At 62.7% G+C, this 109,218-nt stretch carries 116 protein-coding genes and 1 tRNA gene (1 of these 117 only partly in view); 51 read left to right on the forward strand and 66 right to left on the reverse strand.

The annotated features are described in order from the left end of the window. Positions 1-190 precede the first annotated feature (190 nt). From BC363_RS00005 to BC363_RS00015, 3 genes are read right to left on the reverse strand one after another with little or no spacing between them, the layout of a single operon-like run. Positions 191-586 (reverse strand): DUF6258 family protein, encoded by a 396-nt coding sequence (locus BC363_RS00005; RefSeq protein WP_244512645.1) that lies wholly within the window; start codon positions 584-586, stop codon positions 191-193. Positions 587-588: 2 nt separating this feature from the next. Beyond that, on the reverse strand, positions 589-1,254 hold the full coding sequence (locus BC363_RS00010) for a hypothetical protein (RefSeq protein ID WP_065786974.1): 666 nt from the start codon (positions 1,252-1,254) through the stop codon (positions 589-591). Beyond that, a complete protein-coding gene (locus tag BC363_RS00015) occupies positions 1,251-3,308 on the reverse strand; it encodes a phage portal protein (protein ID WP_065786973.1) in 2,058 nt (685 codons plus the stop codon). The genes BC363_RS00010 and BC363_RS00015 overlap by 4 nt, the downstream gene beginning before the upstream one ends. A gap of 585 nt (positions 3,309-3,893) precedes the next feature. Between BC363_RS00015 and BC363_RS00025 the strand changes: the two genes are divergently transcribed. After that, entirely contained in the window at positions 3,894-4,226 is a 333-nt protein-coding gene (locus BC363_RS00025) for a hypothetical protein (RefSeq protein WP_139109861.1), read from the forward strand. Between the two features lie 194 nt (positions 4,227-4,420). On the opposite strand, the gene BC363_RS00030 is transcribed toward BC363_RS00025, so the two are convergent. Together BC363_RS00030 and BC363_RS33120 are read right to left on the reverse strand one after the other, a co-directional pair. After that, on the reverse strand, positions 4,421-5,860 hold the full coding sequence (locus tag BC363_RS00030) for a terminase large subunit (RefSeq protein ID WP_065786970.1): 1,440 nt from the start codon (positions 5,858-5,860) through the stop codon (positions 4,421-4,423). Further along, a complete protein-coding gene (locus BC363_RS33120) occupies positions 5,745-6,137 on the reverse strand; it encodes a hypothetical protein (protein ID WP_141690563.1) in 393 nt (130 codons plus the stop codon). Before BC363_RS33120 ends, BC363_RS00030 begins: the two co-directional genes overlap by 116 nt. 425 nt (positions 6,138-6,562) lie before the next feature. Between BC363_RS33120 and BC363_RS00035 the strand changes: the two genes are divergently transcribed. The 3 genes from BC363_RS00035 to BC363_RS36180 all read left to right on the forward strand — a co-directional run bounded on the left by BC363_RS00035 (position 6,563) and on the right by BC363_RS36180 (position 8,602). Continuing rightward, positions 6,563-7,078 (forward strand): SEL1-like repeat protein, encoded by a 516-nt coding sequence (locus tag BC363_RS00035; protein ID WP_065786969.1) that lies wholly within the window; start codon positions 6,563-6,565, stop codon positions 7,076-7,078. Between the two features lie 901 nt (positions 7,079-7,979). Next, positions 7,980-8,117, forward strand: a complete 138-nt coding sequence (locus BC363_RS34990; protein WP_161491348.1) for a hypothetical protein — start codon at positions 7,980-7,982, stop codon at positions 8,115-8,117. 350 nt (positions 8,118-8,467) lie between these two features. Next, positions 8,468-8,602 (forward strand): hypothetical protein, encoded by a 135-nt coding sequence (locus BC363_RS36180; RefSeq protein ID WP_268750794.1) that lies wholly within the window; start codon positions 8,468-8,470, stop codon positions 8,600-8,602. Between the two features lie 234 nt (positions 8,603-8,836). On the opposite strand, the gene BC363_RS00040 is transcribed toward BC363_RS36180, so the two are convergent. Then, positions 8,837-9,358, reverse strand: a complete 522-nt coding sequence (locus BC363_RS00040; protein ID WP_065786968.1) for a BA14K family protein — start codon at positions 9,356-9,358, stop codon at positions 8,837-8,839. A gap of 410 nt (positions 9,359-9,768) precedes the next feature. Between BC363_RS00040 and BC363_RS00045 the strand changes: the two genes are divergently transcribed. Beyond that, positions 9,769-10,191 carry a YciI family protein gene (locus tag BC363_RS00045; RefSeq protein WP_065786967.1) on the forward strand — a complete coding sequence of 141 codons (423 nt, stop codon included), beginning with the start codon at positions 9,769-9,771 and terminating at the stop codon, positions 10,189-10,191. Positions 10,192-10,369: 178 nt separating this feature from the next. Here BC363_RS00045 and BC363_RS00050 read toward each other — a convergent pair whose 3' ends face one another. The 7 genes from BC363_RS00050 to BC363_RS34995 form a co-directional block, all read right to left on the reverse strand. Further along, complete coding sequence (locus BC363_RS00050; protein ID WP_065793267.1) at positions 10,370-10,705, reverse strand: hypothetical protein; 336 nt, start codon at positions 10,703-10,705, stop codon at positions 10,370-10,372. 322 nt (positions 10,706-11,027) lie between these two features. Further along, the gene (locus tag BC363_RS00055) at positions 11,028-12,356 is read right to left on the reverse strand and encodes an amidohydrolase family protein (protein WP_065787056.1); all 1,329 of its coding nucleotides are present in this window, start codon (positions 12,354-12,356) and stop codon (positions 11,028-11,030) included. Positions 12,357-12,786: 430 nt separating this feature from the next. Beyond that, a complete protein-coding gene (locus BC363_RS00060) occupies positions 12,787-13,392 on the reverse strand; it encodes a hypothetical protein (protein ID WP_065786965.1) in 606 nt (201 codons plus the stop codon). Positions 13,393-13,648: 256 nt separating this feature from the next. Then, the gene (locus tag BC363_RS00065; protein WP_065786964.1) at positions 13,649-14,278 is read right to left on the reverse strand and encodes a helix-turn-helix domain-containing protein; all 630 of its coding nucleotides are present in this window, start codon (positions 14,276-14,278) and stop codon (positions 13,649-13,651) included. After that, positions 14,268-14,954, reverse strand: a complete 687-nt coding sequence (locus tag BC363_RS00070) for a hypothetical protein (protein ID WP_244519777.1) — start codon at positions 14,952-14,954, stop codon at positions 14,268-14,270. Before BC363_RS00070 ends, BC363_RS00065 begins: the two co-directional genes overlap by 11 nt. Continuing rightward, positions 14,875-15,552 (reverse strand): hypothetical protein, encoded by a 678-nt coding sequence (locus BC363_RS34050; RefSeq protein WP_141690188.1) that lies wholly within the window; start codon positions 15,550-15,552, stop codon positions 14,875-14,877. The genes BC363_RS00070 and BC363_RS34050 overlap by 80 nt, the downstream gene beginning before the upstream one ends. A gap of 738 nt (positions 15,553-16,290) precedes the next feature. Next, on the reverse strand, positions 16,291-16,461 hold the full coding sequence (locus BC363_RS34995; RefSeq protein ID WP_161491349.1) for a hypothetical protein: 171 nt from the start codon (positions 16,459-16,461) through the stop codon (positions 16,291-16,293). A gap of 175 nt (positions 16,462-16,636) precedes the next feature. Between BC363_RS34995 and BC363_RS00085 the strand changes: the two genes are divergently transcribed. Next, positions 16,637-17,326: a S24 family peptidase gene (locus BC363_RS00085; protein WP_065786960.1), complete on the forward strand. Its 690-nt coding sequence runs from the start codon at positions 16,637-16,639 to the stop codon at positions 17,324-17,326. Positions 17,327-17,893: 567 nt separating this feature from the next. Here BC363_RS00085 and BC363_RS00090 read toward each other — a convergent pair. After that, positions 17,894-18,142, reverse strand: a complete 249-nt coding sequence (locus BC363_RS00090; RefSeq protein WP_065786959.1) for a hypothetical protein — start codon at positions 18,140-18,142, stop codon at positions 17,894-17,896. Between the two features lie 252 nt (positions 18,143-18,394). On the opposite strand from BC363_RS00090, the gene BC363_RS00095 reads away from it, so the two are divergent. From BC363_RS00095 to BC363_RS00130, 8 genes are all read left to right on the forward strand, one after another. Further along, complete coding sequence (locus tag BC363_RS00095) at positions 18,395-18,832, forward strand: hypothetical protein (protein ID WP_065786958.1); 438 nt, start codon at positions 18,395-18,397, stop codon at positions 18,830-18,832. Next, positions 18,832-19,083: a hypothetical protein gene (locus BC363_RS00100; protein ID WP_065786957.1), complete on the forward strand. Its 252-nt coding sequence runs from the start codon at positions 18,832-18,834 to the stop codon at positions 19,081-19,083. Before BC363_RS00095 ends, BC363_RS00100 begins: the two co-directional genes overlap by 1 nt. Before the next feature lie 73 nt (positions 19,084-19,156). Then, entirely contained in the window at positions 19,157-19,633 is a 477-nt protein-coding gene (locus tag BC363_RS00105; RefSeq protein ID WP_065786956.1) for a type II toxin-antitoxin system antitoxin SocA domain-containing protein, read from the forward strand. Then, the gene (locus BC363_RS00110; RefSeq protein ID WP_141690190.1) at positions 19,630-20,376 is read left to right on the forward strand and encodes a hypothetical protein; all 747 of its coding nucleotides are present in this window, start codon (positions 19,630-19,632) and stop codon (positions 20,374-20,376) included. Before BC363_RS00105 ends, BC363_RS00110 begins: the two co-directional genes overlap by 4 nt. Positions 20,377-20,435: 59 nt before the next feature. Continuing rightward, positions 20,436-20,855, forward strand: a complete 420-nt coding sequence (locus tag BC363_RS00115) for a GNAT family N-acetyltransferase (RefSeq protein ID WP_065786954.1) — start codon at positions 20,436-20,438, stop codon at positions 20,853-20,855. Positions 20,856-20,876: 21 nt separating this feature from the next. Further along, the gene (locus BC363_RS00120; protein ID WP_065786953.1) at positions 20,877-21,497 is read left to right on the forward strand and encodes a C39 family peptidase; all 621 of its coding nucleotides are present in this window, start codon (positions 20,877-20,879) and stop codon (positions 21,495-21,497) included. 111 nt (positions 21,498-21,608) lie between these two features. Then, a complete protein-coding gene (locus BC363_RS00125) occupies positions 21,609-22,013 on the forward strand; it encodes a hypothetical protein (RefSeq protein WP_065786952.1) in 405 nt (134 codons plus the stop codon). Between the two features lie 276 nt (positions 22,014-22,289). Beyond that, positions 22,290-22,778, forward strand: a complete 489-nt coding sequence (locus BC363_RS00130) for a hypothetical protein (RefSeq protein ID WP_065786951.1) — start codon at positions 22,290-22,292, stop codon at positions 22,776-22,778. A gap of 353 nt (positions 22,779-23,131) precedes the next feature. On the opposite strand, the gene BC363_RS00135 is transcribed toward BC363_RS00130, so the two are convergent. Then, positions 23,132-23,533, reverse strand: a complete 402-nt coding sequence (locus BC363_RS00135; protein WP_065786950.1) for a hypothetical protein — start codon at positions 23,531-23,533, stop codon at positions 23,132-23,134. A 128-nt stretch (positions 23,534-23,661) separates the two neighbouring features. Beyond that, positions 23,662-24,099, reverse strand: a complete 438-nt coding sequence (locus tag BC363_RS00140; RefSeq protein ID WP_065786949.1) for a cytochrome c — start codon at positions 24,097-24,099, stop codon at positions 23,662-23,664. Between the two features lie 402 nt (positions 24,100-24,501). Here BC363_RS00140 and BC363_RS00145 point away from each other — a divergent pair, with 402 nt between their 5' ends. Further along, complete coding sequence (locus BC363_RS00145) at positions 24,502-25,164, forward strand: hypothetical protein (RefSeq protein ID WP_065786948.1); 663 nt, start codon at positions 24,502-24,504, stop codon at positions 25,162-25,164. A gap of 542 nt (positions 25,165-25,706) precedes the next feature. Here BC363_RS00145 and BC363_RS00150 read toward each other — a convergent pair. The 4 genes from BC363_RS00150 to BC363_RS00160 form a co-directional block, all read right to left on the reverse strand. Next, positions 25,707-26,069 (reverse strand): SPW repeat protein, encoded by a 363-nt coding sequence (locus BC363_RS00150; RefSeq protein WP_065786947.1) that lies wholly within the window; start codon positions 26,067-26,069, stop codon positions 25,707-25,709. A gap of 94 nt (positions 26,070-26,163) precedes the next feature. Continuing rightward, a complete protein-coding gene (locus BC363_RS00155; protein WP_348272186.1) occupies positions 26,164-26,706 on the reverse strand; it encodes a DUF6596 domain-containing protein in 543 nt (180 codons plus the stop codon). 58 nt (positions 26,707-26,764) lie between these two features. Further along, entirely contained in the window at positions 26,765-26,995 is a 231-nt protein-coding gene (locus tag BC363_RS36185; RefSeq protein WP_083222371.1) for a BA14K family protein, read from the reverse strand. A gap of 96 nt (positions 26,996-27,091) precedes the next feature. Then, positions 27,092-27,412 carry a hypothetical protein gene (locus BC363_RS00160; RefSeq protein ID WP_065786945.1) on the reverse strand — a complete coding sequence of 107 codons (321 nt, stop codon included), beginning with the start codon at positions 27,410-27,412 and terminating at the stop codon, positions 27,092-27,094. Between the two features lie 238 nt (positions 27,413-27,650). Between BC363_RS00160 and BC363_RS00165 the strand changes: the two genes are divergently transcribed. Next, positions 27,651-28,010 (forward strand): hypothetical protein, encoded by a 360-nt coding sequence (locus BC363_RS00165; RefSeq protein WP_139109867.1) that lies wholly within the window; start codon positions 27,651-27,653, stop codon positions 28,008-28,010. A gap of 91 nt (positions 28,011-28,101) precedes the next feature. On the opposite strand, the gene BC363_RS00170 is transcribed toward BC363_RS00165, so the two are convergent. Next, positions 28,102-28,398, reverse strand: a complete 297-nt coding sequence (locus tag BC363_RS00170) for a hypothetical protein (RefSeq protein WP_065786943.1) — start codon at positions 28,396-28,398, stop codon at positions 28,102-28,104. Between the two features lie 322 nt (positions 28,399-28,720). Continuing rightward, positions 28,721-29,017: a hypothetical protein gene (locus tag BC363_RS00175; protein WP_065786942.1), complete on the reverse strand. Its 297-nt coding sequence runs from the start codon at positions 29,015-29,017 to the stop codon at positions 28,721-28,723. A gap of 197 nt (positions 29,018-29,214) precedes the next feature. Here BC363_RS00175 and BC363_RS00180 point away from each other — a divergent pair, with 197 nt between their 5' ends. Further along, complete coding sequence (locus tag BC363_RS00180) at positions 29,215-29,547, forward strand: hypothetical protein (RefSeq protein WP_065786941.1); 333 nt, start codon at positions 29,215-29,217, stop codon at positions 29,545-29,547. Between the two features lie 86 nt (positions 29,548-29,633). Here BC363_RS00180 and BC363_RS00185 read toward each other — a convergent pair. The 5 genes from BC363_RS00185 to greA all read right to left on the reverse strand — a co-directional run bounded on the left by BC363_RS00185 (position 29,634) and on the right by greA (position 34,043). Beyond that, positions 29,634-29,709: transfer RNA gene (locus tag BC363_RS00185), tRNA-Lys, on the reverse strand. 351 nt (positions 29,710-30,060) lie between these two features. Continuing rightward, positions 30,061-30,978 (reverse strand): PhzF family phenazine biosynthesis protein, encoded by a 918-nt coding sequence (locus BC363_RS00190; RefSeq protein WP_065786940.1) that lies wholly within the window; start codon positions 30,976-30,978, stop codon positions 30,061-30,063. 473 nt (positions 30,979-31,451) lie between these two features. Next, positions 31,452-32,186, reverse strand: a complete 735-nt coding sequence (locus tag BC363_RS00195) for an NUDIX hydrolase (protein WP_065786939.1) — start codon at positions 32,184-32,186, stop codon at positions 31,452-31,454. Between the two features lie 2 nt (positions 32,187-32,188). Continuing rightward, entirely contained in the window at positions 32,189-33,295 is a 1,107-nt protein-coding gene (locus tag BC363_RS00200; RefSeq protein ID WP_065786938.1) for an endonuclease/exonuclease/phosphatase family protein, read from the reverse strand. A 265-nt stretch (positions 33,296-33,560) separates the two neighbouring features. After that, on the reverse strand, positions 33,561-34,043 hold the full coding sequence (greA, locus tag BC363_RS00205; RefSeq protein WP_065786937.1) for a transcription elongation factor GreA: 483 nt from the start codon (positions 34,041-34,043) through the stop codon (positions 33,561-33,563). 410 nt (positions 34,044-34,453) lie between these two features. Between greA and BC363_RS00210 the strand changes: the two genes are divergently transcribed. After that, complete coding sequence (locus BC363_RS00210) at positions 34,454-35,701, forward strand: lipase family protein (protein WP_065786936.1); 1,248 nt, start codon at positions 34,454-34,456, stop codon at positions 35,699-35,701. A 409-nt stretch (positions 35,702-36,110) separates the two neighbouring features. Here the strand turns inward: BC363_RS00210 and ftsZ are convergent, their stop codons facing one another. Together ftsZ and BC363_RS00220 are read right to left on the reverse strand one after the other, a co-directional pair. Further along, on the reverse strand, positions 36,111-37,151 hold the full coding sequence (gene ftsZ, locus BC363_RS00215) for a cell division protein FtsZ (protein ID WP_065786935.1): 1,041 nt from the start codon (positions 37,149-37,151) through the stop codon (positions 36,111-36,113). Between the two features lie 623 nt (positions 37,152-37,774). Continuing rightward, positions 37,775-38,383 (reverse strand): glutathione S-transferase family protein, encoded by a 609-nt coding sequence (locus tag BC363_RS00220; RefSeq protein WP_065786934.1) that lies wholly within the window; start codon positions 38,381-38,383, stop codon positions 37,775-37,777. Positions 38,384-38,605: 222 nt separating this feature from the next. Between BC363_RS00220 and BC363_RS00225 the strand changes: the two genes are divergently transcribed. Beyond that, positions 38,606-38,902: a hypothetical protein gene (locus BC363_RS00225; protein WP_065786933.1), complete on the forward strand. Its 297-nt coding sequence runs from the start codon at positions 38,606-38,608 to the stop codon at positions 38,900-38,902. 69 nt (positions 38,903-38,971) lie between these two features. Here BC363_RS00225 and BC363_RS00230 read toward each other — a convergent pair whose 3' ends face one another. The 3 genes from BC363_RS00230 to BC363_RS00240 are packed head-to-tail and all read right to left on the reverse strand — an operon-like array spanning position 38,972 to position 42,743. After that, on the reverse strand, positions 38,972-39,994 hold the full coding sequence (locus tag BC363_RS00230) for an ABC transporter ATP-binding protein (protein WP_065786932.1): 1,023 nt from the start codon (positions 39,992-39,994) through the stop codon (positions 38,972-38,974). Then, a complete protein-coding gene (locus tag BC363_RS00235; protein ID WP_065787055.1) occupies positions 39,982-41,733 on the reverse strand; it encodes an iron ABC transporter permease in 1,752 nt (583 codons plus the stop codon). Before BC363_RS00235 ends, BC363_RS00230 begins: the two co-directional genes overlap by 13 nt. 29 nt (positions 41,734-41,762) lie before the next feature. Next, entirely contained in the window at positions 41,763-42,743 is a 981-nt protein-coding gene (locus BC363_RS00240; protein ID WP_065787054.1) for an ABC transporter substrate-binding protein, read from the reverse strand. Between the two features lie 177 nt (positions 42,744-42,920). Between BC363_RS00240 and BC363_RS00245 the strand changes: the two genes are divergently transcribed. Then, entirely contained in the window at positions 42,921-43,391 is a 471-nt protein-coding gene (locus tag BC363_RS00245) for a carboxymuconolactone decarboxylase family protein (RefSeq protein ID WP_065786931.1), read from the forward strand. Next, on the forward strand, positions 43,391-44,248 hold the full coding sequence (locus BC363_RS00250) for a sigma-70 family RNA polymerase sigma factor (RefSeq protein WP_065786930.1): 858 nt from the start codon (positions 43,391-43,393) through the stop codon (positions 44,246-44,248). Before BC363_RS00245 ends, BC363_RS00250 begins: the two co-directional genes overlap by 1 nt. A gap of 241 nt (positions 44,249-44,489) precedes the next feature. Here the strand turns inward: BC363_RS00250 and BC363_RS00255 are convergent, their stop codons facing one another. Further along, the gene (locus BC363_RS00255; protein ID WP_065786929.1) at positions 44,490-45,185 is read right to left on the reverse strand and encodes a TetR/AcrR family transcriptional regulator C-terminal domain-containing protein; all 696 of its coding nucleotides are present in this window, start codon (positions 45,183-45,185) and stop codon (positions 44,490-44,492) included. 297 nt (positions 45,186-45,482) lie between these two features. Between BC363_RS00255 and BC363_RS00260 the strand changes: the two genes are divergently transcribed. Then, positions 45,483-45,971 (forward strand): RidA family protein, encoded by a 489-nt coding sequence (locus BC363_RS00260; RefSeq protein WP_065786928.1) that lies wholly within the window; start codon positions 45,483-45,485, stop codon positions 45,969-45,971. Positions 45,972-46,027: 56 nt separating this feature from the next. Here the strand turns inward: BC363_RS00260 and BC363_RS00265 are convergent, their stop codons facing one another. The 3 genes from BC363_RS00265 to BC363_RS00275 form a co-directional block, all read right to left on the reverse strand. Then, the gene (locus tag BC363_RS00265; RefSeq protein ID WP_065786927.1) at positions 46,028-46,678 is read right to left on the reverse strand and encodes a glutathione S-transferase family protein; all 651 of its coding nucleotides are present in this window, start codon (positions 46,676-46,678) and stop codon (positions 46,028-46,030) included. 238 nt (positions 46,679-46,916) lie between these two features. Beyond that, the gene (locus tag BC363_RS00270) at positions 46,917-48,455 is read right to left on the reverse strand and encodes a M81 family metallopeptidase (RefSeq protein WP_065786926.1); all 1,539 of its coding nucleotides are present in this window, start codon (positions 48,453-48,455) and stop codon (positions 46,917-46,919) included. A gap of 224 nt (positions 48,456-48,679) precedes the next feature. Beyond that, a complete protein-coding gene (locus tag BC363_RS00275) occupies positions 48,680-49,474 on the reverse strand; it encodes a transporter substrate-binding domain-containing protein (protein WP_065787053.1) in 795 nt (264 codons plus the stop codon). A gap of 245 nt (positions 49,475-49,719) precedes the next feature. Here BC363_RS00275 and BC363_RS00280 point away from each other — a divergent pair, with 245 nt between their 5' ends. Further along, a complete protein-coding gene (locus tag BC363_RS00280; protein ID WP_065786925.1) occupies positions 49,720-50,637 on the forward strand; it encodes a LysR substrate-binding domain-containing protein in 918 nt (305 codons plus the stop codon). A gap of 54 nt (positions 50,638-50,691) precedes the next feature. Here BC363_RS00280 and BC363_RS00285 read toward each other — a convergent pair whose 3' ends face one another. Together BC363_RS00285 and BC363_RS00290 are read right to left on the reverse strand one after the other, a co-directional pair. Continuing rightward, a complete protein-coding gene (locus BC363_RS00285) occupies positions 50,692-51,165 on the reverse strand; it encodes a VOC family protein (protein ID WP_065787052.1) in 474 nt (157 codons plus the stop codon). Between the two features lie 161 nt (positions 51,166-51,326). Next, positions 51,327-53,285 carry an elongation factor G gene (locus tag BC363_RS00290; RefSeq protein WP_065786924.1) on the reverse strand — a complete coding sequence of 653 codons (1,959 nt, stop codon included), beginning with the start codon at positions 53,283-53,285 and terminating at the stop codon, positions 51,327-51,329. Positions 53,286-53,560: 275 nt separating this feature from the next. Here BC363_RS00290 and BC363_RS00295 point away from each other — a divergent pair, with 275 nt between their 5' ends. Further along, entirely contained in the window at positions 53,561-54,244 is a 684-nt protein-coding gene (locus tag BC363_RS00295; RefSeq protein WP_065787051.1) for a glutathione S-transferase family protein, read from the forward strand. 32 nt (positions 54,245-54,276) lie between these two features. Here BC363_RS00295 and BC363_RS00300 read toward each other — a convergent pair whose 3' ends face one another. From BC363_RS00300 to BC363_RS00310, 3 genes are all read right to left on the reverse strand, one after another. Further along, a complete protein-coding gene (locus tag BC363_RS00300; protein WP_065786923.1) occupies positions 54,277-55,257 on the reverse strand; it encodes a transporter in 981 nt (326 codons plus the stop codon). A 200-nt stretch (positions 55,258-55,457) separates the two neighbouring features. Continuing rightward, positions 55,458-56,321, reverse strand: coding sequence for a hypothetical protein (locus tag BC363_RS00305; RefSeq protein WP_065786922.1), 864 nt, complete (start codon positions 56,319-56,321; stop codon positions 55,458-55,460). Next, positions 56,318-57,127, reverse strand: a complete 810-nt coding sequence (locus tag BC363_RS00310; RefSeq protein WP_065786921.1) for an alpha/beta fold hydrolase — start codon at positions 57,125-57,127, stop codon at positions 56,318-56,320. The genes BC363_RS00305 and BC363_RS00310 overlap by 4 nt, the downstream gene beginning before the upstream one ends. A gap of 269 nt (positions 57,128-57,396) precedes the next feature. On the opposite strand from BC363_RS00310, the gene BC363_RS00315 reads away from it, so the two are divergent. The 3 genes from BC363_RS00315 to BC363_RS00325 all read left to right on the forward strand — a co-directional run bounded on the left by BC363_RS00315 (position 57,397) and on the right by BC363_RS00325 (position 59,901). Next, positions 57,397-58,446: an aldo/keto reductase gene (locus tag BC363_RS00315; RefSeq protein ID WP_065786920.1), complete on the forward strand. Its 1,050-nt coding sequence runs from the start codon at positions 57,397-57,399 to the stop codon at positions 58,444-58,446. A gap of 364 nt (positions 58,447-58,810) precedes the next feature. Continuing rightward, positions 58,811-59,215, forward strand: coding sequence for an antitoxin Xre-like helix-turn-helix domain-containing protein (locus tag BC363_RS35730; RefSeq protein ID WP_065786919.1), 405 nt, complete (start codon positions 58,811-58,813; stop codon positions 59,213-59,215). Then, positions 59,212-59,901 (forward strand): RES family NAD+ phosphorylase, encoded by a 690-nt coding sequence (locus BC363_RS00325; RefSeq protein ID WP_083223743.1) that lies wholly within the window; start codon positions 59,212-59,214, stop codon positions 59,899-59,901. The genes BC363_RS35730 and BC363_RS00325 overlap by 4 nt, the downstream gene beginning before the upstream one ends. Before the next feature lie 95 nt (positions 59,902-59,996). Here BC363_RS00325 and BC363_RS00330 read toward each other — a convergent pair whose 3' ends face one another. After that, on the reverse strand, positions 59,997-60,902 hold the full coding sequence (locus tag BC363_RS00330; protein ID WP_065786918.1) for a LysR family transcriptional regulator: 906 nt from the start codon (positions 60,900-60,902) through the stop codon (positions 59,997-59,999). 134 nt (positions 60,903-61,036) lie between these two features. Here BC363_RS00330 and BC363_RS00335 point away from each other — a divergent pair, with 134 nt between their 5' ends. Next, positions 61,037-61,447, forward strand: coding sequence for a cupin domain-containing protein (locus BC363_RS00335; protein WP_065786917.1), 411 nt, complete (start codon positions 61,037-61,039; stop codon positions 61,445-61,447). An 88-nt stretch (positions 61,448-61,535) separates the two neighbouring features. Further along, positions 61,536-62,525 (forward strand): aldo/keto reductase, encoded by a 990-nt coding sequence (locus BC363_RS00340; protein ID WP_065786916.1) that lies wholly within the window; start codon positions 61,536-61,538, stop codon positions 62,523-62,525. Between the two features lie 171 nt (positions 62,526-62,696). Here BC363_RS00340 and BC363_RS00345 read toward each other — a convergent pair whose 3' ends face one another. After that, positions 62,697-64,358: an arylsulfatase gene (locus BC363_RS00345; protein ID WP_141690191.1), complete on the reverse strand. Its 1,662-nt coding sequence runs from the start codon at positions 64,356-64,358 to the stop codon at positions 62,697-62,699. 365 nt (positions 64,359-64,723) lie between these two features. After that, positions 64,724-65,674 (reverse strand): LysR substrate-binding domain-containing protein, encoded by a 951-nt coding sequence (locus BC363_RS00350; RefSeq protein ID WP_065786914.1) that lies wholly within the window; start codon positions 65,672-65,674, stop codon positions 64,724-64,726. Positions 65,675-65,823: 149 nt separating this feature from the next. Here BC363_RS00350 and BC363_RS00355 point away from each other — a divergent pair, with 149 nt between their 5' ends. Continuing rightward, positions 65,824-67,242, forward strand: a complete 1,419-nt coding sequence (locus tag BC363_RS00355) for an MFS transporter (protein ID WP_083223742.1) — start codon at positions 65,824-65,826, stop codon at positions 67,240-67,242. 135 nt (positions 67,243-67,377) lie between these two features. On the opposite strand, the gene BC363_RS00360 is transcribed toward BC363_RS00355, so the two are convergent. Together BC363_RS00360 and BC363_RS00365 are read right to left on the reverse strand one after the other, a co-directional pair. Then, on the reverse strand, positions 67,378-68,148 hold the full coding sequence (locus BC363_RS00360; protein ID WP_065786913.1) for a siderophore-interacting protein: 771 nt from the start codon (positions 68,146-68,148) through the stop codon (positions 67,378-67,380). A gap of 394 nt (positions 68,149-68,542) precedes the next feature. Further along, the gene (locus BC363_RS00365; RefSeq protein WP_065786912.1) at positions 68,543-69,772 is read right to left on the reverse strand and encodes a PLP-dependent aminotransferase family protein; all 1,230 of its coding nucleotides are present in this window, start codon (positions 69,770-69,772) and stop codon (positions 68,543-68,545) included. A gap of 339 nt (positions 69,773-70,111) precedes the next feature. Between BC363_RS00365 and BC363_RS00370 the strand changes: the two genes are divergently transcribed. Further along, the gene (locus BC363_RS00370; RefSeq protein ID WP_065786911.1) at positions 70,112-71,740 is read left to right on the forward strand and encodes an arylsulfatase; all 1,629 of its coding nucleotides are present in this window, start codon (positions 70,112-70,114) and stop codon (positions 71,738-71,740) included. A gap of 112 nt (positions 71,741-71,852) precedes the next feature. Here the strand turns inward: BC363_RS00370 and BC363_RS00375 are convergent, their stop codons facing one another. Then, on the reverse strand, positions 71,853-72,485 hold the full coding sequence (locus BC363_RS00375; RefSeq protein ID WP_083223741.1) for a glutathione S-transferase family protein: 633 nt from the start codon (positions 72,483-72,485) through the stop codon (positions 71,853-71,855). 383 nt (positions 72,486-72,868) lie between these two features. Here BC363_RS00375 and BC363_RS00380 point away from each other — a divergent pair, with 383 nt between their 5' ends. Further along, positions 72,869-73,453, forward strand: coding sequence for a class I SAM-dependent methyltransferase (locus BC363_RS00380; protein ID WP_244519789.1), 585 nt, complete (start codon positions 72,869-72,871; stop codon positions 73,451-73,453). A 650-nt stretch (positions 73,454-74,103) separates the two neighbouring features. On the opposite strand, the gene BC363_RS00385 is transcribed toward BC363_RS00380, so the two are convergent. The 4 genes from BC363_RS00385 to BC363_RS00400 all read right to left on the reverse strand — a co-directional run bounded on the left by BC363_RS00385 (position 74,104) and on the right by BC363_RS00400 (position 77,826). Next, entirely contained in the window at positions 74,104-75,039 is a 936-nt protein-coding gene (locus tag BC363_RS00385; protein ID WP_065787046.1) for an EamA family transporter, read from the reverse strand. 642 nt (positions 75,040-75,681) lie between these two features. Next, the gene (locus BC363_RS00390; RefSeq protein ID WP_244519778.1) at positions 75,682-75,987 is read right to left on the reverse strand and encodes a hypothetical protein; all 306 of its coding nucleotides are present in this window, start codon (positions 75,985-75,987) and stop codon (positions 75,682-75,684) included. Positions 75,988-76,165: 178 nt separating this feature from the next. Beyond that, entirely contained in the window at positions 76,166-76,825 is a 660-nt protein-coding gene (locus BC363_RS00395; protein ID WP_065787044.1) for a L,D-transpeptidase, read from the reverse strand. 47 nt (positions 76,826-76,872) lie between these two features. Further along, complete coding sequence (locus BC363_RS00400) at positions 76,873-77,826, reverse strand: glycine betaine ABC transporter substrate-binding protein (RefSeq protein WP_065787043.1); 954 nt, start codon at positions 77,824-77,826, stop codon at positions 76,873-76,875. Positions 77,827-78,181: 355 nt separating this feature from the next. Between BC363_RS00400 and BC363_RS34070 the strand changes: the two genes are divergently transcribed. The 7 genes from BC363_RS34070 to BC363_RS00430 all read left to right on the forward strand — a co-directional run bounded on the left by BC363_RS34070 (position 78,182) and on the right by BC363_RS00430 (position 80,333). Next, positions 78,182-78,535: a cold shock domain-containing protein gene (locus tag BC363_RS34070; protein WP_141690192.1), complete on the forward strand. Its 354-nt coding sequence runs from the start codon at positions 78,182-78,184 to the stop codon at positions 78,533-78,535. A gap of 69 nt (positions 78,536-78,604) precedes the next feature. Then, positions 78,605-78,892 carry a hypothetical protein gene (locus BC363_RS00410; RefSeq protein WP_065786910.1) on the forward strand — a complete coding sequence of 96 codons (288 nt, stop codon included), beginning with the start codon at positions 78,605-78,607 and terminating at the stop codon, positions 78,890-78,892. Between the two features lie 14 nt (positions 78,893-78,906). Continuing rightward, positions 78,907-79,122: a hypothetical protein gene (locus BC363_RS00415; RefSeq protein ID WP_065786909.1), complete on the forward strand. Its 216-nt coding sequence runs from the start codon at positions 78,907-78,909 to the stop codon at positions 79,120-79,122. Positions 79,123-79,135: 13 nt separating this feature from the next. Next, on the forward strand, positions 79,136-79,336 hold the full coding sequence (locus BC363_RS34075; RefSeq protein ID WP_065786908.1) for a hypothetical protein: 201 nt from the start codon (positions 79,136-79,138) through the stop codon (positions 79,334-79,336). A gap of 22 nt (positions 79,337-79,358) precedes the next feature. Next, positions 79,359-79,592: a hypothetical protein gene (locus BC363_RS00420; protein WP_065786907.1), complete on the forward strand. Its 234-nt coding sequence runs from the start codon at positions 79,359-79,361 to the stop codon at positions 79,590-79,592. Between the two features lie 42 nt (positions 79,593-79,634). Further along, positions 79,635-79,865: a hypothetical protein gene (locus BC363_RS00425; RefSeq protein WP_065786906.1), complete on the forward strand. Its 231-nt coding sequence runs from the start codon at positions 79,635-79,637 to the stop codon at positions 79,863-79,865. A 69-nt stretch (positions 79,866-79,934) separates the two neighbouring features. Next, complete coding sequence (locus BC363_RS00430) at positions 79,935-80,333, forward strand: hypothetical protein (protein ID WP_065786905.1); 399 nt, start codon at positions 79,935-79,937, stop codon at positions 80,331-80,333. 147 nt (positions 80,334-80,480) lie between these two features. Here the strand turns inward: BC363_RS00430 and BC363_RS00435 are convergent, their stop codons facing one another. From BC363_RS00435 to BC363_RS00445, 3 genes are all read right to left on the reverse strand, one after another. Beyond that, complete coding sequence (locus BC363_RS00435; RefSeq protein ID WP_025427573.1) at positions 80,481-80,690, reverse strand: cold-shock protein; 210 nt, start codon at positions 80,688-80,690, stop codon at positions 80,481-80,483. An 870-nt stretch (positions 80,691-81,560) separates the two neighbouring features. After that, entirely contained in the window at positions 81,561-82,619 is a 1,059-nt protein-coding gene (locus tag BC363_RS00440; protein ID WP_065786904.1) for an MBL fold metallo-hydrolase, read from the reverse strand. Between the two features lie 157 nt (positions 82,620-82,776). Continuing rightward, entirely contained in the window at positions 82,777-83,436 is a 660-nt protein-coding gene (locus BC363_RS00445) for a peroxiredoxin (protein WP_065787041.1), read from the reverse strand. 159 nt (positions 83,437-83,595) lie between these two features. Here BC363_RS00445 and BC363_RS00450 point away from each other — a divergent pair, with 159 nt between their 5' ends. Continuing rightward, entirely contained in the window at positions 83,596-85,392 is a 1,797-nt protein-coding gene (locus BC363_RS00450) for an adenylate/guanylate cyclase domain-containing protein (protein WP_065786903.1), read from the forward strand. A 51-nt stretch (positions 85,393-85,443) separates the two neighbouring features. On the opposite strand, the gene BC363_RS00455 is transcribed toward BC363_RS00450, so the two are convergent. The 4 genes from BC363_RS00455 to BC363_RS00470 form a co-directional block, all read right to left on the reverse strand. Further along, positions 85,444-86,262 (reverse strand): arginase family protein, encoded by an 819-nt coding sequence (locus BC363_RS00455; RefSeq protein ID WP_065786902.1) that lies wholly within the window; start codon positions 86,260-86,262, stop codon positions 85,444-85,446. A 52-nt stretch (positions 86,263-86,314) separates the two neighbouring features. Next, positions 86,315-87,241: an MYG1 family protein gene (locus BC363_RS00460; protein ID WP_065786901.1), complete on the reverse strand. Its 927-nt coding sequence runs from the start codon at positions 87,239-87,241 to the stop codon at positions 86,315-86,317. 167 nt (positions 87,242-87,408) lie between these two features. Continuing rightward, positions 87,409-88,344 (reverse strand): helix-turn-helix domain-containing GNAT family N-acetyltransferase, encoded by a 936-nt coding sequence (locus BC363_RS00465; RefSeq protein WP_065786900.1) that lies wholly within the window; start codon positions 88,342-88,344, stop codon positions 87,409-87,411. A gap of 135 nt (positions 88,345-88,479) precedes the next feature. Continuing rightward, on the reverse strand, positions 88,480-89,112 hold the full coding sequence (locus tag BC363_RS00470) for a LysE family translocator (RefSeq protein ID WP_065786899.1): 633 nt from the start codon (positions 89,110-89,112) through the stop codon (positions 88,480-88,482). Between the two features lie 194 nt (positions 89,113-89,306). Here BC363_RS00470 and BC363_RS00475 point away from each other — a divergent pair, with 194 nt between their 5' ends. Beyond that, positions 89,307-89,690, forward strand: coding sequence for a hypothetical protein (locus BC363_RS00475; protein WP_065786898.1), 384 nt, complete (start codon positions 89,307-89,309; stop codon positions 89,688-89,690). A gap of 52 nt (positions 89,691-89,742) precedes the next feature. Here BC363_RS00475 and BC363_RS00480 read toward each other — a convergent pair whose 3' ends face one another. The 3 genes from BC363_RS00480 to BC363_RS00490 are packed head-to-tail and all read right to left on the reverse strand — an operon-like array spanning position 89,743 to position 92,819. Beyond that, the gene (locus tag BC363_RS00480) at positions 89,743-90,906 is read right to left on the reverse strand and encodes a Gfo/Idh/MocA family oxidoreductase (RefSeq protein WP_065786897.1); all 1,164 of its coding nucleotides are present in this window, start codon (positions 90,904-90,906) and stop codon (positions 89,743-89,745) included. Between the two features lie 43 nt (positions 90,907-90,949). Continuing rightward, a complete protein-coding gene (locus BC363_RS00485; RefSeq protein ID WP_065786896.1) occupies positions 90,950-91,870 on the reverse strand; it encodes a TIM barrel protein in 921 nt (306 codons plus the stop codon). Between the two features lie 40 nt (positions 91,871-91,910). Beyond that, entirely contained in the window at positions 91,911-92,819 is a 909-nt protein-coding gene (locus BC363_RS00490; RefSeq protein WP_065786895.1) for a sugar phosphate isomerase/epimerase, read from the reverse strand. 196 nt (positions 92,820-93,015) lie between these two features. Here BC363_RS00490 and BC363_RS00495 point away from each other — a divergent pair, with 196 nt between their 5' ends. Both BC363_RS00495 and BC363_RS00500 read left to right on the forward strand, forming a co-directional pair. Further along, positions 93,016-94,038: a LacI family DNA-binding transcriptional regulator gene (locus BC363_RS00495; RefSeq protein WP_202618510.1), complete on the forward strand. Its 1,023-nt coding sequence runs from the start codon at positions 93,016-93,018 to the stop codon at positions 94,036-94,038. Between the two features lie 336 nt (positions 94,039-94,374). Next, entirely contained in the window at positions 94,375-94,620 is a 246-nt protein-coding gene (locus tag BC363_RS00500) for a helix-turn-helix domain-containing protein (RefSeq protein WP_065786894.1), read from the forward strand. A gap of 219 nt (positions 94,621-94,839) precedes the next feature. Here the strand turns inward: BC363_RS00500 and BC363_RS00505 are convergent, their stop codons facing one another. The 3 genes from BC363_RS00505 to BC363_RS00515 form a co-directional block, all read right to left on the reverse strand. Further along, complete coding sequence (locus BC363_RS00505) at positions 94,840-97,290, reverse strand: arylsulfatase (RefSeq protein WP_083223737.1); 2,451 nt, start codon at positions 97,288-97,290, stop codon at positions 94,840-94,842. Positions 97,291-97,624: 334 nt separating this feature from the next. Continuing rightward, positions 97,625-98,644 (reverse strand): ketol-acid reductoisomerase, encoded by a 1,020-nt coding sequence (gene ilvC / locus BC363_RS00510; RefSeq protein ID WP_065775359.1) that lies wholly within the window; start codon positions 98,642-98,644, stop codon positions 97,625-97,627. A 248-nt stretch (positions 98,645-98,892) separates the two neighbouring features. Next, entirely contained in the window at positions 98,893-99,540 is a 648-nt protein-coding gene (locus BC363_RS00515) for a TetR/AcrR family transcriptional regulator C-terminal domain-containing protein (protein WP_065786893.1), read from the reverse strand. Positions 99,541-99,744: 204 nt separating this feature from the next. On the opposite strand from BC363_RS00515, the gene BC363_RS00520 reads away from it, so the two are divergent. The 5 genes from BC363_RS00520 (at position 99,745) to BC363_RS00540 (ending at position 105,212) form a co-directional block, all read left to right on the forward strand. Beyond that, positions 99,745-100,359 carry a LysE family transporter gene (locus BC363_RS00520; RefSeq protein ID WP_065786892.1) on the forward strand — a complete coding sequence of 205 codons (615 nt, stop codon included), beginning with the start codon at positions 99,745-99,747 and terminating at the stop codon, positions 100,357-100,359. A 163-nt stretch (positions 100,360-100,522) separates the two neighbouring features. Beyond that, complete coding sequence (locus BC363_RS00525; protein ID WP_065787038.1) at positions 100,523-101,842, forward strand: efflux RND transporter periplasmic adaptor subunit; 1,320 nt, start codon at positions 100,523-100,525, stop codon at positions 101,840-101,842. A gap of 20 nt (positions 101,843-101,862) precedes the next feature. Next, positions 101,863-103,806, forward strand: a complete 1,944-nt coding sequence (locus BC363_RS00530; RefSeq protein WP_065786891.1) for a MacB family efflux pump subunit — start codon at positions 101,863-101,865, stop codon at positions 103,804-103,806. Positions 103,807-103,977: 171 nt separating this feature from the next. Then, complete coding sequence (locus tag BC363_RS00535; RefSeq protein WP_141690193.1) at positions 103,978-104,283, forward strand: hypothetical protein; 306 nt, start codon at positions 103,978-103,980, stop codon at positions 104,281-104,283. A gap of 230 nt (positions 104,284-104,513) precedes the next feature. Further along, positions 104,514-105,212: a Type 1 glutamine amidotransferase-like domain-containing protein gene (locus BC363_RS00540; RefSeq protein WP_244519779.1), complete on the forward strand. Its 699-nt coding sequence runs from the start codon at positions 104,514-104,516 to the stop codon at positions 105,210-105,212. Between the two features lie 75 nt (positions 105,213-105,287). Here the strand turns inward: BC363_RS00540 and BC363_RS00545 are convergent, their stop codons facing one another. Beyond that, positions 105,288-105,695 (reverse strand): GFA family protein, encoded by a 408-nt coding sequence (locus tag BC363_RS00545; RefSeq protein ID WP_065786889.1) that lies wholly within the window; start codon positions 105,693-105,695, stop codon positions 105,288-105,290. A gap of 335 nt (positions 105,696-106,030) precedes the next feature. On the opposite strand from BC363_RS00545, the gene BC363_RS00550 reads away from it, so the two are divergent. Both BC363_RS00550 and BC363_RS00555 read left to right on the forward strand, forming a co-directional pair. Continuing rightward, entirely contained in the window at positions 106,031-106,996 is a 966-nt protein-coding gene (locus BC363_RS00550) for a threo-3-hydroxy-L-aspartate ammonia-lyase (RefSeq protein WP_244519780.1), read from the forward strand. A 443-nt stretch (positions 106,997-107,439) separates the two neighbouring features. Continuing rightward, complete coding sequence (locus BC363_RS00555) at positions 107,440-108,189, forward strand: SDR family oxidoreductase (protein WP_065786888.1); 750 nt, start codon at positions 107,440-107,442, stop codon at positions 108,187-108,189. 111 nt (positions 108,190-108,300) lie between these two features. Here BC363_RS00555 and BC363_RS00560 read toward each other — a convergent pair whose 3' ends face one another. Next, positions 108,301-108,753 carry an Lrp/AsnC family transcriptional regulator gene (locus BC363_RS00560; protein WP_065786887.1) on the reverse strand — a complete coding sequence of 151 codons (453 nt, stop codon included), beginning with the start codon at positions 108,751-108,753 and terminating at the stop codon, positions 108,301-108,303. Positions 108,754-108,869: 116 nt separating this feature from the next. Between BC363_RS00560 and BC363_RS00565 the strand changes: the two genes are divergently transcribed. Then, positions 108,870-109,218, forward strand: partial view of a nucleoside recognition domain-containing protein gene (locus BC363_RS00565; protein WP_065786886.1) — the 5' portion only. 647 nt of this gene lie beyond the right edge of the window; the window shows 349 of its 996 coding nt (coding positions 1-349); it begins with the start codon at positions 108,870-108,872; its stop codon lies off the right edge, out of view.

Genomic DNA, 109,218 nt, shown 5'->3' on the forward strand with positions numbered 1-109,218 from the left:
TCACCGCCTTCCGGACGGTACATGGCAAGCATGGCCACCAGGTCCCGGACATAGTCGTTATCCGGGTAGGCATCATCCAGCGCGACCTCGATCTCGTTCGCCAGGAGAATGCTGGGACGATCTGCGGCAATGAACTCGTCCAGCATCGCCTCAATAGTCTTGTTCATCGGATTACCGGCCCGGCCCCAATCTAATCCCTGATCCGCGCGCCTTCTTCACCCGGCCTCTCGATCGCAACAGCCTTGGCCCGGATAGTGGTCTTGACGTTCACATAATCCCCGAGCTCGTAGCCCGAGCCGATTTCCATCACAACTGTGAAGCGATCGCCGTCGTAGCCAAGAAACTCGACGACGCCGAACTCGTCGTTCAGCAAGCGACCAGGCGGGTCGAAGGAAATGTGATCGACCCCTTCGAACACCAGGAAGCCATCGTCTATATCTTCCTCATAGTTCCAGATCCCCCCCCGAAGACGCGACACTGCGTTCATCTGGATCTTCACCTCACCCTTCCAACCGTCAAGGACGACGGCCTTACAGGCACGGTCGCCCAAGTAAATGCTGCTCAAGAACTCGTCCGGTTTCATCATTCTTATCTCATCGGCCAATGTGCATCAGGACTGTTCCAGGGCACGATGTTTCCAAGGACATCGAGCGAGGGACCCTGCCCGCTGGTGTATGGCCCCCTTCCTTCGAGATGACCATGGGTATGCGGTGTTTTTCTGGGACCATGCCCCTGCGGATTCAGCCTATGGTAGTTTGATCCATTCGGATAGAGCGTGTGGGTGTCAACGGGATTTTGACCCGGCACAGTGCGGCCTCCCAACGGCTCGAACATGATATTGCCTCTGCTGTCGCCGATAAAACGCTGGATCGGCCAGCCCGTGCGCTGATCGGTGAGATAGGCTCTTTGAAGCTCTTCCAGCCGACGCTGTAGGCTGTCTCTCGCCTGCACGGAGTAGGAGCCGCCGGCGGGTTCCAGAAATGTCTCGTTCGGATTGAGCCGCTTTATCTCGCGCATCAGGCGGCCGATCTGAAATCCCATCGCTTCTTGAACGGGGTCTCTCGGCTGGGTTCCGCGCCGCGCCGGTAGCCGCGCCTGGGCAAACTCTTGGCCGCCCCGGCGATCGCTGCCGGCACTCGGCGCCCGATTCGGCAGCCAGCTGTTCGCCTCCTCGCCAAAATCGCGAAGCTCCAGCGCGCCGCCAAGCCCGGTCGGCGCCTCGTAAAAATCGTCATAGTCGCTGATGCGTCTCATCCCGGAGTTCCCCCGATATGCGCCGTCGTCAGCGCCGTACCGCCGGCCATTTCGGCCAGGTTCTGCTCGCGTTTGAGGTTGAGTTCGGCGTCGATCTGGTAGCGTTTCAAGGCGCTGTCCTGCTGGATCTCCGCAAGCTTCAGCTCGCGCTCCATCTCCAGCTTGCGCCGCGCGGCCTCGCTTTCCATCCGCGTCTTTTCGGCGGCAAGCTGCGCTTCCATCTGCAGCCGCTGCATGCCCACATCGGGCTGCTGCTGCGGCTTCGCCGCCTGCATCCGCTTCTGGATGTCCTCCGGCGTCGGCTTGGTGAAGTAGAGGTCGGGCGATTTCAGCCCCGCCGCCTCCACCGTCTTGGCAATGCCGTTGTAGAGGTTGTCGGGCGAGACGTAAGGATTGTCGGGCCCGAGCGTCATCAAGAGTTTTTCCTGCAATTGCTGGATCATCTGGATCATCAGCATGTCGCGCTCGCGGGTGCCGGCGCCAAGGCCGGTGTTGACGGTCGCGTCCATGCCTGCGTTCCAGTGGCGTGGGTCGAACGTCACCCATTGACCGCGCAGGCGCACCGCCCGCGGCCGGTCCTGGTGCTTGATGACGAGGCCAAGCAGGCCCTTGAACACCCGCTTCAACCCTTGCGCAAAGGTGCGCACCATCAGCTCCGTCTGGCCGATGCCCGCCTGCTCGACCAGCGCGGTTGCCTTCGCCGTCATGTTCTGCAGCGCGTCCGGCGCCATGCCGCTCGAGGCGTCCGAAATCCCGGTGCGATCGGTCGCCTCCTGGTCGAGATAGCCGAGCATCGAGAAGGATTCCCGCGCCACGAACGGCACCGCCGTGTAGCCGACGGCGCCGCGCACATCGACGCCCTGGCCGACGCGGATCGGCTGGCCGAACTTCGGGTTCAGCACCGATTCCGGGTTCTGGATCACACCTTCCTGCACGATCGGCTGCTGGTTGTTCTGCCAGTAGAGATTGTCGAGCGTCTGGCGCAGAAGCACGGTCTTCACCCGCTGGATCTCGGCCATGTCGTCGGTGACGGAGTTGCCCTCGCGCTGGTGCGGGCGGCGCTCGGTGATGAGGTCGGCAAAGGGCACCTCGTCCCATTCCTCGTCCTCAAGCAGGTTGTCCGGCCCGGTGCCGCCAGCAAAGACCAGGCGCCTGAGCTCGGCAATGCCGTCGTCGTCGGCGTCCACCTTCACATAGAGCTCGTAATACTCCACCTCCTGCAGCGCCGTTGCAGTCGCCTCGCCGTCACCAAAGACGTCGCGCCGGCGGGCAAATGCCTCGTCGTCGCCGTCATGGTCGCCGGCAACGGCAAAGCCTTCCACTTTCTCCCTGTCATAGCCCATGGCGATGAGGTCGGAGCGGCGCATGCGCCGGTTGATCCCGGTGATCGGGCTGTCGTCGATCGAGATCGCGTCCGGATGGATGAGGAATTCTTCCAGCGGCACCGCGGCAAGCCGGGTTGTGCCGCGCTCCCCCGTGCGGCGGATCTTCACGTTGAAGACCGGCTGCTCCACCCGGCCGGTCGGCAGCTCGATCGTCTCGATCGATTGCGATTGCTCCAGCACCTCCACCGCATCGTCGGCGATCAGTTGCACCAGCGCCGCTTCGTCGAGCCCGGTATGGCTCGAGACCTCGACGGTCTGCTTCTTCTCGTACCACCAGCGGATCACGCCGTTCCTGAGCTTCAGCGCGTCGTGCGCGGCGTCCTGCACCGCGTCGTAGCCGTCGCTCTCGGGAAAAACGATATAGTTGATGTAGTCGGTCGCCTGCTCGGCACCCGCCTCATCGCCCTGGTTGACCGGCTCGTACTCGACCACCTTGTCATTGCCGAGCACCGTGCGGATCAAGGAAGGCAGTACCTTCTTCACCGCCGCGCGCACATCGCGCGAAACCACCTTCGAGCGGTTGCTGTCGGACGGCACGTCCTTCATCACCCCGTCGTAATATTCCATCGCCCGGATGCGATCGACCGACAGCGCGTCGCGGTAGGTTTCGCAATCCCTGACGAGCTGGCTCACCAGCGACGTCAGTTCCGGTTTTGTCATCGCTGCCATTAGGGAACCTTCCGATTGAAACTCTAGTTTGTGTTTGCTTGCATTCGCCTCGACGCAACATTTCTTTCTGACAACCACGCTCAGAACGAACGACGGCACCAAAAGTGCCCCTTCAAGACAACCTAGGTCTGTGCGAAGCCGTAACTTCGACCTCATCGAGCACTGGCTTGCCTAAGTCTCAGCCATCGCGCGGTTCGAACGCGGCGAAACTTCGGGGGATCGGACAATCATCGATCTCGAGAGCGCCCTTGAATCTGCCGGCGTCGAGTTCATTGCCGAGAACGGTGGCGGTGCCGGCGTGAGGCTCAGGAAGAACAAGCCATGATCCGAACCGAGAGCGCAGTATCGCCACAGCAGGTGCAGCAGCCGGTCGTCATTGCTCCGTTCGCCCGTGTTCATCTGGATAATGTCGGCTAATCATGCAATATTTCCGTGAGCCCGGCGGGTCAGGATACAACTGACCTGCGAAACAACGAACAAAGCCGGCAGTTGCCGGGCCGGGCAGGACGGTCGCTTGCCGAAACCAGCCTCTGAGCGGACAAGCCCGGCGGGAAGGCATCGCGTTCAGCGATGATGGAGGACCTTATGCGATTCATCGATCTGGCTATCGCATCTGTCTTTGCCGCGACCATACTGGCTTCGGCACCGGCGTTGGCTGTGGAGAAGAAGGTGGTGCCCGGAGGAAACCTAGGCATCCGCAAAGTCGCGCCGCCGATTGCTGCCGGCAACACGCTCGAATGCGGGGGAAAGACGTACAAAGTGAAGACCGGGACCAATGCCGGGACTTGTAAGCAGTCGAAAGACAGCGCGGGTAACGTTTATCAGGTTATTTGCAACGACGGCGAGAACCATGCATCCGCAACTTGCGGGAAGGGTTGCGGAGCAACCTATGGCGCAGGCGACTGCGATCTCAAATAGGTGCGTTCCGTGGGGCTGCTGCCTCAGCTCCCGCAAGCGCAGCCACGACCCGAAATGCAAGTTGAGCGGCTTCAAGCGTGAGGCTGACGAAAGGCTGATCGTTCAGCTTGTTCCTTGAAGGCTGAAGCGCGGCGTTGCGAGACTGGGCACAAGCGCTGTTGACAACCCCGAATCCGGTTTCGTCATCGCTGCCATCAGAGAACCCTCCGGTCGGTAAAGGCCCAGGCGGCGTCATTGGCCTTCACCCGGGCAAAGCGTTTCATCATCAGCGCGTAGCGGCAGGCCGAAAGAACGTCGTCGCGTTCCTTGACGATCCGGCCGTCTTTGCGGTGGTAGAGCCTGAATTCCTCGAACCATTCACCGCAGGTGGAAAACACCTTGAAGCGCCCGGTCTGCATGCGTTGCAGCATGTCGGAGATCCCCGCCTCAACGCCGTTGGTGCCGTCGTCGAAGGTCGCCCGCTCCTGGAGCATGGCGAGCCCCTGCCCGCGATATTGCGCCGCCAGTTGCTCGCCCGAGCCCTTGTCGTGCTGCAGGCCGTCATGCGGCCATGCCCAGGGCAGCCACGCGCCCCAGGGTTTCAGCGCCGCTGCGTGAATGATCGGCGTCGCTTCGCGCTCGCGGTAAACCTTCGTCACATAGAAGACATCCGCATCCCGGTCCCAGGCGCAGGCAACTGCCGCAAACGGGTGGTCCCAGCCGAAATCGAGCCCGCCGATCTGCACCCAATGTTGGGGGAGCTCGAAAGGGTCGATGCGGATCTGCTCCTCGGTCACCGGGAAGATCCGGCCCGAGCCCAGCGTCGGCACGCCCTTGGTGCGCGCTTCCTTCTCATGCGCGGGATAGCTCGCAATGATTTTTGCGCGCTCCTCCGGCGTATAGTGCTCGGCATCGTCGATCGTCATGGTCACCACCACCCTGTCCTCGGAGGGCTCCAGCAGGTAGCGGCTGACCACCGAGCTCATGCCCTTCAGCGGTGTAAACGTCACGGCGACGGAGCCGCCGGTCGCATTGGTGCGGGTGATGCCCTCGAAATAGACGTCCTCCGGCGGCTCCTCGTCGAACCAGACATAGTCCACCGTGTTTGCCTGCCATTTGGCGCGGCCCTGTTCATAGGCCTTCAGGAGTAGCGTCGAGGTGCTGCCCGTCGCATGGCGCACCGTCACGCTGTCGAGCGCGCCGGATGCGCTGGATCTGCGCGTCCAGCCCGCGATCGCAGCCTTCGGGATATAGCCGGTGCCCCAATCCTCTTCGTTCATCGGCGGGCCGACGAGCAGCCGCTGCACGCCATCGCGCGTCAGCTCGTGCGATTCCGAGCCGCCGATCATCACGATCGGACGGTCGAAGCGTCGGCCCGCCCACCATTCGGGGTAGTCGCCGGTCAGGTGCATTGCCGCTTCGGCAGCACCGGCCAGCGTCTTTCCGAGCTGGTTTCCGGCCATGAACAGCCGCTCGCGGAAGGTGGCGCCCGCCTCGTGAAAGGCGGTCTGCCTGGCATAGGGCCGGTAATAGCGCAGCCTATTGCTGCTCTGCCGCCGCCCGATCTCCGTCGCCAGTTCCATCCGCTCCCTGAGCAGCGAGGAAAGGCTTGATGGTTTGGTCGAGCTTGCGGATCCGCTCGAGGAGTTGCTCATCCGTCATCTCGCCGATCTGGTTGACATTGACGTTCACGTCCTTCGGCATCAGCGAGGCCACGGCCTTGAGGAAATCGTGCGGGCTCTTTTCGATCAGCGCATGGATCGCAGCCGCCCCCCGGCTCTCCCAGGCGGAAAGCATGTCTTCGAGAAACAGCTCGCCGAGCTTGGTGCGCACCGCCTTGCGGGCGCGCGTCCGGGCTGGTGTCCCCGCCCCCGGCACGCGCGGCAGGAAGCGCCCCGTCTTCGGGTCCTTGGCTGGCTTGCCGATGCTCATGATGATGGCTCCCATGCAGCGCCACCGCGCCGCAAAGCTCTCTAAAGTCGTTCAGGCACCCCCGCGCGCAACGACGGGAAAACAGTCAGCGGCCATCGGATATCCACGGGGAATTGCATTCACCCACTTGACCTTAGGTTGCATTCTGTCACCAATATGGAGTTAAGCGTCGTGCATTCGCGGCGGATCGGGCGGCCAAAGGCGCCGCTCACCGGACATGACAGGCAGGCAACGCATGTCGCGCAAAAGTGTGCAGCGGTTTTGCGATAACGACATGCGCAGGAACAAGAACCTGAAGCGCGGCAAGCGAATCCTAGAGATCGTAACGCGCTTTAGAGACATAACACTTTCAAATCGCAGCATAATTTATCCGTTCGATCGATCCCGATTTTTAGGAATTATGCGAAGAATAAGACGGGTGTCTGATGATCCAGAACGCAGTCAGAAGGTTGAAGACCATTTTCACGCCGCGGCTCTCGGCCGCAAACGTCTCGCCAAGGTTGCTCGAACTCGCCACGTCAGGAAATCTCGAGGCCCAGGCGGTGCTCGGAGACATCTATTTCAACGATGGCCGCGAGGAGCATTACGCCGCATCCTATCTCTGGAACGGGCAAGCCGCCCGTCAGGGCCATGCCGCATCGCAAGTCCGCCTCGCAACGATCTATCACAAGGGCCTCGGCATCGAGCCCGACCCGCAGGAGGCGTTTCGCTGGTGGCGCAGCGCTGCGCGCAAGGGTCATCACGGCGCCCGCCAGGCGATCGGCCGTCGCCATCAGGGCGAGAGCAGCGCCGAACTGAACACGGCACCAGCCGGCTTCTGGGCGGCACTCCATCCCAGCGGAAGACACGAAAGACCAACCGAAGACATGCCGGCGGAGAACCTGTCAAATCAGGCGCGTGAGATGGCCGAAGACGAGCAGAGAGATGCCGGGCGTGGTTGAGCGCGACGAGAGGCTTACAGCGCCGCCCGTCTATTTATACGCGCAAAGGTCGCTGTAACACTTTGAGTTGCTGCATAATTTTGCCCCTAAATCGATTCCGAATTAAGGAATTATGCAGTAGCCAGCAGATCGGAAGGTGACATTGCGCAGCGAGCGACCCGCGAGAGCATCGCGCGCCGGAGTCCGTTGTCCCATATCAGCGCGGGCAAGAATCCCGCGAGCCTCGAACTTGTCGGTCTCTCATATCGATCGACCCTGAAAATCGCTCGACGAGCAGCGTGCGCAGGTTGCGACACGCTTGGCGCCAGCTGTTCGTGGAAGGCGGAAGACACGAGGGCGGACGAGCCGCCTGTCCCGACAAAATGAAAAAGGCCGCTTCGATTACGAAACGACCATCCTGTAATATCCTTAGCCCGCTTCCGGACGCAGGGCAACCCCCTCGGACAAAATTTGTTCTGGCTTTGTTCGGTTTTCTCGAACATCGCCCCCCGCCTTCGGATGTGATCTTCCTTCACCGATCGCCGGCGCATTCGGCCGCGGCGCCAGGACGCTCCGGTTATCGCCCCGCGGATCCTTTCCTGCGTCGGAACCGCTAAACTGTGGCCCGGCATTGCCGCCTCGCCGCGCACTTCCCCGCGAATAATGTATATTAGCATCTCGATATCCGCATCGGGCTGCCGCGGCGCACCGGCCAGATAGCGGCTCGTTCGAACCGGAACTGGCGCCTCGTCCCGGACAGCCAACAGAGCGGGCGGTCGCCGGGCGGCAAAAGGAAGATGTGACGCCGACACAAATCACCTGCGTGGCCACGACGGCTGCGCCAAGTCAGGCCCGCATAACGTCAAGGCGCATCGCTTTACCGCCGGGAGGGCGGGTAGCGCCTATAGAATGGGAGGAAAACATGAACCATCCTTTCCTGATCCTCACCCTCGTGATCGCGCTGTTCTCGCTTGGCGCCTGCACCAGCGCGCAGCCGAGCCGAAATGCCGGCTCCGCGCAGAGCGAAGGCAGCCGCGACAGCGGCGGCTCCGGCTACTGAACCGCCGTGCACCTATTGCATTACTTCTTAGGTCCGGATCGGGTTTTGAGAAAATTATGCAAGAAATTTAAAGCGTTACAGCCCCTTTTGTGCATCACAATTGACGCGCAGCGCCGCAATGCGTCTCGCGCGAATGTCGGCGACGGTTTCGGGACGACGACATGCATGACATGGGCGCAAAGCGCGTTGCATGGTCCGGTTCTCAGGCGACGTGTTTTTGGGACGCCGGAACAATGTAGGTGCCGGCCTCGTTGCACGTTCGGGTTTGAGGACTCCGGTTCTCGCGAGCGTGCGCATATTTGGTTGTGCGCGTCCGATTGTGTTATCATCCCCGTCGGGAGGAGAATGTCATGGAGAATTTCTTCGCACTACTCGCCGTTGTCGTCGGTTCCGCCGTGCTGGGGCTTGCCCTCGCCTACGGCATGCGCCGCCAGAAGGAAGCGCACCGCCCACCCGAACATGACGACGCCCGACTGAAGTTCTAAACCCGCCACAGCTTTCCGGTAAATCAGGTACACGGTCGAGGCTTCCGCGCGCGCCTGCCCCGTCAAAGGTGAGAGCTCGGCCGGCATCGATGCTCACCTGGCGATCAGGAATGAGCGAGAAGCGCCCAACGGTCTTTTGAGGGACGACAGCCTTCCCAATCCGTGGCTTGCAGGCCAGGTGGAGCGCCGTGCAGGAAGCCCGCCGGCCAATTGCGACCGGCGGGCCTGATCACCTCAATAATACGGCGAGTAGCACTGCTGCCGCGGGCCGCCATAGGGCTGGAACGAGTTGTCCCAGGCGCGGTAGGAGCGGTAGCGATCATAGCACCAGTTGGTGTGCCGCGGGTTCACGCCGGATTCGACGCGGCGCGGCGGCGCGGCGATCGCACCGCCGATGATGGCGCCGGCGCCGAAGGCTGCCAGCGGATACCACCAGCCGTCATTGTGACGACGATATCCGTCGCGATAACCGCGATAGCCGCGGTGTCCGTTGTACCAGCCATAGCGGTATCCGCCACCGCCATGCCAGCCCGGCCGTGGGCGGTAGCCGCCGTGCCAACCCGGACGCGGCCGATATCCGCCATGGTTCCAGCCTGGCCGTGGCCGATGCCTGTCGCCGCCCCATTCGCGATATTGCACCCTATCGACGTCGCTCTGCTGCGCCAGCTGAACCGCTGCAACCGGCACGGCATTCGCAGGCGCGTAGCTCGTCAGAGCCGTCACCGCCGCAAGGATCACAATGCCTATCTTCTTCATCTCGACACCTATCCGTTTCGAATAGGTGCAAGCTATGCCCCCTTGACGTGAACCCATGGTGAATGCGCCCTTCGTCATATTAGCATGTAAAAACATAGCGATATCGATGACATCTGACTTCACCCGGAAGCCGGCGCGGCGCGGTGGTCGATCTCGCTGCCCGCGTATCTTGCCACCCGCGGCAGGCGACATATCTTTGCGAAGAGGCCTTCTCCGCGCTCGCCGGCGATACCACCTGAGCACACGGCCAGGCGTTGCAGAAACTCTGCGTTCCCTCTTTGCGTGGGTTCACGTCGAGGCCACGACGGGTTGCGGAAAAAAGTTTGGGCACAATGTCGGCCCCACCGTGGCCCGTTCGTCATTCAAGCAGAGGGGCCGCCGTGGCTTCGTCGATCAAAGGAGAAAAGACCATGCGCGTGATAGTTATGGTGAAGGCGACCGAGGATAGCGAAGCGGGCAAGATGCCCTCGACCGAGCTGCTGGAAGCCATGGGCAAGTTCAACGAAGAGCTGGTCAATGCCGGCGTCATGCTGGCGGGCGAAGGCCTGCACCCCTCGTCCAGGGGCAAGCGCGTCGCCTTCGACGGCGCAAGCCGCCTTGTTATCGACGGCCCTTTCACCGAGACCAAGGAACTGGTCGCCGGCTTCTGGATCTGGCAGGTCAAGGACATGGACGAGGCCATCGCCTGGGTGAAGCGCTGCCCCAACCCGATGCCGGGCCCAAGCGAGATCGAAATCCGCCCGGTCTTCGAGGCGGCCGACTTCGGCGACGCACTCACCCCGGAGATCGCCGAGCTGGAAGACCGCCTGCGCGAACGCATCGGCGGCAATTAAGATCAGCTTCGCTGGCAAAGCATTGCGGAGAGCCGGGCTTCCGACGAAGCCCGGCTCTCAACGCTGGCGAGGCAGTCGATCGGCCGCGAGAATCCTGGTTAGTGGAGGAGGAGATACGACGCATGCTCTGCTCAGAGCGCATCCAAACGGCCACTCAGCGGCGCTGGCTACAGGGACTTCAGTGCTCCGCTTTGGGGTGCGCTTGAAGAAGCAATTTGCAGTTGGATTCGACTAAGTTGCGGAACTCGATGACGGCTTTCTGCTGCATTTCCGGCGTTGAGTATCGAGGATACTCGTAAGCCGCGGTGACGAAGTCGTTGGTTTCGCCGGGAACTGCTTTCGTCAGTTCGGAATGACTGCTCATCGGTTCGCCGTATTGCCGAGCCCGCATTGCCGCTGCGGCAAAAGTGCCTAGCTTTTCACATGCCTGACCGGGTGTCGGCTTCTGCGAAGCCGCATGGGTGGTCAATGGCGCTAGAGCTGCCAAGACTGCGAAAAGCGTACGTGCGACCATCGTATCTCCGTAAACACGTTAGCGCCCAGCGGCGCAAGGAGGCTCTTTCTTGAGCGTAGGCAACCACTTAATCAACTCGTTCACGATCATTGCCCAAGGCGAAATCGAGTGTCAACGGAGCCCAGACAGGAAGAGAGATAGAAGCGGGAAGGTTTGTGGCATTTTCTACCCAATTCCGCACATTTACAGCGCCGCGCGTCAAATATGACGCGCAAAGGACGCTGTAACGCTCTAAACTTGCTGCATAATTTTATCCTTAAATCGATTCCGGTTTATGGAATTATGCAGTCGGTGCCAGGCGGCAAGCGGGTTCCGTTGTTCCTCACTGCACCAGCGTGTTCTTGTAAATGACGCCGTCCTTCATGATGATCTTGAAGTTGTTGGCGGGGTCGGCCACCAGGTCGATGTTCTCCAACGGATTGCCATCGACGAGCAAGAGATCCGCAAGCGCGCCTTCCTCGATCACGCCGAGCTTTCCCGGATAGGGATTGCGCGGACCGGAAAGTGCAAGCAATTCCGCATTGGTCCCAGTCGCCATGGAGAGGGCTTCGGCAGGCGTGTACCAATGCGTGAGCGAGGCCAAGATTGCCCCCTGCTGCTGCGCCAATGCGCGGGAGAACAAGACATCGGTGCCCCACGCCGTCTTGATCTTGTACTTCTTTGCCAGTTCGTAGGCTCTGCCGATGCCGGGCCACACCTCATCCGCCTTGGCCCGCTCGACTGAGCCCTGCGGAAAGCCTTGCCTCAATAGGTCCGGAAGCGGCTGCAGGCTTAGCCAAATGCCCTTCTCGGCAATCAGCTTGGCGCTTTCCTCGTCCATGAGGAAGCCGTGTTCGATACACTTCACGCCGGCTGCAATCGCTGTTCTGATGGCATGCGGAGTGAAGGCGTGCGCGGCGACGTAGGTGCCCCAATTGTCGGCTATCTCAACCGCGGCCCGCAGCTCAGCCTCGGTAAACGTGGTAACTTCGAGCGGGCTGTGGGGTGACGACACCCCGCCGCCCGCCGTCATCTTGATCAGCGCCGCCCCCTGCATCAGTTGCTCACGGACGCGCATGCGCACCTCGTCGGGACTGTCTACCACCATGCTGCCGCCGATCTGCTCCATGCGGGTGAGCGGGCCGACGATCACCCGCGGCAGGTCGGTGAGCTGGCGGAAATCGCCATGCCCGCTGGTCACGGTGAGCATGGCGCCGGAGGGGTAGATGCGCGGTCCCTCGACGACGCCCGCGTCGATCGCGCGCTTGAGACCGAACACCGGCCCTCCCACATCGCGCACGGTGGTGAAGCCGCGCATCAGCGTGTCCGTCGCCTCGTCACCAGCCACAAGATTGTTGAAGCCGACGTCGCCGAATGCCTCTGCCGGAGTGGGCCGAGCCAGCATTGCGTGCCAGTGCGCATCGATCAGGCCCGGCATGAGCGTTCGGCCGTTCCCGGCAATGCGCTGGGCACCCTGCGCCTCGACAGGGCCTGTTGAGATCCGCGTGATCACATTGCCTTTGACCAGTACATTCGACGCAGCGGAAAGGGAGGTGGCGCCTTTTCCATCGAAGATGCGGACGTTTTCGAAAAGGACGTCATCCGCCCTCGCGGCCGGGCAGACCCCGAGCACCAGAGCTGCCACAAGCCACCGTCTGCTGGACAGCACCATCTTGAAAGCTGTGCGGGCATAAGCGTACACCGCTGCGGCGTGCGACAAGGCACGCGCCGCAAACGTGGCTTTCATCAACTCCTGCGATTCCAAAGATTTGATACGCACGGCGGTTCTCCGACCTTGAGGAAGGGATGGGTCGTGGCAAGAGAGAAAGTCGTAGATCCATTGCGATAGGGCCAAGGCGCCAGGCACCGCTCGTCCCTGCGATTGCAAGGCCATGTTCGCAGTCAGGCCGATCGCAAGCGGCACGAAACAATATCAACGTCTGCTTGTAGGAACAAGCAGACGTTGAGGACGCAAGCCGAAGCTCGCCTTGGCCACAAGGGCGAGAACAGGGAGAACGGAGCCACTCCCAGACATTCTCAGCAATTGCCGGCGGCCTGAAGCGGCCCTGCCAGAGGCCGCGCCCTCGGCAATCGGCTCGCGTTCAAACCGCTTCCTTCTCCCTGGAAAGCCCAAGGTGCCAATGCAGTTCGGTCAGGCCGCGCTTCAGCCAGGCCAGTTGCGGCTCAGGCATGGTGCGCAGCACCTCGTAGTCCATGACGCAGACGTTGAAGACCGTGGTCTTCACCCGCGGCCCTTCCGGCAGTTTCAAAAGCACGCCCTCGAGCTCCATCATCCGGTTGGCCGCAGCCCTTGCTGCCCGCGTGCGCTCGGCGGTCGTCTCGCCTTCAAAGCCCTTGACGCTGAACAGCGACTGCGCCCTGACACTGGGAAAGGGAATGCCGGTCAGGCTGTAGTAGCGCGCCATCTGCCGGGCATATTCGTCGCCCGCCTCGCGCTCATGGGCGGTGAGCTTGCCGTCGAGAAACATCCGGCCAAGCGTGTAGCCGGCAAAGGGGCTGCCGGCATCCACGCCCTTGGCGCCTGAGAAATGCATGCGCTGCCGCGCCGCGATAGCAACGGAGCGCACTTCCCTTTCCGTTTCGCCATGCTTGATCTGCCCGCCGGGATAGCGCGCCACGTCGGCCTTGCGCGGCCGGCCCGCCTTGCTTGCCCGCTTGATGCGTATGCGTTCCGCCTTGGATGTCATCGTCTTCTTTCCTTCTCTTGGTCTGCGTTCCATAGGCCGCGGTCGTCCGCCCGAGGGCCGGAGTCCGGTTGCGGCAATGCCAATGCCCGTTCCGAAAATGTTTGTTTGTCGGTGCGTGCCCCGTGCGGCGTGCGGGCACACCCCGCCTTTCCCTTGCGGCTCGCAACCACGACGATCCGCCACCCAAGGCCGCCCGTCCCATCGCCACCGATCGCGATCGCCCCTGCACCTGGCCACGATCCTTCGGTCGAAGCGCTCAGGTTCCGGCACATCGCTTCGCCCTGCCCTTGTTGACCGCGTGCAGCACCGAGGTGTGGTCGCGCCGGAAGATACGGCCGAGCGCCGGCAGCGACAGGTCCTCGCGCTCGTCGTAGACCGCCGCCATGCAGCGATGGCGCGGCTCCACCAGCCGGCGCTCCCGGCGAACCCCGATCACATCGGCCCAGCCGATGCCGGGATAGGCAAGCAGCACCTCCTCGACGATTTCGCGCACCGGCCGACGGCTGAAGAGACCGCCCTCGCCGCCAGCGCCCGTGCCGCAGAGCAATTGCGCCTGCGAAAGGATGCGCGCTTCGGCATCGGCAAGCGCAAGCTCCAGCTCCAGCACCCGCAAGCGCTGCGCCTTCACATGCGCGCTCAGCGCGCCGAGCAGTTCGTCAGGCGTCGGGACCTGCTGTGGTTCGTTCTGCCCGGCACTGGCGGTCGCCGCACCGCCTGCGATCTGCAGGACGTCCGGTGCCCACCCGGCACTCGGCCCGCCATGTCCGCCGTCGGCGGCGATCGCATCGCTTGCGGTTCCATCCCTTGCGGTTCCATCCCTTGCGGCGCCATCCAGGGCGCGCAGTCCCGCAAATTGCATCGTCGAATGTCTCGTTTCAGGCTGCATCGCTCGTCCCCTCCATGGTGAAATTTGTTGCCGCACCGCGCGCTGCGCGGTGGGCCACGTCGCGCTCCAGCCTCGCCCGAAAGGCGCGCTGCTCGTTCGTGACATCGGCGGTATCGGGAAGGTCGAGCATCCGGGCCAGCGCTCCGGCCCGCTCGACCGAAGGCGTTTCCCCCGGCATGGGCGCTACCGCCTTGGCGGCGGTGTGCTCAGCGCGAAACTGCCGAAGCCGCACCCTCACCCGCTCGCGGATCTCGGGCGAGCGCTCGGCCGCCTTCAATGTCGGATTCAGCGCCTCGGCGAGGTCGCGTCTGCGCGCCAGCTCGGCGCGTGTCGCCGCCGCCTCGCTCTCGGCCAGCGCCGCCAGCACCGGGGGTTTTGGAATGGTGCCCAGAAGCACGTTGGCGTTGGCGGCATAGTCACCGCGGATCAGCTTCTGCGTCACCGCTGAAAGCCCGCAGGCAGGCACGCCTGCCAGCGCATATCGGTAGACCGGCAGAAGCTTCCCAGGGTCGATGCCCTGCGGCATGGTCATGCCGGCGGTCTGCATCGCGTCGAGGCTGCGCAGGATCGCATCGTCGCTTGCCGGCGCCAGCCGGTCAGTGAGCGCGGTAATCTCCCGGCTCAAGGTCAAAAGTCGGTTGCGTGTTGATAAGGTCGTCATTGTCTCGGTTTCCATTCAGTTCTCGCTCTATCGCTTGTCGGCATTCCCGCTGGTGGCGGGCAAAGGCGCTTTCGCGCGGCGGCGCCTGCGGCCGGTGACTGCTGCGCGGCCTTGCGGCGTTGCGCATCCAGTTGCGCCAGGTGGCGAGCCAGTCGAGCTTGGCCGCGTCCCGTCCGGATTTTGCCGTCCAGTAGTCGCGGAATTTTTCAAGCTCCAGCTCCGTCTCCGCCGCGCCGAAGCCCAGCCGGATGGCAAAATCGCGGTCCGGCTCGAATTGCTCGGGAAGGCGCATGGCCCGCCTGCCGCCTGGCACAAGGCGCGATGGCGCAGGGGCCTGGGTCTTGCGCGATGGCGCGGGGGCTTGGGTGTTGTCGGGAGAGTTAATTTCTTTAGGGGGTGTGGGGGACCTTTCTTTATCAGAGAGGGGCACCGTCGCCGTGACGGCTCGTGACGTCACGTGAGCGCGGCGGCGCTGTTGCCGTTCGCGATCGCTCGCCCGACGCTTTTCGATGTCCGATTGCTGACCGGCTTCCGCCGCGCGCACGGCGCACAGGATCATTTCCGGCGTCGCGCCGCATAGAACCAGAGCCTCGACGATCGACGTGATCCGCATCGCCTAGACCTCGACCGTCAAGGCGAGCGCCACGCGGCCGAAGCAACCGGCTTGCCGCCGCGGCAAGAGCTGCTGCACAAATCTGTTGATCCGGCCCGCACACGAGCACCGTCGAGCGAGCGGGACGCGCCTCGCCAGGACCACTGCCACCGGCGAAAACGCACAACAACCCCCCGCACAACAGCAGCAAGCACACTGCCCCATCGCGAAGATCGCACAGCCACGTCGCGCCGGCCGCGCTTGCCCCGGCACGAACGAGAGGTCGAGCCGTTGGCGCACTCCGCCACGCCTTCTTCTGCCGAGGGGTATGGCGCACAGAAAATTCTCTGCAAATTCACAACAGGCATGACGTCGTCTCCGCAAGAATGGCCGCACGGGTTCGCCTCGCCTGAATCGACGATCGGTCTCCACGTGCGCTGCACCTGTTCTGGTTTTCCCCGCGCTCTCGCCGGCAAGCCGCCCGAACCCCGCTCATACTTCGCCGAGGCGGGTCCTTTCGAACCCGCGCACGATCACGCACCGAGATCGCGTGCGATCATCGGGGGCATGCGTCAGAAACGGCTTGCCGGCGCCGAAATGGAAGCGAGGGGCCACCGGGGAGGAGGTGGGCAGCAGCCCCTCGCTGTGATCGCCGCCGCGGCTGCGCCCGCGTGCCGGGTCGGCACGCAACGGACGCTGCCAACGCGCCACATGTCACCCACACCGAACCGATCGGGCAACCAGGCAGCAGGGCGACGATCAGTCTCGTCTATGGCCTCGCCCGTCGTTGCCGACGAAGCGAACGCCCCACAATTCCTTGGCCCCTCGCCCCTTCACCCAAGGGGTGAACGAGGGAGCGTCCCCCTCCTCGCCTTCAGCCGGCGGCGGCAAACCACCGGCAAGGGCAATGACGACAGTCGGGCCGAACATCAGTATTTCCTCCTGTCTCGCCACACCGGCGCGAACGCCTCGTCCATGGCCGGCCCGCTCCGGGTCGGAGCGGCATCCGGAAAACCCGGTCCCGTAAGAAGCGATTGACTGCTTGTTTCCGTTCATATCCTATCAATAATAGGATCCCGTCGCTTTATCAAGAGGAAAAATCCTATTGGACGCAGGAAACGAAATCTGGGATGCCATTCCGATGGATCAATTGCGGCACCTTATCCGGGAAGCAGTCGACGCGAAGAAGACGACCTACAAGGATCTGTCTATCGCGATCGGGAAAAACCACGCCTATATCCAACAGTTCGTCGAGCGCGAGAGCCCGCGCGAACTGCGTGAGCGCGACGTCCGCACGATCACCGACCTGATCAGCGCGACGCCGGACGCGGGCGAGGCCAGCCAACCCCGCAGCCCCACCGGCTTCAATCCGCAGATCGTTCCCGGCGAGCAGCTCGTCGGCCATCGCGATCTGCCGATCTTCGTCGCCGCCCAGGGCGGCGACGGCCATGTGATCGTCACCTTCGATGCCGTTGAATACGTCAAGCGCCCCTCGGTGCTCGAAGGCGTCAAGGGCGCCTATGGCATTTACCTCACCGGCACCTCGATGATCCCGGCCTATGAGCCCGGCGACATGGCCCTGGTGCATCCGCACCTGCCGCCCGCCCGCGACAAGGACGTCGTGCTCTATCACGTGCCGCCCGCCAACGATGCCGAGGCGATCATCAAGCGCCTCGTTTCGTTCAACGACCGGGAATGGACGCTGAAGCAGTACAATCCCTACCTGGAATTCACCGAGAGCCGGGTGGAATGGTCGTTCTGCCATCGGGTCGTCGGCAAATACAGCGCCCGCTGACGCCGCCTGGCATCACAGCTCAGTGGCAGCACCGCAGAGCAACACCATAACCATTTGAAAAACAAATATTTATCGCGTCGACGCAATGCCTGACCCTACGTCAGGCACCGATCAGGCAGCGAAAGCTGCCAATGTCAGCGTGACCGGCAGCAAGGTGCAGCAGATCCCGTCGATTGGCCGCGCGCCATTCCAGGTATGCGCGCACCAAACAATAAGCCCGAGAACCGACGGGCTCTCGGGCTACGGTTTTTCATCAGCATAACTCAAGCATGTCGCGCAAAAGTGCGCAGCGGTTTTGCGACAACGACATGCGCAAGAACAAGAGCTTAAAGCGCAGTAAGCGAATCCTAGAGGTCGCGACGCGCTTTAGGCGACGGCGCTACAGAGCGCGCGGACGAGCACGAAGCTCGAGCACCCCTTACAACAGCGCAGGCTGGTATTGCGCCGAGCCACTGACGGCGCACCCCATGCCAATACCGCCTCGTCGCGCACGACCTGACAACACCGGCGATGCGACACGACACGACACCGACGCACAGATTTACCTCACTGCGTTGCCGCACACATCTATGCGGCCATGACGTCCTGCACGTCAGACGGCAGGTCGCCGCCGATGAAAAGGATGGTCGCATCCTCGAATTCGCCGGTCGACAGATCCCCTGCCCGGCTGAATGCGACAACGCCCACCTTGGTCGATGCCAGCCTTTCGGCCAGCCTGAGCGCGTGGTCGGCCCCTGTCGCCTGCACTGGGATATCGGCGAGCAAGGCGCCCCTATTCCCCCGCGTGAAGCTCTGAACGACGAAGTATGTGACCATGTCATGCTCCTCTCTGCCATCTGCAATGGCAGGCCTAAGCTGACTCAATCAGCCGAACAAAACAAGAACAAATAAAGAGATATCGACAGCTCAGTCAGAAAAATCCTGCCGAAGATATTTTTCCTATTGACCATTATATAGGATTTTTCCTATCATTCGGTCATCAGTTGAAAACAGGGAAAGCCGGATCCGGCAACGCGTCTTGAGGCTCGTGCCGGCTCCCGGCTCCGTCGGCTTCGCCAGGGAGAAGGCATGACAGTGACACCGGCACGGAAAGCCACGTTTGCAGCCCCTTTCATCCAGAGCCGCGAGATCATCCTCGCGGTCACCACGCTTGGGCGCGGCCATTTCATCGAAGAAAGCGATTGCTTCGGCACCATCTTCGCCACTGCCGCCGATTGGCTGAAGACCCATGACGGCGAGCACACCACAAAACTCATCCGCTTCGACCTCGACGCGCTGCACGGCGAAGATATTTCCGAGACCGTCGCCGACGCCTGGCTCGACGATTTCGATCGCACGCCGGATGACGAACACCTGCTGCCCGCCTTCGTGCGCACGTCTCAAGCCTGGGAACGCTGGTGCGCGGATTTCGAGGCCCCGCATGGCGGTTTCGAGCAGGCCCGCCCCTTCGGCCAGCCCGGCCACGGCACGCTCAATCACCGCCAGCAGTTCGGAGCCCGGCCCTGATGGATATCGCGCTCGACAAGTCAGCGCTGTTTGCCGCCATGGAGGCCTTCTGGCAAACGGATACCGGCAACGACAAGGGTGTGGAGGCAGCCATCGCTGCCTATATCGAGCGCATGGGCCTTGCCCCTTTCAACGAGATGGCCGCCCGCAAGCGCGCCGCCCTTGCCGCCGCAACTACGAGGCACAAAGACAACAATCCGGAACAAGTCTTCGCGTTACAGGCCAAGGCAGCGAGGCCTGTAACGCGTTGAAAGCAAAATGTCAACATGATATGATTCTTGCGTGTAAATCATTGTGCGCCATCTAGTGCGGGAACCTAACACCGTGCCCCTATTGAACTATGTTTCAGACTACATTGTTGTAAAGCTTCGCGACGGCGGAGCGTTTGTGAATGTGTTAAAGCTTCACAAGCTGATGTACTATGTTCAAGCATGGAATCTCGCCTTTGGTCGCGGCCCATTCTTTTCTGGCCGGTTCCAAGCCTGGGTTCATGGCCCTGTCAGTCGAGACTTATACGACAGGTACCGAGATACAAAATCCATGTACTCCTCAGTGGGCGTGAGCGACATTGCGCCGGGATTTGACCCGAACCTGCTTACACCAAGTGAACGCGCGCATATTGATGCAGTCTTAGAGGTTTATGCCGACTTCACCGGAGATCAACTCGAGGAAATGACCCACCAGGAATTTCCTTGGCTGGAGGCACGTGCCGGGGTGGCGCCTTCGGCGAGGTCTGAGAATCTTATCTCCGAAGGAACTATGCAAGCATTCTACAGCGCAAGGCTTCCTACCGACCAATGAAGCCTGTTCTAGCGCACGGATCCAAGCCTGAAAAAGGACTAAGACCGCATGCGGGACATGTGCCCGAGAAACGGCTTTGGTCCTTTTCGATGCGATTCTGGCGCCAGATAGATTTGTTTGGCTTGGGATCTCTGGATGCAGGATGGTTCGTTTCCCTGTGCCAACGCATGTCGGCGCTCTGCGAGAGGAACCTAGACGAGTTTATGCGCGACAATGACGCGCGTGAGAGCTTTCGTTTTCATGCCATTGATTGGCAGGGAAAAAACGTCCCCGTCAGAAGGCAGGAGTTCGATTGGGTTCCGAAAAACTATCTTGAGAACGAAGTAGACTTTCCGTTTTATCAATTTCACGTGTCGCGCGCCCTTGGCCGCGTCGTCGGCTTCTTCGACGAAAATCAAGTTTTCAACATTCTAGTATTCGACCCAAACCATAATATCCAGCCGTCGCGACACAACGACTACAAGATTAGACCGACGAGATTCGGGCATTGCCAATACTCCTCATTAATATCAATTGCCGAAGAATATACGGGATCATGCACAAATCCTGGCTGCTCAGTGAAAGATGGCCTAAAGAAGAAACTTGAAGAAGAAGTGTTCGACCAAACACGAGGGATTATACTCTGCAAGATCTCAGACGACCACCACGATCGTTTTCGAAGCTTGCGATCTAAGGGACACGCAAGCGACATCTCAGAGATATTTGAGCTCGGATTAGTCGTTTATGAGGATTGCGCGAAATAAAGACTGACACTCATAAAATTTACTCCAAAAACAGACCGGCTAGATTGCCACAGGCGTTGATGAAAATCAGAAACGCCACCATCGCCGACTACGACAGCTTGGTCGCCCTCGATACCATCGCGGCTGACGATCCGGAGCGACGGGATCATATCAGGTCCTGGATTGAGGCAGGGTGCTGCCATGTGGCCGAAACGGATAAGTCTATCGGTGCCTATGGTGTACTGGCCTACCATTTCTTCGGAAACGGGTTCATCGAAATGGTCATGGTCGGAGAGCATTTTCGCCGCCAGGGCCTTGGAATGGCGCTCGTCCAGCATTTCAAAGCCATATGCGCGACGCCGAAACTCTTTGCATCAACGAATCTGTCCAATCAGCAGATGCAGATGCTTTTGAGCGCCGCTGGCTTTCGCACAAGCGGGTACATCGACAACCTCGATGAAAACGACCCCGAGATCGTGTTCTGTCTCCGTACCCCGTAGCCCCCCCACAGAGAAGACAGCATGGAAATTGTTGATTGCAAGGTTCCGTATTTCAGCCAGTGGGAAAGCCCGGCGATGACATTGGCGGTTCTGTCGGAGGGCGCGTCAGCCCTTCACCGCGATCCGCTTTGGCGCAATTCCGGCGCTGAGACGATTGAGGAATATGCGCGCTGGGCGGTGAACGTCTGCGGCATGGCCTGCCTGAAGATGATCCTTGCCGCACGCGGCGAATTACATCCGATCCTGTCGCTGGCGCGTGGCTGCACCGACTATGGCGGCTATGTCGTCAACGAAGCCGACGCCTCGATCAAGGGACTGATCTATACTCCCTTCGTGACCTTCGTCGGTGAGCGCTTCGGGCTTGCGGCCGAAACGATTACGAACATCGCGACGACTGACATTCCCGCGGTGCTTTCCGAACGCCGCTTCTTCATCGCCTCGGTCAGCAGCGCCATACGCTGGCCCGAGCGCGAACCGCCTTCGAAAGGCGGCCATCTCGTGCTGGTGACTGCCGCCTCGCGGCAGAGCGTCCGTTTTCACAATCCTTCCGGCCATGACCGGGCCAATCAAGCCGATGTCGTCGTGCCGCTCGCAACCTTCGACCGCTTCTTCGCCAATCGCGGTATCGCCGTCAGCTTCTGACCTCGCAACCGCTCCAAAATACCCAAGATAAAATACCCAATAAAGGCAGGCAGCATTCATCTGCGAAAATGCTAATAATCAAGCGGGGCAGGAACAGAGGGGAGTTACTCCATGCCGCGTCTAGCACAATTGTATTTCAAGACCGCGATCATCTTTCTGATCATCGGCATATCCATGGGCCTGCACATGGCCATCGGTCATGATCACAGCGCGATCGGCGCCCACGCCCACGCAAATCTGCTGGGATGGGTGACGATGGCGATCTTCGGGGGCTATCACGCGCTGAACCCGGCCAAGGCGCAGAAGCGCCTGGCGATGATCCAGTACTGCGTCTACACCGCCGGCGTCGCCGTGCTGGTGCCGTCGCTGTACCTGATGCTCACCGGCAGCCCGCAGCTGGAGCCGGTGGTCGCCATCGCGTCGATCATCATCTTCATCGGCGTGCTCTTGTTTGCGGCCATCATCTTCGGCAGCAGCGAGACCGTTTCGCGCCCGACCGCAGTGCCGTCGCGCTAAAGCATTTCCAGGAAAAGCGCGAAGCGGTTTTCCTTCAGGGAATGCTTGGAAACAAAGAGATAGAGCGTTTCTGCGGTTCCGTTTAAACCGGAAACGCTCTACAGCGCCGCGCCACCTCCATCTTTGCTTGCCGGTCCTGCGGAGTGACGCGCGCGCCGGTAAATTCAACGTGTCCGGCAATAAAAACAAGGACTAGCGCCGTTTCACGCCGGCACAGCCCACTCGACACCTCCCGAAACTTGGCGCAATCTGGAGGCGTCTGTTCGAGAGGTTGGCATGACCAGGTTGGCGCGAAAAAGTGGAACCACGCTGGATCTCGACGCGAGCCAGGTGCTGCGCATTCGCAAGACGGATCCACGCCTCGACGAGGATCTCGGCAACACGCTGATCAATGCTGGCCAGACCTTTTTCGTCCAGGAGGACGCGACGGCGGTCGCCGCCGCCGTCAAGGCCGAGCTGCCGTCCCTCTGTCGTTTCACCCATCGCCTCGGCGCGCCGGTCTGGATCAATGCACAGGCGGCCAAGGGGCCGATGCCGCTTGCGCCCAACCACCACGTCCCCGGCCTCGGCTCGGCGCTCGATATCGGCGGAAAGCGCCAATATGTGCGCGAAAGCCCGGAGGAGGTCAGAAGCGCGATCGCGGCGGCCGGTGGCGACGTCCAACCCATCCCGGAGGAAGGCCTCTGGGTGCAGGGAAGAGAGACACTGAGGGAGATCCTGGGCAGCCTCGAGGCCTGGGACGAAGAACTGTCGACGCTGGAATAGGCCCGACCTGCCCCAAGCCGGCGGCCCGCAGCCATGGTGCGGGCTCCCGCGGCCAGACCGGCAAAGTCCATTGTCGTATTTATTTCATCAGGCGTACCGGAATCGCCGAATCGGACCTTCCCCAGCCCGAGGGCGGCATAGTATTTACCGTACCGCGCAGTACGTTCCTTTTATGGACTGCGCTTCCCCGCACCTGAGCCATTTTGGGTGCTTGCTTGCCCCGCCATCGCGCGGGGCTTTTTCTTCCGCGGCACAGAGCATTTCCAGGAAAAGTGCGAAGCGGTTTTCCGTCAGGAAATGCGAAAAACAAAGAGACAGAGCGCTTCCATGACTCCGTCTAGGACTGAAACGCTCTAGTCAACCTTGAAGACCGCATCGCCGACGAAGACGATGACATATTGCCCCGCTGTCGTCGGCTCGTGCGCCCAGTTCGAAAGCTGCTGCGCATAGGGCTCGCGTTTCCAGATATCGGGAAAGTCCGGATCGACGAGCACCGTGATCTGCGGCCCTTGCCGGTAGATCATCATGTGCGAACGCGCCGGATCCCATTCGCGCCCGAGCCCTTCGTCCGTCATCCATCGACAGAGAAAATCCCGGCAAAGCTGCGGCCGCCGCTCATAGATCCGGCAGCCCTGTCCCTCGGCGCAATTCTCACACCATTCGTTGGCCGGTTTTGCCAACGCATCGATATCCGGCAGCCGACAACAGAGCGTGCAGGTGCCGCAGGCGCGATCGGCAGATAAGGTCTGGTTCATGGGCGCGTCCGTATCATCTCGCTGACGGAGGCGACAGAAAATTCGCCGACCGCGCCCACGATGCCGACAGCCTACATGACATCATCCTCGACCAAGACGACTTGAGCAGGCTCGTATGCTTGTAGCTGCTACTCTTTCTTCATTCGGAATTTCTCGTGGCAGGCGCCGCAATTCGTGGTTACCGCATTGAACTGAGTCTTCAATGCGTCGAGATCCTGCGGATTGGCAGCTACGGCAGCGGCCGTATCCACTCGGAGTTTCTCGGCGGCCGCTTTGAACGCGGGCATGTCTTGCCAAATTGCCGGCAAGGCGGCCGTGTCTCCAGTTTCACTACCTGCTGGAAACAAGACGTCCGCGTCGAATTTCTGTGCATTCTCGCTAAGGCCTTGGAGTGCGGCCATGGCAACGGCGGCGTCAAACGGCTTTTCTCCCTTGACCATGGGCGCGATGGTGCCGACCAGTTTACCGCGCTCCTTCATGATAGCCTTGCGGTCTGCAATTGGGTCAGCGAAGGCGGTGGAGCCCGTAAGCGCGAGTGCGGCGATGGCAAGAATGAGCGTTCTCATGAGCAAACCCTCTTGTTGCGGTTAAGCGACAACTAAAATACACGCAAAGAATCCAACCCCAACTCACGCTTTCGTGTCGACTTCAAATAGTTCAGCCGTGATTGCCAAAAGGAAACGCCCTCGGAGCTGTGTGGGCTGGACTGGTCACCCGCCGCGATGATCCGTGGCGATGCCCGCCGTCGCCGCCGAAATACGGAAAGTCGAAGCTCGGCAAAAGCTCCCGCTCGCGTGGCATTCCCGGGGACGCGATCTACCTCGCGGGGCAGTGCAGAAATGTCTCTTGCCCTTGCGTCACTCCGCCGGCTTAGTCAGCGCATCGCAGCAATACTCAGATAAGGCTAATGTCGCGATTCCGCTGCTCACTGTACCATGCGCCCACCGGTTGCGACCCTGGGGGCGGCAATGTTTCTGCAACGAACCGAAATTCGTGAGCCAACGATAGAGGTGCGGGAATTCGCTGGCGAAGGCAGGGTCGAAATCGACGAGCGCATTCTTTTCGACGACGAGGATTCCCATATCGTTCTGCTTCTGGAGATCCTGGCCGGCGACGTCATCTTCACGCTGCGTGGGCCGGATGTCGAAAACCTGGCCCAAGGCTTCGGCGATCGCGTGCGGCTCTATGTCATGCCCCCCGCCCGCCGCGCCTATGATGCTTTTCTGGAGATCCGCGCCCGGGCCGGCAGCCGGTTCCGCGCCGTCATCGCCCGCATTGGCGGCGCCTTCGTCGGCGGCGCCGACGCGCTGCCCTGCCGCGCCTGCAAGCAGGCCTGCAAACTGCTGATTTCCACCGTGCTCGCCTGTGTCGGCATGCCCAACCCTGAAGACCTGACGCCCGGCGAGGTGCTGCAGATGTCGGCCGAGCAGTCGCAGCATCTCGACGAGGCGCTCGGCCATGCCGGCATCCGCGGCCCGCTGGCGGAAGGACCGATCGGGACATTCCTCGCCCTGTTCGCGGAAAACTTCCGGAGCGTCGTCTGGTCCGCGTTGCAGACCGCGCAACAGGTCTTCGAGCTTCCCGACACGATCTACAGGCTCGCCAGCGAACGCCTCGGCTGCTGCCCATAAACCCGGCACGGCGCCGCGCGTCAAACATGACGAGCAAAGGACGCTGTAACGCTTTAAACTTGCTGCATAATTTCCTCCTTGAACCGACTCCGATTTAAGGAATTATGCAGTCGGCAGCCGAACCGCGGCGACAACGCAAAGCCGGCATCGTCGCTCGCCCTCTGTCTATCATTCCAGCGATTTTCCGATTTCATTTCTAGGGGCCAACCTGCACCGCCCTACGGGCCAACCGGCACTGCAAAACATTGCTCCGCCCTACAGCGCCGCGCGTCTTATCAGACGCGCAAAGGTCGCTGTAGCACTTTGAATCGCTGCATGTTTTTGTCCTTAAATCGGAGACGATTTAAGGACAAAAACATGCAGTAGGGCCGACCAGATATGGAGCCCGGATACGCAGTCATGAGAACACAACGATCAGTTCAACTGAAAGCAAGTGCCATCAGTCTCTTGAGCACCCTTCGATCAAACCCGTCATTCATCCATGATGGACCCTTCGGCTTGCGCCCCGTTGGGGCCACCATGGATTACCTGACGATGCTCTTTCACGCATGCGCATGCGGATCGTGGCGATGCGCCCAGACCGCCCAGGCCGACACGGCGGCCACGAGCAGCCCGAGGACGGCATGCGTCCACATCACGCTCATATTGGCCGTATAGCCGAGCACCCAGGGCGACACGACCAGCCATGCCCCAAGCGCCAGATTGGCCCACTCCTCCCACTCTGCGAAGACCGAGAGAGTAGCGTAGGCCAGCACACCAAGCGCAAGCCCAACCATCCAGGCATTCCAAGCCGGAACGGTTTCCATGCTATACCCGATCACCCAGGGAGAAAGGAAAAGGCACACTGCCAGCGCAAGATTGCACCAATCCTGCCCTCTTTTGCCTTCCATGAAATTGTACGCCATTTGACAACCTCCACGAATGAAGTTTCACCAAGGCGTTACTGCCAGCGCGCAGTTGCACGCCCTGGATTCGAAATGGTTGTTGCAAGTAGAAACTTCAAGTGGCTGTTCGCAAAGGACGTTCTGCCCGCTGCCGCAGGAAGGCGGCATCGGCTGGCGAATTGGCGAGAGCGATGGCAATGGCATAGGCCCTGGCCGCTTCCTCGGCCTGCCCCATCCGCGACAGCAGTTCCGCCCGTGCCGCGTGGTAGGGCTGGTAGTCCCGAAGCTCGCCGGCGAGCGCGTCGAGCGAGCGCATCGCCGGTTCCAGCCACCCGGCCTCGCAAAGCGCCACCGCCCGGTTGAGCCGGACGACGGGCGTCGGCTCCAGCCGCAGCAGGCTGTCGTAGAGCAAGACGATCTGCGCCCAGTCGGACGTTTCGCCCTGAACGTAGCAGGCGGCAATGGCGGCCTTGATCTGATAGGGCCCGGGTGCGCGCCGCTGCATGGCGGTATCGATCAGCCCAAGCCCCTCATCGATCTGCCCCCGGTCCCATTTCATCTGGTCCTGTTGGGCAAGCGGCACGGTGACACCATCGCCGCCGACGCGCGCCAGGCTGCGCGCATGGGTGATCAGCACGAGCGCGAGGCACCCCTCGATTTACCCCACCGGCCGGAAACGGCAGGCGGGGTCGGACAGACCGTTTGATGGCCCACGGTCAATAATAAGGCGACATGCACTGCGCTCTCACGCCGGCCCTCGGAACGTAGGTGTTGTCATAGGGCCGGTAGGTGCGACAGCACGACAGGCACCAGTCGACATGCGCCGAGCTATAGTCGCTCGGGCCCGGACGATACCGGGGTTCGCGGCGCTGGGGTTCGCGATATTGGGGCTGCCGGCTGCTGATCGCGCCGCCGATGAGCGCCTCACTGCACCTCGACGTGGTCATCGATGTTTGGGAGAGGTCGAACGGGCCTTGAGCGGTTGCGCGACAGGTTCCGATCGCCCCCGTGTCGCCCCATGCTTTTCCTGGATTGCGCCGGTGTTACTTGACGGTCACACCCATTGCGGGTGAGCCCTCGCTCGACCAGCAGGAACAGGGCTCGCCGGCCGGGCCCGCGCCATAGCTGCACTGCTTCTTCGGCGTCTTGCACTGTCTTGGGCTGCGCGCGTCAGCCAGCGCCTGCGCCTCGGCCGCCGCTGCAGCCTTGCCCTTCTTGCCGCTGGCCGGCTTCGTGTTGGCTTTTCCGGTCGGTTGCGCCTTTTCTGCCCCGGCCCGGGCATCCCGGGACGGGCCGGTTTCGCTGCAGGACGAAACAAGCAAGAGGGCAGCAACGGCGAAGGCAATTCCGGCGACGATCTTCATGCGATATCCGGTAATCCGACCGCCGCGAATTTTCAAGATGGCTCGCGTGCGGATTTACATGCCGAGCGGCGCGCATCCCAGCCCCTTGATGCAGGCTGTAGCCCGCATCCCACGCCAATCGCGAACGTTGCAGACGTAGGTCGGGCGCTTGAATACACGCCTCGGTTGACATATTTACCCGAAAAAGCAACTTCTCCCACATGAGCATGCGATGAACTTCCGTCTACTGGCCGCCAGCATGATCATCGGGTTGTTATGCATGATCGCACTCTACCTCTTCGCCCCAAGAACGGCCCCGAAGCAGATAACGGATGTCGAGTTCAAGAGGGCCGCCGAGTCTTTCATCAAGCGCCCCGGAGCCATGCAAGAGTGGGTCAAGATCTGCCGGCCATTGCTGATGCCGCAATTGCTGGACGCCAAGGTTGAAGGAGCATTGCTCTCGACGCGAACCGCCCAGGCAGAGGATGTCTGCCGACGTTTTCTGAACGTCATGGCTGATGGCCGGCTGACGATGAGCGAAATCAACAGCCAGCCAGACCCGTTTCCATTCAAAGTCGTCGAGGATGCGGAACGGAGCGAACCGCCTGTCGATAGGTAGTAGCGCAGCAGAGCACCGGCGGCATCAGCGGCGCGCTTTCTGCAAGGCGTCACGATACCCGCGGCTCATTGCAAGCCTCGGCCGTAGTCGCCTAGTAATTCAACAGTCGCATGTAGAGAATTGGTTGCCCGTCGCGGACCAAAGCGACACCCGCTTCGCCATACAGCGGGCCTTTTTTTTGGCTCCTGCAGAACCATAGCGAATCCCCCGGCGTCATGGCATCGAGCAGCGGCGCGAACACGATTTCGGGATCGGGAAAGCGTTCGACAATGTGCTGCGGGACACCACCAAGCTGTTGGAAGAGCCAGTCGCGAGCGTCCTCTGGGCTCGTTTCCCGCACCAACTCGAGATTTGTCGGATTACAATGCAGCCTCAGATTGCTCGCCATGGAAGAGCCTATCGCATTTCTCAACCAGAGCGTCAAGGAGCACGCGGATTTCCGCCTGCATGCAACCTGGTCTAGTCGGCTCTGCGCATCTTGTCTGCAAAAACGCCTAAGCTGGTGCCCGACCATTGAGAACAATCTAGCCGGATGCCCTCATCAGCCAGCTGGCAGAGGACGAGGCAATCGATGAGGCCGATACGGCCGTCCCAGCTGGGCGTCGACTGCAACGCACATGTGATCGAGGCGACTCTACATCAAACCTCGCACGGGCTCTCGGCTGGCTGAGCCGCAACTGCTCGTTTCCTCATGCTGAACGATCGGGCGCTCAGGGAACTGGTGCCGGGGGCGTGATCCCCTGGTAGTAATCACCTTCGCCGCCACCCCAGTACTCGTTCGTGTAGCGTTCGCGTGCGTCACCCAAAGTCCGTGCCGGCGGACGATAAAAACCGTAAGCGCCGTACATCGGCACCGGCTCCACATACACACTGCCCGTCGGCATGCGATCGACATAGACGCGGCCGGGTGCCGGCTCGTAATAGTAGTTGTCGGCAAAAGCCGGTGCCGTGGCCCCGGCAAAGGTGACGACAAATGCGACCCATGACATCTTCGTGGAAATTCTCATGGCGTTGCTCCTATCTCCGGTCGGGATTCAGCCCCGCCTGACGAGATACCAGGCAGCCTCTGCCTGCGGGCTCGCGCTGCCTGGCATGAATAACGCTTGATCGCTGCAACCGTTCCACCAATCAGTTGGTTTCAATGTGGCAAATTTGATGTTCTCTTGCCCCGGAAGTCAGGGGTTCCGGCGCGGCAAACAGGTCGATGGCAGATGCCCGCGCCCGGGCCCTCTCCTACAAATCGGCCGACGGTTTTCGCACTGAATGGCAGAAGCTGATGGCGAAAGAACTGTTCAAACGATTCCGCGAAGAGCGCATCGTCTTCCACGGTCTGCGGAAAAATGCGGCGATCAATCTGTTGGAAGTTGGGTGCACCGAGAACCAGGTCGGGGCGATCTGCAGCATGTCGGCGCAGATGGCTCAGCACTACGGCCGCGAGGTCGCGCTGCGGTCATTGGCCAAGGATGCAATGAAGCTGATGGCGGCCCGCTGGAGCGAGATCAAGCCGGCTGGCTTCCGGAACAGGAATGGAATGTGAATTGGAAACCGTTTCCAATCCGTTGGAAACCGGCAACGTTTTGCAGAACAGAAAATTGTAAATGAATCAGCGGCTTAAGGAAGTTTTGGTGGGTGATCACGGGCTCGAACCGTGGACCCGCTGATTAAGAGTCAGCTGCTCTACCAACTGAGCTAATCACCCATCCGGACCGCTTCGGTGTTTGTCGCTGCGGTCTGGAGGGGCGTATAAAGGCGTTCGTTCGGCTTGTCTAGCGTCCTTTGTAAAATTCTTTGGAAAAAATTTTGGCGGCGCCGAAAACGGGCTTTTTCCACAGGTGTCTGCCGCTCCTCGCGCCAATTTCGTTCGGGCGCCCACCTTAAGTCCCTGAAACAACACGTGGTCGTTTCAGGGCGCGGCCCGGGATGCCGCACCGGCGGCGAAAGCGTGCCGGCCGAAAGCGTGCCGCGGTTTCGGGACAAAGTCACGCATGGCAGCAAGGATCCAAAGTGCGCTCAGCAATTCCGCTCCTGCGCAGCGCCTTAGGGTCAGGACCTAAAGCAACAGCTCGCCGGCCGCGATTTTCACCGCATGGCCGCCGATGCGCGCCGTGTTGATCTGGCCGCCCGCCACGTCGAGATGCAGGTGGATGAAGGACGGCCGGCCCATCTCCACCCCCTGCTCGATCAGGAACGGGTGATGGCCGTCGACCAGCTGGTCGAAATGGTGGATGGCGCCGGAGAGAGCGGCGGCAGCCGCACCGGTTGCCGGGTCCTCGGCAATGCCCATCTCGGACTTAAACATGCGGGTGTGGAACCGCGCCGTGTGGTTGATGCCGCCGCGACAATAGAGATAGGCGGACGCAAGCCGCCCTTCGGCCAGCGGCGCCAGCTGCTCCCAGCGCTGCGGATCGAATTCGACGGTAGCCGCCGCAGAGACATCATGCATCGGCACCATGACGAAGGGGACGCCGGCGCTCCAGAACGACGGCACATGATTCTCGAAGCCGATCTGCGAGGTCTTGAGGCTCAGCGCGTCGGCGATCGCCCGGCGGTCGAAGCGAGCGTCGAGCCGGGTGGATTTGCGCGGCAGGTCGAATTCGGCAAAGCTCGCCTCGCCCGGCTTGATGCGCACGGCGCAGCGCACCGGCCCTACCTTCTCCTCCAGCACCTGCACGAGATCGGCGCCGTCCTCCGCCTTGCCGTGCGCCGCTTCGGCGATCGCCACTGCCGCGCCGACGGTCGGATGTCCGGCAAAGGGAAGCTCGCGTCCCGGCGTGAAAATGCGCAGCCGCGCCGTATGCGCCGCCCCGCCCGGCCGGCGGATGAACACCGTCTCCGAAAGGTTGAACTCCTGCGCGATCGTCTGCATCGCCTGATCGTCGAGTGTATCCGCGCCGAAGACGACGGCCAGCGGATTTCCCTCCAGCCGGTTCTGCGTGAAGACATCGTAGATCGCGTAGCTGAGCGGCATTTATTTCCCCTTGCGAATATAGTTCGGCCACGAACTTGCAATGTCGTCGCCCGGGCGGCAAGCGTAAAAACGCCGCCACGCACCGGGCTCACCGCTGTCGGGAACCCCGCTCGGCACCGGGCGAAAACCAGCCGAAGACGCTGCCGCCATGGGCTTCCAATCACACCTCGGAGCCGTAATTGTGCGAGCACGCCCCCTGCCGGTGCCGGGAAAGTGATCACTACAGCCGGCAAGGCTCGACCACCCGACCGATTTGGTGTTGGTCTAATACCAGCGCAGGTTGGTATAGGCTGGCAGCGCAGTTTCAGGCAGCCGGCGCATGCGTCGAGCCGCACATGCTCCAGACCGGCCATGGCCGGGAACGGACGGGCCTCGACCGGGAGATCACGCGCAATTGGCTCACCCGGTCTTTCGGCCCGACGGACATCTGACGGGGCAACGCTCCCCCGTTCAACCCTCGATGACCCAAGGGTTCACCGCTTTCCGTCAAACAGCCAGGTGAGGATCGGCGCTATGAAGGGCGGATAGTTGTGCGCCCCGGGGTCTGGCCCCCAGATCGCGATCGCCTCGTCGATCTCGGGCTCCGGATCGGCGGCGATATGTGCCGCCACCCCGGCAACCAGCGCTTCGGCCGTTTCCGCCACGCGGTAGAGCCGGAACACGGTCACAGCGCGCTCCATATGCAGCACGTGATAGCCCGGCTCGGCCGCCGCCGCGTCGAGGTCGATGCCGGTTTCCTCCAGCGCCTCGCGGCGGATATTGCCCGCGATGTCGCAGCGGCCGTTTATCACGTCGTCCGGCTCCAGCGAGCCCGACGGGCTGTAGACCCGGGCCGGATTGGCCGTGTGCGAGCCCATGCGCACCAGGATCAGGGCACCGTCGGATGACAGGATCACCGGCATGGCGAACAGGTGGAAGGCGGCGTTCGCGCGGGTCTTGCGCCACCACAGAAAGGTCGAATAGGGCACCACATGCCCCTCGCCGACCACCCGGCCGTTTTCGATCCGAAGCGCCCGCTGCAACACCATCTGCCCGTCGAAGAGATGAGGGTTGGCGGCGATCTCCGCCTGCCAGTTCGCCTGCGCCTGATCCACCTGATCAAGATGGAAGGGATGCGGGCCGTCCTTGACCCGGATATCGACGCCGGAGATCGGCAGGATCACGCCTTCCTCGGGCCAATGGGCAAGGTTGCTTTCGAGAGCGTCCATCGTCACACGTCCAGCGTGATTGCCACGGGGCAATGGTCCGATGCCTTCGGCCGGTCCCAGCCGGTGCGCGGATAGCGCTCCACCTCCTGCCCCGGCGGAAAGATCGTGCGGAAGGGCTGGCCGCCGCGGATGATTTCCGGAACCTGGCTCGCATTGCGCTGCGCCAGTGCCGGCGACAGCCAGATATAGTCGAGCTGGCAGAGGTGCCGCTCCTGCGGCCCGCGGCTGTGAAACAGCGTCCAGCGGTCGAGCACCGGCCGGCGCAGCATCGGGTTTTCGACGAAGCCGTCCGCGGTCAGCACGTCGAGCGCGCTTTCCTGCTCCTCGCGCGGCACGAACTCGTAGCCGTTGCGCCGGTCGCCGAGAACATCGACCTTTTCCTGGTAGTCGTTCATGTCGCCGCAGATCGCGAACATCTTGTCGGCGGTGTGCCCGCGTCCGAAACGGCTTTCGATGATGTGGCGCACGGCCTTGGCCTCCGCCACGCGCACCGGCATCGTCGCCTGGCGCCCGTCGAGCCCGTCGCGCGCCGGCCCCATGGATTTGAAATGCACGACATAGAGCGTCAGCGGCCGCCCGCCGATCCTTAAATCCAGCTCCAGGCAATCGCGCTTGAAGATCCGGTCGTTCGGCCGGTTGGTGGAAGCCAGCGCGTCGTTGAAGATATCCAGATCCGCATAGGTCAGCCCCGCATGGCTCTTGACCTCGAGGCATTCGATCGGCTGGCCGTCGAGCGTTTCCTCGCGCATCAGCACCGCCACGTCGATCCCGCGCGAATCATTGCCCTCGATCAGGTATTTCTGGCGATAGCCGTTACCGACCATGCGGAAGAGATAGTTGTATTCGAAGGCCTGCAGCGACGCCATGTTGTCGGCCTCCTGCAGGCAAAGGATATCCGCGTCGCAATCGGCAATCGCAAGCGCCGACATCTGCCGCGTATCGTCCGTATGCGCGATCGTGCGCGCCTCCTCCAGCCGCTGATACTCGGCCTCCGTCTTCACATCGAAGAGTCTCAGCACCCGGTCCTGCTTGAGCTGATTGCGGAAGCCGGAAAAGTCGAAGCGGCTCATGAGATTTTCAATATTGAAGGTGGCAAGTCGAAGGGACATCAAGCAATTCCATGGCATCAAGTGCGGTGGAGCTTAGGCATTGAAGCGCAAATGTCGAGGGTGATTTGGTGGGAGGCGCGCGAGACGCCGCTGCTGCAAACTCACGCCGGACCCTGCCCAACAGGACAGAAAGATCTCAACGAACGCTGTTACAGCGCCGCGCGTCAAATATGACGCGCAAAGGACGCTGTAACGCTTTAAACTTGCTGCATGATTTTGTCCTTAAATCGGATCCGATTTAAGGAATTATGCAGTAAAGACTGTGTCAGGAGATGGCGGTGATCTCGAGTTCCTGATCGCCGACACCAACGACATCGCCAACAGCCTTGCCCATCAGGATCCGTGCCACAGGCGAAACATAGGAAATCGAGCCGGCCTTCGGGTCGGCCTCGTCCTCGCCGACGATGCGATAGGTCTGCACCCGGCCGTCGTCGCGGCTGAAGGTGACGGTGCTGCCGAAGGCGACGGTGTCGGTCGAGGTCGGGGCGGCGACGAACTGGGCGGTGTGCAGGCGTTCGGCAAGATAGCGCAGGTCGCGCAAGGGACCGGCCGCCTGCCGCCGGCGCTCGTTCACGTCCTCGATCGTGCTGGTCGCATCATAGGCCTCGCGCGCTTGGGCGGCCTGCTGCTCCAGAGCCTTCAGGCCCGCTTCGGTGACAAGGTTCGGATGGGGCGAAACCGGGCGGTCGGGCAGCAGGGTTTCCGCCGCGGTTTCGGCACTTTCTTCCTTGGTGAAGGCAACGCTCAATCTCAATCTCCGTATCGGCGCGATGCGCGCCCCGCGCGTGGGGTCACAGCCCCCTCGTTTGTCGGGACCGTGCATAGGACGACGATGGACGAACCGGCAATACCGACCTGTCGCCGGCAGACGTCGATCAACACTATACGACCAATGGTCACTGACGATCAAATCAGCTCAGCCTTAGAGGCCCACGTGTCACGCAGCACTCAGCGGCCGCATCCGCCCTCCAGCCAGTCGGCAAAGACCCGGAAGCAGCACCGCAGGTGCAGGTGGTGTGGAACAATAGATAACCGTGTCCTTATGTGTCCGACCCAAAATCCGATTTGTCCTCAAGGGCAATAAAAAGAGAACATTTCTCCGTCGCGTCCCGATGACCCTACGCGGTTCTTCGGAACGTATCCTTGGGAGGAATACAAATGATCAATTTTCTTCGGAAAAAATTGCCGGCCTCAGCGTGGCCGGGCAAGACTTTCGCGGCCAGCCTGCTGCTTGCGTCGTCGCTCGGGGGTTTCAACGGCGCAGCGGCGCAAAGCCTTGACCCCAATCTGAAGGACGGACCGCAAGGCTCGACCTTCTGGGATGACGTTCCGCCGGAGGTTCCGGCCGATGCCAAGCGCGGCGACATCTACTGGGTGCAGCAACGACAGGATGCTCCGGAAGGGTCGAGGGGATGGAACATCATCTATGTGACAGAGGGCGCGGATGGCGCACTCACCTATGTTTCGGGAGAGATCTACGTTCCGAACCAGGCCGGCAACGGGCCTCGGCCACTTGTCCTGTGGAATCATGAAACCGCGGGGACGCAGGACAGTTGCGCACCGTCACGCCGCAATCTTGTCAGCGCTTATGGGCCGCGCATCCCTGCGCTCAAGGACCTCCTGGCTCGCGGCTATGTCGTCGTCGGGAGCGACTACCAGGGTCTCGGCACCCCAGGTGCCACAGCCTACCTCAATGGTTCGGCACAGGCGCACGCTTCCCTCGATGCCGCCCGCGTTGCACTGAAATTTCCGGGCGCAAATGCCGACAAGCGCTTCACCGCCTATGGCTGGTCGCAAGGCGGTCAGACGTCGCTGTGGGTTGCGCATATCCAGGAGGAATACGCACCGGAGCTCGAGCTTCTCGGCGTCGGCGCAATCGCGCCTGCCTCCCGCCATTGGGACCTTACCGAATATGACCTGACGACGACGACAACGGGTGGATATTACATCTCTCGCATGGCCGGTCTGAATGTCGGCCACCCCGAACTGAAGCTGCGCGACGTGGTCTCCGTCGATGGCCTCGAAATGCTCGAGAAAATGAGCGCTGGCTGTTGGGACATCGCCGCCGCGACCGGGGGCCATCCAACGACCCTGTTTGCCAACCAGGAAGGTCTCGCACCGGGCAAGCCCTGGCGCGTCCGTCTCGAAGAAAACGACAAGTTTCTTCCGGTCAAGAACGTGCCATTCGTCTTCTTCCAGGGCGACAAGGATGACGCCGTACCGGAGAGCCTGACCCTCAAGGTCGCGCAGGATATTTGCGCGCAATCGACCGCGGTGGACTACCGCAAGAGCGCCGGCCTGGACCATGAAAACATCGTGCCAGTCGCAGCCGCAGCCCTGCCCGCGTGGTTTGGCGAACGATTTGAAGGAAAAAAGCCCGTCGATAGCTGTTCGGCGCTGAAGTAGCACCTTTGCTCGCCGGTACGTGCCCGGGAAAAGATGGGCGCGCGGGGCCGCCGAACGGGCAGCCGAAGGCCGCGTCGATCGCGCGCAGCAGCAATGCGTCGGGGCCGGTTACGCGAGCGACGTCTCGAAAACCATAACCTGGAGGTTTATCATCAGCCCACGGTGCCCCGCGCCATGGGCTGAGATAAACGCCTTCGCAAGGCGCATCGCACCAGACGGTTGATACACGCCCAGGCCTGGCCTGGCCGCTCACCCTGACCCTCTCCCCGCCTGCGGGGAGAGGGTGGCCGGCAGGTCGGATGAAGGGCAGCAAAAACAAAGAGCGCCATGCGTTCCGATGAACGCATGGCGCTCTGGTTCCTGCAGCGTCGCCCGGCCCTCGGTGCTTTCGCCCGAGGCGGGTCTCGGACTATTGCAGCGTGCGCGTCGGCGCCTGGCCGGGCTGGCCGGCGGTTGCCGCAGCGCCCGCCGGGTCTGCCGCCCCACGCTGGCCGTCGAGGCCGGTCGCCACCACCGAGACGCGGAAGGTGCCGTCGAGCGTGCGGTCGAAGATCGAGCCGACGACGATGTCGGCCTCGTCGTAGACTTCCTCGCGGATGCGGGTCGCCGCTTCGTCGACTTCGAACAGCGTCATGTCCATGCCGCCGGAAATCGAGATCAGCACGCCCTTGGCGCCGCGCATCGACACTTCGTCGAGCAGCGGGTTGGCGATCGCCGCTTCCGCCGCCATCAGCGCACGGCCTTCGCCGGTCGCCTCGCCGGTGCCCATCATCGCCCGGCCCATGCCCTTCATCACCGACTTCACGTCGGCGAAGTCGAGGTTGATCAGGCCTTCCTTGACGATCAGGTCGGTGATGCAGCCGACGCCCGAATAGAGCACGCGGTCGGCGATCACGAAGGCATCGGCAAACGTGGTCTTGGCGTCGGCGATGCGGAAGAGGTTCTGGTTGGGGATGACGATGACGGTGTCGGCGGCCTCGCGCAGGCGCTCGACGCCCTCTTCGGCCATCTGCATGCGGCGCTTGCCTTCAAAGCTGAACGGCTTGGTGACGACGCCGACCGTCAGGATACCGGCCTTGCGGGCTGCTGCCGCAATCACCGGGGCCGCACCGGTGCCGGTGCCGCCGCCCATGCCGGCGGTGACGAAACACATATGCGTGCCGCCGAGGTGATCCATGATCTCGTCGATCGATTCTTCCGCGGCCGCCCGCCCGACTTCCGGCAGAGAACCGGCACCCAGCCCCTCGGTTACCTGCGCGCCGAGCTGGATCAGCCGCGATGCCTTCGACATCGCCAGCGCCTGGGCATCGGTGTTGGCCACGATGAAATCGACACCCTGAAGCCCTTCGGCGATCATGTTGTTGATGGCGTTGCCACCACCGCCGCCGACACCGATGACGGTGATCTTCGGGCGCATTTCGGTGATCGTCGGCTTCTTGAAATCGTTCATGGCTTTGTCTCCTAGGGCGAACGCCGCCAAAACAACGGATCGGGGCGAATCGGGCAGCTGTTATTTTAGGAATTGAAAAAAGCCACGGAGAAGGCAAGAGAAAAGGCTAGGGGCACTTTCCACACATGAATTGTGACCTGCCGTTCGGGCAGGATTTCACCCATTTGATCGGCTTGATCTAAAAGGCGAAATAGAAAGTTGGATCAATGACTTGCTGTGAACGCACCGCGGTCTGGCCATTTCCCCTCACCTGACCCGCGGGGGCGCGCTTCTTGCTTCAATGGGCCGAAGCGGCGCGACGCATCTCTTCCCGCTCCATGTCAATTGGGCGAACTGGGCCATTGCGGAGCACCCATCGGGTGCAGACGCAAACTCCAAAATTGTGGCCAGGTTTGCCCCTCACCCCAGCCCTCTCCCCGCCTGCGGGGAGAGGGAGAATCGAGGTCGCGGCCCCCTACATACCGCGAACGAAGGTGCATCGGCGGGTGCCCCGAAGTCCCTTCTCCCCGCCTGCGGGGAGAAGGTGGCCGGCAGGCCGGATGAGGGGCAGGTCATAGTGGTTGCGGCCAGCAATCACGGTGGCCTGCGGCGGCGGCCGCGCCACCTCACGGCAACACTGTGATCTAAGCCTCGAAGCTCGGCCGCGCCCGCACCCGCTCCAGCCAGCGCTGCACATGGGCGAGATCCCCCGGCACCTCCATGCCGAAGACATCGCCGAGCCAGGCGCAGACGCCGGCGGTGATATCGGCGATCGAGAACGCCTCGCCGGCAAGAAACGGCCGGCCGTCGGCAAGTTCCCGGTCGAGCCAGGCCCATTTCCTCGGCACTGCCTGCCGCTCGGTCGCGGCAAAGGCCGGAAACTGGGTGAGCCTCTCCTTGAAGAAGGCATCGGAATGCAGCGCGACATTGCCGATCGTGCCGAAGATCACCAGCTCAGCACGCCGGTTCCACATCTCCACCTTGGCGCGGCTGACGGCGTCGCTGCCGAAAAGCTGCGGCTCGCGCTGCGTCTCCTCGAGATAGCGGCAGATGGCGACGCTCTCGGTGATGATGGTGCCGTCATCCAGCTCCAGCACCGGGATCTGGCCAAGCGAGTTGAGCGCCAGGAACGCCGGCGCCCTGTGCTCCGCCTTGGCGAAATCGACGTCGACCATCGGTATTTCAATGCCCTTCTCCGCCATGAAGATGCGCACCCGGTACGAATTCGGTCCCATGCCCTGATAGAGTTTCATCGCTTCCTCCCATCGGCCTGCGCGGCACCATCGCCGCCCGCCCTTGATGCAAGGCACTATGCCATACCAGTTGTTTTTGACAACCAGTTTTATTTAACTTTTTGGTTTATTGCGAACGTCAGCTTCGAGATCCGACAACGTCAAAGTCGTCAGGCGCGATCGGGAAGCCGACTTGAACACCATCCGGCCCCATGGTCTGTTGCACCGAACAGGAGCCACCTCATGCAGATCAGAGCCCTCGCCCTTTCCGCCATCGCGCTTTTCAGCACCGGCCCCTCCTTTGCCGCTCTTGCGCCAAACTACCAGCGCGCCAACGAACTGACGGCGATCATCAGCGCAGTCGCGGCCGCGGTGCCGAAATATCCGATCGACAAGATCATCAGCCAGGGGCGTGATCGCTACACGGTGGTCGCCGGCCAGTGCACCGTCATCGCCCGCATCGTCGGCCTGCCGTCCAAGCCGGGGCTGGTCGGCCCAAGACTGTTCAAGGTGGAGCTCGACAGGCCCCGTTGCGATTGATCGTCTTGGCTGCGCCGTGCTCAAATCCGATCGCGAAGACCTTCGGTTGCGATCGGCCGCCACCTACGCTCAAAGCCGCCAGCCGCTGGTAATCCTAAAGGCCGCTTTCTGCCCGACGGGTATCGCCGTATCGCCATAGGCCTTCAGCGGCTGCCCGTCCGGCAGCGCCAGCGTCAGGGCGAACCGTTCGCCCTCGTAGACACAGGCCTTGACCTCGAGCGCGATGCCGTCGGCATCCTGCCGCACATGCTCGGGCCGCACCAGCACATCGCGGCGAAGGCCATCATCGGCAGAGCCGATCGCCTCGCGAAGCATCGGCCAGGCGAGCGCCCGCGGCGCATGCTCCGCCACGGCCAGCCTGAGAATCGAGCCGCGGCCGATCAGCCCGCCGACAACAGTGCCTTCCGGCCGGGCATAGATTTCCGCCGGCGGCGCCAGCTGCACGAGGCGCCCTTCCGACATCACGGCGACATCGGTCGCCAGCGCCATCGCCTCCGACTGGTCGTGCGTCACATAGACCATCGTCGCGCCGGATCGTTCGTGGAAGATGCGGAAGGTCTCCTCCATCGACTTGCGCAGATGCTGGTCGAGATTGGCGAGCGGCTCGTCGAGCAGCACCACATCGGGCGAGGTTACCAGGCAGCGCGCCAGCGCCACCCGCTGCCGCTGCCCGCCGGAAAGGGCTGCCGGCCGGCGCTCGGCATAGTCGGTGAGTTTTACCAGCGCCAGCGCCTCGCCGACGCGGCTGCGCCAGGTCTCGCCGGAAATGCCGCGCACCTTGAGGGGATAGCCGACATTTTCCGCCACCGTCATGTGCGGCCAGAGCGCGTAGGACTGGAACACCATCGCCATGTTGCGTTTTTCCGGCGGCAACGCCCGCGAGGCATCGGAAAGCCGGCGCTCGCCATAGTCGATCGAGCCGTCGGTCGGCTGCTCGAAGCCGGCGATCATGCGCAGCACCGTGGTCTTGCCGCAGCCGGATGGGCCGAGCAGCGCCAGAAACCCTCCTTCGCGCACCGTCAGCGACACGTCGGATACGGCAGGCCGGCCGCCGAAATCCTTGGTCAGGTGGTTGAGGATCAGTTGCGCCACGGCAGCACGCCTTCCGGAAGATAGTTTGCAAGAGCCTCGAGCGCTGCCATCAGCACGATCACCAGGAAGACGACCAGCACCGACAGCGCCGAGGCCAGATCGGATGAACCGCTGTCGTCGAGATTGAAGATCGCCACCCCCAGCGTCTGCGTGCCCGCCGACCATAGAAGGGCGGAAACCGTCAGCTCGTTGGCGGCGATCAGGAACACGAGGATGATCGACGCGCCCGCCGCGGGCGCCACCAGCGGCAGGATCACGTCGCGCATGCGCCTGATGAAACCGGCGCCCGACAGCCGCGCCGCCTCCTCCAGCGACGGGTCGATCTGCAGGAAGGCGCCCATGACCGGCTTCAGGCTGACCGCGAGGAATGAGGAGAAATAGGCGATCAGGATGATCCAGATGGTGCCGTAAAGCGAAACGTTGAGAACAGGCAGCGGTGCCGCGAAGGTGAGGATGAAGGCGACCGCGAGCACGATGCCGGGCAGCGCATAGGGAATCTCGATCAGGATGCAGAGCGTGCCTGAAAGCGCACCCTTGCGCCGGTTCATGAGATAGGCAGCCGGCACCGCGACGACGAGCAGCCCGAGCGCCGCCGTGCTCGCCAGGAACAGCGAATTGGTGAAGGCACTCAGCGTCATCGTCTGGCGAAAGAGGATCTCCTCATAGGCGCGCAGCGACACCGTCTGCCAGTTGAGCGGCACGCCGTAGGCCGGCACCAGCGAACTGGCGATCAGCGCCGCCAGCGGCGCCACCAGCACCAGAAACAGGATCGCCGCCAGCGCCAATTCGACAAGCACACGAAAACGCCCGAGCGAAAAGGCGGCATTGGCGCCGGAAAGGCCGATGATGCGGTAGTCCCTGCCCGAAAGCGCCCGCTGTTGCAGGATCAGTCCGGCAGCAGCGATCGCCGCAATCAGGCTGGAGATCAGCGCGATCTCGCCGAAGGTGCCCGAGCCGAAGCTTGCAAGCCGCGTATAGATCAGCGTCGGCAGCACCGAAATCCCGGCGGGAATGCCGAGGATGGCCGGAATGCCGAAATTGCCGACACCGGAGACGAAGGCGATCGCCGCCCCGGCGATCAACCCGGGGGCTGAAAGCGGCGCGACGATATCGAGAAAGACGCGAAACGGCGAAGCGCCGGAAAGCCTTGCCGCCTCCACCCCATCGCGCGGCGAGGCTGAAAGCCCCGCCTTCAGCGCCAGGAAGACCAGCGGCGCATGCTGCACGCCGAGGAGCAGGGAAATGCCAAACAGCGAATAGAGCGGCTGCGGGCTGCCGAGCGGCGGCGCAAGCCCGAGCGTCTTCAAAAGCGGGCTCGCCGGCCCGGTCATCTCCACCCAGGCAAGTGCGGTCACCTGCGGCGGGATCATCATCGGCAGCATGAAGGCGAAGCTTAAGGTCAGCTTGCCCCTGATATCGGTGAGCGCCACGGCAAAGGCGAAAAGCGCGCCGATGACGAGCGAGATCAGCATGCCGCCGGTTGCCGTCACCAGCGTATTGCGGATCGCCGCGTAAGTCGCGGGCTCGGTGAGCACGCCGATGGAATTGCCACTGACCAGCCCGGCAAAGCCGGCTTTCACCAAGCTGATGAGCGGCAGCACGCAGAGAAGGAAAAGGCAGGCGAGCACGAAGGGCACGAGCCAGCGCGGCTCGCCGGCGGGCGAAGCGCCCGATTTCGCCCGCCCCGGACGCGGCACCCCTGCAATGGCAAAGCGCAGCCAGCGGTGCCGGCTGCGCATGGTTTCACCCTGGTCGGACATTCAGGCGATCAGTTCGTGCCGAAGATGCCGGAGAAGGTCTTGAGGTCGGCGTCGGAATTCTTCACCGCTACCGCAGCATTGATCGGCAGCACCTTGATCGTCTCGCGCGCCGGGTAGCCCTCGGGCAGCGCCACGCCGTTGCGTGCCGGGATATAGCCCATCTTCACCGCGGTCTCCTGTCCCTCCTCGGAGATCAGGAAGTCGACGAATTTCTTGGCCGCGTCCGCGTTCTTGGCGGTCTTCAGGATGCCGACCGGCTCGGTGACGGCGGAAACGCCTTCCGCCGGGAAGACGAACTCGACCGGCGCGCCCTTGACCTTCTCGCGGATCGCCATGAAGTCGACGATCATGCCGTAGGCCTTCTCGCCGGTGGCGACGGCCTTCAGCACGCCGCCGTTGCCGCCGGCAGCCGTCGCGCCGTTTTCGGCCAGCGCCTTGTAATAGTCCCAGCCGAGGCCGTCGATGCCGGCAAGGGTCTGCGCGTGGATGAGGGCAGCACCCGAGGTCAGCGGGCTCGGCATCGTCACCAGGCCCTTGGCGTCGGCCTTAGCGAGATCCTGCCAGCCCTCGGGCTTCGTCGAAGCCGAGGTGTTGTAGATGATGCCGGTGGTGATCATCTTGGTGGAGTAATAGGCACCGTCGGCATCATAGAGTGAGGCGTCATAATTGGCGGCCTCCGGCGACTTGTAGGCGAGCAGCTGGCCGGCTTCCTTCAGGCGCTGCATCGTCACCGTGTCGGCGATCAGAAGCACGTCGGCAACCGGGTTGCCGGCCTCGATCTCGGCCATCAGCTTGGCCATCAGCTTCGTCGTGCCTTCGCGCACCCACTCCACTTCGACACCGGGATTGGCGGCCTTGAAGGCATCGACCGTCGCCTGCGCATCCTCGTTCGGCTGGCTGGTGTAAAGCACCAGGTTTTCGGCAAAGGCGGCGGTGGAAAGCAGCGAGGCGACAAGTGCACCGGCAACGACGGAAACAAACGATTTCATCGGCATATCCTCGGTTCAAGATGGCGCCGAGGCTTAGTGCGGATGTTTTACAGGGGTGTGACAGGTGGACAGGACCGCCTGGAGCCACGCCCCTCGTTTAAAAAAAATCGACCCCCATGTCACAGCGGCCGATCCTGTCTCGTCATGTTGTCGGAACCAACGAAAGGAAACGGAACCATGACTGCCAAGATCGACCTTTTCGCCGCTGCCCCGCAACTGATGAAGAGCTGGACCAGCGTCTCGATGACCATCGCCGCCAGCCTGGAGCCTGATCTCATCGAACTCGTCAAGATCCGCGCCTCCCAGATCAACGCCTGCGCCAACTGCATCAACATGCATACGCAGGAAGCGCGCGCAAAGGGCGAGACCGAGCAGCGCATCTACCTGCTTTCGGCCTGGCGTGAGGCGCCGTGCTATTCCGGACGCGAGCGCGCCGCGCTAGGCTGGACCGAGGCCCTGACTCGGCTGTCGGAAGGCCATACCCATGAAAGCGCCCGCCAGGCGCTGGAGGACCAGTTCACCGCGGAGGAACAGGTGAAGCTGACGCTCATGATCAACGTCATCAATGGCTGGAACCGCCTTGCGGTCGGCTTCGGCCTGTGGATCGAGCCGGCGGCGGCAAAGGCTGTCGCCGAGGCGGCGGCCTGATGGCGGGCAACGCGAAGGAGGATGCAGCGGCCGGTTTCGACCCGCTGCGTCCGAAACTCATGCGCGTTGCCTACCGCATGCTCGGCTCCGTCGCCGACGCCGAGGACATGGTGCAGGAGGCCTTCATCCGCTGGATGGGGGCCGACCGCTCGCAGGTGCGCGAACCCGAAGCCTTCCTGCGCCGCACCGTCACGCGGCTCTGTCTCGATCAGCTGAAGTCGGCGCGGCGCCAGCGCGAGACCTATGTCGGTCCCTGGCTGCCCGACCCCGTCGTCGAGGAAGAGCCGGAGGACGACGTCACCCTGCCCCTGATGCTCGCTCTGGAGCGCCTGTCGCCGCTCGAGCGCGCCGCCTTTTTGCTGCACGATGTCTTCGGCCTTGGCTTCGAGGAAGTCGCCGCGACGATCGAGCGTGATCCGGCCGCCTGCCGGCAACTGGCCGCCCGCGCCCGCGCCCATGTTCGCGAGGCGCGGCCCCGCTTCCACGTCGAGCAGCAGCGCGGCGTCGAACTTGCCGAAGCCTTCTTCACCGCCTCGCGCAGCGGCGACCTGAAGGCGCTCGGCGCCATGCTGGCCTCCGATGTCAGCATCCACGCCGACGGCGGCGGCAAGCGCTCCGCGGCGATGCAACCGATCCTCGGCTTCGACGCCGTCATCAAGGTGCACGAACAGTTGGCTGCGCTCTTCCGCAAACACGGCTCGACGCTCGTGTGCGCCGGTTTCATCAACGGCCTGCCCGGCTTCGTCACCCGCGAGGCCGACGGCGAGCTTCAGTCGACGGCGCTCGAGATCGAGGACGGCAAGGTCGTGGCGATCTATATCGTGCGCAACCCCGACAAGCTGGGGCATCTGCACTAGATGCAATTCCAGGAAAAGTGTGAAACGGTTCTCCGCCAGGAATTGTGTAACTTCAAAGAGTTAGATCCTTTCGCCGTTTCAATGAAACAATGAACCAATGAAATGATCTAGCGTATTTCCAGGGACAGTACGAAGGGGTTGCCCATCCGCAATTGCGTGCGACTACAACCAAGGAAACATGCGCCAGCACGGAATGGCGAGGTATTTCCGCACCGTTCGCCCGGAAAATGGCGGGCGTTCATTATCTCGGAGCGAGGCCATCGAGCAGGAAGTCGAGGCCTTTCCTGAAAACGCCGTCCCAATCGTTGTCCAGCAGCAGACGGGAGCGTTCGATCGTCGGGTAGCGTTCGCTGAGACGTGTAATTCGCTGCTGCCCGGCGGCCCTGTCGTCGTCCGAGAGGTCGAAGCTCGCCCGGGTGGTGGTAGCGCCGATCACATAGTTCCACAGCGACCATATCGCGACGTTCAAATCTGCGTCCGCGACACCGGCTCTCGACAAGGTCTTGCTCAGCAGTTCCAGGCGAAGAAGGATGTTCGGGCCGAGCGCCCGGCGCGGCAGCAGCGATGCCGACCAGGGATGGCGCAGCATGCTGGCGCGCCAGTCCTCGAGCATATGAACGACTTCCCCGCGCCAGTCTTGAGACTGAACGATGTCCGGCGGTCCGCGATATTCGAGCACCGAGTCGAGCGCCAGATCAAAGACCTCCTCCTTGTTGTCGACGTGCCAATACAGGCTCATCGCGCCCGCGCCGAGGCGGTCGGCCAGCCGACGCATCTTCAATCCGTCGACCCCTTCGGCGTCCAGCAGTTCTACCGCGGTCGCCACGATCCGTTCCAGAGAGAGAGGGGGTTCACTGCGCGGTTCCTGCGCGGACTGGAGTGCCGCGCCTGTCCGTTGAGACCGTTTGCTCTGAGCGCCGCTGCGTTTGGCTGCCATCCGTCTTCCTTGCTTTTCAGAACGTCGATTTTGACCGGCAACGGGACGATTGTCGATCCTGAACGATTGACTCGTACACTGTACGATGCAATCTAATCGTACGACGTACGAGTCAATCGTACGGGCGATGGGTTAACGTTCAATCCTGCAGGCGAGGGTGCGTTGCTCGCAGTCCTCAGAGCCTACTGCATGTTTCCTTCAATCGTAGCCGATTGAAGGACAAAAACATGCAGCAATTCAAAGTGCTACAGCGACCTTCGCGCGTCTGATAAGACGCGCGGCGCTGTAGAGAAAATCATGTCACGCGCAATCAAGCATTTGCTTATCGGAGGGCTAATCATCATGACCATGGGAGTTCCCACAGCGACGACAGCGAATGAGAATGATCTCAAGCTGACCATCGTCAATCCGCAGAACCTCTACGACCCGACGCCGAATGGCTACAGCACGGCGGTGATTGTGCCCCGCGAAGCCCGGCTGGCCTACATCTCCGGACAGGGCGGCCAAGACGGCACTGGCGCCTTGTCGCCGGACTTCGCCGTCCAGGTTAAGCAGGCCTACGCAAATTTGCGCACCGCCCTCGATGCGCTCGGTGCAAGGCCGGATCAGGTCGCCAAGCTCACGGTCTTCGTGGTCGATCACGATATGTCCAAGCTTGAGGTGTTGACCAGGAACGTCAAGGAAATGTTCGGCGAGGCGCTGCCGGCACAGACTCTGATTCCTGTCCCCAAGCTTGCAATTGACCCCATGCTCTTCGAGGTCGAAGCCGTCGCCATTCTGAAATAGTGGCGCCGACGGGTACATAAGGGGCGTGTCGTCGGGCCAACATGGGCGGGCCTTTGTCAGCCGGAGGCTGCGGCGGTGAAAACCGCCAACTGAGCGTCGAAAGCACGCTGGTAGGCGGGTCGCGCTTGGCCGCGGGCGATATAGGCGGAAAGGTTCGGATAGTCTTTCAGGATGCCCGAACCTTCCAGTCTGCGCAGCACCGTCACCATCAGGAGGTCACCGGCACTGAACTCGCCGTCCAGCCAGTCGGCATCGCCAAGTCGACCGGAAAGGTCGTCCAGCCGCTTGCGGATGCGCTCCTCGACGAGGGACTTGCGCTCCTCGTACCAGGGCTTGTCGCCCTCCAGGTATCTTGCGATTTCGCGATCAACGATCGGCGGCTCCATCGTGTTGAGCGCGGCAAACATCCATGTGATCGCGCGCGCCCGGGCATTCGCATCGTCGGGCAGCAGGCCCGGATAGTGCTCGGCGATATGGAACACGATTGCCCCCGACTCGAACAAAGCGAGATCGCCTTCTTCATAGGTGGGAATCTGGCCGAAAGGCTGAAGCGCGAGATGCGCGGGTTGCTTCATCGCTTTGAACGAAACAAGACGAACGTCGTAAGGCTGGCCCACTTCCTCGAACGCCCAGCGGACGCGCATGTCACGCGCCAGACCCTTGCCGCGATCGGGCGACTGTTCAAAGGCGGTAATGGTAATCGTCATCGCTGTTCTCCATAGCTTGCCTGTCTTGAAGACGATTGGCTAAACGAGATTCCGACACCCCATGCTCAAGATAAGCCTCGCGGCCAGTTTAAACACAACTCAAACGATGCGTCCCTGCTGCTGAGCGTCGGCTTTCGCCGCCGGTCAACACGTCAGCGCCTGGTCCGCTTGGTGCAGGAGGGGTCGACGCAGACATCGCCCCATGCCGCCGACAGCAGGCCGCCCGGCAATCACGCCGTCACGCCAGGACATCCGCGGAGGCGACCGCCGTCACAATCTCCGCCTCCCGGTCCAGCGGATAGATCGGCCGGCGCACGCGCCTGTAGGTGCGCGCGCCGATATTGGCGGTGCTCAGGCCATCGGCGTCGACCTCGATGATAGCGGAGGCGATCGGGCCGAAGGCGGCGCGGAAATGCTGCTGCGACTTGACGACGACGATGTCGTAATGGGCCGGCTCGATGCCGACGGCGCGAAACAGGTTCTGGTCGAGCAGTTGCTGCCGCTCGCTCGAAATCAGGATGTCGATGCCGGCGACATGAAAGCGCACGCTTGAGCCCAGCGACGCCGGCAGGCCCTGGAACATCGGCCCTTCGAAGATGATCCGACCGTCGGAGATCGCCTGTACCGTGCCCTTGACCCGGATCGGCCCGCCGCCGACCGCGGGGTCGATCTTGCAGCCGAGCGTCACCTCGCGCTCGGCGCCAAGGCCCGCCTCGATCAGCTCGGCCACGACAGCCGGGTCGCACATCGCCCCGAAAGCGGCGTTGCTGACCCCCGCCTGCAGCAGGCCCGAGAGCAGGCAGGTGGAATCGCTATAGGCGCCGCAGCCGGGATTGTCGGAGAAATCGGCAATCACCAGCGGCCCGGCCTTGCGCTTGGCCGCGAGGTGTTCGGCAATCGCGCCCGGCAGCGCGATGAGCGGCAATTGCTGGTCCTGATGCTCGCGCTGCTGCCAGATCTCGCCGCAGAGCCGTTCCGCATGGGCGATCGCCTCGGCATCGGCAACCCGCGCCTTGTCGTAGCAGATCACCGCCGAAGGCCCGGTGTTGTGGATATCGGCGTCGTAAAAACCGGCATTGATCGAGGTCGCGAGAATGCCGTCTTGTCCGGCGATCGCATCGGCAATCTCCAGCAGCTCGGTCATGGCGCAGGCGTGGGTCGTGCGGCCGTCGTTGCAGCCATTGATCATCGGCGGCTGCCGAATGGCGATGGCGGGCAAAATCTCGTTGCGCATCGCCGCCTCCAGCAGCGCCCCGGCTTTCAGGGCGCATTCGGCCATGTCGACATGGGGATAGGTGCGGAACGATACGGCAATGTCGAGCAGTGCCACCATCTCCGGCGCGGAGTTGGCATGCAGGTCGAAGGTGGCTGCAATCGGCAGGTTCGGCCCGACGATACCCCTCACCGTCTCAAGCAGCTGGATCTGCGCGTCGTCGGCGGTCTCCGTGCACATGGCGCCGTGAAAGACGATGAAGACGCCATCGAGCTTTTTCCCATCGAGCGCCGCCGTCACATCCGCGACGAAGCGCAGGCGCGTCGCCTCGTCGACCCGGCCGCCGGGCTCGGCTCGTGCCGCCGCCGTATAGACCGGCTCCCAGCCATAGCGATCGCAACAGTCGATGAAGCCGCCGATTTCCGAATTGGTGCCGCGGCAATTGTCCTCGATCGCCGCTCCCTTGAAGTAGTGGCACATCTCAAAGTCTTTAAAGCCGGTCTTCAGCTTCGAGAACGTGTTGGTTTCCTGGTTGAACTCGAGAACGGCGACCTTGAAGCTCATCGCATGCACTTTCATTTTTTGGACTGGGCATTCTGAAACGAGGGTCTCGCGAAGACCAATCGAGCGCCGGGGAAGCGCGAACACCCCGGCGCTCGCCTTGCGATCAGGCAGGTGCCCGTCGCTTAGAGCCTTTTCAGGAAAAGTGCGAAGCGGTTTTCCGTCAGAAAATGCGTGAAACCAAAGCGTTAGAACGTCTCTTCGACTCGATCCAAACCGGAAACGCTCTAACGAAAATATTCAGTCGTGCTCGTCGGCCGGGCCATGATGTCGAAGTCGAAATACTGCTTGCGGATCGTCTCGTAGGTGCCGTTGGCCATGATCGCCTCTAGCCCGGAATTGAGCTTGGCCAGCAGCTCTTCGTTGCCCTTGCGCACCGCCATGGCATTGCCCTGCGCGGTGTCGAGGATGAAGCTGTCGCCGACGAAATCGCAGCAGCCGCTGTCGTCCTTGGCCAGCCAGTCGGTCAGCGCCATCTGCCCCTCCAGGATGAGGTCGAGGCGGCCGTTGGCCATGTCGAGGAACACTTCGCTCAGCGTCGGATAGAGTTTTACCTCGCTGTCGGGAAAGAATTCCTGCAGCGCTTCGACCGCCACCGAACCGGACTGCGTGCCGATCACCTTGCCCTTCAGCGCCTCGGGCGAAACCTCCGTCAGGCCGAGGTCCTTGCGGGCGATAAAGCGCATGGCGTTGAAATAATAGGGCTTGGTGAAGTCGACTTCCTTCTTGCGGTCCTCGTTGATCGCCATCGAGGCGATCATCACGTCGAATTTCTTGGCCTGAAGCGCTGGAATGATGCCGGACCACTCGTTGGTGCTCCACACGCATTCCACCTTGATCTCGGCGCAGACCGCCTGGCCGATATCGTAGTCGAAACCTTTGATCTCGCCGCTCGCCGTCACATAGTTGAAGGGCGCATAATCGCCTTCCGTGCCGATCGCCAACTTGTCCGCCGCAAGGCTGGGGCCTGATATCGTGCAGGCGAAGAAAAGTGCTGCCGCGCTCATGAACTTCTTTTTCATATCGTTCCCTTTGTCGTTCTTCTCGGCGCCTCCCGGAATATCGCGCGCGATGCCGCGCATCGGGTTGCGCCCAATGCGGATTTCGCTCGCTATTCCCTGAATTTATTACCGATCGTCGTTGCGTTTTCGCTTTATTATTCACCGACAATGGGGGATGCCACAGCGCTTCGCAATGTCAAAGAATTAATCCCGGCCATCCAAAAAATTCATATATGCTGCCCGGAAAGCCCCTTCCGGAGAAGCCCATGCGCGATCTGCCGAGTCTCAAATCCCTCCGTGCCTTCGAGGCGGCGGCGCGCAATGGCAGCCTGACGGCGGCGGCAAACGAGCTGTGCATCGGCCAGGGCGCCATCAGCCACCAGATCAGGATCCTTGAAGACAATCTCGGCCTCAGCGTCTTCGTCCGGAAGCAGCATGGCGTCGAACTGACGCCCGAAGGCGCCCTGCTCTTTGCCTCCTGCAACCGCGCCTTCGACGATCTCGAAGGCGTCGTCCAGCACATCCGCCCGCGCAACACCCAGAAGATCCTGCGGGTGAAGGTCGGACCGTTCTTCTCGATGAAGCTGATCGCGCCGCGCATCTCGCAGTTCCTGGCCGAAAATCCCGGCCTGCAGATCCACCTCTCCCATCTCGAAACCAACACGCCCGCCTCCGGCACCGCCGACGTCATCATCGACTATTGCCTGCATCCGCCGCCGGCGCGGTTTTCGCAGCGGCTGCTGCGCGAACGCCTGGTGCCGGTCTGCGGCCGCGCCGATTGGGAGGGAAGCAACGACAAGCGCGATCTTCTTTCAGGCAACCGGCTGCACTATCGCGGCCTGTCGGAATGGCAAAGCTGGATCGCCTCCTCCGGCCTCAGGCTTTCGCCCAGCCGCCAGGACCTGATCTTCGACGACCAGCACATCATCCTCGAAGCGGTGAAGGAAGGCCAGGGTGTGGCCCTCGTCGACCGCACCATGGTCGAATACGAGCTTAGAACCGGGCAGATCTGCCTGGTGCACGACCACTATTACGAACCGACAGAGACCTACCAGTTCGTCTGCCAGGAAGAGCTGTTTCGCAGCAAGCCAGTGACGAAGAGCTTTCTTAACTGGCTGCTGCAGGAGATCGACGAGCGCCAGCGTCGCTATGCCGAGATTGCTTCGGCCCGCACCGGGGGCTGAGGTGCGGCATGACCATGACTATGCACCCGTGAGCTTTCGCGACGGCCGGATGTCTCAACCGCGCCGGGCCGCTTCGATCGCGGTTACATCGATCTTCCTCATGGTCATCATCGCGTCGAAAGCACGCTTTGCCTGATCGCCGCCCGCCGCAAGCGCCTCGGTCAGCACGCGCGGTGTGATCTGCCAGGACAGGCCCCACTTGTCCTTGCACCAGCCGCATTCACTTTCCTGGCCGCCGTTGCCGACGATGGCGTTCCAGTAGCGGTCGGTTTCTTCCTGATTGTCCGTTGCGATCTGGAAGGAGAAGGCCTCGTTGTGTGTGAACGCAGTGCCGCCGTTCAGGCCGATACAGGCAACCCCGGCAACCGTGAACTCGACAACCAGGACGTCTCCCTCCTTGCCGGAAGGATAGTCTCCAGGCGCACGAATGACCGCACCCACGGCGCTGTCGGGAAAGGTCCGGGCGTAGAAGTTGGCGGCCTCCTCGGCGTCCTTGTCGTACCAAAGACAGATCGTATTCTTTGCCATCGCGTCGTCCTCTCGCTGTTCGTTTTCCATTTCCCTTTGAGATAGGGGCGACCGTCACTGTCCGGTGCCTGCAAGCCGTTTGGCGGGGAAAGGCCGCAAGCGGCCCTTGTCGCATTTGCTGCACAATGCCGCGCTCTGGCGAATGCCCTCCCCCTGAGCGCCTATCCCGCCTGCGCCGCGCCATGGGCGTGGATCACCGCCTCGGCCTCCTTGCCGTAAAGCTCCTCGAAATGGTCGAAGCTCTTGGAGAAATAGCCGATCCCCTGCGTTGCCGAGCGCAACGCCCGCGCCAGTTCGTCGAGTGCAGCCCCTGGCACCAGCGCGCGAAAAACGTCCCAGCCCTTGGCGGCTTCATCACGGTCGAAGCCGAGCACCTGCCCCTTGAAGGTCGAGACGACGGGCACCAGGCTGCCCGAATAGATCGACGGGATATGGATCTCGACGCGCACCACCGGCTGCATCAGCACCGCTGACGCCTGCGACAGCGCCTGGCGCACGCCCATCTTGGCGGCGGCGCGGAAGGCGAATTCGGAGCTGTCGACCGCATGGTGCTGGCCATCCGTCAGCGTCACGCCGACATCGATCACCTGAAAGCCAAGCGGCCCCTTCTCCATCGCCTCGCGCGCGCCCGCCTCGATCGCCGGGATGAAGTTGCGCGGCACCGCGCCGCCCTTCACCGTCTCTTTGAAGCTGAAGCCGCCGCCGCGCTCGTTGGGATGCACGCTCAGCTTGACGTCGGCAAACTGCCCGGCGCCACCCGTCTGCTTGCGGTGGCGGTAATGCACGTCGGACGGTTTCAGCACCGTCTCGCGATAGGTCGGGCTCGGCGGCTTGTCGGTGACGCCGACATGGAAGACATCCGCCAGCGTCTTGCACAGATCGCGCAGATGCACCGGCCCCTGCACGCAGATCAGCTGAGCACCCGTGCCCTCCTCCTGCATGACCTTCAGGCTGCGGTCGGTCTCGGCCAGTTTGGCAAGCGTGCCGGAAAGCTTTGTCTCGTCGCGCTCGCTATCAGGCACCAGGATGCGTTCCAGCATCGGCGTCGGCGGCGCCGTCCAGTCCGGCGCCTCGGACGCGGCAGTAGCGGTCAAAAGGGCCGGCACCGGCAAGTGGTCGGATTTGACGGCGGCAAAGATGGCGCCGGGTTCCGGCGCGGCTGTCGCAAACGGTTTTCCGGTCGCCGGGTCCTGCACCGAGCCGAGGCCGCCGCCGCCGAGCGCCGCTCCCTGCTTGATGCCGTTCGAAAGCGCGCGCACCAGCACGGTCTTGCCGACATTCTGGCGGTGATAGGCGTGAAAGCTGACAGCAGCAAGGCTCGCCTCGGCAATCTGGCCCGCCTCGCCCAGCCTTTTTCGCAACGTGTCGACCGGTGGCGCCTCGTGCCGCAGCGCCTTCATCAGGCGCAGGATGCCGTTGCTGTGGCTCGCCGCCCCGACGAGCACCGGAATGATCCGGTTTTCCCTGAGAAGCCGCGAGGAAATGGCATAGATCGTGTCGCTGCCCGGCTCGCGGTCCTCGATCAGCTCTTCGAGCAGCCAGTCGTCGAATTCCGAGAGGTGTTCGAGCAGCTCGGCACGCGCTTCCTTCTCTTGCTCCAGCGCCGTATCCGGGATCTCGATCAGCGCCGAGGTCTGGCCCTCGCGATAGCGCCAGGCGCGCTCGGAAATCAGGTCGCAGCTGCCGACGATCGTGTCGCCCTCGCGGATCGGCACCTGGCGCAGGATCAGCATGTGGCTGGAATAATCCTGCAGCGCGGCGATAACATCCCTCAATCGCCCGCGCGGCTCGTCCATCCGGTTGACGAAGATGACACAGGGCGTGCCCGATGCCTCGATCACCTTGAGATAGGGCGCCGCCAGCACCGCCTCCTCCGGTGCCGGCGAGACACAGAGCACGCAGGCGTCGCTTGCCAGAAGCGCGTGCTGCGCATGGGCGAGCGCCTCGGTGCCGCCGGGCGTGTCGAGCGCACACCAGGTTTCCTTGCCGATCTCGAATTCGGTGATGTTCAATCCGTAAGGTGACGTGGCCTTTCTCGAGCTTTCCCCGAGCGCAGCCAGTTTTTCCACCAGCGTGGATTTTCCGGTCTGCGAAGGCCCAACTACCGTGAAGCAGCGCATCGGCGATCCTCCCCTGTCGCGGAGCGCCGCGCGTTTCGACGCCCTGCCTCCTATTAATTCTAGGGCATCTTTTGTGCTTTCAATGGCCTTGCGCAAAAACGGGCCACCTGCCGCGCTTCAAAATGGGTCGGACGGCGTTCGCACCGGCTCACAAACCGATTGCAAAACAGCATCAGTTTTGCAATAACCCAGGGGGTGAAACCCGACCTATGGTCGTTGCGCGCGGCTGCCAGACGCCACGCGCGCCGGAAACGTCAACATCGGAGATCGTCCGCATGTCGCTCACCCTTTATCTGCATCCGCTCGCCTCGTTCTGTCACAAGGTGCTGATCGCGCTTTATGAGAACGGCACGCCTTTCGAAACAAGCCTGGTCGATCTTCTGGACCCCGCCGAGGCGGCCCGCTTCGCGGAGCTCTGGCCGGTCGGCAAGATGCCGGTGCTGCGCGATAGCGCCCGCGATGTCACCCTGCCGGAAACCTCCATCATCATCGAATATCTCGATCGCCACTACCCGGGCGCTCGCCCGCTCATTCCGGCGAATGCGCAGGAGGCGCTGCAGGTGAGGCTCTGGGATCGCTTCTTCGATCTCTACATCCATACGCCGATGCAGAAGATTGTCACCGACACGCTGCGTGCCACCGGCGAGAACGACCATCGTGGAGTGGCCGACGCCCGCGCCACGCTTGGCGTCGCCTACGGCATGGCCGACCGGCATTTCGCCACCAACGCGTTTGCCGGTGGCGCCGCCTTCACCCTTGCCGATTGCGCCGCGGCCCCCGCTCTCTTCTATGCCGGAATTGTCGAGCCTTTTGCCGACGGGCATCCGCATCTTTCGGCCTATTTCGAACGGCTGCTCGAGCGCCCGTCGATGAACCGTGTGCTGGCCGAGGCGCGGCCCTATTTCCACATGTTTCCCTATAGGGATCTCATGCCGGCGCGGTTTCTCGCCGGGGCCTGAGAGAGCCCCGGTAAACGCGGTGCAAGGCGAGCTTACTCGACCTGCTTCGGCGGGGTGCCTATCGGGAAGGCGAGCGTGACGAAACCGGCCGTGCCTTCCATGCGGTTCTTCGCCGCAAATTCCTGATAAACCTTCAGCCGCAGCGAAACCGGCGTTTCGCCCATCTTGAAGTTGTAGCCGACGGTGCCGCCGAGCGCCGCCACCCGGCCCTTGAAATCGCCGAGCCGCGCGCCCGAGCCGCTGTCGCCTGTCACCTGCTGGTAGAAGTAGCCAACGATACCGGCGGAGAATTGCGGCGTGAACTGCTTGGAGAGCGCCCATTCCGTGTGGAATTCGGTACCGGTGCGGTAGTCCGTCGCCGGGTTCTCGCCGTTGAAGGTGAAACCTGCCGCTCCCGAGAGGTCGATGCCTGTTTCCGGGTTGAACCAGGTTCCGGCAAAGGTGAGGTCCGCCCCCCAGCGATTGAACGACAGATTGGCGATCTCGCCCTTCTGGTAGTCGCCGATCGGCACGTTGACGATGAGGTTGGTCGACCAGTGGAAGTCGCCCTCGTGCCAGCCGAGCGAAGCGCCGACAATCGGGTCGCCGATGGTGAAGATCGAATCCTCGACGCCGCGGCTAAGCCCGCCCGGCAGCGAAACCGACGCATCCACGTTGGGGCCGCCGAAGGGCACGACAGCGGTGAAGCCGAGATTGCCGCCCATCACCTCCTCGGGAAGGACCCAAAGCCCGGTGACGAAATCCGCAATGATCCGCCCCTCGACCTCGGCGATCACCTGGCCGCCGACCGGCAGCTGGCGGCTGCCGCCAAGCTCGCCAAAGTAGAAATAGGTGTCGTTCTGGATATAGGTGCCCGGGGGTGCCAAGAGGCCGGCCATCGGGCCGCGCGCGCCGAGAAGATAGAAACCGGCACCGTTCTCCGCCGCCTGCGCCGCTTGGGGGCCAAGCAGTGCCGATGAAAATATCCCGGCGCCAAGGCCGACAGTTGCAAGAAGACGTGCAGCAGATCTCATGTGATTCCCCTCTTTCACCGGGACGAGGATATATCACTTTAACGTGTGCTAACTACCCCCAAGACGGGGGAGCGAGATGCGATCCTTGCCTCCGTCGGATCGCGCGCTCCGCACCGGTAGCACGCTATGCGGGAGCCGTTTCGTGCACCCCTTGCTTGCCATCGTCGCGAAACCGCTGCCCGCTGTCAGGCGCCGCACATCTAGAATTGCGGCTGCGGCTCCGCCTGTCCGCTGCCTTGCGGGCCGCTGTCCCTCGCCTTCGCCAGTTGCAGAACCTCGAGCGCGCGTGCCAGCTCCCAGGCGGCCTGAAGTTCGGTTTCAAACAGCGCTATGCTGACATCGATCGGCTCCAGCCCCACGCGCGAGGAGGGTATATCGCGGCGGCCGATCTCGTCCTGTACCCGGTAGAGATCGGCCCGAAGCGCATCGACATTCAGCCCCAGCGAATGCAGCACGATGTTGATCTTGCGTTGCAGGTAGCCCCGCGAACCGGCACCGAGCTCCGAGCGCAAGCCCAGGATCGACAGAAAATTGACGAGGAAGAGGTAGCCGTCGACCCCGAGATCCGCATGGGGATAGCGCGGCAGCGCGCGCATCGTCTCGGAAAAGCGCGGCCGCGAGCACAGGAAGATATCGATGCGGAACGCCATGTCGATCAGGTCGGTCCATTCCGTGTCATCGAGCGGGCCAAGCCCGTCCAGTTCGTGGTCGACATTGAAATAGGGCATCGAGCGCCTGGTGAGGATGAGCGCCAACCGCACGGTAGAAGGCGCCATCGGCGAGCCGCGTGCAGCTTCCTCGCCCGCCAGGCGCACGACGCCGGCGTCCGGCGCATCACGCTCGATCTCGCCACGGCTTGCCAGATATTCATGGCGCAGCATGGACGTCTGGAGATAGGCGAGCCAGGCGAGCCGCACCTGGCGGGACGCGGCCCAGCGCGCCAGCAGATAGCCGGCACCGACAATGGGCATATTGTAAAGGCGAAGATCGCGCCGCTCGAAGCAATTGTGCTCGAAGCCGGCAAACGGTTCGAGGGAGAGACGCGTTCTGGACACGTCGCTCATCGCAGGCACTCCTCGATGTCGTCGAGCACCCTGCGATAGCCGGCGTCGCTCTTGCAGACGTCCGTATGGTTGCGACGATCCACCGTATAGAACGGCGGATCCTGTGCAAAATCGCCGGGTTCGACGATGTTTTCATACTGGCCGATCGTGATCTTGGTCGCGACCAGGCATCGCAGTCGTCCCCGCGTCAGCCGCGCCAAGGTGCCGGCCTCGACATCCCTTATGAATTCCGATTTCGGCCGAAGGTCCTCTAGGATCGGCGCCTTGTAGAGCAGGCCGCATCGCAGCGCCGCCAGGATCCCGTGCCCCTCCATCACCCCGCCCGCGTTGTGCAGCGCGTTGGATCCCTTGTGGGCGGGCGCATAGAGCAGCAGCTGGATGTGATCCGCATAGGCGTCGGCGGCCCGCGCCAGATCCAGCGCCACCTGCCGCATGATCGCGCCACCCAGCGAATGCGCCACGACGACGACCCGATCGTAGAGGAAAGGCTCGCGCTTGGGGCCATAATAGATGTAGCGATTGGAAAATTCGGCCGGCTCGGCCAGCAGCCTGCGAAACAGATCGAGCACCGAGCGGCTGATCACCCGCGCCCGGCTGCGCACGCTGTCATAGCCGAGGAAGAGAACGTCTGCGGCGGAAAAAAGCGCATCCCGCCGGATGTAGGCACTGGCGTTGTGCCAGGTTGCCTCCGCGGCACCGGTAAAGCCGTGCAGGAAAACCACCAGCGTTCCGGGCCTGTCGAGGCACCAGAAGGCCGAACTGCCCACGCCGAAATCGATCCGGCCGAGACAATAGTGATTGCTCATTGCCCGCCCTTCCAACGCCTCTCCGCCCACCATTATACAAGGCACTGCTCAATCGGGCGACGCATCTATTGTAAGTAGCAATGCGGCGAGATACGCGCCGCCTTCCCCCGTCCCAAAGCCCCCCGTCCCAAAGCCCCTCCTCCCGAAGAAAGTTGACGCGACCACGGGCGCGAGGCGCGTCATCTGCATCACCACCTTGCTCAACCTTCCTGCGCCCCTAGTTTGTTTTCAACGGCAAGAGCCTGACACCAGGGAATGAGGATAACCAGATGGAATACCGGTTGCTCGGCCGATCAGGCCTGAAAATCTCGACGATCACCATGGGAACGATGACGATCGGCGGCGGCGGCAAGTTCGCGCAGGTCGGCAATGTCGGCCTCGACGAGGCGCGCCTTTATGTCGACATGTGCCTCGACGCCGGCGTCAACCTGATCGACACCGCCGACATCTATTCCACCGGCGGCTCGGAGGAGATCATCGGCAAGATCCTCGGCGGCAAGCGCAAGAACGGCGTGCTGGTCGCCACCAAGGCGCGCTTCAACATGGGTCCGGGGCCGAATGACGGCGGGCTCTCCCGCCATCACCTGATTGCCGCCTGCGAGGCGAGCCTCAGGCGGCTGAAGACCGACGTCATCGATCTCTACCAGGTGCATGAATGGGACGGCCAGACGCCGCTCGAAGAAACGATCGAGGCGCTCGACACGCTCGTGCGCCACGGCAAGGTGCGCTACATCGGCTGCTCCAACTATTCCGGCTGGCACATCATGAAGGCGCTCGGCATCAGCGCGCTTGAGCGGCGCCAACGCTTCGTCAGCCAGCAGATCCATTACACGCTGGAAGCGCGCGAGGCCGAATACGAACTGCTGCCGATCAGCATCGACCAGGGTCTTGGCGTGCTCGTCTGGAGCCCGCTTGCCGGCGGCCTGCTCTCCGGCAAGCACCGGCGCGACCAGACGCCGGATGGCACCCGCCAGCTTGCCGGCTGGAACGAACCGCCGATCCGCGACGAGGAACGGCTGTGGGCGATCGTCGACATGCTGGTGGCGATCGCCGGCGAGCGCGGCGTCTCGCCGGCACAGGTAGCGCTCGCCTGGCTGATCGACCGCAAGGGCGTGACTTCGGTGATCATCGGCGGCCGCCGGGAAGAACAGTTCCGCGACAATCTTGCCGCGGCCAACCTCAAACTGACGGACGAGGAGTGCGAACTGCTCGACGCCGTCAGCCTGCCGCCGGTGCTCTATCCCTATTGGCACCAGCTGCGCAGCGCCAGGGACCGGCTCGGCGAGGCCGACCTGTCGCTGCTCGGGCCGCATGTTTGAAGGGGTTTGAAGGATCGGCAGCCGCCTGAAGCGTCAGCTCACCGTACAGCGCTTGCGGCGGCCCCTCATCCGGCCTGCCGACCACCTTCTCCCCCCTCGCGGGGAGAAGGAAACCCCGCGGCACTCGCTCGTTCCCTAACACCGTTCTTGGTCGTCATGCCCACTGACAGCAAGCCAGATGGCAACCGAGCCGTTGCGCGCGTCCCCTCTCCCCGCCTGCGGGGAGAGGGTTAGGGTGAGGGGCAGAGGCACGCGCTATCGCTGCGAAACAGCCCGCCCAGAAATGCGGACGCCCCTTGACTTCCCGCCAAACACGCCCATTTTATATCATATGATACGCAGAAAGAATTCATAGGAGCCTATCATGCCAAGCGCCCAGCCGGCTCTTGCCCCCGATCACGACACGGCAAGACATGAGGAAGCCGTGATCATCAAGGCGGTGGTGAAGGCCTGCGACCTGTGGAAGCTGACCAACAGGGAGGCATCGCAGCTCTTCGACGTGCCGATCGCCACCTGGAACCGAATGAAGGCGGGCGACTTCAAGGGCAGGCTCGACCAGGACAAGCGCATGCGCGCCAGCCTGATCGTCGGCATCTTCAAGGGCCTGCGCCTCTATTTCAACGGACCGCTGACCTACCAGTGGCCGAAGGCGGTCAATAGCGGGCCGGTGTTTGACGGCCAGTCGCCGGTCGACGTGATGATCGAGGGCGGCATCCCGGCGATGATGAAGGTGCGGCGCTATCTCGACGGCCTGCGCGGCGGCCTATGATCGCCGAGATCGATTTTACCGATCCGGCCACCATCCGGCTGATTTCGACCGCCTATATCGACGAGCCGGCCGTCAAGCCGCTCTGCGACGACGAGGACGACATCGAGATCCTCAACCGGCTGGAGGCGCTGACGTCGGCGCGGTTGAGCCCGCTGGCGCTGCCCGCCGGCGTCAACCCGGCCGAACTCCTGAACAATAGCTTCGGCTACGGCTGGTCGCTGATCAACGCCGCATTCTGCCACGCCCGCCCGCCTGGCAACCGCTTCAACAACGAGGACCGCGGCGCCTGGTACTGCGCCTTCGGCGACAACGCGCTCGATACCTGCCAGGCCGAGATCGTCTATCACCGCACAAGGGCGCTGGCCGACGCCGGCATCTTCCACGATATCGGCGCCTATCGCGAACTGATCGCCGGCTTCACCTGCCGTTTTCACGATGTCCGCGGCGAAACAGGCCCCGCCTATCTCGGCCCGGATCCCGCCCTTGCCTACCCCGCCGGCCAGGCGCTCGCCGCCACGATCTTCTCCGGCGGCGGCAACGGCCTGATCTACCCTTCCGCCCGCCATCCCACCGGCGAGTGCATCGCCGTCTTCCGCCCCGCCGTCATCCAGAACATCCGCCAGGGGCGCACCATCACCTTCGAGTGGACGGGCTCGCCCGAACCGACGATTCTCAGTGAAAGCTGAACGCCCCATGGCGGTGCTGCGGGCGCAGAATTTGGCGCGAAGCGGCAGGCTCGAAAAATGAGGGACAGTGGAGAGGCCGGGAACCTTCGCTGGCATCATCTGTGTCGCGGACCACGATACCGCAGCGCGTCGGCCACCAGCGCGAAGGCGGGCGACGTCTGGCGGCGGCTCGGGTAATAGAGGTGGTAGCCGGCAAAAGGCGGGCACCAGTCTTCCAGAACCTGCACCAGCTGGCCTGAGGCGAGATAGGGCGCGACGACATCCTCGGGCAGATAGGTCAGCCCCAGCCCGCCAAGCGCCGCGCTCAGCCTGAGCGCGATGTTGTTGAAGACGAGCTGGCCTTCGACGCGGACCTTCACCTCGCGCCCGTCCTTCTCGAACTCCCAGGCATAGATGCCGCCATGGGTCGGCAGGCGCAGGTTGATGCAATTGTGCTCCGTCAGTTCCTGCGGCGTTCGCGGTATTTTCCGCGTGGCGAAATAGGATGGCGCGCCGACCACCGCCATGCGCATGTCCGGCCCGATGCGCACGGCGATCATGTCCTTGGCCACCTGTTCGCCGAGACGCACCCCGGCATCGTACCGCTCCGAGACGATATCGGTCAGGCCGTAATCGACGATCACCTCGACATGGATATCCGGATAATCAGACAGCAGCCGCTCCAGCGCCGGCCAGAGGATGCAATCGGCCGCATGCTCGCCGGCGGTGATGCGGATCGTGCCCGCCGGCTTGTCGCGAAATTCGCTGAGGGCGGCCAGTTCCCGGTCGATCTCGTCCAGGCGCGGGCCGATCGACACCAGCAGCCGCTCGCCAGCCTCGGTCGGCGACACGCTGCGCGTCGTGCGCGTCAAAAGCCTCAGGCCCAGCCGCGCCTCAAGCCCGCGGATCGTGTGGCTCAGCGCCGACTGTGAAACCCCGAGCTGTGCTGCCGCCTTCGTAAAGCTGCGTTCCCTTGCTACGGCAAGGAACGCGATGAGGTCGTTGATCGGTTGGCGCGGCATTCATGAATTCCTCTCATAACCTCTTGCGAGATTTACCACCTAATCCTGATCAATCCCATGCACTAACTTGCCTGAGACAACCGCGACGACTTCAGGCCGGCAACATTGACCGCCATTTGCAAAGGATCGACGCCATGAACATCAAACGAAGCGGCTCTGACGCCTCGGCCAAGGGACCGGCCGACTATTTCACCGGCACCGTGCGCATCGATGCCCCCTTTAGCGGCACCGCGCCGGCGCGCGTCGGCGGCGCCACCGTCACCTTCGAGCCTGGCGCCCGCACCGCCTGGCACACCCATCCGCTCGGCCAGACGTTGATCGTCGTTTCCGGCCTCGGTCGCGCCCAGCGCGAAGGCGGCCCGGTCGAGGAAATCCGCCCGGGCGACATCGTCTGGTTCTCGCCCGGCGAGAAACACTGGCACGGCGCCTCACCGTCCGCCGCCATGACCCATATCGCGATCGCCGAAGCCCTCGACGGCAAGGTCGTCGACTGGATGGAGAAGGTCAGCGATGCGGACTACCGGGCGGAAGCCAGGGCCGGCTGATCGCCCGCCATTGCAGCGCCCTCGCCGACCCGGCTCCACGGGCCACCTCTACCCAGAAACATCGTCATTTGAGACAAGGAACAGCCCCATGGAAAACCGCACACTCGGCAAAAGCGGCCTTGAAGTCTCGGCCCTCGGCCTCGGCTGCATGGGCCTCAGCTATGGCTACGGCCCGGCAACGGAGAAGCAGGCGGCAATCGCCCTGATCCGCATAGCCTTCGAGCGCGGGGTCACCTTCTTCGACACCGCCGAGGCCTACGGCCCCTACCGCAACGAAGAGCTTCTCGGCGAGGCGCTCGCCCCCATGCGCAATGAGGTGGTGATCGCCACCAAGTTCGGCTTCGATTTCGACGCTGAAGGCGGGCAGAGCGGCATGAACAGCCGGCCGGAGCAGATCCGCAAGGTCGCCGATGCGGCGCTGAAGCGTCTGAAGACCGACGGGATCGATCTCTTCTACCAACATCGCGTCGACCCCAATGTGCCGATCGAGGACGTCGCCGGCACGGTGAAGGACCTGATCAACGAAGGCAAGGTCAGGCATTTCGGCCTTTCCGAGGCTGGCCCACAGACCATCCGCAAGGCCCATGCGGTGCAGCCGGTCGCAGCGCTGCAGAGCGAGTATTCGCTGTGGTGGCGCGAACCGGAGGCCGAGATCCTGCCGCTGCTCGAAGAGCTTGGCATCGGCTTCGTGCCCTTCAGCCCGCTCGGCAAGGGCTTTCTGACCGGCGCCATCAATGCCGACACCACCTTCGACAGCAAGGATTTCCGCAATGTCGTGCCGCGCTTTGCGCCCGAGGCGCGCAAGGCCAACCAGGTGCTGGTCGATCTCTTGGGCCAGATCGCCACCCGCAAGGGGGCAACGTCGGCACAGGTCGCGCTCGCCTGGCTTCTGGCGCAAAAGTCCTGGATCGTGCCGATCCCAGGCACGACCAAGCTGCACCGGCTCGAGGAAAACATCGGCGCTGCAGCCGTGCAACTGACCACAGACGATCTCGGCGAAATCGACAGGGCGCTCGCCAAGGTCACGATCGACGGCGACCGCTATCCGGCCCACCTGCAGGCGCGCGTCGGCCGCTGATCCCGAAAAGCAAGAAGAGGGCAAACAATGACCGAGAATATCAGGGACAAGGTCGTGGTCATCACCGGCGCCAGCAGCGGCCTCGGCGAAGCCCGCGTCTGACGCGGTTCGGACGGCGCAATGCGCCGGCCGATCATGCTGCTTCAAGGTGGCATATGCTGACGCCCCGCCCTACCGCGGTGCCAGGCCTTCCAGATCGTTCAACCGCTTCATCGCAGCCTGTTGCGCCAGCAGGCCGTAGTTAATGCCGCTTGCGTTCAGCGAGCTGCCGGCCTGATGGGGGAACTGGTTGAAGTCGGAGAAGAACTCCTTGATCTTGCCCTGGATCGGCACCAGCAGCCAGATGTTGCGGGCAAGGAAGTCCATGGCGCCGCCGCCCTCCTCCAGGCCCCTTTCGTAAGGATCCATGCGCAGATTGGTGATCAGCGCCCAGCTTGGCACTTCGCGCGTCGCCGTGGCGATGTTGCCGTGGCTGGCAGTGGCAAAGCTCAGCTTCCAGTCGTTCCAGCGAATGGCATTGAGATTGCCGCCCTGGTCGAAATAATAGACCGAGTCGCGCGGCGGCTCCTTCGCCTCTCCCCTGAGCAAGTCTGTCAGGTCAAAACCGTCGAGATGGACCTTGAACGACTTGGTGCCCGCCTGGAAGCCCTCCTTCATCTGCGCCTTGACGTCGCCGATGCCGGCAGCCGTGGCAAAGGTTGGCAGCCAATCCATCAAGTGGACAGGGTCGTTGATCTGCGTGCCCGGTTTTACCACGCCCGGCCAGCGCACCATCATCGGGATGCGGAAGCCACCTTCCCAGGTGGTGCCTTTTTCGCCGTGGAACATCGTCATCGCACCATCAGGCCACAAGGCGATCTCCGCGCCGTTGTCGGTGGTGTAGAGCACGATCGTATTCTCAGTGATGCCGAGATCGTCGAGCTGCTGAAGCAACTGCCCGACGTGGCCGTCGTGTTCAGCCATGCCATCCGCATGGATGCCCTTGCCGGTCTTGCCTACCGAGGCCGGCTTCAGGTGCGTGAAGACGTGCATGCGGGTGGCGTTGAACCAGACGAAGAACGGCTTGTCGGCCTTGTGCTGGCGATCAATGAAATCCTTCGCCGCAGCGAGGAATTCCTCGTCCACCGTCTCCATGCGCTTGGTGTTGAGCGCTCCGGTGTCTTCGATCTTGCCGTCGGCATAGGAGTGGATGACGCCGCGCGGACCGTACTTCTTCTTGAACTCCGGATCCTTCGGATAGAAATAGCCCTCCGGCTCTTCCTCGGCATTAAGGTGGTAGAGATTGCCGAAGAATTCGTCGAAGCCGTGGTTCGTTGGCAGATGCTCGTCATGGTCGCCGAGATGGTTCTTGCCGAACTGGCCGGTGGAGTATCCCTTCGTCTTCAAGACATCGGCAATCGTCGGCATCCAGTCCTGGATTCCGTGCGGGTCGCCCGGCATGCCGATGGTCAGAAGCCCGGTGCGGAACGGTTCCTGGCCGAGGATGAAGGAAGCGCGGCCGGCCGTGCAACTCTGCTGTCCATAGGAATCGGTAAAGATCGCGCCCTCATTGGCGATGCGGTCGATATTGGGCGTGCGGTAACCCATAAGGCCCATGGTGTAGGCGCTGATCTGCGGGATACCGATGTCATCGCCGAAGATGACGAGAATGTTCGGCGGCTTGCCGCTGCCGGCGGCAGGTTGTTGCTGGCCCCTTGCCGCGTCAAGCGGCGCGCTCGAGCCCACCATTGTGGCGGCGGCGAAGATCGTGCCGCCGAGGAGCAGGCTGCGGCGATCCACGTCGATCGAAGGAATGGTATCGTTGCTTGATGGCTTATCGACATTCTGAACCATGTTCATCGTCTCCTGTTCATGAGGACTGTGATCGTCGATTGCACTGAAACCAGGATTTTCGAATCTTCTTGAAACGGCTGCTGGGACTGCCGAAACCCGCCTTTGCCACGTCGGTTTGGACGTGGCTGACTGCCCACCGGTCACGACTGAAAAACTACCACACCAAAGGCGGAGAGCAGGAGTACGTAACAGTTACGTAGCAGCGATTGATCGAAGGCAACGTGGTGCGTCGCAACGGCACAGCACGATTGCGTTGGTCTCTCGGCCGGCGTTCGATGTGCGCCGCGCCGACAGTCCTGGAGCGTCGTCGACTGCACAGTGCCTCGCTACAAGACAATCGAGACGGCTCTTCGGGGAAATCGAACTCAGGCGGAGGCCGGCGAGGCCAGCGCCACCGTTTGCTCTCTCGGCACCACCTCCCCCAGCATCCAGTCGCACAAGGCCAGGATCCGTGGGTCCTGGCTCGAACTTTCGGGATAGACGAGGTGATAGGCATAGTCTTCGGCAACGCTGACGCCGATGTCGAACAGCCGCACCAGACGGCCCTCCGCCATTTCGTTCTTGATCATCGCCAGGTCGACAAGCCCGACCGCACCACCGTCGATCACGGCTTCGACCACATGGCTCGTGTCGGTAAAGGCGACGCATCGGCTGTCGTCGAATTCGTCGATGCCGGCGGCCGCCATCCACATGCGCCAGTTCGGCCAGAGCATGCCTTCGGTGTAGCATTCGACATGACACAGCGTCTGGCCGAAGAGATCGCGTGGGCTCTTCGGTTGGCCGCCGGCAGCGATCAGCTTCGGGCTGCAGACCGGTGCGATCACCGCCTCGAACAGGCGCTGCGACCGCGTCTGCGCATATCGGCCGGAGCCGAAGCGGATGGCGATATCGACATCGTCGGCATCGAAGTCCCTGACCTCGTCGCTGATGTCGAATGTCAGCTCGATGGCCGGGTTCGCCGCACGGAATTGCGACAGCCGCGGCAAGAGCCAGTTGGTGGCAAAACGCGGGCTCAGCGACACGCGAAGCTGCCGGGCGCCACGCGCCATCCTGCGCGCGCGGCCGACGGCGGCCTGCAGCGTCTCCAGCGCCCGGACGGCCGCCTCGAACACCACCGCACCGGCCGGCGTCAACTGGATGCTGCGGCTGGTGCGGGTGAACAGCACGAGGCCGAGCTGATCCTCGATTTCCTTGATCTGGTAGCTGACCGCCGCCGGCGTCAGCCCCACCTCGTCGGCCGCCCGGGTGAAATTCAGATGGCGGCCGGCGGCTTCGAACGTCCTCAGCGCGCGGGTCCCCGGCAACATCCGGCTCATATATCTTCAAGCCTCATTTAACGATCCATCGAGAACTACTTGTTTTTCAATGAGCGATCAATCGGGGATGATCGAGAACATTGACAATCGCAGCCATCGGCACCGCACATTTCCGTGTCGCGGCGCCCAAATTTCCATGGAGTAAACACATGTCAGTTGGCTTGACCCCGAGCGACGGGCGGTCAGATAGCGGCGGCCTTGCGGCCGGTCGCGACGACGCGCTGCATTGGCCGGCGCGCCTTTGGGGTGCGCTCTTCATCTTCAGCGGGGTGATCCTGCTCGACGGGCTCGATATCTCGATGATTGCCGTAGCGATTCCCGAAATCCAGCATGAATTCGGCATCAGCGCCGCTACCGCGCAATGGCTGGTCAGTGCATATATCCTCGCCTTCGGCGGCTTCCTGCTTCTGGGCGGGCGCTGTGCGGATCTGTTCGGCCGCCGGCGTGTGCTGGTCGTCGGGCTCGGCGTCTTTGCCGTGGTGTCGCTGTTCGGCACGATCACCAACGATCCGATCCTGCTGATCGTGTCGCGCTTCATCAAGGGCATGACCGCGGGCTTCACCGGACCGGCGGCCATGTCATTGCTGACCACGACCTTTCCTGAAGGCCCCCACCGCAACAAGGCCTTCGGCATCTTCAACCTCTTCGAAGCTTCGGGCTATTCCTCCGGCCTCATCGTCGGCGGCCTGCTCGCCGGGCTGGACTGGCGCTATATCTTCGTGCTGCCGGCGCCGATCGCGGTGCTGTTGATGCTGGCGGCCCTCCGCTTCCTGCCGCCGGATGCGCCGCGCACCGCGCGTCTGCGACCGGATCTCGGCGGCGCCGTCACCCTCGTCGCCGGCATGCTGCTGCTCGTCTTCACGATCGCCTCGACGGCCGATGCCGGCTGGACCTCGCTGCGCACGACCGGCGGCTTTGCCCTCTCCGCCGTGCTTCTCGTCGCTTTCCTGCTGATCGAACGCCATGTCGAACAGCCGCTGATTCGGCTCGGCATCTTCCGCAACCGCAGCCTGGTGGCTGCCAATGTCAGCGCCGCCCTGCTCTATGGCGGCGCCATGGGCTTTCAGTTCCTGATCGCCCTCTATCTGCAGAACCTTCAGGGCTGGAAACCACTGCACATGGCATTGGTGCTCCTGCCGGCCGGTCTCATGGTGGTCATCCTCGGGCCGAAGCTCGGCGCATTGATGAACCGTTTCGGCGTCCACCGCGTGTTGATATCAGGCCTTGCGGCATTCGTGCCCTGCTATCTCCTGATGCTGCGGATCGGCCCGACGCCTGAGCTGTGGACCGTATTGCTGCCCGCATCGCTGCTCTGGGGCATCGGCTTTGCGCTCAGCATCTCGGCGCTGATGGTCGCCGGAACCAGCGGTGTCGCTGACGAGGAACAGGGCCTTGCCGCCGGGCTGCTCAACAGCTCGCTGCAGGTCGGCGGCGCCTGCGGCCTTGCCGTCGTCACCGCCGCGATCATGCCCGGCACGCAGCTCGCCATGCTCTATCCCGGCGTCATCGTCATCCTGGCCTTTGCCGTCCTGACGCTGCTGGCGCAGTTGATCCATCGCCGCCGCTGAGGAACCCGGCGCCGGCCCGACCATCGGCCGGTCGCCGGCGCCGACGCGCAATCCTGCAACGCCATACCAACCTGCGCTGATATTGACCTCTTGCGCGGGGCGATGCGCTCCAGGCGATCGCTCCGCGTCTCGTGGCTACTCGAACTTCTCCGTGCTGTCCGCCTTGCCCTTCACCCAATATCCCGAAGCCTTGATCCAGGAGAGCGGATAGCCCCGTTCCTCGGTGAGGTGGGCCCGGATCGCTCGCGTCACCGAGGCTTCGGCTGCAACCCAGACGAAGGTGTTGGGCTCGATGACGACCGAACGGAGGATGGCGAGAAGTGCGGCAGCGTCGGTCGCTTGATGCAAGGGGCGATAGGCCCAATGGCATGTCAGCTCGGCCTTTGTCTCGAACGCCTGTTGTTCGCCAGCGTCAGCGACGGCGGCAATGCAGGTGATGCGCGCGCCAGTGCCGGCCTCCTCGATCCGCCGGCCGATCGCCGGCAGCGCCGTCTCGTCGCCGATCAGCAGCCAGCGCTCGACGTTGGAAACGACGGCCGACCCGCGCGGACCGCCGACGTTCAAGGTATCGCCCGGGCGGGCGTTCATCGCCCACTCCGTGATCGGCCCCGCCTCGTGCAGCGCGAAATCAAGCACGAGCGAGCGGGCGGCGGCATCGTAGCGGCGCGGCGTATAGTCCCGACGCTCCTCCGTGCCGTCGGCGGCCGGCACCAGGATCTTGACGTGATCGTCCGGCGCAAGGCTGACGAAATCGGCAAGGTCGTCGCCGGAGAGCGTGATGCGCAACATGCCGGGCGTGATCCGCTCGACATCGGTTACAACAAGCGCGCGTCGCTTCAGATCGTGGCGCACGCGCTCGATCCTGGGGGCGTTCGGGCTATGGAGGGAGGATTGAGTGTTGTCCATCTGTGTCCTTTGAGAGCTCGTAAATCTCGATCCGCAGGACACAGTCGCGCAGATCGAAGCCGCAGAGCCGTTCGATCATACGCGTTGAGTGACGTTAACGCTTACGTGGCCGGACAGCGCCCGACCATTTCGACCGTTGTAGCCGAGATGCTTCTCCGGCGCAACGCGTTGCGAAAGCGCACCTTCGGCACGCCGGCGATTGCGGCCGAGACGCTACTGCATAATTCCTTAAATCGGAATCGATTTAAGGAGAAAATTATGCAGCAAGTTTAAAGCGTTACAGCGTCCTTTGCGCGTCATATTTGACGCGCGGCGCTGTACGCCGCCACCGGCCCGCACAACGAAAAAGGCGCGCCGGCTTCAGCCGACGCGCCTTTGGAGACAAACCGGGCCGTCAGGCGGCCAGTGCCGCCGCTTCGCCGCGCACGAGATCGCCGAGACGGCGGATGCCCTCTTCGATCATCTTGTCGTTGGCGCAGGAGAACGAGACGCGCAGCGTGTTCTCGCCCGAACCATCGGCAAAGAAGGCGCGGCCCGGCACGAAGGCGACCTTGGCCGTCTCGAGCGATTTGGCCAGCAGTGCGGTGCCGTCCATGCCCTTGGGCAACGTCACCCAGACGAACATGCCGCCTTCGGGCTTGGTCCAGGTCACGCCATCGGGCATGTACTTTTCAAGGGCGGCCAGCATGGCGCTGCGACGGTGCTTGTAGACCCTGTGGATCTTGGCGACCTGCGCCTCGAAACCACGCTCGGCAACGGTGCAGATCGCCATCTGGTTGATGGTCGAGGAATGCAGGTCGGCCGCCTGCTTGAGGAGAACGAGCTTGCGGATCACCGGTTCCGCGGCGCAGACCCAGCCGACGCGCAGGCCCGGCGCCAGCGTCTTGGAGAACGAGCCGCAATAGACTGTGCGGGTGTTGTTGATGTCGCCCTTGCGCGCGATTTCCAGCGCCAGGATCGGCGGGATCGCCTCGCCGTCGTAGCGCAGCGACTGGTAGGCCGCGTCTTCGATGACGGCGATGTCGAGCTCTTCGGCCAGATCCAGCACGCGTTCGCGCCCTGCCCGGTCCACCGTTTCGCCCGTCGGGTTGGAGAAGTCGGCCGAGAGATAGGCGAACTTGACGCGGCCGCCGGCGGCTTTCGCGGCCTCGGCATAGGCCGCAGGCGTGCGGTTGCCGCCGGGATTCAGCTGGTCGTAATGCGGCTCATAGGCGTTGAACGCCTGCAGCGCGCCGAGATAGGTCGGCCAGGTGACGAGCGCGGTGTCGTTCGGCGACAGGAACAGCTTGCCGATATAGTCGAGGCCCTGCTGCGAACCGGAGGTGATGAAAATGTTGTCGACGGTGGCGGGAATGCCGAGCGCTTCCATCTGCTTGGCGAGCCATTCGCGCAGCGGCTTGTAGCCCTCGCTGACCGAATATTGAAGTGCTGCGCTTACGGCCGGGCCGGCGAAGATCTCCGCATAGGCATCCCTGAACTCCACATCCGGAAACAGCTCGGGATCGGGAATGCCGCCGGCAAACGAGATGATGTCGGGGCGGTCGAGCAGTTTCAACAGTTCGCGGATTTCCGAGGCGCGCATCCGGCTAGAGCGCGTCGCGAATATATGGTCCCAGTCCAGCATTGGGTCGTTTCCTCAAGGATTATTGGAGCGGGGCAGCGCCTCCAGGCTTGGTCCCGCATTCTCGTTTGTCCTTCGACAGGATCATGGCGGCTAATTTATGTCAATGTTATTGACCTAAATCGCGCCATTTTTGACCCTCGCCGCACCTCACTTGACGTCATGCTATCGACGTTACGTCAGCAGGACGCAACCGGTCGCATCCTCGCGCATGCGCCCCGCCGAAGGCATGACGTAACTGTTACAGGCTTGTCCGCCGCCGGAACAGGGCGCACATTCCCGCCTTCCATTGCAAGTCACAGGCCGCATTCTCAATCCCTCAAAGATATGGAGAAACACGCCATGAGCACGCATCAGGGAGACGGCGATCAATCAAACAACGAACATCCATCGGGCGTCAGCCGGCGCGATCTTCTGCTTGCCGGCAGCGCGCTTGCGGCAGCGGCGCTGACCGCTTCTGGCGCAGCGACACCGGCAAGCGCCCAGCAATCCGCGCCGGCCACGGCCGGCGGTGGCAAGCCGAACATCCTCATGATCATGGGCGACGATATCGGCTGGTTCAACCCGAGCATCTACCACCGCGGCATGATGGGTTATCGCACGCCGAATATCGACCGCATCGGCAATGAAGGCGCGATGTTCACCGACTGGTATGGCGAGCAGAGCTGCACGGCCGGCCGCGCCGCCTTCATCACCGGCCAGTCGCCGATCCGCACCGGCCTCACCAAGGTCGGCCTGCCCGGCGCCGATCCTGGCCTGCAGCCGGAGGATCCGACGGTTGCCGAACTCCTGAAGGCGCAAGGCTACGCCACCGGCCAGTTCGGCAAGAACCATCTTGGCGACAAGGACGAGTTCCTGCCCACCAATCACGGCTTCGACGAGTTCTTCGGCAATCTCTATCACCTCAACGCCGAGGAAGAGCCGGAAAACCCGGACTATCCGAAGAACCCGGAATTCCGCAAACGCTTCGGTCCGCGCGGCGTCATCCATTCCTATGCCGATGGCAGGATCGAAGACACCGGCGCGCTGACCAAGAAGCGCATGGAAACGGTCGACGAGGAATTCCTGGCCGCAGCCCTCGAATTCATCGACCGCCAGCACAATGCCCAGAAGCCCTGGTTCTGCTACTTCAATTCCACCCGCATGCACGTCAACACCCACCTCAAGCCTGAATCCGAAGGCAAGACCGGCAAGGGCATCTATGCCGACGGCATGGTCGAGCATGACGGCATGGTCGGCCAACTCCTGAAGAAGCTCGACGATCTCGGCCTCGTCGAAAACACCATCGTCGTCTATACCACCGACAACGGCGCCGAGGTGATGACCTGGCCGGATGGCGGCAACACGCCCTTCCGCGGCGAAAAGGCCACCAACTGGGAAGGCGGCTACCGCGTGCCGACCTGCATTCGCTGGCCGGGCGTGATCAAGCCGAACACCGTCTATAACGACATCGCCTCGCACTACGACTTCATCCCGACCTTCTGCGCGGCCGCGGGAGAAGCGGACATCGTCGAGAAGTGCAAGGCGGGCTATCAGGCCGGCAGCAAGACCTTCAAGGTGCACCTCGATGGTTACAACCTGATGCCCTACTTCAAGGGAGAGGTGAAGGATGCGCCGCGTCGCGAGTTCCTCTATTGGAACGACGACGGCGAACTGGTCTCCGTCCGCTTCCAGGATTGGAAGGTGGTGTTCAAGGCGCAGGAAAGCACCGGCATCGGCGTTTGGCGCGACGAGTTCACCACCCTTCGCGCGCCGAAGCTGTTCAACCTGCGGGCCGATCCGTTCGAGCGCGGCGACGAGTCGATCGAGTACGAAACCTGGTTCTTCAATCGCGCCTTCATCCTCGTGCCCTCGCAGGCGCTGGTCGCCAAGTGGCTGGAGAGCTTCAAGGACTTCCCGATCCGCCAGAAGCCGGCGAGCTTCAACCTCGACGAGGTCATGGCCAAGCTGTCCGGTTCGGGCAGCAAATAGCGCCCGGTGATGATGGAGCGTTTCTGCGGCCCCGCCGGAAACGCTCCAGGCCATCCTCATCGGGGGCGAAGGCCATTCGCCCCCGATTTCGCCCGCTGGCGAACAACGCCCATCAATCCACCGGCTCAAGGCTTGCCAGGGCATCCGCAATCCGTTGCGGCGCCTTGGGACGCGTGTACATCCGCTCAAGATAGGCCTTGAGATTGGGGCAACCATCGATCAGCCCGACTTCATTGCCCCAGTCCATGACATAGGCGGTGACGCAGTCGGCGATGCTCATGCTGTCGCCAACGATGAACGCGCGCCCATCCATGTGGCGCTCAAGCACCTGCGCCATCGCCACAAACTCCTCTTTGGCCAGAGCAATGTCTTCGGGCAGGCGCTTGTCTTCGGGGTACAGGAAGGTGTGCTTGGCTATCCGCCACAGCGGCTGTTCAAGTTCGGTGACGGCAAACAGCGACCAGCGATAGGCCTGCGCCCGCTGCGTCAGGTCGGCGGGCATCAGCCCCTTGGCGCCATATTTTTCGGCCAGATACATGACGATCGCGGCGGATTCCGTCAGCACAAGATCGCCGTCGACCAACACCGGAACCTTTCCGGCGGGGTTGAGGCGCAGAAAGTCGGGGTGACGGTTTTCGCCGGCGAGCAAGCTGACGGGAATGAACTCGAATTCCGCATCAAGCTCGTGAAGGGCCCAACGCGCGCGAAGCGAGCGCGTCGGACCAAATCCATACAGTTTCATCATCTTGGCTCTCCTCAGGTTCGGTCAGACTGCGGCGTCTGCGCACTGTCAGAACGGCGACCCTTCTTCCATCATCGCAATTTCGTGGTCGCTTTCCAAGGACGCGGCAGGACACCCCGATCCGACAGAGGCTTCTAAAAAGATCAGCGCATGCTGCGGGTTCCCCTTTCGCCTTGTTCGGCGAAATGCTTTGCGCGGCACGGCATCGCGAAGATGGCCGATTTGGTCACTGCATAATTCCTTAAATCGGAACCGATTTAAGGCTAAAATTATGCAGCAAGTTCAAAGTGCTACAGCGACCTTTGCGCGTCATATTTGACGCGCGGCGCTGTAGGATGATGCGACGCAAGGGGAATACCGAAGTGACGACAACCAGCAACGACACCATGGCCTTCTACCGGGAGAATGCCGAGACCTACGCCGCGCGCGACCGTAAGCCGCCGATGGATCGCCTCACAGCCTTCATCGCCCGGCTCTCGCCCGGTGCCGCGGTGCTCGATCTCGGCTGCGGCGGCGGCCACGACAGTCTGCATCTGATCGAGGGCGGACTTGAGGTCACGCCCTGCGACGGATCCGTGGAACTGGCGCGGGCCGCCGAGCGGCGGATCGGCCGCAAGGTCGAGGTCGTCACCTTTCAGGAAATCGAGTGGAGCGAGAGGTTCGACGCCGTCTGGGCGGAGGCCTCGCTGCTGCACGTGCCACGCACCGAATTGCCCGATGTGCTGGTGCGCGTTCACCGGGCATTGCGGTCGGGCGGCCTGCTGCAGGCGAGTTTCAAGGCCGGCGAACGGGAAGGCCATGACCGTTTCGGCCGCTACTTCAACTATCCCTCGGCCGCCTGGCTTCGCACCTGCTTCGAGTGGGCGGGATGGTCGAATATCCTGATCGAGGAGGCAGATGGCGGCGGCTACGACAACCAGCCGACCCGCTGGCTGCATGTGACGGCCACGGCTGACCGCCCGATACCTTGAGCCCCCTGAACGTGCAGACGTACACGCCGCACGGCAGCAACCTTGATCGAAAAGTGGAGAGGCAAAGGCATCCAGGAAGAGCAGATCACCCGCAGCAGGCTCCGCACTGCGATACCGTGGTCCCGGCTGTCCAGCACCAGAACGCAAAGGCCGGTGACCCGACCCTATCCATGCGGACCGTTCAGGCCGAAGCCTTATTCTAGGCTTCGCGGCTGAAGTAGCTCAGGATTAGAAGCGTGCAGATCGCGCCGATGATCAGGGCATCGAAAAGTGCAAAGTGCTCCAGAATGTTTGGCATGATACATCCTCCTTCCCACTAAACCTATGAGAGCATGATTTTGTTCCGATGGGAAGGTTTTAAGGAAAATATACTTTATTGATCAACGTCAATTTCGAAACAAAATCTTGCGATGCAGCGAAAAAATACTGCAATGCACAAACAAATTACCAGTCAAAAATCACCGAAACCACAACCAGGGGGCGTGCTACCGACATGCCCGTCATGGCTGACAATGGCTGCAGACGCGCGGCCGCGACCTGTGGCCGTCTCGTGCAACGCGGAGCCAAGAACGTTTCCCGATAGGCTGAAAGCCGATGCCGGAGCTGGTGGCCGACACGTCAAACAAGCAAGGATCGCCGTCGGCTGCCGCTCAGTCTCGCTGAGCACTCTTCGAGTTCGGGCCCGCCGTGAATTGCGGCTCTGCCGCAGGTGCGGTCCTCCGTCGCTTGAAAAGCATATCCTTGGCCGCAAGCAGAGCCCCGACCGTGATCAGGACGCAAGCAACCGCGATCGACCAATGAAACACGCCGAACCCCGCCAGCAGCAGGACGATGACCGAGAGCAGCGGCGCGGCGTAGGCCAGAGCGCCGAGGATCATGATATCCCCATGCTTGCAGCCGTAGTCCCAGGCGTAGAAACCGGCCCCGAGTGGTATTGCCCCCAGAATGACGATTGCCGCCCATTGCACCCACGTCTCCGGCCAGACGGTGGTTTCCAGCGTCAGATGCAGCGCAAACGCAACGGCTGACGTGATCAGGCAATAGCCTGCCACTACATCTGTCGGCGCCTGGCCGAAGCGACGGGACAAAACGGAATAGCCGGACCAGACGAAGGCGCAGAACAGGGCGATCAGGTGGCCGGGCTTCACGCCCTCGGCCAGCCCGACGCTGCCGCCCTTGGTAATCACCAGGATGGCGCCGACCAGACCGAGGATCACGCCGAGAATGTGGTGCGCCTGCAGCCTCTCGCCCGGCAGGAACGCCGCGAACACCACGATCAGCAATGGCCACAGATAGGCGATCAGGCTGGCCTCGACCGGCGGCGCCGACTGGATCGCGAAGAAATAGGCGCAGTGGTAGATGCAGAGCCCCGCCGTGCCGAGCGCCCAGACCTGCCATGGCTGGCGCAGCGACTTTATCGCAGCCGGGCGGACGACCCAACTCGAGACACCCACGAGCCCGCCGAGCAGGAACGTCATCGCCGCCAGCTGAAACGGCGGGATCGGCCCGGCGGCGGTGGAAAGAAGCGCAAGGAATGACCAGGTCACGATAGCCAGAAAGCCGATCAGCGTCGGTATCGTCTTCACGTCGCTTGTCTCCATCCGCAAGCGCTTGTTTTCGCACGGAAGCGGAGTTCTGCGCTGCCGGATACGGCCAACGGGTAACGGAAATGCGACGTGGCGCCGTGTTGCGTTATCACTCCCATGTCCAGTTCAACCCGCTCCGCAGGCTACTTATGCCGCATTTCAAACTGGCTCTGGCTCAAGGAGAAGTGCTGCGGAAACCCAAAGCAGCAGAGCGCCGCTTGCACGCCCTGTCTCGCTGTACGCGACAAGCGAGATCCGAAACCGCCCGGCGATTTCGGGTCGACGACAGGCGCACCACATCGAACGGAAGCATCTACAGCGCCGCGCGTCTATTTAGACGCGCAAAGGTCGCTGTAACACTTTGAGTTGCTGCATAATTTTGTCCTTAAATCGATTCCGATTTAAGGAATTATGCAGTAGCCGCCCTCATGCGCCGCGTCAGAGCGTTTCCGGTTCGGGTGGAGTCGCAGAAACGCTCTATCTTCCTGTTTTACGCATTTCCTGCTGCATGTTTCCTTAAATCCTACCTGACTTAAGGATAAAAACATGAAGCAATTCAAGGTGCTACAGCGACCTTTGCGCGTCTGATAAGACGCGCGGCGCTGTAACGGAAAACCGCTTCGCACTTTTCCTGAAAATGCTCTAGGCGACCGGCTGGACCGACTTCACGCTGCCGTTGCTGTCGACGATACAGTTGAACTTGCGCCCGCCGGCGTCGAGATCGACGCTGTAGGAGGCCGCATCCAGCTGGCGTGAACTTGTGGGCAGAACCTTGCTGCTGTCGACCTGTGCGGTGCCCGCAGCCGCGTTGGCGCAGATCAGTTGCAGATCGGCGGGTGCCGTCTGCAGGCTCGTGCGCGCCATCTCCTCGGGTTTCGGTGGCGACTGGCATCCGCCGAGAAGTGCAAGGCCAGTGCCTGCCGCCAGAAGCCAACGCTTTGAATGCATCATCCCCTCGATCACCAAAAATCCTCCCCTTTCAGATCCTGTAGCCCGCTGCCCTGCCCGCCCTTTGCCCCAAAGATCGGCTGGCAGCTTCCTTTCAAACAGTCCCACCTCAAGGCAATCGGCGTGACAGGTCCAGCCGGCAGCGCCACCTCAGGTTCGCTCCCGCCGGGCTGCCTGGTCAGACACCCTTGTAGAGTGCCGCACCCTGCATCAGCACGATCACCTTGGCGCCGACCTCGACCCGCGAATGCAGGTCGGTGACGTCGTCATTGTTCATGCGGATGCAGCCGGACGAGACGTCGAGCCCGATGGTCCAGGGCTCCACCGTCCCGTGGATGCGGTAGATCGTATCGGCGTCGCCCTCATAGAGATAGAGCGCCCGGGCGCCGAGCGGGTTGTCCGGCCCGCCGGGCATGCCGGCTGCCCATTTCGCCGCATTGGGATCACGCGCCACCATTTCGGCCGGCGGCGTCCAGGTCGGCCACTCCGCCGTGCGCCCGACGCGCACGATGCCAGCCCAGCCAAACCCCTCGCGCCCGACGCCGATGCCGTAGCGGATCGCCTGCCCGCCGGGCTGGACCAGATAGAGAAAGTGCTGGTTGCCGTCGATGATGATCGTGCCCGGCTTTTCCGCCGTGCGGAATGTCACCACCTGCCGGCGAAAGGCCTCCGGCAGCTGGTTGTTGCGGGCATAGTACTGCCGCGCTTTCTTCTTGTCGTAATTGACCCATTTCTTGGTTCTGGCGTCGTAGATCTGGGTCTGCGCCAGCGCCGCAAGCGGCCCGAGGCACAGGCCCGCGGCCAGCATCACCAGCCCAAGCTTGCGCGCCCGGGTCATGAACTTGGAGCTTCCTGCATCGGCTGCGTTTCGATCCGGTGTCGTCGTCATTGTTTCGCCCACCCGTCGATGCGTGCCGCGTTGTCGTCCACCCACTTCTTCGCGTAGTCGGCCGGCGCCTGCCGCTCGACCTCCAGCGCGTAGCTCATCTTCGTCACCTCCTCGGGCGAGAAATCGACCTGATCGAGGAACTTGGCGATATCGGGGTGTTTCTTGCCGAAGCCGGTGGCATAGGCGATCTGGAAATGCGCCGCGTCCCAGGAGGTCGCAGCCGTCGACTTGGCTATCCACAGGGGGTCGTCCGCGCCGACGATCTTCCACTTGGCCGGATCGTGCGGCGGCTCCTCGATGCGGGCGATCTTGTGCAGCTCGAAGACGTGGTGCGGCGCGTAGCAATAAAACACCATCGGCCGCGCCGTCGCGATCGCCGCGTCGACACCTGCCATCGCCACCTCTTCCTCCGCCTCGAACAGCGTCAGGTTGGCGCCGTAGCCGTAGCTGTTGGCCCGGGTGCGCTCGATACCGGTCGAAAGCCAGGTCGGCGCGCCGATCCACAGCTCGCCCTTGCCGTCGCCGTCGGTGTCGAGGATCCTGGTCTTCTCGGGGTCGCTGAGATCGGCGATCGTCTTGATCGTGCCTGCCGCCTCCGGCGTGGCGCAGAGCCCCTGCCAGGCCGGCACGCTGCGCGCGCTCAGGGTCGCAACGCCCTTGTCCGTCACATATTTCTTGACGATGTCGCCGAAATTGGGCTGCCAGACTTCCGGCTGGATATCGACCTCGCCGGTCTCGAAGCCGACGAAGGCGTTGAGCGTGCCGAGCTCCTTGACCTCGGCATTAAGGCCGAATTTCTTGGCGATGCTGACCTTGAGGATATTTGCCGTCGCCTGGCCGGACGGCCAATTGGGCATGGCAATCACCAGATCGGCCGCCGCAACAGGAGCAGCAGAACCGAGCGCGAGCACCAGGCAGGCGGACATGCAGAACTCTAGACGTCTTTTCACAGTCCCCTCCGAACAGCTTTGACCGATCGACCTGAATGACTTGCGAATGCGTATGAAAACCAGCTTGTGCGGCGGGCGATGCCCGCGCCCTATCGAATGCAACTGTTCCGTGGTCGGGCCGTCTCGCGGCCCGGCGGCGTTTTCCGCCGCCTTGTCTTCTTTGGCCGGCAGGATGCCTACAGGATCGACGTCCGTCAACGCCCGGTTACACCGGACGTTGAAACGGCTGTGATTATTTCGACCAGCCGGCGGTTGTCCCCAGCCCGGCAAGGTCTGGCGTATCGGCTATCGCGCTGCGGCTGGCGCCGATCGAATCCATGAACCTTTGGCCGAATTCGCGGCGACCTTGCATTAGGTGCAATTAAAGCTCACAGTGTTTCATCGACATTGGCCAGCTTGGCTTTTCGCGGCGTCAGAGGCTTTCGACCCGCCATCTCTCCCCTTTTCGAGCGTTGAAGTGTGCGCGCCGCGCACGCTCGGCATTCCTCCAACGCCGTGTGCCGACATGATCACAGGAACGATCATGCGTTTCGACTTCAACCGTGGTTACGGCTTTGTTCAGCCGGAAGACGGCAGCCGCGCAGTCTATGTCGATGCGCGGGCGCTCTATAGATCTGGCATCAAATCGATCTTTCCGGGCCAGACTTTCCGCTTCGAGATTTGGAAAGACGAAAAAGGGCGCATCGCCGCCCGCAACCTGCGGCTCTGACGCAGTCGACAACGAACCGATTGTCATGGCCGCAACGCCGAGCAAATGCCGGCGTCGGAAGGAGACGTCATGTTCAGCAGAACCAAGCACCGCACGATCCACTTCAGCGAACCCTTCCGGCTGCCCGATATCGAAGGACTGCTCGCGGCCGGCGACTATGAGGTGGATGATGACGAAGAACTGATCGAAGGCATTTCGTGGCTCGCCTATCACCGCGTCGCCACGTTCATCAAGGTGCCGGCGACCGCGGGCAATGGCCAACGCATGCGCCTGGTCGCGATCGCGCCGGAAGAGCTCGATCGCATCATCGCGATCGACCACGCCAAGCATGCTCCCACCCGGGCATTCCAACCCTAAAAGGTCAAGAACCAATGTCCGCACATCGCTTCGCCGTTGGATTATCGGTCCGCCTCAGGGATCGCAGCCATATCTCGCCGAATGCCGCGGAAACCTACCGCATCACCGCCATCATGCCGGTCCGCGACAGCCAGCCCCAGTACCGAATTCGCAACGACGAGCTTGGTCAGGACCGCGTCAGCAAAGAGGAAAACCTGGAGCCGATCGAGTGGGGCATGCCCCGCCACTAACAAAGGAACCACCATGACCTACTACGGAAAACTGAAGCAACTGCTCCAATGGAGGGGCGCGCCGGCAATGGCCCCCACCAGCAAGCCGATCACTCGAAAGACGTCTGCCCGAAAGCCGAAATCCATGTCGGACGGTGAACAGAAAGGCGAGAACGTGCGCGCCGTCAAATTGCGGCGCGGCCGTGAGACATTGGAGCGACATCGCCTTTTATGACCCGCAACAAGCAGGATTTGACATGAACATGAGCCACGAACAGCAAAAACACACGCTCCTGGGCTGGCAGGCCCAAGGCGGCCCGCCGCGTCAGAGCGGCGATCTCTACCAGTTCGGCCGACGCGTCGAAGCGGACGGATCCTGGACGATCTATCACGTCTTCACCGGCACACCGGCGCATATCGGGCCATGGACCATGACCGGCCTCAATCGTCGCAACGCAGACAAGGCTCTGACGATCCTGAACACGCATTGAGCGGCAATCCGCTCGCCAACATAGGCACCGAGGAAAATACACATGCACGGAGTTTCCGCAGAAATTGTTGCCGCCCTGACCGATGCGGAGATCGACATGCTCCGTCGCGTCTTCGAGGCCATCTGCATCGAATACGACATCCCGCGAGAGGGGACCCGATCCGAACACCTCGCCCGATTTCTGATGGCGGCGTTTAGCGGGCCGCTTTCGACGGAGAAATCCCTGCTGGCGGCAGCCCATTCCTTCTACCTTCACCACATCGCAGACCCATGAGCGCCAATCACGCCCAGCGGGTGAGCAGCCACAATATCTTCTTGCCCTCCCGCAACCGGAGAAAAGTGCATGCGTCGCGTCCTTCTGGGTCTTGCCCTGGCTCTGGCCGGCTCGTCGTCAGCCCTGTCCGCCTGCAACGACGGCCTGCTGACAATCTCAACATGGTCGATAAAACCGATCGACAGCCACATGAACGAGCTGTCCTTCACCGTTCGCTCCAGCGCCGCAAAAGGCATCCGCATGCTCGATGCGCAACTGGGCTTTACCGACAGGTTGGGCGCCACGATCGGTCCACTGGTCATCGATAGAGATATCGCCATTCCCGCCCGCGGCAGCTTCACGGACACGCGGGTCTGGGGGCCCTTCACCATCGAGCGGCTCCTGAAGGTCAATGCAGAAGACATCACCACCCACACGTGCGTGCACGCGGTCGTCTATGATGACGGCTCCAAGGAGACATTCGAATAATTGAAGAGCAGACGGCGGAACCCGCAACGACTGCGGGCTGAATGACGCGCAAAGAAAAAGGCCGGGAAATCCCGACCTTCTCAATATCGTCTCAATGGCCAGTGCCAGTACATCCGTGGTCAAAGACCAGAGACGAAATATCGGTGATTACGCAGCAGACAGGTTGTCGGCAGCGCTCTTGCCCGAACGTGCATCGCGAACGATGTCGAAACGGACCTTCTGGCCTTCGACGAGCGAGCTCATGCCGGCGCGTTCAACGGCAGAAGCGTGCACGAAAACGTCGGTTGCGCCGTCGTCCGGAGCGATGAAGCCAAAACCCTTGGTGGTGTTGAAGAACTTTACGGTTCCAGTATTCATAAGAATTTCCTTTCAATCAAAAAGTTCGCCGCCCGGCTCTGGACCGGACACGGCAGTAAGATCGATTTTGAGAGGAAAGGTCAGCTTGAACGCCGGTCGGCGAGAAAACAAAGCTCAGCAAGCAAGATCGATGGCGGATCCTTTACAGACACATTGTGTTCTTAGCAAGGAGCGATATCGACTATGGAAATACGTATGGCGTTTGCGGAGCAATTGGATGGCATAATTCGCAGCAGCCTAGCGGGCCGCGGGCCCTTGTGCCGCAGATTCAAGTGTCGCAGCGGCCGGCAGGCGCGCTACTGATGCCACACGACGGGCCAAACGAGAAAGACCCGCCGCGGTCAGCACGCGACGGGTCTTCGGCAGATGCGGATCACCGACGGGGAGGCTCGTCGGGATCACGTGAACCACCTGACTGGGAGGCGATCAGATGGTTCGCATTGCTCTTGGCAAAGGTCATTGCCTTGCATGTGTTGGATATTAGCCGACGTCGCAGCCGGCAGGTGTTCCCAAGGTAACAGCTCGAAAAATCATCGGCAGCGGCCGGCACGCCACCTGCCTTCCCTGCTCCTCCGCCATCGCGCCCGTACCCGTATTTCGCCGGCGTCCGCGCTCCCTCATTCCTTTGCTCGTCACAGGAATCCACGCCGATACGCCGGCGGCGGCGGGATCACTCTTTTGCGGAAGCGCTGTCTTCGGCTCCATAGCTCCGCGCACGCAGCACGGCTGGTCCCTGTGACGAGCACAGATCTGCCGATAAACTCGCCTCGTGCCCCACCCCTTCCGGCTCCTGCATAACTCCTTAAATCGGATCCGATTTAAGGAAAAGATTATGCAGCAAGTTTAGAGCGTTACAGCGTCCTTTGCGCGTCATGTCTGACGCGCGGCGCTGTAGCGCACCAGCGGCCCGTTTGCCTTTTTCCAGGCATCGATGCCGCCCTCGATATGGCAGGCGCTGATCAGTCCGGCGGCTTGCGCCGCCTCGACCGCCATTGCCGAGCGTTCGCCGAAGGCGCAATAAAAGACGATGCGCTTGCCCGTCGCAAGCGCCAGTTCGTGCAGCATGCCGCCGGCGCCGATATTTTCCTGCAGCTCCGGATAGGGCGCATGCAGCGCGCCGGGGATGGCCCCGTGCTTTTCCCGCTCCGCCTTTTCGCGCAGGTCGACGATCGCCACATCCGCGCGTCCTCTCAGTGCCACGGCTTCGACGGCCGAAACCGCCCAGCCCTTGCGCGCGATCTCCTCCTGGTGCAGCCCGACATGGATGTTGGCCGGCACCGCCACATCCATCATCTTCGGGTTCGGCAGCTTGAGATTGTTCATCAGGTCGACATATTCGTCGACCGATTGCACCTTCAGGCGCGGATTGAACCGCTTTTCCTCGCCGATGGTCGAGACCGTGTCGCCCTTGTAGTCATGGGCCGGATAGACCAGCGTGTCGTCGGGCAGCTTCAGCAGCTTGTTGAAGATGGAATCATATTGCTGGCGCGGGTCGCCGTTCTGGAAGTCCGTGCGCCCGGTGCCGCGGATGAGCAGCGTGTCGCCGGTAAAAACCCGGCCGCCGGTCAGGAACGAATAGCTGTCGTCCGTATGGCCGGGCGTGTAGAGCACATCGAGGCTCAAGCCCTCGATCGCGACGCGGTCCCCCTCCGCCACCCGCATGGAGACCACATCGGCCATCGACTGCTCGCCCATGACGGTGATGCAATGGGTGCGGTCGCGCAGCGCGCCCAGCCCGGTGATGTGGTCGGCATGCAGATGGGTATCGACCGCCTTGACCAGTTTCAGGTCGAGCTCGCGCACCAGCTGCAGGTAGCGGTCGACCTTTTCCAGAACCGGATCGATGATCAGCGCCTCACCGCCCTGCCGGCTGGCAATGAGGTAGGTGTAGGTGCCGGAGGTGCTGTCGAAGAGTTGACGAAAGATCATCGGCTTCTCCCTTGCACGAACCTGCAGCATCGTGCGTGGCGGATCTGATCCGCACGATGCTGTCATGCTTCAAAAACGGCTGCATGATCCTTCCCAAGATCGGCTCCGATCGAGGATCGTCATGCAGTGCGCGGGCGCGGCAGGCCGCCCCCGGCGATTACTGAGGCTGCGGCACGATCCGGATATAGGGCTTTGGCGCACGCCAGCCCTCCGGATATTTCTGCTTGGCTTCCTCGTCGCTGACCGAGCCGGCGATGATCACGTCGTCGCCGTGCTTCCAGTTCACCGGCGTCGCCACCTTGTGCTTGGCCGTCAGCTGCAGCGAGTCGATCACCCGCAGCACCTCGTCGAAGTTGCGGCCCGTGGTCATCGGATAGACCAGGATCAGCTTGACCTTCTTGTCCGGCCCGACGACGAAGACGTTGCGCACGGTCTGGTTATCGGCCGCGGTGCGCTGCGTCGGGTCGCCCGATACCGGCGCCGGCAGCATGCCGTAGAGCTTCGATACGTTGTAGTCGACGTCGGCGATCATCGGAAAGTTCGGCTCGGCGCCCTGCGTTTCGGCGATGTCGGCGACCCAGCCGGCGTGGCGGTCGAGCGGATCGACGGAAAGCCCGATGATCTTTACCCCGCGCCGGTCGAATTCCGGCTTGATCTTGGCCATGTAGCCGAGTTCGGTGGTGCAGACGGGTGTGAAATCCTTCGGATGCGAGAACAGGACAGCCCAGGAATCGCCGATCCAGTCATGGAACTGGATCTTGCCTTCCGTGGTTTCCGCCTGGAAATCCGGTGCGATGTCGTTGATTGCAAGTGTCACGATAGACCCCATCGTTTGAATGATATTCTGGCCTCAGCCATACAAGGTACGAAGTTTGCCACTTTTGATGCGATAGGCAACTTCTAAAGAAGAGGTAGAGAGACGAGAGGCGGCCGCCTTGCCGCTGTGGTAATCTGGCGTCAGTCGGAGCGGGCGTCCATGAGCGATACGCGGAAAATTGCGGCCATCCTTGTCGCTGACGTGGTCGGCTACAGCCGGCTGGCCGGCCTCGACGAAGAGCGCATCCTGGCGCGGCTGCGCACGCTTCGCAGCGACCTGATCGACCCCACCATCGCCGTCTACAACGGCCGCATCGTCAAGCGCACCGGCGATGGCAGCCTCATCGAGTTCCGCAGCGTCGTCGATGCCGTGCGCTGCGCCATCGAGGTGCAGAGCGCCATGCTGGAGCGCAATGCCGGCGTGCCCGAGGATCGCCGCATCGAGTTCCGCATCGGCATTCACCTCGGCGACGTCGTCGAGGAAAGTGACGGCGACCTGATGGGCGATGGCGTCAATATCGCCTCGCGGCTGGAAGGCATCGCCCGCCCCGGCTCGATCTGTCTTTCCGAGGATGCCTACCGCCAGGTGAAGGCGCGGCTGGATCTGGCCGCGACCGACCTCGGCGCCACGCAGCTGAAGAACATCGTCGAGCCGATCCGGATCTATGCGCTGGAGATCGGCCTTGCGCGTGGGGCCGATGGCCCGGCGCCGGTCCCCTCGCCGGTACAGGTACAGCCGCAGCCGCAGCCGCCGTCCTCGTACCACCTGCCCGAAAAGCCCTCCATCGCCGTGCTCGCCTTCGACAACATGAGCGGCGATGCCGAGCAGGAATATTTCTCCGACGGCATCAGCGAGGACATCATCACCGATCTCTCCCGGCTGCCGGAGCTGCATGTCATCGCCCGCAACTCGTCCTTCGTCTACAAGAACGCCGCCGTCTCCGTGCCGGAGGTCGCCAAGGCGCTCGGCGTGCGCTACGTGCTAGAGGGCAGCGTGCGCAAGGCCGGCAACCGCGTGCGCGTCACCGCGCAATTGATCGATGCCCATGACGGCGGCCACGTCTGGGCCAACCGCTTCGACCGCGATCTCACCGATATTTTTGCCGTTCAGGACGAACTGACGCGGGAGATCGTCACGGCGCTGAAAGTCCAGCTGACGGGCGGCGACCAGGGCCGGCTCGCCGGCGGCCGCCCCGTCGACGTCAAGGCCTACGAGCTGCTGCTGCGCGGCCGCGAGCAGGCATCAGTGCACACCCTTCTCGCCAATGCCGCCGGGCGCAGCCTGGCCGAAGCCGCCATCGCCATCGACCCGGACTATGCCGCAGCCCATGCGCTCATCGCCTTCACCCACGTGCTCGACTACGTCAACGACTGGAGCGCCGACCCCGAGCAGTCGTTGCGCACCGGCCGGGCGCTTGCCGAGCGGGCCGTAGCAATGGCCAACGACCAGCCTGACGGCCACTGCTCGCTCAGCATCGCCTGCATGTGGATGAGAGAGCTGGATCGCGCGAAAGAGGAGGCGCAACTGGGGCTGGCGCTTGCACCCAGCTCGGCGCAGCTTCACATGGCGCTTGCCCACGCGCTGATCTTCTCCGGCGATCCGAAGGCAGCGCTCGACGAACTCGAAATCTCCATGCGGCTCGACCCGCTCTATCCTGAAGTGCTGCTGCAGTTCCTCGGCGACGCCCACTTTTCGCTCGGCAATTACGAAACGGCGATCCTGGCGATCGAGGCCCGGCTGATGCGAAACCCGCATTCGGAAACCGCCTATGCCCTGCTCGCCTCCTGCCACGGCCACCTCGGCCGGCCGGAGCAAAGCCGCCAGGCGTGGAACCGGGCGCTCGAACTCAACCCCAATTTCTCCATCGCCCGCCGCCGCCGCGTCCTGCCCTTCCGCAACCCGGACGATTTCGAACGCCGTGTCGAGGGACTGCGCAAGGCGGGGCTGGTGGCGTGAGGGGGGCGGGTTGCTCGTGTGCCCAATTGCCGCCAAGCCTGTTACCGTCGATCAAGTATCTCGCTTGGACAGGATCGGCTGAAGCGTATCCAGCAGCGGTTGAGGAGACACGGCCTCGCCGGTCGGCGTCCAGGAATTCTGGAACTCGGCAATCTCGATACCGATCACGGGATGCTGGGCGATCACCTCGCAGCAGCGGCGCAGGTCGTCCAGCGACAGTCCGCCTTCATGCACGTAGTCGGTGGGGACGATGCCCGGATTCAGGACGTCGCAATCGAGATGCACATAGACCGGCCGGCCAGCGATCGCCTTCTGCAGGCCCGCCACGAGGTCGTCCTGCGGCTTGATATGCGGGATCGCATGGCGTTCGATCAGGTCCTCTTCGAACGGATCGAGGTCGCGCTGGCCCACCAGAACGATCCGATCAAGCCCGAGCCCTGTCCCGAGGCCGGACTCCCAAAGTCCGGTGGGCCCGGCAAGCGCGAGGCCACCGAGGTAGCCGGTCGTCGTGGCCTCGGGCGTGTTGAGATCGGCATGGGAGTCGAACCAGACGATGCAGGCCGAAGGATGGTGTTTTGCGACGGCAGGCAAAGTCGCCGATGAAACGGCGCAGCGGCTGGTCGCGGCGATCGAAACGCCGCCGCTGGCGAATACCTCGTCAAACCTTGCCTGCACTTGGCGAAGCGCAGGCATCGCAGCATCCAGTTCGTCGCGCCAGCCGATATTCAGAGCCGGTTCGGGGTTGCCGACCACGACGGGCTGGATACCCGTTTTCCGTTCCAGCGCTTCGCCGATGGCTCTCGCTCCCGGCATCGCCAGATCATTGTGGTCCCCTGCACGTCCCTGAAAAACCGTATATGCGATGCTCATTTGAACGCCCTAATCCTCCGCCCAGAGTTTCCGAGGGCTGTCGACCCAAACCTCACCCGGCTGCAACAGCCTCCGTTACCGCCAGTTCCGCCATGGCGAGCGCCGCCTCGCGGGTTTTGGCGGCGGCGATGAAGCGGCCGTTGTGGCAGAAGCTTGCACCCTCAACGCCGCAGGCGGCCTCCAGGTCACCGTTGGTCAGGCCCGCCCAGGCGGCCGGCAGGTCGGCGCGCAGCTCGAACCCTTCGTCGGCGCGGCGGATGCCGGTCAGGCACCAGTCCTTGTCGCGCGGGTGAACGACGAACAGCAGGTGATCGGCGCCCGCCTTCACGATGGCGGGGCGGAACGGCATGCCCATCGGAAGCTCCAGCACGCGGCCTTCGCCCGTTTCGACGATCGCCTGGTGCACGACGGCTTCGGCCCGCAACTTTGCGGCGCTGCGCCCAATGCTGGCCTCGACGAAACTCCGGGCGATGGCGAGTGCTGAATGGAAGGCGCGATCATCGGCCCCGGGATCGGTCTCGTCGAAAACCGGCTTCAAGGTTTCCAGGAGCGCCGGCAGCGTCAGCCCGGCAAGCGGCCCGGCAACGGACGGGCTGAGCGCGCCGTTGTCCACCAGATCGACCGGCAGCACGAAGCTCCTGTCGAACGAGGCGTGCATCGCCTCGACATGCGCGTGCGGGACATCGGAGGCAGCGAGATAATCGCGGCCATAATGCTTCCAGATCAAGCCGAACGAGCTATAGGGCTGGCCGTCGTCGCGTAGCGGGGCGCCGCGCTGGTGGTGATCGAAAATCCCGGCTGCGGCGTCATAGGCGCCGCCGACGTCGTAGATGATGCGGTCGCCGCCTGGCGTGATCCACTCCGGCGCCCGGCTGCGAATGATGCGCGCCTGCGGAAACAGCCGGGTCAGGATGACGCTCGACAGCAGCTCATCGGCATGGAAGCCACCGGAATGGGTGACGAGGAAATCTGGGATCATGCCGAGGTGCGCCTTGTGGTTTTCTGAGGAATGTCCGCCCGAGGGCGTTTGCCGTTGGCACCAGATAGCCCTTGCCGGATACCATCTCAACCCATCACTCACTTATTCCAGCTTATGGGCCGCCTTCGGCGTCCGTGGCTCGGTCCGGCAGTTGGCCGCCTCTCGTTTCACCCCTGCCCGAGGTCGAGCGACCAGGTCTGGCCCACCAGGTCCTTGCCGAAGGAATGGTGCGGCGCTTCCTCGAGGAGCGTGAAGCCGGCGCGCTCGTAGATGCGGCGGGCCGAGGTCAGCACGCTGTTGGTCCAAAGTACAAGCGTGTGATAGCCGACAGTGCGGGCACGGCCGATGCAGGCATCAACCAGTGCCGCCCCGACACCCCGGCCGCGCGCATCCGGCTCGACATAGAGCAGCCGGAGCTTGGCCACGCCGGACTTGTCGCCGGCCACGAGGAAGATCGAGCCGACGACGCGCCCGTCGATCTCGGCGATCCAGGCTGCCTCGCGGGCCGGGTCGAAGGATTGCACGAAATCCGCAAGGATGCGCGAGGCGAGCGCCTCATACTCCTGGTTCCAGCCATATTCCTGAACGTAGAGAACGGTCTGGCGGTGGATGATCCACCCGAGATCGCCCGGCCTCAGATCGCGCAGCAGCAGTTCGCCTGCCGCCCTTTGCTCAAGGATCTCGCTGATGGTGCCGGTGGCCGCGATCAGGCGCTTGCGCTCGGCCGGCGGCAAGGTATCGAGCAGCGCGCCAATGGCCTCGCGGGTGTTCTGCTCCAGGGCTGCGAAGGTGGTGCGTCCGGCCGGGGTCAGCGAGATCGGCTGGCGGCGACCGCCCTCGGGATGGTCCGACTTCTCGACCAGCCCGCGATCGGCAAACCGCTTCAGCGTGCGGCTCAGCTGGGCGCGATCGACCTGAAGTATGCGCATCAGCTCAGCCGCCGTCGGCTCTTGCCGGTGGGCAAGCTCGTAGAGGATACGCGCTTCGGTGAGCGTGAACGGGCTCTGGTCGAGATGGGCGTTCAAGAGGCCGAGACGGTTGGTATAGAGGCGGTTGAAGGCGCGCAGCGCCGCCACGTCAGGGTGATCGATGGTGAGTGTCATGGGGATGATCCAGCCTAAGTTGACTCAATCAACAACTATCTGTTGATTGAGTCAACATGAAACGCGACCGGGCACCGTGCGCGCAATTATCGGCCTCGGGGGAATCCGCCGAACCGATGGCCGGTCGCGCGGCTCTTAATTCCTGGCCCCGAGCGCCAGCCGGCAGGCAAGCCCGGCAAAGACGGTGGCGAGCAGATATTGCGGCAGTTTTCTGAAACGGGCGGGTGCCGAAAGCCGGCTGCGGATCTGGCCGCCGAGCAGGATCACCGCGCCGTTGACCAGAAAGCCGATGCCGTTCAGCACCGTCGCCAGCACCAGCGTCTGCACGATCATTGCGCCGTTTTCGGGCCGGATGAACTGCGGAAACAGTGCCAGCACGAACAGCGCCATCTTCGGGTTGAGCAGGTTGGTCAGCAGTCCCTCGCCAAAAATCCGCCTGAGCGACAGGCGTTTCAGCGACGAGGTCGGGGAAAAATCGATCGCCTGCGAGCGCCAGGTCTTCCAGGCGAGATAGAGGAGATAGGCGCACCCGGCCCAGCGCACGATCTCATAGGCGATCGGTACGGTGGCGATCAGGTGCGACAACCCGAGCGCTGCGGCAAGCGCATGGCAATAGGTGCCGAGCGCGATGCCGGCATAGGTAAGGAACCCCGCCCCCTGCCCCTGGCTGACGCTGCGTGAAGCGATCAGCAGCATATCGGGACCGGGCGTGGCGGTCAGCACCAGCGACGCGGCGGCGAAAAATAGAAGTGTAGAGAAATCCGGCATGACATCTTCCTTTGAGGTGGCCGGAATTTCGGTTTAGCCGGATTCGTGGGAATGGCAAGGCCGGAGCGAACGAGGAATGGAAGCCCACGGCTGCACCGGCCTTCGGCGTTAAGCAACGCGACAAATGCAAGTTGAACGCGGCACGATTCGAACGTAGAGGGCGGCGTCTCATTATAATCAGGGGTTGAAACTCAATGTTCATTTCAGTCAAGCAAGTGCTCGCCGCCGCGGCGATCGGCTTTGCCCTCATCCCGGGCCTGGCCAAGGCGGAATCCTTGGCCCAGCTCGAAAAGCAGGGCTATAAAGTCAGCAAGCTCACGAAGAACAAGTCCGGTTCACAGGGCTGGATCGCCTCCAACGGCGACAAGCGGTTTTTCTGCCGCATGAATGTCAGCATAGCCGTCGTGAACAAGAAACAGCTGGTGAGCATTACTGCCGGCGGGCGCCTGGTCAAGCTGGATCGCGCCACCTTCGAGGCGTCGTTGGGCGGTCCCGATCCGTCACTCCCGCTCTGGAGCGACCTTCAGGCGGGCCGCGTCAAGGCGCCTCACGTCAAGGGCTGCACGTCCCTTCGCTGATCGACATAGGCAGGCCTGCGCCTTGGTTTAGGTGCGGGCCCGCCCAGTCGCCTTAGCGATAATCCACCCAGATGCCGCCGGCGTCGGCCGAGCGCACGCAGTTCTCCACCCAGCGCACGCCCTCGAGCCCGGCATCGATGCCGGGGAAGACGAGGTCGTCGAGCCCCTCGGGCGTAAGGCCCCGCTTGCCGCCGATCGCCAGGGCGAAGCGGCGATAGAGATTGGCCCAGGCCTCGAACAGGCCCTCCGGGTGGCCGCCGCCGATGCGGTCGTCGATGCGGGCCTCCGGGTAGAGATAGTCCATGCCGCGCTCGAGGATGCGCACCGGCTCGCCCTGGATCTCGTAGGAAAGCTGGTTCGGCCGCTCGTCCCACCATTCGATGCTGGCCCTGGAGCCGACGATGCGCACCTTCTGCCCGTGCATCGAGCCGGCATTGACGGCGCTCGACCAGACGGTGGCGATGGCGCCGTTGTCGTATTCCATCAGCGTTACCGCATTGTCCTCGAGCGGTGCCCGGCTCTTGACGAAGCTTTGCCGCGTGCACATCAGCCGCTTGATCTTCAGATGCGGCAGGATCACCTCGGAGAGGTAGAGCGGGTGCGTTCCGACATCGCCGAGCACATAGCTCGGCCCGGCAAGTCTCGGGTCGACGCGCCAGCGGGTCGAAGGATTCTGCTGCTCGACGGCGGCGCTGTGGAAGCCATGGGCGAACTGCAGGTTGACGATGCGGATCTCGCCGAGATCGCCATGCCTCACCATGGCGCGGGCCTGCTCGATCATCTGGTGGCCGGCATAACCATAGGTCACGCCGACGATGCGGTCGCGCGCCTCAGACAGCGCCTTCAGCTCCTGCGCCTCCGCAACGGTAAAGCAGAGCGGCTTTTCGCAGACCACATGCAGGTCATGCTCGAGCGCCGCCTTGCAGATGGCGAAATGGGTGTTGTTGGGCGTGGCGATCGATACCGCCTCGATGCCGTCGGGCCTGCTGGCCTCGGCGGAAAACATCGTCGCATAGTCGGCATAGCTGCGCGCTGCGTCGAGGCCGAGATCGAGGCCGAAGGCGCGGCCGCGCTCGGCATCGATGTCGAAGGCGCCGGCCACCAGCTCGAACGTATTGTCCCTCAGCGCCGCCGAGCGGTGGATCGAGCCGATCTGGCTGCCGCGCCCGCCGCCCACCATTGCCCAGCGGATCGGCCTTCTCTTCGTTTCCGTCATGATCTTTTTTCCTGTGTGCTTGAGCGTTGGGTGCGTGCCAGTTTCAAAACCCGACCGAACGCAGATAGTCGCGGCTTTCCCTGACGTCCGCGAGGCTGCCGGCCACGCTTCTCGGATCGCGCTCCTGCTCCACCGTGATGAAGCCGTGGTAGCCGATCTCCTCCAGCGCTTGGCCGACGGCGGGATAGTCGATCACCCCTCGACCGATCGGGCACATCACCCCTTGAGCGCAGGCCTCGAAGAAGCGGATTTTTTCGCCCATCACCCGGTCGAACACCGCCTGGTCGATATCCTTGAAATGCACATAATCGAGCCGGTCGGCAAAGCGCCGCAGCGTCTCCACCGGGTCCATGCCGGCGTAATAGGTGTGGCCGGTATCGAGGCAGAAGCCGGCGATCTCCAGCGGCACATCGCGGGCGATGCGCTCGATCTCGTCGGCAAATTCGATATGGCCGCCGGCATGGGGGTGGATCACGGCGCGCACGCCATATCCGCTGGCGCGCTCGGCGATCGCCTTGATGTTGGCGACCATGCCCGCCCAGGCCTCATCGGAAAGTCGCGGCGCGCGGTCGAAATGCCCGGCCGCATAGTCCCGCTCGTCATGGCCCCAGTCCATGACGGTGAGGTAAGGCGTTGCAAACCTCTGGCCGGCCACCTGTGGCGGTTGCGGCAGCCGGGTGATGACGGCGCAGATCTCGTCCGTCTGACGCAGAAGGTTGTCGCGATTATCAGACGAAACCAGATCGTCGAAGATCGTGCCGGCGACGATGAAGAGGTTGCGTTCGGCAAGTGCCGCGGCAACCAGCCGGTCGTCGAGCGGCACATAGCCGTAAGGCCCGAGCTCGAGCCCGCCATAGCCGGCGGCCGCCGCCTCGTCGAACACGCGGCTCCAGGCCGGCAGGTTGGGGTTGTTGACGTCGTCCACGCCCCAGCAGCAGGGGGCGGTCGTGATCGTGATGCTCACGGCTTCATTCCCTAATTGGATGATGATGACAGGCTTCGCGTCAGCCGCGCGTCCAGTATTTGTCGACGTATTTCTGGATCTCGGCGCGCATGAACTTGCCGGAAGCATCCGCACGTTCCTCCCAGCCGAAGACGCAGGCCGTGACGATGCCGTCGAAGCCGACTTCGGCGAGCGAGGAGAAGAACACGTCCCAGTCGATCTCGCCCTGGTACATGTCCATATGCTGGTGGATCGTCACCTTGGCGCCCGGCGGGTTGACGATGTAGCGCAGGCCCGAGGAGGCCTTGTGATTGTAGGTGTCGGCCACATGCACATGGGCGATCAGCGGCCCGGCATCGCGGATCATCTTCGCCATGTCATCACCGAAATAGAAAGTGTGCGGCGCGCAATAGAGGAATTTGACGTTTTTCGAGCCGATCGTCTTCAGCATGTCGATCGCCGGATGCAGCGTCTCGCACCAGTCCTCCGGATGCGGCTCCATGTTGAGCGTCACGCCTTCCTTCTCGAAGACCGGCACCAGTTCCTCGATCGACCGCCACCAGGCCGCCTCGCTGTGTTCATGCGTATGCATGCCGCCGCAGCAGCTCAACCGGTGGCCGCGATCCGGCGAAGGCCCGCGGCCGAACTCCGAATTCATGGTGTCGCAATCCATCTCGACGGCGATGCGGATCGCTTCCTTCCAGTAGCGCACCGCGGCCTGGCGCTCGTCCTCATGCGGGCTAGCCCAACGATACATCGGCAGCAGGGATGCGAGCTTGACGCCATGGTCCTTCAACGCCGATTTGAACTCGGCGATACGCTCCTTGTGCGCCCGCGGCCGCACCCACCAGGGCAGGAAGTCGTCGCGCGGCGACAGTTCGATGTGGTCGTAGCCGAGCTCGGCCGCCTTGCGGCAAAGCTCGCTGAGCCCGAGATGACGGTGCATATGGGGGTCGAGTGCGATTTTCATGGTGCTCCTCCATCATCGCCGCGCATCCCTGCCGGCGGATGATCCTTCGCGGGATCGTTTCGAACTTCGGTCTCTCCTCCCGAATTGCCTGCAGGATAGCCCTGCCCCCGGCCCGGCTCCAATGCTTCGGTGATCAAATTTGATCATTGACGACACTGGCATCGAGTGCTGATCTGCGATCGAAGATTTGGAGGTGATGGTGGCAAAAGCGACGTTGAAGGATGTGGCGGCAGCAGCCGGCGTCGGCACGGCCACGGTCGAGCGCGTCTTGAACGGTCGCGGCGGGGTGCGGCCCGAAACGGTCGAAAAAGTCCTGCTCGCCGCCAGAAGGCTCGGTTACGGCCGCACGCTGCCGGAAAGCCATCGCGGCATCATCCGCATCGAGGTCATACTCGTTCGGCCGGAGACCAGTTTCTACTCGCGCATGAACCAGGCCTTCGAGCGCATCGCCGCCTCGCTCGACCACAGCATCGCCGTCCACCGCACCTTTGCCCGCGAAAACGACCCGGTCGATTTTGTCCGCATCATCGCCACCCCGAAACTGCGACGCTCGGCGCTGATCGTCGTGGCCCCGGACCATCCCGATGTGGTCGAGAGCGTCAGAAAGGCGGCAAGCCTCGGCATTCCCGTCGTCCAGATCATGACCCGTCCGGCGCCGGAACTGCCCTATGTCGGCATCGACAACTACGCTGCCGGGCGCACGGCCGCCCACTACATGTCGCAGATGCTTTCGGCGCGTACCGGTTCCTTCGTCGCGCTCTGCCATAGCGGCGCCTACGAGAACCACAAGGAACGCATTCGCGGCTTCTCCACCTATCTCGACGAGCAGGGCGACGCGGCTCACCGCTTCACGCAAGTGATGTTCGACCGCGACGACGAACACGATGCGATGGAGCTTCTCGGCAGAGCCCTTGCCCGCGACCCCGATATCATCGGCGTCTACAGCGCCGGCGGCGACAACAACGGCGTCGCCAAGGTACTGAAGGCCAATGCGCTGAAGAGTGGGGCCGACGCCAAAATCTTCTGGGTCGGCCATGAACTGACCGAGCAGACGCGGCGCTACCTGCGCCAACGGCTGATGTCGATCGTGCTCGACCAGGCGCCCGAGATCCAGGCCCGGCGCTCGATCGACCTGACCCTGAAAAGTCTCGGCCTCATGGAGGTGGAGGTCAGCACCGAGCCCGTACGCTTCCTGACCGTCACCTCGGAAAATCTTTGATCGAACACCCGCCTGCGGCCAGTATCTGCGTCGAAAACAGTGCCATTTCCCATCCGAAGCGCGCGCTCAGCGCACTTTTTTTCGGGGGGCGGCTGCCTCGACCAAGGCCCCGTATCGTAAGGTTTCCAAACGATTTTTCTCAGGAGCGACCGGGGTCTGGCCGGCCGGTGGTGCCGCTCTATCCACTCAAAAATGCCTTGGCCAGGTTGCCTTGACGGTCGCCCTGACTATATTAGCGATGCCTGATCGCCACTCATTGTTCGAGTCGCACGATACTTTCGGGCCCCCTTCACCCGACGAAACTCCTTGTCGGTGGACCAACGAAGGAGACATTTCATGTCCTTTAAGAAAAATCTGAATAAGGCTTCCGACGCCACTGTTTCCCGCGTCAGCATCGGAGCCGCTGTAAAGCGTTCGCGTGAATCCCACGGCTACACTGTCGATGAAATGTCGGTCACAACAGGCCTGACGGAAACCGAAATTTCCAAGGTCGAACTCGGTGCCGATGCCGATCCCGTCAAGCTGCAGCGCATCGCCGCTGCCTTGCAAGTCCCGCCTGTCACCTTCACCGCGATGCGATAGCAGCGGTGCCGGGCATATCGTGCCCAAACCGGGCGCCCTGCCCACCCCGAAATGCGGACTGGAAAGACCATTCTCTTGCAGCAAGGCGTAACCGCCGCTGCTTCAAGCCGAGAGTCTGAACTGAAATCTGGCCTTCACGGCCATTGGCTCAAAAGGGAAAGCCGGGGTTTTGCCCCGGCTTCCTTCATATGTGCCCCCTCGTGCGAGAGCGTGCGGCCTTCATTGCCGCGAGAGATACACCTTCATCTGCGCGGCCATATCCTCGACAGCCTCGCCGGTCACGTCGACCAGTGCCTTCTTCACCACGCCGGTAAACGGATAGGGCGCCTTGTAGGCAGCATCCATGGTCGGCGACCCGGAATCCGCCCCGACGCAGACACCTGCGGCGAGGCCAAGCGAGATCGGGATGGTCACCGGCAGGTCGCCGGTCCCGGCCTGCTTGCCGTCGACGAACAGCTTGATATTGGCCGGCACGCCCTTGCCCTTGGCGATGTCGGCCTTACCGGTCGGGGTGAACTCGAAGCTGAAGATATGATCGCCTTCGGGAATGGCCGCGTCCGACTGCACGGTGAAGCGCTGGTCGGCGACATAGTTGTAGCCGTAGATCAGCTTGCCCTCCTGGACGTAGAACGAGAACCCGCCGTCGACGCCGCCCATCGAGATCAGCACACCCTCCGCGCCCCCCTTCGGCACGTTCGCCTCGACGGAAATCGAATGGGCGACATTGACGAGATAGGGCGCTGCACTTCCCGGCACGACCTGGGTACCCGGGTAGTAGATGTACTTCTTGCGATTGGCCGCGATCTGCGGGCGTTCATCGGCAAAGCGCGCGGTACCGCGGCTGTCGATCGGCAACACGTTGTATTTGCCCGCCTCGACATACCACATGCCGATCATCGCGATCAGCCGGTCGCGTTCCGTCTCGGCCAAGTTCTTCGTCTCCGAAAAATCCTCCTTGAGGTTGTAGAGCTCCCACCCCTTGGCATCGAGCTCGATGAGTTTTTCATACGAGATCGGCGCGCCGAAGGTCAGGCCCGACTCCGTGAAGGAGGTTCCCGGCCACGGGCACACCGCACGCCAGCCGTCGTGATAGAGCGAGCGGTGCCCGAACATCTCGAAATACTGGGTGATATGCAGCGACGGCGCATCGGCGTCATCGAAGGAGGACTTCAGGCTGAAGCCCTGGATCGGCGACTGGGTGACGCCGCGGATCTGCGCCGGCGGCTCGATCCCCAGCGCATCGAGCACTGTCGGCACCATGTCGATCCCATGGCAGTACTGGCTGCGGATCTCGCCCCTGGTCTTGATGCCCTTGGGCCAGACGATCATGAACGGATCGGACACGCCGCCGCGATAGGTCTCCCGCTTCCAGCGGCGGAAGGGCGTGTTGCCGGCATGGGTCCAGCCGAAGGCATAGTGGTTGAAATATTTCGGGCCACCGAGATCATCGATCGCGGCGAGGTTCTGCTGGAGATCGTCAGGCACGTTGTTGAAGAACTTGCCTTCGTTGACCGAGCCGTTCGGCCCGCCTTCGGCACTGGCGCCATTGTCGGAAACGACCATGATCAGCGTGTTTTCGTATTCGCCCATGTCCTTCAGGAAGGCGATCAGCTCGCCGATATAATGGTCGGTGTGTTCGAGGAAGCCTGCAAAGACCTCCATCATTCGGGCAAACAGCCGCCGTTCGTCCGCGGACATTTTCTGCCAGTCCTGCACATCCGGGTCGTGGCGCGACAGAACGGTATTCTCCGGGATGATGCCGATCTGCTTCTGTTTGGCGAAGACCTTTTCGCGATAGGCATCCCAGCCGTCGTCGAACTGGCCCTTGTATTTGTCGGCCCATTCCTTCGGCACGTGATGAGGCGCGTGCATCGCGCCGGGGGCGAAGTAGACGAAGAAGGGTTTGCTGGGCGCCACCTGCTTGGAGTCAGCGATCATCGACTTGGCCTTGGCGACCAGATCCGGCGTCAGGTGATACCCCTCTTCCGGCGTCTTGTCCGGCTCCGTCTGGCTGTTGTCGCGCACGAGTTCCGGATAATACTGGTGGGTATCGCCGCCGAGGAAGCCGAAGTAGCGCTCGAACCCCCGCCCCAGTGGCCAGCGGCTGTAGGGCCCGGCCGCCGAGGTCTGTTCTGCGGGCGTCAGGTGCCACTTGCCGAGCGCATAGCAATTGTAGCCGTTCTGCTGCAGGATTTCCGAGAGGAAGCCGTTTTCGAACGGTATCTGGCCGTTCGCACCGGGGAACCCCTCCGAGCCCTCGGTGATGCAGGCCATGCCGTTTGAGTGGTGGTTGCGTCCGGTGAGAAAGCAGGATCGCGAGGGCGAGCAAAGCGCCGTCGTGTGCATGTTGCTGTAACGCAGACCGTCGGCGGCAAGCGCATCCAAGTTGGGCGTGTGGATCGGGCTGCCGAAACAGCCGAGCTGGCCGAAGCCCGTGTCGTCGAGAACGATGAACAGCACATTGGCGGTCCCCTCGCGCGCCCTTGTCGGCGCCGGCCAGGCGGGCTGCGAAACATCGAACGTGCGCCCGATGACGCCGGAGAATGCCTGTCCCGGCGGGTATTCCTTCAGTTCGGCCTCAGCCGGGCGGGCACTGAGCCCTGCAGTCGCGGCAATGGCGGTGCTGCCAAGCAAAACGCCGCGACGTGTCAGTTTGATATCGTCACTCATCTGCCTTCCTCCGTTGTCTGGTCACGCTGGATCAAAGGTCATGGGGAGTTGGAAAGACTACGCGCCCAATAGGGGCGTATCGATGCGGCGCGAAATTTAGCACAAACTAAACTTAAGGGCTATGTTTACCCCCTTCATCACCACTGCAAGTGTCGCGCGGTGAGCGCATCGACAAAAAGAAAAGCCGAGGTTTTCACCCCGGCTTTCCGCATGTGTCTGATGGCTACAGCGCCGCGCGTCAAATATGACGCGCAAAGGACGCTGTAACGCTTTAAACTTGCTGCATAATTTTATCCTTAAATCGGATCCGATTTAAGGAATTATGCCGTAAGGCTTAGTTCTTCGCCTTGTCGACCAGCTTGTTCTTGCCGATCCAGGGCATCATGCCGCGCAGCTTGGCGCCGACTTCTTCGATCTGGTGGGCGTCGTTGACGCGGCGGATGCCCTTGAAGCGGGCTGCACCCGACTTGTATTCCTGCATCCATTCCGAGGTGAACTTGCCGGTCTGGATATCCTTGAGGACGCGCTTCATCTCGGCCTTGGTTTCTTCCGTGATGATGCGCGGGCCGGTGACGTATTCGCCCCATTCGGCCGTGTTGGAGATCGAGTAGTTCATGTTGGCGATGCCGCCTTCATAGATCAGGTCGACGATCAGCTTCACTTCGTGCAGGCACTCGAAATAGGCCATTTCCGGCGCGTAGCCGCCTTCGACCAGCGTTTCAAAGCCGGCGCGGATCAGTTCGACGAGACCGCCGCACAGAACGACCTGTTCGCCGAAGAGGTCGGTTTCGCACTCTTCCTTGAAGTTGGTTTCGATGATGCCCGAACGGCCGCCGCCGACGCCGCAGGCGTAGGAGAGCGCAAGGTCAAGAGCGTTGCCGGAAGCGTCCTGGTGAACGGCAACGAGGCAAGGAACGCCGCCGCCCTTCTGGTATTCGCCGCGGACCGTGTGGCCCGGGCCCTTCGGCGCGATCATGACGACGTCGAGCGAAGCCTTCGGCTCGATCAGGCCGAAGTGAACGTTGAGGCCGTGGGCGAATGCGATCGCAGCACCGTCACGGATGTTGCCGGCGATGTCGGCCTTGTAGATTTCGGCCTGCAGTTCGTCCGGCGTTGCCATCATGATCAGGTCGGCCCACTTGGCAGCTTCGGCTACCGAGAGAACCGAGAGGCCGTCGGCCTCGACCTTGGCAGCCGTTGCCGAACCCGGCTTCAGGGCGATGCGGATTTCCTTGGCGCCGGAGTCCTTCAGGTTCAGCGCATGCGCGCGGCCCTGGCTGCCGTAGCCGACGATGGCGACCTTCTTGGACTTGATGAGGTTGATGTCGGCATCACGATCGTAATAGACGCGCATTTGAATGGTCCTTCCCGTTGCTATTTGTTGTTCCGCTGCACGACGCCCAAAACCGGGATCGGTCCAGGAGCCATGCAGCAATTCCGTGTTTTACAGCGACCTCAGCGCTTCCCGGCGCGAGACACTGCAATTCCGATTGCTGCAGCGACCTTTGCGCGTCTTCGACGCGCGGCGCTGCAATTCCAGTGCTGCAGCGACCTTTGCGCGTCTTCGACGCGCGGCGCTGCAGGCGAGATCCTCCCTCGCCGTTACCCTTTCGTGCCGTAGAGCGTGAGGAAGGCGCTGACCGCCTGCTCCGCCTTGCGGCCAAAACCCTTTTTCATCTCGCCGGCCTCTTCGCCCAGCAGCATCTTCAGGTGCCAGTCGGAAACGACCAGCCCGTAAAGCGCGCCATAAGCCTCGTCGGCGTCGTCGAATGCCAGCAGCCCCGCCTTGCGGCCGGCCTCCAGCAGCGCGGCGGCACGCCGCCCGATCTGCCGGCGCCCGCGCTCCTGCAGCATGTGGCCGAGCTTGGAACCTTCACGACTCGCCTGGCCGATCGCCAGCCGGTTCAGCGCCAGCGACACGTCGCCGGCCAGAACCTCGAGCAGATCCTTGGCAAAGACGACCAGGTGCCGGCGCAGGCTCTCCGCGTTCAGCGCGTCGGCGGCGGGATCCTGGGTGCGAACCTTGCTCGCCTGGAACCCGATCATCGCCGACAAGAGCCCGTCGCGATCGCCGAACCACTTGTAGAGGCTTTCCTTCGAACAGTTGGCAGCCCGCGCCACACCCGCCGTCGTCAGCGCCTTCTCGCCGCCGTCGACCAGCAGACGCAACGCCTCTTCGAGAACGACGCCCTGACGCTCGGTCAGGCCGCTCCCGGCATTCGCCTCTCTTGTCGCAGCAACGCTTTGCACTCGGCTCCACCCATTCAGTACCGTACGGTACGGTTCGCATTCTTCTAATGAAGCGCGACCGGACCGTCAAGGCGATTTTACCGGACCATTGGAAATTTTGTCGGCGCGGGATGGCCGCCGGCAGCCGGCGGCCAAAGGTCACTACCCCTAAACCGGGGCCGATGCTAAAAGCGCCCTATCGACGACAAGCGACAGGGTGTCCCCATGCACGAGGTGTTTCAGCTTCTGACGATCGCAGGCGTGTTCGTTCTAAGCGTGGTCAGCCCGGGGCCGAATTTCGCAATCGTCACCTCGACAGCGATGAGCGTTTCCCGCCGCACCGGCGTTGTCGCGGGCCTGGGACTGGCGGCAGCCTCCCTCACCTGGGCGCTGCTGGCGGTTGCCGGCATCGGCATCATCCTGACGCAGGTGCCCTGGATCTATACTGCCGTGAAGCTGGCCGGCGCCGCCTACCTGATCTGGCTCGGTGTCAAGATGGTGCTTGGCGCGCGCAAGCCATTGGTATCGACCAACGGCCAGGGCATCACCGGCGCGACCGCCTTTCGCAAGGCCTATCTGGTCTCGATGACCAGTCCCAAGTCGATCGCCTTCTATGGCAGCATCTTCTCCGTCATGGTGCCTGCACATGCCGCACCGTGGTTTTACGTGGCAGTCGTGCTGATGGCAGCCCTTGTTTCCTGTGTCTGGTATTGCGGCCTGGCGCTCCTGTTCTCGCATGGAGCCGCACGACGGATCTTTGCCAGGGCGAAGACGGGAATAGAGACCACGATGGGTGTGGCCCTGATGGGCATGGGCGGAAAGTTGCTGCTCAGCCGCTAAGGCGTGAGACGAGGGTCGGCCCCGCCCTCCGCCGCCAAAACATTACAATAATATAATGATCTCAATGCTTCCCGGCCGGGCCGTTTGTCCCTATTTGCTGCTAGGATGAAGCGCGCCTGTGACGTTGGCGCTGGCAAAGCCAGGTATGGGGCCAGGTATGGGCATGAACAAGACAGGCAAGACGGCACGCGCGGAAACCACCGCACGCGAGGACGTGACACCCAACGTCACCTTCATTCCGGGTGCTGTCCCCGTCCGGCGCAAGCGGCGCACGCGCACCTGGCTGTGGATCCCCGTCGTTCTCGCCGTCGTCGGCGCCGGTTATTACGGCTGGACGCGCTACGCCACGAACCCGACCACTGCCGCGATGGTCACCCAGGTCGTTTCCCGCGGCGACATCGAAAACAGCGTCACCGCCGTCGGCACGCTCGACGCGGTCAAGTCGGTCGATGCCGGCGCCCAGGTCTCCGGCCAGTTGAAGGCGCTGCATGTCGATATCGGCGACAAGGTCGAGCAGAACCAGCTCGTCGCGGAAATCGACCCCGCCACCATCGAAAACCGGATCGAGATCGACCAGGCCGAGCTTGCCAATCTGCAGGCCCAGCTCATTTCCAAGAAGGCCCAGCTCGTGCTGAAGCAGGCCAATATCGATCGCCAGCGCAATCTGGTCGCCGCCAACAGCATCGCCCAGTCGACGCTCGACCAGGCCATCGCCGACCTCGCCGCCGCCGAGGCCGACGTCAACGCCATCGAAGCGCAGATCCGCAAGCAGCAGGCGACGCTTGCCGGCGACAAGGTCGATCTCGGCTACACCAAGATCTTCGCGCCGATGGGCGGCACCATCGTCGCCAACCCGGCCAAGGAAGGTCAGACGCTCAACGCCAACCAGACGACGCCGACCATCGTCACCATCGCCGATCTGTCGACCATGACCGTCAAGGCGCAGGTGTCGGAGGCCGATGTCGGCAGGCTCAAGGTCGGCATGGACGCCTATTTCACCCTGCTCGGCCAGCCGGGAAAACGCTTTGCGGGCAAGCTCCGCCAGATCCAGCCGATGCCGGACACGGAAAACAACGTCGTGCTCTATTACGCCCTCTTCGACGTTGCCAATCCGGATGGCGAATTGATGATGTCGATGAGTGCCCAGGTGTTCTTCCTGCAGTCCTCCGCCAAGGACGTGCTGATCATACCGAGTGCTGCGCTGCGCACGACCGAGAAAGGTACCGGCCAGCGTTCCGGCCAAGGCGCCGCCAAGCGCGCCGATAACGCAGGCGCTGCCGGCAGCGCCGAGGTGACCGTGGTCACATCCTCGGGCGCGCTTGAAACCCGTGCCGTCGAGGTCGGCATCCGCAACCGGGTCAACGCCGAGATCAGGAGCGGGCTTGCCGAAGGCGACACCGTTGTCGTCGCCACCGGCTCCGATACCCCGGCGGCGGGCACTCGCGGCAGCCAACGCGGCATGCGCATGCCGCCGATGTTCTGAGGACAATTTAGAGATTGGCCATGACCCCGCTCCTCTCGCTCCGGCATGTCAGCAAGACCTATTTCAACGGCGATCTCGCCGTCGAGGTGCTGCACGGCGTCTCGCTCGACATCGAGGCCGGCGAGTTCGTCGCGATCATCGGCCAGTCCGGTTCGGGCAAGTCGACGCTGATGAACATCCTCGGCTGTCTCGACCAGCCGACTGGGGGCGATTATCTCATCGACGGCGAACGGGTCTCCGGCTTCGACACCGACGAACTGGCGGCGCTGCGCCGGCGCACCTTCGGCTTCGTCTTCCAGAGCTACAATCTCATTCCGACCGCGAGCGCCCAGGAAAACGTCGAGGTACCGGCCGTCTATGCCGGCATGTCGGCGCGCGACCGCCACGACCGCGCCGGCGCCCTGCTGCACCAGCTGAAGCTCGGCGAGCGGCTCGACCATCGCCCGAACCAGCTTTCCGGCGGCCAGCAGCAGCGCGTGTCGATTGCCCGCGCGCTGATGAACGGCGGCCGCGTGGTGCTGGCCGACGAGCCGACCGGCGCGCTCGACAGCCAGAGCGGCTCCGACGTCATGGCGCTCTTGCGCGACATGAACGACAAGGGCCACACGGTCATCGTCATCACCCACTCGCGCGAGGTCGCCGAACAGGCCGACCGGCTGATCGAGATCCATGACGGCCGCATCGTCGCCGACCGCACCAAGAAGAGCCGCAGCAATCCGGAGGCCGCGCATGCGCTGAGCCGGACGGTGAGCGAGGGCTCGGCTGCGATCGCCGACGTCACGGAAGCCGTCAAGATGGCGCTTCGGGCGCTGCGCGCCAATCTCTTCCGCACCATCCTCACTTTGCTCGGCATCGTCATCGGCGTCGGCTCGGTCGTCGCCATGCTGGCGATCGGCACCGGCGCGCAGGATTCCGTGCTCAACCGCATCTCTTCCATGGGCTCCGACCTGCTCGTGATCCGGCCAAGCATGGCGAATTTCCGCGGCAGCGCCGGCGGCAGCAACGTCACCCTCGTTCCCGCCGATGCCGACGCCATCCTCGAGGTGCCGAACGTCGCCTTCGCCGTGCCCGAACTGACCAGCAATGTCACGGTCCGGCGCGGCAATGTCGACTACCAGACCAGCGCCAACGGCACGGTGCCGCAGTTCACCACCGCCAAATCCTGGAAGATGCAGCAGGGCGAATTCCTGACTGAGGACGACATGGACACCTATGCGCCGGTGGCAGTCCTCGGCCAGACCGTGGTCAAGACGCTGTTTCCCGACGGCGACAACCCGCTCGGGCAATATGTGCTGGTCAACAAGATCCCCTTCCAGGTCATCGGCGTGATGGCCGAGATGGGCGCCACCTCCTTCGGCAACGACCAGGACGACGTCGTGCTGGTGCCGCTGACGACGGGCAGCATGCGCCTCTTCGGCCAGCGCAACGTGCGCACCATCACCGTGCAGGTGAAGGACGCGGCCGCCATCGACATCACCCAACAGGCGATTCAGGCGTTGCTCGACCAGCGCCACAAGCGTCAGGACACGCAGATCACCAACATGTCGTCGGTGCGCGAGGCCTTCACCGAAACCTCCAATACGATGAAGCTGTTTCTCGGCTCGGTCGCCGCCATCTCGCTGCTCGTCGGCGGCATCGGCGTGATGAACATCATGCTCGTGTCGGTCAGCGAGCGCACCCGCGAGATCGGCGTGCGCATGGCAACGGGCGCGCGCCAGCGCGACATCCTGCTGCAGTTCATCATCGAGGCACTGGTCGTCTCGGCGATCGGCGGCACGCTCGGCGTCCTGCTTGGCCTCGGCGTCGGCGCGCTCGCCGGCCAGTTCGGCATGCCCGTCGCCTTCACGCTCGGCCCGGTGGCGCTCGCCTTCGCCTGCGCCTTCCTCACCGGCCTCGTCTTCGGCTTCCTCCCCGCCCGCAACGCCTCGAGGCTGCAGCCGGCCGTGGCGCTCAGTGCTGATTGAGGCATGGCGCGCGGCGGCCAGTGGACAAAACGCGCCGCGCCACCCAAGGTGGCATTTTGCAGCCTGTGGGTGTGATTCGCTATGTGGAAGGTCTTTGCAGTTCTTTATAGTCTGGCCTTTGCCATCGGGCTGGTATTTGCCGGCTACGTCATGCTGAGTTTAGGAGTGCAGTTGACGTCGAGCACCAAGATCATCGGCGGCGCAATCATGGCCATGACACTTGTCACAGCAATCGGCCTCGTCGCCTACGCCTTCAACCTGCATGTCCCTCCCTTCGGGTTCTGGCGACCGTTCGGCTGGCTCCTCGGCATCGCGCTCGGATGCCTTTCATTGCTCAACATCGTTCGATTTGTCGGCCTGCTCGAAGGCGGCGATAACTTCACCAGCCTGCTCTGGATCTCGATGTCGCTTCTCGTCAACTACTTCAGTTGGCTTGGCGTCTGGCGATATGGCCGCCGCTTGTCGGCCATCGCCTGATAAAGCGAAAGCGAACGTTCAAGTATCTGAACAGCCTTCTTGTGGTGTCTGCTACATGACGCCGGACTGCCTTTGCAGAAGAAGCGGGCGAACCTCCAATCCTACTCACACCATCTCGCCCGCCGCGGACCGGACTTGACCACGGCTCGCCTGTTGATCGACAAAGCTCTCTGCACAGCGTGATGGTGGTTCGGCGCAAATCGGACGGCGCCGCGACGCAAGAGGCCAAGTTGCTCAACCTCATCCTCTACAGCGATCAACTTTTCCCCGACTGTTCGGCAATCGACCGCAGGCTTGCGGACTTGCTGAAGGCGCGAGGAACCGGAAATCGGCTTGCCTATGTGGCCTCCGGCCCGGAGCCGGATCGCAACTTCTTCCAGAGCGGCCAAGCCTATTACGGCCGATCCTGCCTTGATCTCCAGCTGTTCTTCGATCTCGACGAACCGCGTTCGGCAGAGGACATCGCCGCACTCTTTGCCTGCGACGCCATTCATCTGTCCGGCGGGCATACGGGCGATTTCCTCGAGCGGCTGCGACGAAGCGGGCTGATCCAGCCGCTCCGGGACTGGGCGCTCTCGGGCGGCACCCTGATCGGTGTCAGCGCCGGCGCCATTCTCATGAACCCGACGATCGCGACAGACGGGCTCTTTATCGGCCGGAGACCCGAGGACATAACGGATGGAGATGCGCTCGATCTCCTACCATTCGAATTCTTCCCGCACCTCAATGACGACGCCACCTACCTGCTCGCACTGCTGCGCTACAGCGCCCATACGCCGAGGCCGATCCTCGCCTGCAACGACAGCGACGGTGTCGTTGTTACCGACGGACGGATTGAGTGCGTGGGAAGTCCGCTTTGGATCTCCGGTGGCGCCGTGCGCGCGCCAGGCGAAGTCGAATTCGGCGGTTTCTCGATATCGCCGTCCTGAGTTTGCCGCTGGCGGCACCAGAGCAGGAGCCCGCACGCTAAGGGACGGCCCGCAAAACGTGAGCGTCCGCGGCGATCAGAGATGCCGTATCTCTGATGGTGTCGAACCCCAATCGTCGTTGAGGCCATCAAAGTAGGTGACGGGTGCGGCGACCAGTTCGTCGATATCGACGCCGTCGAGACAGGAAACATTGATGTTGTAATAGGTGCGTCCCGTCATGTTCGGCATATCAATGCGCTCAAATGGGCGCACGCCGCAGTGGCGGCAGAAAAAATGGTGGGCGACCTCGTTGTGCCCGCGATAGTCGGTCAGTTCCGCCTCGCCGGCCGTCAGGCGGAAAGCAGAAGGCGTCACCTCCACCGACCAGAGCCGGATCTTGGTGCAGAGCGTGCAATTGCACTTGCCCGTTCCGGCGCTGATGTCGATATCCGCCTCGAAGCGCACCGCGCCGCAATGGCAGCTGCCAGTATAGGTCTTCAGCATTCCGCCCTCCCGCCTCGCCTGAAAAGTACCGCCTGCTTAAGGTCTTGCGGTGTGTGCGCGTCATGTCCGACGCGACGCCTTCAAGCTGCGCAACTATGTCATCGGTCGCAGCGGTTGAAAATCGTGGTTATGTAGCGATGGCATAGGCGAACACGATGCGGTTTCGGCCGTGTCAGCGGTGCCGTAGGCCAGCCATCACCAATGGCTGTTCGACCTGGCTCGTGCAAACGCCGGCGCGATGGTACATTGCCGTGCCTTGGACAATTCCCTCTCTTCCCGGGCCACCGCGTGCGCAATGGAGGTTTCTCGTGGTCAGTCCTGCACCGGCACCCGCTTTGCTGCGCATCCCGACCTTCGACGATGTCCGGGCCGCGCGGGCACGCATCTCTGGCGCGGCTCACCGCACGCCCGTTTTGACGTCGCGAACTGCGGACGCACGAGCCGGCGCGGCCGTGTTTTTCAAGGCTGAGAATCTGCAGCGTGCTGGAGCTTTCAAGTTCCGTGGCGCGTACAATGCCATCGCTGCGCTGGACACACGGTCCCGGCAAAATGGTGTCGTCGCCTATTCCTCCGGCAATCACGCCCAGGCACTCGCCTATGCCGCGAGACTCCAGGGTGTTTCGGCAACGGTGGTGATGCCGCAGGACGCTCCGGAGATAAAGGTGGCGGCGACCAGGGGCTATGGAGCCGAGGTCGTCTTTTATGATCGCTATACGGAAGATCGTGCCGAAATAAGCCTGCGCCTTGCCGCCGAACGAGGAGCAGCGCTGATTCCGCCTTATGACCATCCGGATGTCATCGCGGGACAGGGCACCGCAGCACTGGAACTGATCGAGGACGTTGGGGAGATCGATTTGCTCGTCGTTCCGCTGGGCGGCGGCGGTTTGCTTGCGGGCAGCGCGCTCAGCACCAGGGCGCTGTTGCCTGCCTGCGCCATTGTTGGCGTCGAGCCCGAGGCAGGCAACGACGGCCAGCAATCATTGCGAAAGGGCGAAGTGGTCCAGATCCCGGTGCCTAAGTCCATCGCTGATGGTGCGATTGTCACCCATGTCGGCAACCACAACTTCGCCATCCTGAAAAACAAGGTCGATGACATTGTCACGGTTACCGATGCCCAGCTGGTCGAGACGATGCGGTTCTTTGCCGAGCGCATGAAGATCATCGTGGAACCGACCGGCTGCCTGGCCGCGGCGGCCGTTTTGCATGGCGCAATCGCCTGTGGCGGCGCGCGGGTCGGCATTCTGTTGAGCGGCGGTAATATCGATCTGAAAACCTTCAGCGCACTTCTGGACGGGCGCTGAAGCGGCGTGTCAGCTTATCCTTCGTTTGCATCAATGCTACTGCATAATTCCTTAAATCGGAATCGATTTAAGGACAAAATTATGCAGCAACTCAAAGTGTTACAGCGACCTTTGCGCGTCTAAATAGACGCGCGGCGCTGTAATATGCCTTCGATCGGGGAATGGGGATCGTCGCCATGATCGAGGGACAAGCGTTCTACTATGTCCTGATTTGGATACTGGCCTTTGCCGTCTGGTTTTTCTTCTTCCGCTGAATGTGAGGGATAGTCGGCCCCGGCGTGCAGGTGGTTGAGCCGCTTTCTTCGCCGCGCCAAGCCGCACGGCGCTGTAGCCCTTCAAATCCTCGATCACCGCCGTCATTCAGTTGCACCCGATCGGAAATCGGGTGGGCGCTGCTCCTCGCCGAAGATACTCAGGGCGCCTCAACCAAGAGGAGCAAGTCCATGTCCATGCTGCAAGACAAGATCGTCATCGTCACCGGCGCCTCGTCGGGTATCGGCAGAGCGGTAGCAGAACTGTTCGCCGCCGAAGGCGCGAAGGTCGTTTTGAACGCCCGCAACGAAGCGCCGCTCGCCGCCGTGGCGGAGGCCATCCGAGCCTCCGGCGGCGAGGCGATCGCCGTCAGCGGCGACGTCACAGAGGAAGACACACACGCCCGGCTGGTCGAAGCCGCCGTCAACCGGTTCGGCGGCCTCGATATCGCCGTCAACAATGCCGGTGCTGTCGGCGCCATGAAGCCGCTCGCCGAGATCACGGCCGCGGAATGGCAGGAGACGCTGGCCGCCAACCTCACCTCCGCCTTCCTCGGCACCCGCCACCAGATCCCGGCAATGCTCACGCGCGGCGGCGGATCGCTGGTCTTCACCTCCACCTTCGTCGGAACCAGCGCCGGCATCCCCGGCCTCGGCGCATACGGTGCAAGCAAGGCCGGGCTGATGGGCCTGGTGAAAGGCATCACCGCCGATTACGGCGCGAGCGGCATCCGCGCCAACGCCCTGCTTCCGGGCGGCGTCGACACGCCGATGGGCGGCAGCAAGGAGCAAAAGGAATGGGCCGCCGGCCTGCACGCTATGAAACGCATCGCCCAGCCCGATGAGATCGCCCGGGCGGCACTGTTCCTCGCAAGCCCGATGGCGAGCTTCGTCGCGGGCTCCGCGCTCTACGCCGACGGCGGGAATGCCGCGGTCAAGTGACGACAACGGCAGCGCCGATTTCGCGCGCCGGGGCGATTTGCCCCGGCGCCTGCTGCACAGCGCCTTGCACCGTCATCGAAAAGGCGAAGGCCCCGCAGCAAACTGCAAGCCTCAGAGCGGAATCGCCGTCGTCTCCTTGCCCGTGCGGATCACGAACATCGTGTAGTAGCGCGCGACATTGCTCTCGTCGCGGAAGAGCCGCTCGGTCAGGGCATCGAGTTCTTCCATGTCCTTTAGCCGCAGCATCAGGAGAGCGTCGGTCTCGCCGCTGACGCTATAGGCCTGAACCACCGCAGGCTCCTTGGCGGCAAGGTCGAGGAAGCGACGCACATATTGTTCGCCATGGCGCTCCAACTCGACGGTGATGATCGCCTTCACCGACCGGCCGGCCTTGGCCGGATTGAGGACGGCGACCACCCGGTCGATGACGCCAGCCGAGTGAAGCCGTCGGATACGGCGCAGGCAACTCGACGGCGACAGCCCGACTTCAACCGCAAGATCGGCATTGGTGCGCGACGCATCCTGTTGCAGCAGCGTGAGCAGCTTTCTGTCGATCTTGTCCATGCCGATTCCCCATTCATGCGGCCCGTGCAATTTTATTGCACAGATTCGCATATTTTGACCACAACTGCGAACGGCCCCGCGCTAGTCCTTGGATGACAACTCAGGGAGACACCGTCATGGCCGTTCACATCATCCTCTACCGCAAGACGCTCGCGACACTCGAAGTCTATTGGGAGCTGGTGCGCATCATCGTTCCCGTCACCATCGCCACGCACGTCCTGCAGGAGCTGGGCGTGATCCGGGCAATCGCGCCGGCCTTCGAGCCGCTGATGACCCTGGTCGGGCTGCCGCCCGAACTCGCCTTTGCCTGGCTCACCGGTTTGCTGGTCGGCATCTGGGGGGCGGTGGTGGTGGTTTTTGCGCTGGTGCCGGTTTCGGAGCTGACGACCGCCGACATGACCGTGTTCTCGGCATTGATGCTGGTGGCGCACGCCATTCCGATCGAACAGCGCATCATCCAGAAAG

It is taken from the genome of Ensifer sp. LC384 (assembly GCF_001695865.1).
Lineage (GTDB): Bacteria > Pseudomonadota > Alphaproteobacteria > Rhizobiales > Rhizobiaceae > Ensifer.

What these genes read in the sequence shown, in the direction of transcription:
- BC363_RS00035 (WP_065786969.1), top strand. Translation starts at nt 6,563, where the DNA reads ATGATCCAGAACGCAGTCAGAAGGTTGAAGACCATTTTCACGCCGCGG.
- BC363_RS00300 (WP_065786923.1), bottom strand. Translation starts at nt 55,257, where the DNA reads ATGAGATCTGCTGCACGTCTTCTTGCAACTGTCGGCCTTGGCGCCGGG.
- BC363_RS00490 (WP_065786895.1), bottom strand. Translation starts at nt 92,819, where the DNA reads ATGAAAATCGCACTCGACCCCCATATGCACCGTCATCTCGGGCTCAGC.
- BC363_RS00200 (WP_065786938.1), bottom strand. Translation starts at nt 33,295, where the DNA reads ATGTCCCTTCGACTTGCCACCTTCAATATTGAAAATCTCATGAGCCGC.
- BC363_RS00280 (WP_065786925.1), top strand. Translation starts at nt 49,720, where the DNA reads ATGCGCGATCTGCCGAGTCTCAAATCCCTCCGTGCCTTCGAGGCGGCG.
- BC363_RS00290 (WP_065786924.1), bottom strand. Translation starts at nt 53,285, where the DNA reads ATGCGCTGCTTCACGGTAGTTGGGCCTTCGCAGACCGGAAAATCCACG.
- BC363_RS00505 (WP_083223737.1), bottom strand. Translation starts at nt 97,290, where the DNA reads ATGAGTGACGATATCAAACTGACACGTCGCGGCGTTTTGCTTGGCAGC.
- BC363_RS00360 (WP_065786913.1), bottom strand. Translation starts at nt 68,148, where the DNA reads ATGGACAACACTCAATCCTCCCTCCATAGCCCGAACGCCCCCAGGATC.
- BC363_RS00275 (WP_065787053.1), bottom strand. Translation starts at nt 49,474, where the DNA reads ATGAAAAAGAAGTTCATGAGCGCGGCAGCACTTTTCTTCGCCTGCACG.
- BC363_RS36180 (WP_268750794.1), top strand. Translation starts at nt 8,468, where the DNA reads ATGGAGAATTTCTTCGCACTACTCGCCGTTGTCGTCGGTTCCGCCGTG.
- BC363_RS00270 (WP_065786926.1), bottom strand. Translation starts at nt 48,455, where the DNA reads ATGAGCTTCAAGGTCGCCGTTCTCGAGTTCAACCAGGAAACCAACACG.
- BC363_RS00380 (WP_244519789.1), top strand. Translation starts at nt 72,869, where the DNA reads ATGGCCTTCTACCGGGAGAATGCCGAGACCTACGCCGCGCGCGACCGT.
- BC363_RS00370 (WP_065786911.1), top strand. Translation starts at nt 70,112, where the DNA reads ATGAGCACGCATCAGGGAGACGGCGATCAATCAAACAACGAACATCCA.
- BC363_RS00175 (WP_065786942.1), bottom strand. Translation starts at nt 29,017, where the DNA reads ATGAGAATTTCCACGAAGATGTCATGGGTCGCATTTGTCGTCACCTTT.
- BC363_RS00545 (WP_065786889.1), bottom strand. Translation starts at nt 105,695, where the DNA reads ATGCTGAAGACCTATACTGGCAGCTGCCATTGCGGCGCGGTGCGCTTC.
- BC363_RS00240 (WP_065787054.1), bottom strand. Translation starts at nt 42,743, where the DNA reads ATGAAATCGTTTGTTTCCGTCGTTGCCGGTGCACTTGTCGCCTCGCTG.
- BC363_RS00120 (WP_065786953.1), top strand. Translation starts at nt 20,877, where the DNA reads ATGGAAATTGTTGATTGCAAGGTTCCGTATTTCAGCCAGTGGGAAAGC.
- BC363_RS00520 (WP_065786892.1), top strand. Translation starts at nt 99,745, where the DNA reads ATGCACGAGGTGTTTCAGCTTCTGACGATCGCAGGCGTGTTCGTTCTA.
- BC363_RS00430 (WP_065786905.1), top strand. Translation starts at nt 79,935, where the DNA reads ATGCGTCGCGTCCTTCTGGGTCTTGCCCTGGCTCTGGCCGGCTCGTCG.
- BC363_RS00090 (WP_065786959.1), bottom strand. Translation starts at nt 18,142, where the DNA reads ATGGTCACATACTTCGTCGTTCAGAGCTTCACGCGGGGGAATAGGGGC.
- BC363_RS00180 (WP_065786941.1), top strand. Translation starts at nt 29,215, where the DNA reads ATGGCAGATGCCCGCGCCCGGGCCCTCTCCTACAAATCGGCCGACGGT.
- BC363_RS00350 (WP_065786914.1), bottom strand. Translation starts at nt 65,674, where the DNA reads ATGAGCCGGATGTTGCCGGGGACCCGCGCGCTGAGGACGTTCGAAGCC.
- BC363_RS34075 (WP_065786908.1), top strand. Translation starts at nt 79,136, where the DNA reads ATGACCTACTACGGAAAACTGAAGCAACTGCTCCAATGGAGGGGCGCG.
- BC363_RS00365 (WP_065786912.1), bottom strand. Translation starts at nt 69,772, where the DNA reads ATGCTGGACTGGGACCATATATTCGCGACGCGCTCTAGCCGGATGCGC.
- BC363_RS00250 (WP_065786930.1), top strand. Translation starts at nt 43,391, where the DNA reads ATGGCGGGCAACGCGAAGGAGGATGCAGCGGCCGGTTTCGACCCGCTG.
- BC363_RS00475 (WP_065786898.1), top strand. Translation starts at nt 89,307, where the DNA reads ATGTTCATTTCAGTCAAGCAAGTGCTCGCCGCCGCGGCGATCGGCTTT.
- BC363_RS00305 (WP_065786922.1), bottom strand. Translation starts at nt 56,321, where the DNA reads ATGAGCGACGTGTCCAGAACGCGTCTCTCCCTCGAACCGTTTGCCGGC.
- BC363_RS00345 (WP_141690191.1), bottom strand. Translation starts at nt 64,358, where the DNA reads ATGGTTCAGAATGTCGATAAGCCATCAAGCAACGATACCATTCCTTCG.
- BC363_RS00450 (WP_065786903.1), top strand. Translation starts at nt 83,596, where the DNA reads ATGAGCGATACGCGGAAAATTGCGGCCATCCTTGTCGCTGACGTGGTC.
- BC363_RS00065 (WP_065786964.1), bottom strand. Translation starts at nt 14,278, where the DNA reads ATGCAGCCTGAAACGAGACATTCGACGATGCAATTTGCGGGACTGCGC.
- BC363_RS00225 (WP_065786933.1), top strand. Translation starts at nt 38,606, where the DNA reads ATGCAGATCAGAGCCCTCGCCCTTTCCGCCATCGCGCTTTTCAGCACC.
- BC363_RS00100 (WP_065786957.1), top strand. Translation starts at nt 18,832, where the DNA reads ATGGATATCGCGCTCGACAAGTCAGCGCTGTTTGCCGCCATGGAGGCC.
- ilvC (WP_065775359.1), bottom strand. Translation starts at nt 98,644, where the DNA reads ATGCGCGTCTATTACGATCGTGATGCCGACATCAACCTCATCAAGTCC.
- BC363_RS00315 (WP_065786920.1), top strand. Translation starts at nt 57,397, where the DNA reads ATGGAATACCGGTTGCTCGGCCGATCAGGCCTGAAAATCTCGACGATC.
- BC363_RS00255 (WP_065786929.1), bottom strand. Translation starts at nt 45,185, where the DNA reads ATGGCAGCCAAACGCAGCGGCGCTCAGAGCAAACGGTCTCAACGGACA.
- BC363_RS00140 (WP_065786949.1), bottom strand. Translation starts at nt 24,099, where the DNA reads ATGAGAACGCTCATTCTTGCCATCGCCGCACTCGCGCTTACGGGCTCC.
- BC363_RS00245 (WP_065786931.1), top strand. Translation starts at nt 42,921, where the DNA reads ATGACTGCCAAGATCGACCTTTTCGCCGCTGCCCCGCAACTGATGAAG.
- BC363_RS00150 (WP_065786947.1), bottom strand. Translation starts at nt 26,069, where the DNA reads ATGGCGTACAATTTCATGGAAGGCAAAAGAGGGCAGGATTGGTGCAAT.
- BC363_RS00530 (WP_065786891.1), top strand. Translation starts at nt 101,863, where the DNA reads ATGACCCCGCTCCTCTCGCTCCGGCATGTCAGCAAGACCTATTTCAAC.
- BC363_RS00460 (WP_065786901.1), bottom strand. Translation starts at nt 87,241, where the DNA reads ATGATCCCAGATTTCCTCGTCACCCATTCCGGTGGCTTCCATGCCGAT.
- BC363_RS00525 (WP_065787038.1), top strand. Translation starts at nt 100,523, where the DNA reads ATGAACAAGACAGGCAAGACGGCACGCGCGGAAACCACCGCACGCGAG.
- BC363_RS00495 (WP_202618510.1), top strand. Translation starts at nt 93,016, where the DNA reads ATGGTGGCAAAAGCGACGTTGAAGGATGTGGCGGCAGCAGCCGGCGTC.
- BC363_RS00395 (WP_065787044.1), bottom strand. Translation starts at nt 76,825, where the DNA reads ATGACCCGGGCGCGCAAGCTTGGGCTGGTGATGCTGGCCGCGGGCCTG.
- BC363_RS00355 (WP_083223742.1), top strand. Translation starts at nt 65,824, where the DNA reads ATGTCAGTTGGCTTGACCCCGAGCGACGGGCGGTCAGATAGCGGCGGC.
- BC363_RS00010 (WP_065786974.1), bottom strand. Translation starts at nt 1,254, where the DNA reads ATGAGACGCATCAGCGACTATGACGATTTTTACGAGGCGCCGACCGGG.
- BC363_RS00015 (WP_065786973.1), bottom strand. Translation starts at nt 3,308, where the DNA reads ATGGCAGCGATGACAAAACCGGAACTGACGTCGCTGGTGAGCCAGCTC.
- BC363_RS34995 (WP_161491349.1), bottom strand. Translation starts at nt 16,461, where the DNA reads ATGTTCGGCCCGACTGTCGTCATTGCCCTTGCCGGTGGTTTGCCGCCG.
- BC363_RS00310 (WP_065786921.1), bottom strand. Translation starts at nt 57,127, where the DNA reads ATGAGCAATCACTATTGTCTCGGCCGGATCGATTTCGGCGTGGGCAGT.
- BC363_RS00110 (WP_141690190.1), top strand. Translation starts at nt 19,630, where the DNA reads ATGAAGCCTGTTCTAGCGCACGGATCCAAGCCTGAAAAAGGACTAAGA.
- BC363_RS34990 (WP_161491348.1), top strand. Translation starts at nt 7,980, where the DNA reads ATGAACCATCCTTTCCTGATCCTCACCCTCGTGATCGCGCTGTTCTCG.
- BC363_RS00195 (WP_065786939.1), bottom strand. Translation starts at nt 32,186, where the DNA reads ATGGACGCTCTCGAAAGCAACCTTGCCCATTGGCCCGAGGAAGGCGTG.
- BC363_RS00165 (WP_139109867.1), top strand. Translation starts at nt 27,651, where the DNA reads ATGATCATCGGGTTGTTATGCATGATCGCACTCTACCTCTTCGCCCCA.
- BC363_RS00040 (WP_065786968.1), bottom strand. Translation starts at nt 9,358, where the DNA reads ATGAAGAAGATAGGCATTGTGATCCTTGCGGCGGTGACGGCTCTGACG.
- BC363_RS00420 (WP_065786907.1), top strand. Translation starts at nt 79,359, where the DNA reads ATGAACATGAGCCACGAACAGCAAAAACACACGCTCCTGGGCTGGCAG.
- BC363_RS00160 (WP_065786945.1), bottom strand. Translation starts at nt 27,412, where the DNA reads ATGAAGATCGTCGCCGGAATTGCCTTCGCCGTTGCTGCCCTCTTGCTT.
- BC363_RS00170 (WP_065786943.1), bottom strand. Translation starts at nt 28,398, where the DNA reads ATGGCGAGCAATCTGAGGCTGCATTGTAATCCGACAAATCTCGAGTTG.
- BC363_RS00325 (WP_083223743.1), top strand. Translation starts at nt 59,212, where the DNA reads ATGATCGCCGAGATCGATTTTACCGATCCGGCCACCATCCGGCTGATT.
- BC363_RS00375 (WP_083223741.1), bottom strand. Translation starts at nt 72,485, where the DNA reads ATGATGAAACTGTATGGATTTGGTCCGACGCGCTCGCTTCGCGCGCGT.
- BC363_RS00095 (WP_065786958.1), top strand. Translation starts at nt 18,395, where the DNA reads ATGACAGTGACACCGGCACGGAAAGCCACGTTTGCAGCCCCTTTCATC.
- BC363_RS00555 (WP_065786888.1), top strand. Translation starts at nt 107,440, where the DNA reads ATGTCCATGCTGCAAGACAAGATCGTCATCGTCACCGGCGCCTCGTCG.
- BC363_RS00145 (WP_065786948.1), top strand. Translation starts at nt 24,502, where the DNA reads ATGTTTCTGCAACGAACCGAAATTCGTGAGCCAACGATAGAGGTGCGG.
- ftsZ (WP_065786935.1), bottom strand. Translation starts at nt 37,151, where the DNA reads ATGAACGATTTCAAGAAGCCGACGATCACCGAAATGCGCCCGAAGATC.
- BC363_RS00210 (WP_065786936.1), top strand. Translation starts at nt 34,454, where the DNA reads ATGATCAATTTTCTTCGGAAAAAATTGCCGGCCTCAGCGTGGCCGGGC.
- BC363_RS00045 (WP_065786967.1), top strand. Translation starts at nt 9,769, where the DNA reads ATGCGCGTGATAGTTATGGTGAAGGCGACCGAGGATAGCGAAGCGGGC.
- BC363_RS00125 (WP_065786952.1), top strand. Translation starts at nt 21,609, where the DNA reads ATGCCGCGTCTAGCACAATTGTATTTCAAGACCGCGATCATCTTTCTG.
- BC363_RS00560 (WP_065786887.1), bottom strand. Translation starts at nt 108,753, where the DNA reads ATGGACAAGATCGACAGAAAGCTGCTCACGCTGCTGCAACAGGATGCG.
- BC363_RS00285 (WP_065787052.1), bottom strand. Translation starts at nt 51,165, where the DNA reads ATGGCAAAGAATACGATCTGTCTTTGGTACGACAAGGACGCCGAGGAG.
- BC363_RS00235 (WP_065787055.1), bottom strand. Translation starts at nt 41,733, where the DNA reads ATGCGCAGCCGGCACCGCTGGCTGCGCTTTGCCATTGCAGGGGTGCCG.
- BC363_RS00410 (WP_065786910.1), top strand. Translation starts at nt 78,605, where the DNA reads ATGTTCAGCAGAACCAAGCACCGCACGATCCACTTCAGCGAACCCTTC.
- BC363_RS00260 (WP_065786928.1), top strand. Translation starts at nt 45,483, where the DNA reads ATGTCACGCGCAATCAAGCATTTGCTTATCGGAGGGCTAATCATCATG.
- BC363_RS00025 (WP_139109861.1), top strand. Translation starts at nt 3,894, where the DNA reads ATGCGATTCATCGATCTGGCTATCGCATCTGTCTTTGCCGCGACCATA.
- BC363_RS00295 (WP_065787051.1), top strand. Translation starts at nt 53,561, where the DNA reads ATGTCGCTCACCCTTTATCTGCATCCGCTCGCCTCGTTCTGTCACAAG.
- BC363_RS00005 (WP_244512645.1), bottom strand. Translation starts at nt 586, where the DNA reads ATGATGAAACCGGACGAGTTCTTGAGCAGCATTTACTTGGGCGACCGT.
- BC363_RS00465 (WP_065786900.1), bottom strand. Translation starts at nt 88,344, where the DNA reads ATGACACTCACCATCGATCACCCTGACGTGGCGGCGCTGCGCGCCTTC.
- BC363_RS00500 (WP_065786894.1), top strand. Translation starts at nt 94,375, where the DNA reads ATGTCCTTTAAGAAAAATCTGAATAAGGCTTCCGACGCCACTGTTTCC.
- BC363_RS00265 (WP_065786927.1), bottom strand. Translation starts at nt 46,678, where the DNA reads ATGACGATTACCATTACCGCCTTTGAACAGTCGCCCGATCGCGGCAAG.
- BC363_RS00335 (WP_065786917.1), top strand. Translation starts at nt 61,037, where the DNA reads ATGAACATCAAACGAAGCGGCTCTGACGCCTCGGCCAAGGGACCGGCC.
- BC363_RS36185 (WP_083222371.1), bottom strand. Translation starts at nt 26,995, where the DNA reads ATGACCACGTCGAGGTGCAGTGAGGCGCTCATCGGCGGCGCGATCAGC.
- BC363_RS34050 (WP_141690188.1), bottom strand. Translation starts at nt 15,552, where the DNA reads ATGCGGATCACGTCGATCGTCGAGGCTCTGGTTCTATGCGGCGCGACG.
- BC363_RS00390 (WP_244519778.1), bottom strand. Translation starts at nt 75,987, where the DNA reads ATGCATTCAAAGCGTTGGCTTCTGGCGGCAGGCACTGGCCTTGCACTT.
- BC363_RS00480 (WP_065786897.1), bottom strand. Translation starts at nt 90,906, where the DNA reads ATGACGGAAACGAAGAGAAGGCCGATCCGCTGGGCAATGGTGGGCGGC.
- BC363_RS00030 (WP_065786970.1), bottom strand. Translation starts at nt 5,860, where the DNA reads ATGAGCAACTCCTCGAGCGGATCCGCAAGCTCGACCAAACCATCAAGC.
- BC363_RS00060 (WP_065786965.1), bottom strand. Translation starts at nt 13,392, where the DNA reads ATGACATCCAAGGCGGAACGCATACGCATCAAGCGGGCAAGCAAGGCG.
- BC363_RS00130 (WP_065786951.1), top strand. Translation starts at nt 22,290, where the DNA reads ATGACCAGGTTGGCGCGAAAAAGTGGAACCACGCTGGATCTCGACGCG.
- BC363_RS00135 (WP_065786950.1), bottom strand. Translation starts at nt 23,533, where the DNA reads ATGAACCAGACCTTATCTGCCGATCGCGCCTGCGGCACCTGCACGCTC.
- BC363_RS00070 (WP_244519777.1), bottom strand. Translation starts at nt 14,954, where the DNA reads ATGGAAACCGAGACAATGACGACCTTATCAACACGCAACCGACTTTTG.
- BC363_RS33120 (WP_141690563.1), bottom strand. Translation starts at nt 6,137, where the DNA reads ATGAGCATCGGCAAGCCAGCCAAGGACCCGAAGACGGGGCGCTTCCTG.
- BC363_RS00190 (WP_065786940.1), bottom strand. Translation starts at nt 30,978, where the DNA reads ATGCCGCTCAGCTACGCGATCTACGATGTCTTCACGCAGAACCGGCTG.
- BC363_RS00435 (WP_025427573.1), bottom strand. Translation starts at nt 80,690, where the DNA reads ATGAATACTGGAACCGTAAAGTTCTTCAACACCACCAAGGGTTTTGGC.
- BC363_RS00340 (WP_065786916.1), top strand. Translation starts at nt 61,536, where the DNA reads ATGGAAAACCGCACACTCGGCAAAAGCGGCCTTGAAGTCTCGGCCCTC.
- BC363_RS00050 (WP_065793267.1), bottom strand. Translation starts at nt 10,705, where the DNA reads ATGGTCGCACGTACGCTTTTCGCAGTCTTGGCAGCTCTAGCGCCATTG.
- BC363_RS00055 (WP_065787056.1), bottom strand. Translation starts at nt 12,356, where the DNA reads ATGGTGCTGTCCAGCAGACGGTGGCTTGTGGCAGCTCTGGTGCTCGGG.
- BC363_RS00415 (WP_065786909.1), top strand. Translation starts at nt 78,907, where the DNA reads ATGTCCGCACATCGCTTCGCCGTTGGATTATCGGTCCGCCTCAGGGAT.
- BC363_RS00115 (WP_065786954.1), top strand. Translation starts at nt 20,436, where the DNA reads ATGAAAATCAGAAACGCCACCATCGCCGACTACGACAGCTTGGTCGCC.
- BC363_RS35730 (WP_065786919.1), top strand. Translation starts at nt 58,811, where the DNA reads ATGCCAAGCGCCCAGCCGGCTCTTGCCCCCGATCACGACACGGCAAGA.
- BC363_RS00470 (WP_065786899.1), bottom strand. Translation starts at nt 89,112, where the DNA reads ATGCCGGATTTCTCTACACTTCTATTTTTCGCCGCCGCGTCGCTGGTG.
- BC363_RS00425 (WP_065786906.1), top strand. Translation starts at nt 79,635, where the DNA reads ATGCACGGAGTTTCCGCAGAAATTGTTGCCGCCCTGACCGATGCGGAG.
- BC363_RS00455 (WP_065786902.1), bottom strand. Translation starts at nt 86,262, where the DNA reads ATGAGCATCGCATATACGGTTTTTCAGGGACGTGCAGGGGACCACAAT.
- BC363_RS00330 (WP_065786918.1), bottom strand. Translation starts at nt 60,902, where the DNA reads ATGCCGCGCCAACCGATCAACGACCTCATCGCGTTCCTTGCCGTAGCA.
- BC363_RS00220 (WP_065786934.1), bottom strand. Translation starts at nt 38,383, where the DNA reads ATGAAACTCTATCAGGGCATGGGACCGAATTCGTACCGGGTGCGCATC.
- BC363_RS00440 (WP_065786904.1), bottom strand. Translation starts at nt 82,619, where the DNA reads ATGATCTTTCGTCAACTCTTCGACAGCACCTCCGGCACCTACACCTAC.